The sequence below is a fragment of the Paraburkholderia strydomiana genome, from assembly GCF_046030495.1.
Taxonomy (GTDB): Bacteria; Pseudomonadota; Gammaproteobacteria; order Burkholderiales; family Burkholderiaceae; genus Paraburkholderia; species Paraburkholderia strydomiana_A.
Genome location: NZ_JAQQCJ010000001.1, coordinates 226,818 through 342,160, shown reverse-complemented (window position 1 = coordinate 342,160; position 115,343 = coordinate 226,818). Strand labels below are relative to the sequence as shown.

Below are 115,343 nucleotides of genomic sequence, written 5' to 3'. Positions count from 1 at the left end.
CGTGTTGAGCTGGATGGTCGGCCGGATCGAAGGCACGGCGCAGGGCGAGGACCACGCGTTCGGCGTGTCGCCGCACTACGAGGACATCGACTGGAGCGGGCTGGACTTCAGCCGCGAGCAATTCGAGCAGGTGATCTCGGTCGACGACGCGGCGTGGCGCGACGAACTCGCGCTGCACGCTGAGCTATTCGACACATTGCGGAATGGTTTGCCTCCCGCTTTGACGCAGGCCAAGCAGGCGCTCGAAGGAAAACTCGCCGCTTGATCATGTGAGCGTTCACTTCGTGAGGGAAAGCCGCCTCTGGGCGGCTTTTTCTTTTCTGATCCGTCCCCGGCTCAGGATTTTTTCTGATTCCGCAATGCCGGAGCGACCTTTACCTCTGTTCGAACAAAAAACACAGTCTTAGCTGCGCCGCAGCAGATTGTTTCGGTTCGAGGAACAATTGGCGGTCATGCCCCACATTAGGGAATACAGTCGCACGAAAATTGACAATATTTCGGGTTTCGCGGGCAACTTCTGCACGATTTTGCGAGTCGTAGGAGAATTCCAAGTTCGCTTCACTGGTTTTCACCAATTGTCAGGAAGCTGTAACACGGCAGGAGTTGTCCTATGGATCATTTGCAGTCGATGCGAGTTTTCGTCAAAGTGGCGGATCTCGGCAGTTTTGCCCGCGCTGCGAGCGCGATGGATATTTCCAACGCAGTCGCCACCCGTCACGTTGCCGACCTCGAAGGTCGTCTTGGTACGCGGCTGCTCAATCGCACAACCCGCAGCTTGTCGCTGACCGAATCGGGTCAGGTGTATCTCGAGCGTGCGCGTCAGATTCTCGACGAACTGGAAGACGTCGAACAGATGGTGGTCGCGCGTAATCACGAGCCGGTCGGCACGTTGCGAATCGTCGCACCGGTCGTCTTCGGTTTGCATAATCTCGCGCCCGTGCTTCAAACGTACGCGGAGCGCTATCCAAAAGTCATCCCCGATGTCACGCTGGTCGACCGCCAGGTTGATCTCGTCGAAGAAGGTTTCGACGTTGGCGTGGTGATTGCGCGGCAAATGCGCAGTGCGAGCATCGTCACGCGGCGCCTGACCACCGGCTGCATGACCGTGTGCGCAACGCCGGCCTATCTGGAGAAGCACGGCACGCCGACGCGTCCCGAGCATCTGCTGGAGCATCCGTGCCTGAGTCTGCCGTCCGAGTACTGGGGCGACGAGCGTGTGTTCACGGGCCCGGAAGGCGAAGTGCGTGTGCGTCCGTCGAACGTGATCGTCGCGAACAACACCGAAATGCTGCGGCAGTTTGCGCTGCTCGGCATGGGCATCGCGATTCTGCCGAGCTACCTGATCGGCCGCGACATGACGCGCGGCAGGCTCGTGCGCCTGCTCGGCGATTACCGCTTGCCGCAGGTGGAAATCAACATCGCGTATCCGAGCCGTCGTCACCTGCCGGCGAAGGTACGCACGTTCATTGATCATCTGGTCGAGCACTTCAGCCAGACGCCGAACAGCCTGCTCGGTGAGCAATGGATCAAGGACGGCCTCGAGCGGCCCGTCACGTCGGCGGCGTTCGATTCCGCGGACTCCATGCCGCCGGAAGCGTTCGACGGCGCTGAGCCGCTGTCGCGGCTGCTGGACAGCGAGTTGGCGCCGGTGCCGAAGACTTTGGCAAAGACGACGAATCGCACCCGGCCAACGGCTTTGTCGCCGCTGTAACGGTTGGGACGATAGAAGATAGCAACGCAGGCGCATGCCTGCGGACAATAAAAAGGCGCAGTCACCGAAAGTGACTGCGCCTTTTTTCATGGCGAGCGCGGATGAAACCTGCCGGAAGTGACACGTCTTCCGGCGCGGCTATCAGCTTGAATCAGGAGCCGGTTTTACGCGCTACCGCTTTCTTCGCGGGCGCTTTCTTGGCTGCAGCGGTTTTGGCCGCGGGCGCTTTCTTCGCCGCAGCTTTTTTGGCCGCGGGCGCAGTCTTTACCGCCACTGCCGTTTCTCCATCGTCCGACTCCGGCGCCGCCTTCGCAGCCGATTTGGCCGCCGCGGTCTTCGCGGCAGTCTTGGCCGACGGCTCCTTCTTCTCGAATTCGAAGCCGATCTTGCCGTCATTCTGCTTGACGAGGAACGCCTTGAAGTTACGTCCGGTGCGCGACGACTTGAAGTTCGTCAGCAAGTCCGTGCGGCCTTCTTCGAGCAGCTTGGCCATCTGCTCGCGGGCAATTTCCTGCTGCAGGATGACCTTGCCCGAGCGGAAGTCGCAGGTCTTCGGGTTGGCGACCGAGTTCTCGCAGACGTAGCTCATGCCGTGTTCGAACACGCGACCCTTGCACTTCGGGCAAGCGCCCACCGGTTGCTGATCGGAAAAGTCAGGCGGTTCGCCGTCTTCGCCGCCTGCATCCTGGCCGAAATCGAACTCGAGCTTGTAGTTCTTGATCTCGTCGTCGAACGACAGCTTGAGGATGGCCGAAAACGGCCGGCCCATTTTGCTACGGAAGCCCGACAGCGGTCCGATCGTCTTGTTCTGCAGCAACTCTTCGACTTCGGGAATTTCGAACTGGCGTCCGCCCGGAATCTTCGAAATCGAAAACTCGCATTTCGAGCAGGCGAAACGCCGGTAGTTCTCCTTCACCTGACCGCCGCAATTCGGACACGGCGTCTGCAACGTCGCGTAATCGCCCGGGATCGTGTCGGAATCATATTCCTTCGCGCGCTTGACGATGGTCTGCGTCATGCGGGCGATTTCCTGCATGAACGCATCGCGCGGTAGGTTGCCGCGTTCCATCTGGGAGAGCTTGTATTCCCACTCGCCGGTCAATTCAGGCGCGGTCAGCTCTTTCACGCCGAGGCCGCGCAACAGCGTCATCAACTGGAAGGCTTTGGCGGTTGGAATCAGATCGCGGCCCTCGCGAATCAGATACTTTTCACCGAGCAGACCTTCGATGATGGCCGCACGCGTAGCCGGCGTGCCGAGCCCCTTGGCCGCCATCGCTTCGCGCAACTCGTCGTCTTCGACGAGCTTGCCCGCGCCTTCCATTGCGGACAGCAAGGTCGCTTCGTTGTAGCGTGCGGGCGGCTTCGTCACCAGTTGCTGAGCGGCGATCTTGTCGGTCTTGACCTTCTCGTCCTTCTGCACCGGGACGAGGTTCGCGTCTTCACCGCTGATTTCGCGGCCGTAGACCTGCAGCCAGCCCGGTTCAACCAGCACCTTGCCTTCGGTTTTGAAGTGATGGCCGACCACTTGCGTGATCCGCGTCGTCACCCGGTATTCGGCGGCGGGGAAGAATACCGACAGGAAGCGCTTCACGACGAGGTCGTAGAGCTTCTGTTCCGGTTCGGACAGATTCTTCGGCGCTTGCAGCGTCGGGATGATTGCGAAGTGGTCGCTGATTTTCGAATTGTCGAAGATGCGCTTGTTCGGCTTCACCCAGCCCTTGTCGAGCACCTGCTTGGCGAACGGCAGATAGTTGTTGCTCTCCTTGAGCATGCCGAGCGTCTGCTTGACCGTATCCATATAGTCTTCCGGCAGCGCGCGAGCGTCGGTTCGAGGATAGGTCAGCACCTTGTGCTTTTCATACAGCGCCTGGGCGAGGCCCAGCGTGTTCTTCGCCGAGAAGCCGAAGCGGCCGTTGGCCTCGCGCTGCAAGCTGGTCAGGTCGAACAGGGCCGGCGACAGCTGCGTGGACGGCTTCGATTCTTCGCTCACCGTGCCGATCTGGCCGCGGCAGGCGGCGACGATCGTTTCGGCCGCGGGCAGCGCCCACAGACGTGAATCGCGCTTCTCCGGGTCGAACTCGTCGCGCTTGAATTTCGGATCGAACCAGCGGCCTTCGTAGAAACCGCTCGCGCAGACGAACTCGGCCTTCACTTCCCAGTAGTCGCGCGGCACGAAGCGGCGAATCTTCTCTTCGCGCTCGACGACGATCGACAGCGTCGGCGTCTGCACTCGCCCGACCGTGGTCAGGAAGAAGCCGCCGCCCTTGCTGTTGAACGCAGTCATTGCCCGCGTGCCGTTGATGCCGACCAGCCAGTCCGCCTCCGAGCGGCAGCGCGCCGCATCGGCGAGCGGCTGCATCTCTTCGTCGCTGCGCAGACGGGCGAAGCCGTCGCGGATTGCGCCGGCCGTCATCGATTGCAGCCACAGACGCTGCACCGGCTGCTTGGCTTTGGCGTGCTGCGCGATAAGGCGGAAGATCAGTTCGCCCTCGCGCCCCGCGTCGCATGCGTTGATCAGACGGTCGACGTCCTTGCGCTTGAGCAGCTTGGTCAGCACCTTCAGGCGCGACTCGCTCTTGGCGATCGGGTTCAGATCGAAATGTGGCGGAATGACGGGCAGATTGGCGAAGCTCCACTTGCCGCGTTTGACTTCGTAGTCTTCGGGCGCGGCAATTTCCAGCAGGTGGCCGACTGCCGAGGAAAGGACGTAGTCGTCGCTTTCGTAGTACTCGTCATGCTTGGTAAAGCCGCCCAAAGCGCGCGCGATGTCGTTCGCGACGGAAGGCTTTTCGGCGATGATCAGTGCTTTGGACATGACTCGATGTGAGGTTGGTAGATCCGGGTTGATGGCCTTGAGTGCGCCATTTAAGCGCGCGACCCTCGTTTGCGACCTTTGCGACCCTTTAACGACCGCTTTATAGCACACGGCGCGAAGGCGGCGTGTCAAGTGCCTTGAAAGCGCGCCATCATAATTGCGCGCTCAGCCATTGGGCAAGCTGCGGCAAACCTGCTGTGCAGCGCTTCCAACACGCCCTTGCAGCAACAGTCGAGCGCGGGCGCCGCCGCGTTCAGGCGGCCGTCAGCGCGGGCCGCAGCTTGGGCGCGCCGGTGATGCCAGGCACGGCCGTCAGGTCCAGCAACATCCGCTCCACAATCGACGCCTGTGGCAAAACGGTACCGAAAAAGCGCGTCGTGACCGAGTCTTCAATCAGGATGGTCGGGAAGTTCTCGACATCCAGATCGTCGAAGCGGTCCGCATGGGTTTCGATGTCGATCCATGCGAAACAGATATCCGGATGCCGGTCGGCCAGTTTGTCGAACGCGTCCCGATAATCACGGCAGGTTCCGCACCATTCCGCGCACAGGCACGCCACGAACAACGTGTCGGGCTCGTTGACGCGCTCGGCGATCCGGTCCTGGTCGGTGTCGAGATTCAGCGCGGGCATGTAGTGGGTTCCTTGCGTACTTTGTCAGATGCTTTGGCGCGAATGTAGCATGGCCAATGCCGGAGGGTGCTCAACCTTGGTCCAGGCGGGGTCGGCCGTGGCTGGCCCGCATAAAGCGGCCGCCGGGCAGCAAGGTCACCTGTCCGGCGAGTTCCAGTTGCAGCAACGTGGTTTGCAGGGCCGAGTCCTCCATCTCGGTGCGGGTTGCCAGGATTTCAAGCGTGGTGGGCGAGTGGCCGAGTGCTGCGAGGAGTCGCTGCTCATCGGGAGTGACCGGGTTGAGGGGCGGCGCGGGCGGTTGTGGCGTTGCGAAGCCGGCGCGGGCCGTTGCCTGCTTCGCTGCAGCGGGTGTCGGTTCCAGCGGCGTTCCTGCTGCTATCGACAACGTGGTCGAGTCAGGCGCTGCGACAGAGCCTGCGCAAGCCGCTTCGCTCCCCATATGCGCAGTCGCTAACTCCGGGTAATTCGCATCGGCGGCCGGCGCCGTTGCCAGCGTGGGATGAGGCTTTGCCGAAGCGCCGACCGGCGGCAGCGTATTGCGCGAGTCGACGCCACCCCAAAGTACCGTCTGCTTTGAAGCCGAGGCAGTATGAACCGCCGGCCGCCTTGCAAAGCCCAACTCTTCCAGCACTTCCTCGGGCGACTCCACCAGCTTTGCGCCTTGCTTGATGATCCGATGGCATCCGCGCGACAGCGGCGCGTGAATCGAGCCGGGCAGCGCGAAGATATCGCGTCCCATTTCATTGGCGAGCCGCGCGGTGATCAGCGAGCCAGAGCGCATGGCGGCCTCGACGATCACCACGCCGCTGGCCAGCCCGGCGATCAGGCGGTTACGCTGCGGAAAATTGGCGGCGCGCGCGGGCGTGCCGAGCGGCCACTCCGAGAGAATTGCGCCCTGCACCGCAATCTGCCGCGCTAGCGCATGATGCGCCGCCGGGTACACGAGGTCCGCGCCGGTGCCGATCACCGCGACCGTGCTGCCGATGCCTTCCAGGCCGCCCCGATGCGCGGCGCCGTCGATGCCGAGCGCCAGTCCCGACACGATGGCCACGCCTGCAGCCGACAGCTCGCGTGCGAAACGCTCCGCGTCTTCGACGCCTTGCGGCGTCGCGCTGCGGCTACCGATAAGAGCGACCGCTCGCGTATGCAACAGATCGAGCCGGCCTTTTATATATAGAAGTGGCGGCGGGTCGGGCATGGTCAGCAACGCGGGCGGATACGCGGGATCATCGAGCGTCACGACCTGATTGCCTGGCAGTTCGCGCCATGCGATCACCGCGTCGAGCTGAGCGTCGAATTCGGGGCCCGGCGGCGCGAGCGCGGCGCGCGCCGCGGCTTCGCCGGCGACCCCGGCCAGGACTTGCGGCGATTGACCCAAAATCGCTCCCGGCAATCCAAAAGCGCTCAGCATCAAGCGCAGCGCCGCGGGTTTCAGCCCCGGTGCGAGCGACAGCCGCAGCCAGGCGGCGAGTTCGATGTCGGTTGCGGGCAAGGTGTGCATTGCGAGTCGCTCCTTCTGCAGGGCCAGCGGGCAGGCGGGCGCCATGCTAAAATTTTCATCATCCGAAATAACCGCAGCGCCGCGCCCACCCGCGCGGGCTCGTCGTTTAGCGCATGTAGCGCGTTGAATCGAACCGGTTCGACACCAGCTATCCTCGGCGCAATACGATGGGCCCACAACCTGGCCGAACGGCCAACGCGAATCCTTCCACGGTCAGCGGCGCCTCAAATCACACTCGAAATCATGGCTTTACTGAATATCCTCAACTATCCGGACAAGCGTCTGCACAAGATTGCGAAGCCGGTCGAAAAGGTCAACGACCGGATTCGCCGTCTCGTCGCCGACATGGCCGAGACCATGTATGCGGCGCCTGGCGTCGGCCTTGCCGCGACCCAGGTGGACGTGCACGAGCGCGTGATCGTGATCGACGTATCGGACGCGCACGACCAGTTGCTCGCGTTCATCAATCCGGAAATCATCTGGTCGAGCGATGAGCGCAAGCTTTCGGAAGAAGGCTGCCTCTCGGTGCCGGGCATTTACGACAACGTCGAGCGCGCCGAGAAAGTGCGCGTGCGCGCCTTGAACGAGAAGGGCGAAACCTTCGAACTGGATTGCGAAGGGCTGCTCGCCGTGTGCATCCAGCACGAAATGGATCACCTGATGGGCCGCGTGTTCGTCGAGTACCTGTCGTCGCTGAAGCAGACGCGCATCAAGAGCAAGATGAAGAAGCTCGCCCACGCGATGTAATGCGCGTTCACCTCGTCCATCGTCCCCGTTCATGAGTCATTCGTTGCGCGTCATCTTTGCCGGTACGCCGGAGTTCGCTGCGGCCGCGCTGGCCGCGATTCACCGCGCCGGTTTTCCGGTGCCGCTCGTGCTGACCCAGCCCGACCGGCCCGCCGGGCGCGGGATGAAATTGCAGGCGAGCCCCGTCAAGCGCTACGCGCAGGAGCATGGGCTCGACATCGCGCAGCCGCCTTCGCTGCGCCGCGCTGGCAAATACCCGGCGGAAGCCGCAGCCGCGATTGAGCAGTTGCGCGCCACGCCGCACGACGTCATGGTGGTTGCCGCCTACGGCCTGATCCTGCCGCAGGAAGTGCTCGATATTCCGCGGCTTGGCTGCATCAACATTCATGCGTCGTTGTTGCCGCGCTGGCGCGGTGCGGCGCCGATCCATCGCGCGATCGAAGCGGGCGACGCGGAAACCGGCATCACGCTGATGCAGATGGACGTCGGCCTCGACACCGGCGCGATGATCTCCGAAACGCGCACGCCGATTTCCGCCGACGACACCACCGCCACGTTGCACGACCGTCTGGCGCAGGATGGCGCGAAGCTCATCGTCGACGCGCTGATCGAACTTGAACGCAACGGCAAGCTGGCATCGACCCCGCAACCGGCGGACGGCGTGACCTACGCCGAAAAAATCGGCAAGCACGAAGCCGCGCTCGACTGGCGCCGCCCGGCCGAGGTCCTCGCGCGCCAGGTGCGTGCGTTCGATCCGTTCCCCGGTGGCGTGGGCACGCTGGATGACGGCAGCTCAGTCAAAATCTGGGCCGCGGTTCCCGCTCAGGCCCAAGGCCACAGCGCGCCCGGCACGATTACCGAAGTCTCTGCCGACGGCGTGATCGTGGCTTGCGGCGAAGCCGCGTTGCGTTTGACGCAATTGCAGAAACCCGGTGGCAAACGCCTGCCGGTGCGCGAATTCCTCGCCGGCTCGACCCTGGCTGCGGGACAGCGTTTTCAACTCCCCGAAGCAAAGTAACAGCCCGCGCATGTCTTGAACATCGACCGTTCGGCCGATGTTCAAGACCACCGCCGCGACCCTGCCGCGCGTTAGAATCCTCCATGCAGTCGCCCAAATTTCGAGGTTTTCAATGTTCGGCATTACCCATTTCGAGTTTTTCGTCGTTGCGGTCTTTCTTCTGAACGTGACGCCCGGTCCGGACACGGCGTACATCGTTGGGCGCAGCGTCGCTCAAGGCCGTGGCGCGGGCCTGATGTCCGCACTCGGCATCTCGGCGGGTTGCTGCGTCCACTCGCTTGCGTGCGCGTTCGGTTTGACCGCGCTGCTGGCCGCGTCGACCACGGCGTTCACCGTCATCAAGTTCGCGGGCGCTATTTACCTGATCTACCTCGGCGCGCGCCTCATTTTCTCCAAACCCGCAGCGCAGACGGCGGTGGCCGACGCACGCGCGGCAGATGCACCCAAGTCGCTGAAGCAGCTTTTTCTGCAAGGCTTCTGGACCAATGTGCTGAATCCGAAGGTCGTGCTTTTCTTCGTATCGTTTTTCCCGCAGTTCGTGACAACCGGCAGCGAACACAAGACGTTCGCGTTCCTCACGCTCGGCGCGGTGTTTGTCGTGATGAGCATGCTCTGGAACAGTTTTGTCGCCTGGATCGCGGGCAGCGTGACGCAGCGCTTTTCGGGCAAGCCTTCGGTGAAGAAGTGGCTGGATCGGGGAGTAGGCAGCGCGTTCGTCGGCTTGGGCATCAAGCTCGCCACCGCATCAAGATGATTGAATTTTCTCTATCTGTCCTTATCTAACGTTTCGCTTACAATCGGGCGCCGCGTTCAAGCGGCGCAGAGATGAAGCCCACGTTTTAGGAGTTGCAGACATGTTCAATTGGGTCAAAACCGCGATGTTGATGGCCGCGATCACGGCCCTTTTCATCGTGATCGGCGGGATGATCGGCGGGTCGCGCGGCATGATGATCGCGCTCGTGATCGCCCTCGGGATGAATTTCTTCTCGTACTGGTTTTCGGACAAGATGGTGCTGCGCATGTACAACGCGCAGGAAGTCGACGAAAGCAGCGCGCCGCAGTTCTATCGCATGGTGCGTGAGCTTTCCACGCGCGCCAACCTGCCAATGCCGCGCGTCTACCTGATCAACGAAGACGCGCCGAATGCGTTCGCCACCGGCCGCAATCCGGAGCATGCGGCGGTTGCCGCCACCACCGGCATCCTGCGCGTGCTGTCCGAGCGCGAAATGCGCGGGGTGATGGCGCACGAACTGGCGCACGTGAAGCACCGCGACATCCTGATTTCCACTGTGTCGGCGACCATGGCCGGCGCCATTTCCGCGCTGGCGAACTTCGCGATGTTCTTCGGCGGGCGCGACGAGAACGGCAATCGGTCGAATCCGATCGCGAGCATCGCCGTCGCGTTGCTGGCGCCGCTCGCCGGTGCGTTGATTCAGATGGCGATTTCGCGCGCGCGGGAATTCGAAGCCGACCGACGCGGCGCGCAGATTTCCGGCGACCCGCAAGCGCTCGCTTCGGCGCTCGACAAGATCCATCGTTACGCGAGCGGGATCCCGTTCCCCGTGGCCGAGCAGCATCCGGCCACCGCGCAGATGATGATCATGAATCCGCTGTCGGGCGGCGGCATCGCGAATCTGTTTTCGACGCACCCGGCCACTGAGGAACGCATCGCGCGTTTGATGGAAATGGCGCGCACGGGGCGCTTCGAATAACGCCGAGTGAAGTGACGGAAGAAGGCGGGCCTGCGGGCCCGCCTTCTTTATTTCAGGCGCCGGAAGAGAGCACAAGCCGAGGTGTCGCCGGATGATTTCACGAACAATCCCAGATAGCGCCACCCGGCGAGTTCGCCTCACCTCTTTTCCGGCTGCCGCAGCGAACCCGCGCCCCATTACTACGCTCGCGCGGTTAGCCTCGGTATGATTGCCCGCCCCTGATTTGCCATGGCTCCGCCGTTGGCCATCAAGCCACGGCGGCCCGCACCCGGCGCCACGCTACAATGTGTGCTGATTGCGCCGCGCGCACCGCGCGGCCTGCCTTTGCCTCTTTCATGACATCAAAGCCTTCTTCGCGTTCTGCTTCTCCGTCGGCACGTCCGCGCGAATCCCGTTTGTCGATGTTGCATCTCGCGCCAGAATCGCTGGGTTTCGCGCTCGACTGTGCCGGTCAGGCCGTCGGCGCCGTGCGTCTCGGCGCGGCCTTGCCGGCCGCGCTGCAATCCGTCTTCGGGTCCGCGCCTGAGGCGAGCGCCGCCGCCGCGCGCGGCGCGGTGCAGGACATCGCGTACCGCACGATGCGGCGTCTCGCGACCGCCGAATGGCTGATCGCGAAGCTGGTGAAGAAGGCGCCGCCGCCGCACGTCGGCCATCTGCTCGCCTGCTCGCTCGCACTGCTGGTCGATGACGAAGCGAGCGCCGCCTACACGCCGTTCACCGTGGTCGATCAGGCGGTGAGCGCGATCGCTGCGCGTCGCGAATTCGCATTCGCGAAGGGGCTCGTCAACGCGGTGCTGCGCAACTTCCTGCGCGAGCGCGAGACACTGCTGAGCGCCGCGCAAGCCGACGAAGTCGCGCGCTGGAACTATCCGGCCTGGTGGATCGATGCGGTCAAACGCGCATGGCCCGACGCGTGGCAGGCGGTGCTCGCGTCCGGCAACACGCAAGGCCCGCTCACGCTGCGCGTGAACGTCCGCCGCTCGACGGTCGACGCCTACCTGCAAGTGCTGCAGAGCCATCACATCGCCGCGAGCCGGGCCGGCGATTACGCGGTCAGACTCGACACGCCAATGCCGGTGGACCGCATCCCCGGTTTCAGCGATGGTGTCGTCTCGGTGCAGGACGCCGGCGCGCAACTCGCCGCGCAACTGCTCGGCGTGCGTGACGGCATGCGCGTGCTCGACGCGTGCGCGGCGCCGGGCGGCAAGACCGGCCATCTGCTCGAACTCGCGAATCTGCAACTCGTGGCGCTCGAAAGCGATGCGTCGCGCGCGCGCCGCATCGGCGAAAACCTGCAGCGGCTCAAGCTCGAAGCGGAAGTGCGCATCGGCGACGCGGGCACGCCCGCGAAGTGGCACGACGATATCGACCAGCCGTTCGACCGCATCCTCGCCGACGTGCCGTGTTCGGCATCGGGCATCGTGCGGCGTCATCCGGACATTCGCTGGCTGCGCCGAGCGTCCGATATTCCCGCGCTGGTCGCCGAACAGCGCCGCATCCTCGATGCGCTCTGGCCGCTCGTGAAGCCAGGCGGCGAGTTGCTCTACGTTACATGTTCGATCTTTCCGGAAGAAGGCGAATTGCAGGCGCAGTGGTTTGGAAACAAGTATCAGGATGCGGTACGATTGGACGCGCCGGGGCAACTTTTACCTTCAGTCGCCCGCGCGCCCGCCGATACCTCGGCCGGTTCCCATGCCGGACAATCCGCTGAAGACAGCGCCGGCGCGAACTCAGACCACGACGGATTTTTCTACGCGCGCTTTCAGAAACGGTGACCATCAAACGCTTCTTCCCGCTTCGGCTCGCTGCCGTGCTCTGGATCGCGCTGGCCGTATGGCTTGCAGCGCCGGGCGCGGCGCACGCTGATTCGATCGCGGTGCAGCGGGCGTCGCTGCAATCTGACAGCAGCGGTTGGAGCCTCGACGCGCGTTTCGACTTCGAACTCAACAGCAATCTCGAAGATGCAGTCAACAAAGGCATTCCGCTCTATTTCACGACCGACTTCGAACTGAGCCGGCCACGCTGGTACTGGTTCGACGAGCAGCCGGTGAGCGTGTCGCAAAGCATTCGCCTGTCGTTCCAGCCGCTGACGCGCGAATACCGCGTGTCGAGTGTGTCGTCCGGTGGGTTGCAGCTTGCCTTCGGCACGCTCAAGGATGCGCTCGCGGTGATCAAGCACGTCACGTCATGGCATGTGATCGAGCGTAATCAGGTGCGGGCCGGCGAGACCTACAACGCGTCGGTGCGCATGCAGCTCGACATCGCGCTGATGCCCAAGCCGTTCCAGATCGACGCGGTGAACAACCGCGACTGGAACCTCGCCTCCGAATGGAAGCGCTTTACCTTCACGGCGACCGAACGTGCTAAATAAAGTGCGCTCAACCACCAGTGTCAGCAGCATCGTCGTGCGCGTGCTGGTGTCGACGGTCGCGGTGACGGCCGTGTTACTGCTCGTGCTGCTCGCCGCCGCGAGCGCGAATACCGAATTCTTCGACCGCTATTACCAGTGGCTGTACGGCGCCAATGTCGCGGTCGCGATGATCTTTCTGCTGGTGGTGGCGGCACTCGTCATCATCATCATCGTGCGGCTGCGTAAGGGTAAGTTCGGCACGCGGCTGCTCGCGAAACTCGCGTTCTTCATGGCGCTGGTCGGCGTGGTGCCGGGCGGGATCATTTACGTGGTCTCGTATCAGTTCGTGTCGCGCAGTATCGAATCGTGGTTCGACGTGAACGTCGAAACCGCGCTCACGGCCGGTCTGAATCTCGGGCGTGGCATGCTCGACGCGTCGCTGTCGGACCTGCAGACCAAGGGCCGCCTGATGTCCGAGCAGATCGCCAGCGCGGACGCCGCCGGCACCACGCTCACGCTGTTGCGCCTGCGCGATCAGTTCGGCGTGCAGGACGCGATCATCGTCGAGCCCACGCGCAGCATGTCGGGCGCGACACCCGACATGCATGTGGTTGCACAGGCCTCCGGCAACTACGCGATGCTCGTCTCGAACGACCTGCCCACGCCGCTGATGATCGAACAGGCGCGCGGCCGCGGCTACGCGGCGATCGAAGGCGAAGTGGACGGCGATCCGCAAGCGCACGGCAGCAAGGGCGTGCTGCGCCTGCGCGTCGTGCAGCGCATCCCCGACTCGAACGCTTCGCTCTTGCAGCCGGCCGAACGCTTCCTGCAACTCACGCAGCCGGTATCGCCGTCGCTCGCGCGTAATGCGGACGCGGTGCAGCGCGCTTATCGCGAGTACCAGGAGAAGGCGCTCGGCCGCACGGGCTTGCGCAAGATGTACATCGGCACGCTGACGCTCGCGCTGTTTCTCGCCACCTTCATCGCGATGATGCTGGCGCTCGCGCTCGGCAATCAACTGGCGCGGCCGTTGTTCCTGCTCGCGCAGGGCACCAAGGAAATTACCGAGGGCGATTACACGCCGAAGCGCGAAATCAAATCGCGCGACGAGCTCGGCTTTCTCACGCAGTCGTTCAACGCGATGACGCGGCAGTTGTCCGAAGCGCGCGCGGCGGTCGAGAACAACCGCATCGCGCTCGAACATTCAAAGGCGTATCTGGAAAGCATCCTCGCGAATCTGACCGCGGGGGTGTTCGTGTTCGACCGGCAGTTCAGGCTCACCACCGCGAATCGTGGCGCCGAGCGGATTTTCCGCCAGCCGTTCCAGACCGTGCTCGGTTCGTCGCTCGATCAGATCGGCGCGTTGAGCGAATTCGGCGGCATGGTCCGCAAGGCGTTTGCCGATCGCGAAGCGGCAAGCGGCGACGGTCACGACGATCGTGGCCACTGGCAGCAGCAGTTCTCGATTCAGGTGCCGGGCGAAACCGAACCGCTCACGCTGCTCGTGCGTGGCGCGCGCCTCGTCTCGGCGGCGGACCGTGATGCCGAAGACATGCAGACCTCCGGCTACGTGGTGGTGTTCGACGACATCTCCGACGTGATCTCCGCGCAGCGTTCGATTGCATGGGGTGAAGTCGCGCGCCGGCTCGCGCACGAGATCAAGAATCCGCTCACGCCGATCCAGCTCTCCGCCGAGCGTTTGCAGATGAAGCTCGCCGACAAGCTGTCGCCATCCGACGCCGACGTGTTAAAGCGCGGCGCGACCACGATCGTCAACCAGGTCGCCGCGATGAAGCAGATGGTCGACAATTTCCGCGACTACGCGCGCACGCCTCCTGCTGTGCTCGCGCATCTGCAGTTGAACGATCTGGTCAGCGAAGTGCTCACGCTGTACGGTATCGAAGAAGGCAAGGGCGCGATCCAGGTGGAGCTCGCCGCGTTGCCCGTGATTCGCGGCGACGCGACGCAATTGCGGCAGGTGATTCACAACCTGCTGCAGAACGCGCAGGATGCGGTAGCCGATGTCGAGCATCCGCGTGTGTTGCTCGAGACGAGGACAGTAGAATACGGAGACCCCGACACGGAAGGCAAAGTACGCGTCGCGGTGCGTCTGACAGTGTCGGATAACGGACCAGGGTTCCCCGCGCGCATCCTCACGCGCGCATTCGAACCTTATGTGACGACCAAGGCCAAAGGTACGGGCCTAGGTCTTGCAATGGTCAAGAAGATCGTCGACGAGCATGGCGCGCGCATCGACATTCGCAATCGCATGAAAGCGGGCGACGTGATCGAAGGCGCGCAGATTTCGATCCTCTTCCTTCAACTGGCGGACGATGCCGCGGCACCCGGTACAGGGCCGCGACCGGCGCACGGCAGCGGTGCGTCGCAGGGAAAGACAAAAGCAACAGTGCAGACAAGGGCAGCGTAAATGGCAACCATCCTGGTGGTAGATGATGAAATGGGCATCCGGGAATTGCTCTCGGAGATCCTGAGCGACGAGGGGCATGTCGTGGAGGCCGCTGAAAATGCGCAGGAAGCGCGCGAGTTCCGTTTGCGCCAGGCGCCGGACCTCGTGCTGCTCGACATCTGGATGCCCGATACCGACGGCGTGACCTTGCTCAAGGAATGGGCGGCGCAAGGGCAACTGACCATGCCGGTGATCATGATGTCCGGTCACGCGACCATCGATACGGCGGTCGAAGCGACCAAGATCGGCGCGCTCAATTTTCTCGAGAAACCGATTGCGCTGCAGAAGCTCCTGAAGGCCGTCGAGCAAGGTCTCGCGCGCGGCAATTCGGCCGGGGCGCCCGGCGGTGCAGCGGCCAAGCCGGTGTTGCCGGTAAGCGCGTCCGCGGTGGCGTCGTCGGCCGCGTTGCCGATGCTGTCCACCGACGGCATGGGCAGCGGCGCGCTGGCCGCGCAAACGGCCTCGATCTCGTTCGACATTCCGTTGCGCGATGCGCGCGATGCGTTCGAGCGCGCGTACTTCGAATATCACCTTGCGCGTGAGAACGGCAGCATGACGCGCGTGGCGGAGAAGACCGGTCTGGAGCGCACGCACTTGTATCGCAAGCTCAAGCAGCTCGGCGTCGATCTCGGCAAGAACAAAGGGGAGTGAGGACACGTGTGAGCGCGGCGCTTCACGCGTTGCTTCCGCCTCGACAGATTTTTTCACGAAGGGGCTTGTCAGACTGAATACCCCTTGATATCATTTCGTTCTTCGTTGGCCCGGTAGCTCAGTTGGTAGAGCAGCGGATTGAAAATCCGCGTGTCGATGGTTCGATTCCGTCCCAGGCCACCAGGATTCAGCCCCAGGAAATCGCAAGATTCCTGGGGCTTTTCCTTTTCTGACGGGCATTCGTGGCTTCGGCTTGCGCGTACGGCTGCGCCAAGGCGCGCTCGGCGGCATTCGGCGTCGCGTGATAAAATCGCGCCAGTTCAAGGACTTGCGCGCAGGCAAATGTGTCACCTGCGTCGCGCCCGGATGCCGCGCGGCACAGGCCGCCATCCGCACCGAACCCTTCGCCCGACGATTAACGGTATAAGCGCCCAGCGACTCTGCCTGCAGAAGGCGCGGCCTATACTGCTTTGGGCCGGCAGCAGTGCCGGCACGCGTCGCGCCGCGTTGCTCGCATGGCGCACCTCGCGCAGCGCGACGCGGCACTCATCATTCACGGAGTTTCACGGTGATCCGCAAAGACGCTAAGCGTAGCGCTCTCGTGCTGTTTTCCGGCGGCCAGGATTCCGCCACGTGCCTTGCCTGGGCGCTCGATCGTTACGAGACGGTCGAAACGCTCGGCTTCGATTACGGTCAGCGTCATCGCGTCGAACTCGATTGTCGCGAAGGATTCCGTCAGGGTGTCGCGCGAGCGTTTCCGGCGTGGGCCGAGCGGCTCGGCGAAGACCATATGATCGATCTGTCGGTGCTCGGCTCGATCAGCGATACCGCGATGACACGCGAGATCGAAATCGAAGCCATGGCCAACGGTTTGCCGAACACGTTCGTGCCGGGCCGCAATCTGATGTTCATGACCATCGCGGCGGCGATTGCTTATCGGCGCGGTTTGCAGGTGCTGGTCGGCGGAATGTGCGAGACGGACTTCTCGGGCTATCCCGATTGCCGCGACGACACGATGAAGGCGCTGCAGGTTGCGCTGAATCTCGGCATGGACACGCGCATGCTGCTCGAAACGCCGCTGATGTGGCTCGACAAGGCCGACACGTGGCGTCTCGCCCGCGAGCTGGGCGGCGACGAACTGGTCGAACTGGTGCGCATCGAAACGCACACCTGTTACGTCGGCGAACGCGCCGAACTGCATGCGTGGGGCTTCGGCTGCGGCGAATGTCCGGCATGCCGCTTGCGCAAGCGCGGCTATGAAGCCTACCTGGCCGGCGAAAACGTCACCGAGCCGCCGCTCTGACAAGCGGCGCACGGCACACGACGAAGCAGCACAACGCAGGCCATCATTTTCAGGAACACAAGGCAGAAAGCAGCATGACTTACGCGGTCAAGGAAATCTTCTACACGTTGCAGGGCGAGGGCGCGAATGCCGGGCGTCCGGCCGTGTTCTGCCGGTTTGCCGGCTGCAATCTGTGGTCGGGTCGCGAGGAAGATCGTGCGCAAGCCGTGTGCCGTTTCTGCGATACCGACTTCGTCGGCACCGATGGCGAGAACGGCGGCAAGTACCGCATCGCCGAAGACCTGGTGCAGATGATCGCGTCGCAATGGCCGCAAGGCGAGGGCGAGCGTTTCGTGGTCTGCACGGGCGGCGAGCCGATGCTGCAGATCGATCAGCCGCTGGTCGACGCGCTGCATGCCGCGGGCTTTGAGATCGCGATCGAAACCAACGGTTCGTTGCCGGTGCTCGACACGATCGACTGGATCTGCGTGAGCCCGAAGGCCGACGCGCCGCTCGTCGTGACCAAAGGTAACGAACTGAAGGTCGTGATCCCGCAGGACAACCAGCGCCTGTCCGAGTATGCGAAGCTCGACTTCGAGTATTTCCTCGTCCAGCCGATGGACGGTCCGTCGCGCGACATCAACACCAAGCTCGCGATCGACTGGTGCAAACGCCATCCGCAATGGCGCCTGTCGATGCAGACCCACAAGTATCTGAACATTCCCTGATTTGCCGTGCTGACGATTACACGAAAACTCGAATTCGACGCGGGTCACCGCATCCCCGATCACCGCAGCCAGTGCCGTAATCTGCACGGCCATCGCTATGTGCTCGAAATCACGCTGCAAGGCGATCTGGTCGACACCGAAGGCGCGCCCGATCGCGGCATGGTGATGGACTTCGCCGACGTGAAATCGCTGGCCGTCGAGCATCTGGTCGACAAGTGGGATCACGCGTTCCTCGTCTACGAAGGCGACACCCAGGTGCGCGGCTTTCTGGAGAGCATGGCAGGCCACAAGACGGTGGTGCTCGACCGCATCCCAACCGTGGAAAACCTCGCCGCTGTCGCGTTCGATATTCTCGCGAACGTGTACGACGCGCACTACGGCGTGAATCTGCGCCTGCACAAGGTGCGTCTGTACGAGACGCCGAATTGCTGGGCCGACGTGGTCCGCGACTAGACCGCAAGGCGCGGCTGCGCGCCCCATAGAAAGTGGCCTGACCCCCGCGTTATTGACACGGTATGATCGCTCCGATAATCACACGGAGCGAGACATGCCGGTCACCGCATTGCGTCGCAGCAGGCATCCAGGCCGAACCGGCCTGCGCCATTGTCTTTGTTCTTGCCGGGCCCACGAGGCCGGCCTGCTTTCCCGCGTTTCAGGCGATCCATGCGATCGCCATCACGGAGCACGGCGATGAGCACCTTCACCAATCCCCTCAAGCAACGTCTGGCGGAAGCCGATCCGCTGTTCGGCCTGTGGCTGTCGCTCGGCAGCGACGCCGCCGCCGAAGCGCTCGCGCACGCCGGTTTCGACTGGCTGCTGATCGACATGGAGCACGCGCCGAACGATAGCGGCGACGTCGCTTCGCAACTGCGCGCGATCGCCGCCGCGCATCTGCCGAGCGAGCCGGTGGTGCGCGTGCCCGCCAGCGAGGGCTGGCTCGTCAAGCGCGTGCTGGATGCCGGTGCTCGCACGCTGATGTTCCCCAACATCGAATCCCCCGACGACGCGGCTCACGCCGTGCGTCTCACGCAATATCCGACCGCCGAGGCGCTCGACGGCCAGCGCGGCGTCGCCGGGGTGGTGCGCGCGTCGGGTTACGGCATGCGGCGCGACTACGTGCAGACGGCCAACGCGCAGATCGCGACCATCGTGCAGATCGAGTCGGCGCGCGGCTTGCAGGAGGTCGAGAAGATCGCGGCGACGCCGGGTGTCGACTGCCTGTTTGTCGGACCGGCCGATCTGGCCGCGAGCCTCGGCCATCTCGGCGATTCGAAGCATGCCGACGTGCAGGCGGCAATGGCGCGGATCGTCAGCGCCGCTGACAAAGCCGGCATCGCGGCCGGCATTTTCGCGATGGACGTCGCGAGCGCGAAGCAGCATCGCGATGCGGGTTTTCGTTTCATCGCGCTGGCCGCCGACGTTATGTGGATGTTGCGCGCAACCCGTCAGGCGTTGCAGGAGGTGAGGTCATGAAGTGCAGGGTGCAGGGAGTCGTCGTGCGGACGGTGGTCGTGGCGGTGTTGCTGGTGAGCGGCGTGGCGAGCGGTACCGCCTATGCGCAGGACCGGGTCGCGAAGTCGAACGATCCGGAGACGCAAACCGCGGTGGCCGACTACAACGCCGGCAACCTGAGCGCGGCGCTGGCCGAGTTTCGCAAGGCTGCCGAGCGCGGCAGCCGGCTCGCCGAATTCAATTACGCGATGATGCTGCTCAACGGTGAAGGCACCCCGGTCAATGTCGACGAAGGCAAAAAGTGGCTGCGCAAGGCCGCCGACGCCAACATGTCGCATGCGCAATACGTGTACGGCAAGATGTACGACGATGGCGAGTTCGTCGGGCGCGATCCGGTCGAGGCGCACCGCTGGTTTCTGAAGGCCGCGCAACAGGGCCACGTGCAGGCGGAACTCGCGCTGGCCAATCAGTTTCTCGACGGGCGCGGCACCGAGCGCGACAACAAGCAGGCGTTCGTCTGGTACAAGAAGGCGGCGCAGGGCGGCGACATGACCGCGCAATACGTGACCGGCTCGTTCTACGAGCGCGGCGGCGACGGCGTGGACAAGAATCTGAACGTCGCGCGCGCCTACTATGCGGCAGCGGCGGCGCAGGGCGATCCGGCGGCGCGTCTGAAGTATCAGCAGCTCAGCGCGCAGTTGCGGGATCAGAAGGAAGTGAAACCGCAGTAAATGAAAAAGGGGCGCTCCCGTGAACGGTGCGCCCCTTGAGCGTTTTGATTCTTCGTTCAGGCCTGCTCCGCTCCAGCCAGCGTCAATCTTCGACCATCGCCGCGCGGCCTCCCGCGCCGCGCTAACTCTGCATCAACCGCTTCTGGCGCGCGACGCTCATGATGAGGCCGATCGCGACCCCCAGCGTCGTCAGCGCGGTGCCGCCATAGCTCATGAACGGCAACGGCACGCCCACCACCGGCAAGATCCCGCTCACCATGCCGATATTGACGAACGCGTAAGTGAAGAAGGCCATCGTCAACGATCCGGCCAGTAGCCGCCCGAACAATGTCGCGCCGTTAGCCGCGATATACAGCCCGCGCGCGATCAACAGCATGTAAAGCGTGAGCAACACGACCCCGCCGGCCAGGCCGAACTCTTCGGAGAAAACCGCAAAGATGAAGTCGGTGTGCTTCTCGGGGATGAACTCCAGATGCGCTTGCGTGCCCTTCAACCAGCCTTTGCCGAGCGGTCCGCCCGAGCCGATCGCGATCACCGCCTGAATGGTGTGGAAGCCCTTGCCGAGCGGATCGGAGGTCGGATCGAGCAGGGTACAGATGCGGTGCTTCTGATAGTCGTGCATCAGCGGCCACTGCACCTCGGGCTGGCAGATCTTGTCCTGAAACGCCGCAATCGAAGCGACCGCGATCACGCCGGCAATCAGCACCGGCACGATCAGTTTGAAGCTCAGGCCCGCGAAGTAAATCACGAAGAAGCCTGCCGCGAACACCAGCACGGCCGTTCCCAGATCGGGCTGCTTGGCGATCAGACCAACCGGCACCGCGAGGATCAGAAGACCCACCAGATAGTCGTACCAGCGCATCACGCCTTCGCGGCGCTGGTAGTACCAGGCGAGCATCAGCGGTGTGGCGATCTTCAGGATTTCCGACGGCTGGATCACCACGCCGACATTGATCCAGCGCTTCGCGCCCTTGCGCGTGAGGCCGAACATCGCCACCGCGACCAGTAACGCGATTCCGAACGTATAGAGCGGGACCGCGAAGCGCATCAGCGTGGTGGGCGGCACATTGGCGAGCCCCCACATCAGCACGAACGTCAGCAGGATGTTGCGCAACTGGTCTTCCACGCGGCCGGGGACGTCCAGACTCGCGCTGTACAGCGTGACGATGCCGACGCACAACAGCAGAAACACGATCAGGGCGAGCGGGCGGTCGAAGCCCGCGAACATCTTCTTGATGCGCTCGAGCCAGGCGCGCTTGTCGAATTGCATGCCTTTCTCCTTACTCGTCGATGCCGCCGGTAACCGGCTGGCGTGGCGACGTGGCCTCGGTGGCGTCATCCCGCGACGGGGCGGGGCGCGTTACGGCTGTCGGCGTCGGGTCGCTGGCAGGACGGGGTTGATGCGGAGCGCCGGATTTACGCGGCGCTGGTTTCTTTGCGGCGGCGCCGGACGCGGAGGCGGGCACCGCCGCCGACGCACCTGCCACCGCTGCGGCGGAGGCCGCTGCCGCCGCGGACGCCGCATTCGCGGCAGCGGAAGACGCCGCAGCCGCAGAGGCCGCTGCTGCTGCCGAAGCCGCTCCGGGCATCGGCAACGCGGTGAAGCCCGCGGCGATTTTGACTGGCTGCGCGCCTTCCTGCGGTGTCGGCGCATCGCCGACCTGCGGCGCGGACGCGTCCTCGGTCGCCGACGCCGCCGCTGCGACGGCCGCCGCCTCGGCACCCGGCTTGTTCTTGCCGACCAGGTAGTAATCGAGCACCTTGCGCGCAATCGGACCCGCCGACTCCGCACCCCAACCGCCGTTTTCGACGATCAGTGCGAGCGCGATCTTCGGTTGCTCGGCTGGAGCGAACGCGATGAACAGCGCGTGGTCGCGCAGATGCTCGGCAATCGCGTGACCTTTGTAGTTCGCGCCCTGCAGCGAATAGACCTGCGCCGTGCCCGTCTTGCCGGCCGCCTGGTACTGCGCGCCGATGAACAGTTTGGACGCCGTACCGTTGGTCACGACGCCTTCCATTGCGCGCTTGATGATGTCGATGTCCGACTGCTTCACCGCGATCTTGTCGCTCGGATCGCGCACCACGGCGCGGGTGTCCTTCGTGATCGGGTTTTCGATGTCGCGCACGAGGTGCGGCTTCATCACGACGCCGTTGTTTGCGAGCGTCGCGGTGGCGTGAGCGAGCTGCAGAATGGTGAACGAGTTGTAGCCCTGACCGATGCCCAGACTGATCGTTTCGCCTTCATACCAGCGTTGCTGTTCGGGCTTGCGGTACGCCTTGCGCTTCCATTCCGTCGACGGCAGGATGCCGCGCGCTTCGCCCGAGATGTCGATGCCGGTGATCTGACCGAAACCCCACGGCTTCATGAAGTTGGCGATATTGTTGACGCCGAGATCGTGCGCGAGCATGTAGAAATACGTGTCGTTCGACACGACGATCGCGCGGTTCATGTCGACCCAGCCCTGGCCCGAGCGCACGTCGTTGCGGAACGTGTGGCCGCCGAACGTGTACGAGCCCGGATCCTGGAAACCCCAGCCCGGCGTGCGCTTGTGCAGCGTCAGCGCGGCGAGCGCCATGAACGGCTTGTAGGTCGAACCCGGCGGGTAGGTGCCGTGCAGCGGCCGGTTCAGGAGCGGATGGTCCGGCGAGTTATTCAGCTCGTCCCAGGTTTGCTGGTCGATGCCGTCGACGAAGGAATTCGGGTCGAAGCTCGGCGCCGACACGAACGCGAGCACGTCGCCGGTTGCCGGTTCGATCGCGACCAGCGCGCCGCGGCGTCCGGCGAACGCCTGCTCGGCGACTTGCTGCAGGCCGATATCGAGCGACAGCACGAGGTTGTTGCCGGGCGTCGCCTGGGTGCGCGACAGCGTGCGCACCGGCCGGCCGCCGGCCGTCACTTCCACTTCCTCGAAACCGGTCTGGCCGTGCAGTTCCGTTTCGTAACTCTGCTCGACGCCGATCTTGCCGATGTAGTCGGTGCCCTTGTAGTTGTTCGCGTCCAGCCGCGGATCGTAGTGGTCCGGATCGCTGTTGTTCTGGTCGCTGGCGTCGTCGATACGGTCCTGGTCGCGCTGCGAAATCCGGCCGATGTAGCCGATCACGTGCGCCGCGGTCGCCCCGAGCGGGTATTGGCGGAACAGGCGCGCGCGCACTTCGACGCCGGGGAAACGGAAGCGCTGCGCGGTGAAGCGCGCGACTTCGTCGTCGGTCAGGCGGGTGCGGATCGGCAGGCTTTCGAAGTTCTTCGAATCTTCCTGCAGCTTCTTGAAGCGGCGCCGGTCACGGGCATCGATCGAGACCACCGTGGCCAGACTGTCGATCACGTTTTCGAGCGAGTCGTTCAGCTTCGACGGCGTGATTTCGAGCGTATAGGCCGAGTAGTTCTTGGCCAGCACCACGCCGTTGCGATCCGTGATGATGCCGCGGTTCGGCACGATCGGCGCGACGGAAATGCGGTTCTCATCGGCCTGCAGCGAATATTTGCTGTAGTGCCAAACCTGCAGGAACAGGAAGCGGAAGCCGATCAGCCCGAAACAGACGAACACGAACAGGCCCGCCGCCGCGACGCGCAGGCGGAACTTCGAGAGCTGTTGCTGAGTGTCCTTGAATTCGGTCATGCGATTCTGCAAAAGGCCGGACGACGGCCATCATGAGTGTGCGCCTGATCCGGCCGGAACCGGAGGGCATGAACAGCGATGCGCGTCGGGCGGGCCGGGCGGATGAGTTCCATCGGAACGGAACGGCCGGCGGGCCCGATGCGGGATCAAATGGGCCGCGTATCGTCCGGATCGGCCGGGCGGCGTTGCGGCATCAACAACAGCACGCTGGCGATCGGCCACAGCGCGGCTTCGACGAAACCGTCGATCAGGTAACCCCAGCCCGGAAACGCCGCGCCCGTCAGCAAACGGATCACGAACGGCACCAGCTGCGCGACGACCAGCAGCGGCATCACCGCGAAGGTCTGCACGCCGAGCGACATCCACAGCACGCGCCGGTGGATCGTGATTGCCCCGTACGACAACAGCGTGTACGCCAGGGCGTGCTCGCCGAGCAGGCTGGCGTTGTGCACGTCCATCAGCAAACCGAGGAAAAACGCGATGCCCATGCCGACTTTGCGCGGCTGGTGCACGTTCCAGAACAGCAGCACGAGCGCGACGAAGTCCGGCACGCCGACGAGGCGCCCCCACGGCATCAGGTTCAGCAGGAACGCCGCAGCGAGGCTGAACGCGATGAAGTACGGATTGACCGGCTGCAGGATGTATTGCGGACGGTTCATGGCTTGGCTCCCGACGCAGCTTGTGGCTTTGCGCTCTTCTCGGGGACCGGTTTTTTCTCGGCGGCGGACTTCTTCTCCGCGGCGGCCGGTTTGGCCGGCGCTTTGTCGGCGGGTTTCCCGGTTACGGCTTGCTCGGCCGCAGCCTTTTCTGCCGGCCTGGCGGCGGATTTATCCGCTGCGCCCTTGCCGTCCGCCGATTTGCCGGCCTTCTTCTTCGCTTCCTTCGCGGCGGCGGCCGCGTCGGGTTCTTCGGGCGGGCGCGGCGGCACGTCGTTGACGTAGTGCAGGACGAGCAGTTGACGCGCACCGCGCACCGGCGCGACCGGCACGCAGACCACGCGCGCGAACGCCGTGTCGGCCTGTTTGTCGACCCGCACGACCTTCGCGACCGGCAGTCCCGGCGGATATACACCGTCGAGCCCACTGGTGACGAGTTCGTCGCCGGTTTGAACGTCGGCGCTGATCGGCACGAAGCGCAGGTCGAGCGTGTCGCCCTTCGGCGTGCCGTAGATCACGCTGCGCAAGCCGGTGCGCACGATCTGCACGGGCACCGCCTGATCCTTGTCGGTGAGCAGCGTGACTTCGGCTTGCAGCGGGAACACGCGCGTCACCTGACCGATCACGCCGTCTTCGTTGACGACCGGCGAACCGTTCTGGATGCCCTGTTGCGCGCCGCGCCCGATGACCACCTTCTGCGTGAACGGATCGCGCGTGTCGTACTGGATTTCTGCAGGCAGCGATTGCGTGGTCGCGCGCTGCGACAGTTGCAGCAGCGCACGCAAATGGGCGTTTTCGGCGGCGAGTTCGGCGGCGGTATTGGCTTTCTGAGAAAGCTGCAGGTCTTTCGTGTGCAGCTTGTCGTTCTCGCTGCGCAGTGTGGCGCTGGTCACGGCCAGATCGGCGGCGCCCATGAAGATGTCGCGCGGCACCAGGGCCGCGCGTTGCAACGGATAAAGACCTGCGCCGAGCACGCCGCGAACGATTTCGAGCGTCTGGAAGCGTGCATCGGAGATCAGCAGGGCCAGCGCCAGCACGACGAAAAACAGCAGTCGTGCCAGTGCGGAAGGGCCTTGCTTGAACAGGGGCGGCGGACTGTATTCCATGGTCGGCGCCGGGGGCGTGAACAGTTGGGTGAGACGGCGGCGCGCGACGGACGCGCGCTCAGCGCGCGGCGGCTGGTCGGCCCAGCCGGTGACAAACACAAACCGGCCCGCAAGGGGCCGTGTGCCAGATCCGCGCTACTGACATGGAGAGGCGCTCGCTTACTCGTACGAGAAGATGCTGCCGAGCTTGTCCATGCGTTCGAGCGCCATGCCCGAGCCGCGTACGACGCAGGTCAGCGGGTCTTCGGCGACGAGCACCGGCAGGCCGGTTTCTTCGGCGAGCAGGCGGTCCAGATCGCGCAGCAATGCGCCACCGCCCGTGAGCATCATGCCGCGTTCGGCGATGTCGGCGCCGAGTTCCGGCGGCGTTTGTTCCAGTGCGATTTTCACCGACGACACGATCTGGTTCAGCGGATCGGTGAGGGCTTCGAGAATTTCGTTGCTGGAAATCGTGAAGCTGCGCGGAATGCCTTCCGACAGATTGCGGCCCTTTACTTCCATTTCCTTGACTTCGGAACCGGGGAACGCGGAGCCGATTTCCTTCTTGATCGCTTCGGCGGTTTGCTCGCCGATCAGCATGCCGTAGTTGCGGCGGATGTAGTTGACGATCGCTTCGTCGAACTTGTCGCCGCCCACGCGCACCGAGCCCTTGTACACGATGCCGCCGAGCGAGATCACGCCGACTTCCGTCGTGCCGCCGCCGATGTCGACGACCATCGAGCCGGTCGCTTCCGACACCGGCAGGCCGGCGCCGATTGCGGCCGCCATCGGTTCTTCGATGAGATAAACCTGCGACGCGCCTGCGCCGTGCGCCGCTTCCTTGATCGCGCGGCGCTCGACCTGGGTCGAACCGCACGGCACGCAGATGATGATGCGCGGCGACGGCGAGAACATGCGCGATTCGTGAGCGGTCTTGATGAACTGCTTGATCATCTGCTCGGTGACGGTGAAGTCGGCGATCACGCCGTCTTTCATCGGGCGGATCGCCTCGATGTTGCCCGGCACCTTGCCGAGCATCTGCTTGGCTTCCTTACCGACTGCCTGGATGGTCTTCTTGCCGTTGGGACCGCCTTCCTGGCGGATCGAGACCACCGACGGTTCGTCCAGCACGATGCCCTTGCCACGCATGTAGATGAGCGTATTGGCGGTGCCGAGGTCAATCGCCAGATCGTTGGAGAAGTAGCTGCGAAGAAAACCGAACATTCAAAATCCTGTCTCGCTGGGGGCCGGGCCTCGCAACGTTTGCGTAGGGCGGCAGCGGAAAAATAACAGCTTCAACCGGGCGGACACTGCGCCACTTGAACTTGAAACTGCGAGGGAGTCTACCGGAGGCCGTTGCAAAGCCAAATCAGAAAAATCCGAACGTTCTTTGGGAATTGTTCAGAAAGGACTTGGTAAGTCGGTCCGGGTTTGGGTCGAACGCGTAATGATACCTTATAATTTTGGATGTTTTGAAGGAAACGGAGGGCACTTTTTGCCTCCGCCGACCCCCTTTTTCGGGGTTGTCCTATTGCCTCGTAACTTGCTGTTGCAGTGTCGTTTTTTTAGCGCTGCGATGGTCCACCACAATTTCCGGTGACTGCATGGCTCTGACCCTGACCGATGTTAAACGGATCGCGCATCTCGCGCGGCTCGAACTGGCCGACGCCGACGCTGAGCACACGCGGGCCCAGCTCAATGATTTTTTCGGCCTTGTCGAGCAGATGCAGGCGGTCGATACCACCGGCATCGCCCCGCTTGCCCACCCGATCGAGCAGATCGAAGACGTCGCGCTGCGCCTGCGCAACGACGTCGTGACCGAGACGGTCGAACGCGAAGCCTTCCAGCGCCCGGCGCCGGCCGTGCAGGACGGCTTGTACCTCGTGCCGAAGGTGATCGAGTAAGACCCGCGCAGCAAGCCCGGCGTGGCTTGCCAGCCTGCGGCATGCCGCCCCGCACGAGCGGCGCGCGTGTGCGCCACCGCCGGCCTCCTCGGCCCGGTTTGCCGGCGGGCAGCCGGACGCCTCCACGGCAGCGTGACCGCGCTGCCGCGCTTTCCAGGATAAAACGCAATGCATGAAAAAAGTCTGACCGAACTGCGCGCCGCACTGGCGGCCAAGGAATGCTCCGCAGTCGAACTGGCGCAGCTGTACCTGAAGCGGATCGACGCGGCCACTGGCCTGAACGCGTTCATCCAGGTCGATCACGAATTGACGCTCGCGCAGGCGAAAGCCGCCGACGCGCTGCTCCACACCGGCCATGCCGGCCCGCTGGTGGGCCTGCCGATCGCGCACAAGGACGTGTTCGTCACCAAGGGCTGGCGCTCCACCGCCGGCTCGAAGATGCTGGCGAACTACGAAAGCCCGTTCGATGCCACGGTGGTCGCGCGTCTGCAAAACGCCGGCATGGTGTGCGTGGGCAAGACCAACATGGACGAGTTCGCGATGGGCTCGTCCAACGAGAATTCGTACTTCGGCCCCGTGCAGAATCCGTGGGACCCTAAATCGGTGCCCGGCGGTTCGTCGGGCGGCTCGGCGGCGGCGGTGGCCGCGCGTCTCGCGCCCGCCGCGACCGGCACCGACACCGGCGGCTCGATCCGTCAGCCGGCGTCGTTCTCCGGCATCACCGGCATCAAGCCGACGTATGGCCGCGTGTCGCGCTACGGGATGATCGCGTTTGCGTCGTCGCTGGATCAGGGCGGCCCGATGGCGAAGAGCGCCGCGGACTGCGCGACGCTGCTCAACGCGATGGCCGGCTTCGACGAGCGCGATTCCACGAGCCTCGTGCGCGACGACGAAGACTACACGCGCTACCTCGGCAAGCCGTGGCAGGACAACGGCGCGGACAAGCCGCTCGCCGGCCTGCGCATCGGCCTGCCGAAGGAATATTTCGGTGCGGGTCTGGCCGACGACGTGCGCGCGTCGATCGACGCGGCATTGAAGCAATACGAAGCGCTTGGCGCCACGCTGGTCGACGTTTCGCTGCCGAAAACCGAACTGTCGATTCCGGTGTACTACGTGATCGCGCCGGCCGAGGCTTCGTCGAATCTGTCCCGTTTCGACGGCGTGCGCTTCGGCCATCGCGCCGCTGAATACCGCGATCTGCTAGACATGTACAAGAAGTCGCGCGCCGAAGGTTTCGGGCCGGAAGTGAAGCGCCGCATCATGGTCGGTGCGTACGTGCTGTCGCATGGCTACTACGACGCGTACTACCTGCAGGCGCAGAAAATCCGCCGCATCATCGCCCAGGACTTCCAGGAAGCGTTCAAGCAGTGCGACGTGATCATGGGGCCGGTCGCGCCGTCGGTGGCGTGGGATCTCGGCGCGAAGGGCGACGATCCGGTGCAGATGTATCTGGCCGACATCTACACGCTGTCGGTGAGCCTCGCCGGTTTGCCGGGCATGAGCGTGCCGTGCGGCTTCGGCGCGGGCGCGAATGCGCAGCGTCCGGTGGGCCTGCAGATCATCGGCAACTATTTCAACGAAGCCCGGATGCTGCAAGTGGCCGACGCGTTCCAGCGCGCGACCGACTGGCACCGCCAAGCACCGGCAGGAGTGTGAGCACCATGACCAAACAATGGGAAGTCGTGATCGGTCTGGAGACCCACGCGCAACTGTCGACTCAATCGAAAATTTTCTCTGGCGCCGCCACGCAATTCGGCGCGGCGCCGAACACGCAGGCTTGCCCCGTCGATCTCGCCTTGCCGGGCACGCTGCCGGTGATGAACCGCGGCGCGGTCGAGCGCGCAATCAAGTTCGGTCTCGCGATCGGCGCGACGGTGGCGCCGCGCAGCATCTTCGCGCGCAAGAATTACTTCTATCCTGATCTGCCGAAGGGCTATCAGATCAGCCAGTACGAAATCCCCGTGGTGCAGGGCGGCCAGGTGACGATTCAGGTGCCTGCCAATGAGAAGGCGGGCAAGGAAGCGTACGAGAAGGTCGTGAACCTCACTCGCGCTCACCTCGAAGAGGACGCGGGCAAGTCGCTGCACGAAGACTTCGCGGGCATGACCGGCATCGACCTGAATCGCGCGGGCACGCCGCTGCTGGAAATCGTCACCGAGCCGGAAATGCGCAGCGCGGCCGAAGCGGTGGCCTACGCGAAGACGCTGCACACGCTCGTCACGTGGCTCGGCATCTGCGACGGCAACATGCAGGAAGGCTCGTTCCGTTGCGACGCGAACGTGTCGGTACGGCCAGTCGGTCAGGCGGAATTCGGCACACGCGCCGAGATCAAGAACCTGAACTCGTTCCGCTTCCTCGAAGAAGCGATCCAGTACGAAGTGCGCCGTCAGATCGAGTTGATCGAAGACGGCGGCACCGTGGTGCAGGAAACGCGTCTGTACGATCCGGACAAGCGCGAAACGCGCTCGATGCGCAGCAAGGAAGACGCGCACGATTACCGCTATTTCCCCGACCCCGATCTGATGCCGCTCGTGATCGATGCGGCGTGGGTCGAGCGCGTGAAGGGCGAGATGCCGGAACTGCCGGAAGCGATCCAGCAGCGCTTCGTGTCGCAATACGGCCTCACGCCCTACGACGCCAACGTGCTGACGTCGAGCAAGGCGATGGCCGCGTACTACGAAGCGGTCGTCGTCAAGGTCGGCCCGGCCAACGCGAAGGTTGCGGCGAACTGGCTGATGGGCGAAGTGTCGTCGCAACTGAATCGCGAAGGGCTGGAGATCGACGCGTCGCCGGTGTCGTCCGCGCAACTCGCGATGCTGCTGCAACGCATTGCCGACGGCACGATCTCGAACAAGATCGCGAAGGAAATTTTCCTCGCGATCTGGGACGAGAAGGCCACCGACGAAGCCGCCGCCGACCGCATCATCGAAGCGAAGGGCCTCAAGCAGATTTCGGATACCGGCGCGCTGGAAGCGATCATCGACGAAGTGCTCGCCGCGAACCAGAAGTCGGTCGAGGAATTCCGCGCCGGCAAAGAAAAGGCGTTCAACGCGCTGATCGGTCAGGCGATGAAGGCGACCAAGGGCAAGGCCAATCCGGCGCAGGTGAACGAACTGCTGAAGAAAAAGCTGTCCTGAGTTGACGAAGCGCGGTCTGGGCGTTTTCGCCCGGACCATCACGGGCTGTTGCCGGAAACGAAAGTGGGGCAACGGCCCGTTTCATTTTGCTGGCTCGTTTTTCCGAACCGCTGAACACAGATCACGGAGTGTGTGGATGGCGAAGCAACCCGAACTCGACGATTTCCGCGTGCCGTATTTCGACGACGTCAAGAAAAAATCCAGATTCTCGCTCGGCGATTTCGATACGGCTGCGAAGCCATTTTCAACCGGCTCGAAAGATGCGGACCGTGAGCGGCTCGCCGAGATCGGTACGCAGCTCGAGATCCAGCAGGAGTGCCTGCACGCGCAGCAGAAGCGTCGCGTGTTGCTGGTGCTGCAAGGCATGGACACGAGCGGCAAGGACGGCACGATCCGCGCGGTGTTTCACGACGTCGATCCGCTCGGTTTGCGCATCGTGCCGTTCAAGGCGCCGACGCCGGTGGAACTGGCGCACGATTTTCTCTGGCGCGTGCACGCGCAGGCGCCCGCCGCCGGCGAGCTGACGATCTTCAACCGCAGTCACTACGAAGACCTGCTAGTGCCCACCGTACGCGGCGAACTGGATGAGCAGGCGTTCGAGCAACGCTGCTGCCACATTCGCCAGTTCGAGGAGATGCTTGCGTATAGCGGCACGACTATCGTCAAGTGCATGCTGCACATCTCGAAAGACGAGCAGCGCGAGCGTTTGCAGGCGCGTATCGACGACCCGAGCAAGCACTGGAAATTCGACGTGGCCGATCTCGACGCGCGCAAGCAGTGGGACGCGTATCAGTCGGCGTATCGCGACGCGCTGGCCGCGACGTCGACCGACTACGCGCCGTGGTACGTCATTCCCGCCGACTCGAAGACGCATCGCAACGTAATGGTCGCCGAATTGCTGTTGCGCGCGCTCAATGCGCTGAAGCTCGAATACCCGCCTCCCAAAGAATCGCTGAAGGGCATCAAGGTCGAGTGAGACCGGCTGCGCCTCTTGGCTCCAGAAACGAATCGAACATAAAGGAACGACATGTTGCGTGTGATTACCGCCAACCTGAACGGCATCCGCTCCGCGGCAAAGAAAGGCTTTTTCGAATGGTTCGGCGAGCAGAACGCCGATGTCTTGTGCGTGCAGGAAATCAAATGCTCGCAGGACGACATGACGCCGGAATTCATGGCGCCGCACGATTTCACCGGCTATTTTCAGCACGCGGTGAAGAAGGGCTATAGCGGCGCGGGCGTGTACACGCGTCACGAACCGGACGAAGTGGTAATCGGCTTCGGCAGCGAGGAGTTCGATCCGGAAGGGCGCTACGTCGAACTGCGTTTCGGCAAGCTGTCGGTGATTTCGGTGTATGTGCCGTCGGGCTCGAGCGGCGACGAACGCCAGCAGGCCAAGTACCGCTTCATGGACGAGTTCATGCCGCATCTCGCCGAACTCGCGAAGGAACGCGAAGTGATCGTGTGCGGCGACGTGAACATCGTCCACAAGGAAATCGACATCAAGAACTGGAAGAGCAACCAGAAGAATTCGGGTTGTCTTCCGGAAGAACGCGCGTGGCTGACCAGACTGTTCGACGAAGTGGGTTACGTCGACGTGTTCCGCACGCTCGACCAGCGGCCGGAGCAGTACACGTGGTGGAGCAATCGCGGTCAGGCGTATGCGAAGAACGTCGGGTGGCGGATCGATTATCAGATCGCGACGCCGGGCATCGCCGGCAAGGCGAAGCGCACCGACGTGTTCCGCGATATCAAGTTCAGCGACCATGCGCCGCTGACGGTCGACTACGATCACAAGGTCAAGAAGTAAGCACCTCCTCGCCCGCGTCGCTCAATACCGGTCTGTCAATCGCGGATCGGCTTGCGGCGCGGACGGCCCATGCCCGCGTAATCCGGCAGCGCGTCCACGCTCTTGCCGATCGCTTTCGCATAGAGCGGCAGCATGTCCGGCAAGCGCTTGATGATGTCCTGACGACGCGCGGGCGTATACGGGTGCACGTAGATGAAGCCCCGCTCGCGATCTCCGCGCGTGGCTTGCGCGAGGTTGTCCCACAGCGTCACCGCCGCGCGCGGATCGAAACCGGCGCGTGAGGCGATGTCGCTGCCGATCACGTCGGCTTCGGTTTCGTCGGTGCTCTCGTACTTCATTTCCAGCAGGCGCGAGCCGATGCCGAGCGGCGCGGCACCGAGGTCGGCCAGCCCGAATAGCTGCGGGATCGTGCCGGTCGAATCGAGCTGGCTCGCCTGGAGCTGGCCAAGCCGTTCGCGTGCATGCTCGCGCAGCGCGTGCGCGATCTCGTGGCCGATCAGCATGCCGAGTTCGTTGTCGCTCAGACGCACGCGGTCGAGCAGCCCACCGTAGACGACGATCTTGCCGCCCGGCAGACAGTACATGCGGATATCGGGCGAGCGCACCACCGCCACATCCCACTTCCAGTTTTTGGCCCGCTCGTTCCATTTCAGCGAGTAGGGAATCATCCTGTCGACGATCGACCGCACGCGCGTGACGTGCGCATCGGTGTCGCCGTACAGGCGGTTGGCGTGCTCGGCGCCGTACGCGATCTGGCCGAACTCTTCGGCGGCTTGTGCCTCGAGCATCGGCGACGGAATCAGGTTGCGGAACACCATGTAGCCGCCGAAGCGCAACTGGGTGTTCGGGGTGTACGAGAGCGGCGACGCGGGCGGCGCGGAAGTCGCCGCAGGCGTTTTCGCGGTGACGGGCGGTTGAGCCGGCGGCGCTGCGGAGGTCGGTGCGGTGGCGGCGGGCGTGCTGCCGGTGTTCGGGCCGCTCGCCGCGTTGTTCGCGGCCGGCGCCGCCGAGGTTGAGTTCTCGGCGCTTGCCGCAACCGCCGCAGACTTTGCCGTCGGCGCGGTTGCCGGGCCCGCCGCTGTGACCGGTGCGGCTGCTGTGGCCGCGCTGGCGCCGGCCGTCGGCGCGCTTGCCGCGTACGCGTTCGACGGCATGCTCAACGTGAGGCCGCTTGCCCAGCCGAGCGCGCAGGCCGCATACAGCACCGTGCGGCCCGCTTTGAGCGACGGAACCCAGATCGCGCGCAAACGCCGCGCACGCGTCGAGCGTTGCGTCTTCACGAGCGGGCCCTCCACGGCGCGATGCGCAACAGCAGCAGCATGCCGGGCAACGCCAGCACCGTGCACGCGATGAAGTAGTCGAACCAGCCGATCTGCGCGACCACATAGCCGCTCGCCGCCGATGCCAGCGTGCGCGGCACCGACGCGAGGCTCGTGAAGAGCGCGAACTGCGTGGCCGTGTAGCGCGGGTCGGTGGTGCTGGCGATATAAGCGGTGAAGGCCGCCATCGTCAGACCGGTGGTGAAGGTTTCGAAGCCGTAGACCAGCGCGAGCGCGACCGAGCGCGGCTCGAACTGCACAGTCCAGTCGATGCCCACCAGCGCGAGCAGCTTCGTCGTCCCCTCGCTGAGCCAGACCGCGATGTTGTAAATCTCCGTGAGACCCGGCGATGCCGGACCGAGATGCGCGAGCCACGCGAAGCCTAGCGTCGACACCATCTGCAGGATGCCGAAGATCCACAAGCCGCGGCCAATGCCGATCTTCATCAGCCAGATCCCGCCGACGATGCCGCCCGCGAGACTCGCACCGAACGCGGTGGTCTTCGCGATCACACCGATCTGGGTGCGCGAAAAGCCGATGTCGAGGAAGAACGACGTGGACAGCGTGGTCGCCATCGTGTCGCCGAGCTTGTACAGAAAGATGAAGCCGAGCACAAACAGCGCGCCGCGCCAGCCGTCGCGCTGAATGAATTCCCGGAACGGCTGCACGATCGCTTCGCGCAGGTTCTTCGGCGGCTTGCCGTGCACTTCGGGCTCGCTGACCACCAGCGTCATGACCATGCCCGGCAGCATGAACGCCGCCGTGACGATGAACACGGTGGTCCACGGCAAATGATCGGACAGAATCAGCGCGAGCGAGCCGGGCACCAGCGCCGCGATCTTGTAGGCGTTCACATGCACCGCATTGCCGAGGCCTTGCTGCGTGTCGCTCAGCAGCTCGCGCCGGTACGCGTCGATCACGATGTCCTGGCTCGCGCCGAAAAACGCGACCAGCGCCGTCAAAGCCGCCACTGTCCAGATCGAATCGCGCGGCGACACGAAGCCTAGCGCCGCGATGGCGCCGGCCACCAGGATCTGCGTGACGAGCATCCAGCCGCGCCGTCGGCCCGGACGCCAGCCCGGAAAGCGCGGCACGTAGCGGTCCATCAGCGGTGCCCAGATGAATTTCCAGGTGTACGGGAACTGGATCAGCGCAAAGAGGCCGATTTCCTTCAGATTGACGCCTTCGGAGCGTAGCCATGCCTGCACCAGATAGACGAGCGTGAACAGCGGCAAGCCCGACGTAAAGCCGAGAAAGACGCAGATCAGCATGCGCGTATTCAGGAACGCGCGCCAGCCGGGATGTTCTTCGTGAGCGTTAAGTGCAGGCGCCTCGTGCGGCGGGTTCGACATGTGGATAACTTGCGTTAGCTTTTCTTGACGCGATAGACCGCAAGACTACCACGCCAGTTCACGCCCCAGCGCACGGTCTGCCCGTCGTGCAGTACCACGCGGTCGAGAATTTCGATGCCGACTTCCGGCGCGAGCGCTTCGAAGTCCTTGATGGTCAGCACCCGCACGTTCGGCGTGTTGTGCCATTGATAAGGCAGCGACTTCGACACCGGCATGCGCCCCTGCAGCACCGACAGCCGATGCGCCCAGTAGCCGAAATTCGGAAACGACACGATGCATTCCTTGCCCACCCGCACCGTCTCGCGCAGGATCGCGGCGGTCTGATGAATGGTTTGCAGCGTCTGCGACAGAATCGCGAAGTCGAAGCTGCCGTCTTCGAACAGGCGCAGGCCGTCTTCCAGATTCTGCTGGATCACGTTGACACCGTTTTGCGTCGACGCCAGCACGCCCGCGTCGTTGATTTCGATGCCGTAGCCCTGCACGTCGAGTTCTTCGGTCAGCAGCGACAGCAGCGAGCCGTCGCCGCAGCCGAGATCCAGCACCGTGGCGCGCGGTTCGACCCAGCGGGCGATCGCGCGGAAGTCCGGGCGCAGCGCCAGGTAATCGAGTGCTCGCTGGTTCATGCGTTCACCTCGTTCGCAATACGTTCGTAGTAGGCGCGCATCACGTTGTGATAGCGCGCGTCGTCGAGCAGGAAGGCGTCGTGGCCGTGCGGCGCGTCGATCTCCGCGTAGGTGACCGTGCGCTTGTGGTCGAGCAGCGCCTTCACCAGCTCGCGCGAGCGGGCCGGCGCGAAACGCCAGTCGGTCGTGAAGCTCGCAATCAGATATTTCGCCGTGGTGTGCGCGACCGCTTTGGTCAGATCACCTTCGAAAGCTTTGGCGGGATCGAAGTAGTCGAGCGCGCGCGTGATCAGCAGATACGTGTTCGCGTCGAAGTAGTCGGCGAACTTGTCGCCCTGGTAGCGCAGGTACGACTCCACTTCGAACTCGACGTCGAAGTTGAAGTTGTACGCGTCCAGCGCGCCTTCCGCGCGGCGCAACGAGCGGCCGAATTTCTCGGCCATGTCGTCGTCCGACAGATACGTGATGTGGCCGATCATGCGCGCGACGCGCAGGCCGCGCTTCGGCTTCACGTTGTGCGCGTAGTAGTTGCCGCCGTGGAAGTCCGGGTCCGACAGGATCGCCGAGCGCGCGACCTCGTTGAACGCGATGTTCTGCGCCGACAGCTTCGGCGTGGACGCGACCACGATGCAATGCGCGACACGCTGCGGATACATCATGCTCCACGCGAGCGCCTGCATGCCGCCGAGGCTGCCGCCCATCACCGCGGCGAAACGCGTGATGCCGAACTGATCGGCGACGCGCGCCTGGGCGTTGACCCAGTCTTCGACGGTCACGACCGGAAAGGTCGCGCCGTACGGTACGCCGGTGGCCGGGTCGATACTCATCGGCCCGGTCGAGCCGAAGCACGAGCCGAGGTTGTTCACGCCGATCACGAAGAACTTGTCGGTGTCGAGCGGCTTGCCTGGCCCGACCATGTTGTCCCACCAGCCGACGTCTTTCGGATTGTCCGCATACACGCCCGCCACGTGGTGCGACGCGTTGAGCGCGTGACACACCAGCACCGCATTGCTGCGCGCCGCGTTGAGCGTGCCGTAGGTCTCGACCATCAGGTCGTAACCGGCCAGCGAGCTGCCGTTCTGCAACTGCAGCGGCTCGGTGAAATGCATTGTTTGGGGAGCGACGATACCGATCGATTCCATTCATTCCGCCATTAAAAAAACAGGGCGGCTAGATGGCGTCGGCGAAGCACGGAGGAAAGACTGTGTGCGCGGCTGACGACCTCTTTAGCCGCATTTATAGTGAACCGCGGGAGTATTCCTGTGGTTCGCGCGCCCGCAATCGAGTCAGCAAATCGGCGCGTGATGAGTGTTCAGGGTGTTCCGGACCGCGGTTCAGGATGCATCGAAGGGCCGCGTTCAGGCGCAAAGTATAGCGGAAAATCTCGTGCGACAGCGTCGCCGGCGCACCCTCGCGCGGTGCGTGCCGCGCGGATTACTGGAGGATCAGGAGCAGTTGCGCGTCGGCGTGTTCGGCGGGCATCCGGGCGAAACCGCTGCGCACGTAACGATGCCAGCGGCCGATGATGTAGCTCAACAGCAGGCTCGCACGAATCGCGGGATCGTAGCCGGCGGGCAGCGGGACGGCGGTGTGTGCGGCGCCGTTCGCGTCTTCGCTCGCGCGCGCATTCGCTTCCGTCTGCGCCAGCCGCAAACACTGCTTCAGCGACGCCTCGACGCGCTCCAGCATCTGGTTGACGCGCTCGGTCAACCGTTCATGCTCGCCGACCAGCGCCTCGCACGTCAGCACGCGCGTCATGCCGGGGTTCTTCGCGGGGAAATTGAGCAGCATCAACGCGATGGCGCGTGCTTGCAGCACGCCATTGCTTTCCTTGTCGGCGATCTGGTTGATGAGGCCGAAGAGCGTTTGCTCGATGAACTCGATGAGCCCTTCGAACATTTGCGCCTTGCTGGCGAAATGGCGGTACAGCGCGGCTTCCGACACGCCGAGCCGGGCGGCGAGCGCCGCCGTGGTGATCTTTTCGCTTTTCGGCGCCTCCAGCATCGCGGCGAGCGTCTGCAGAATGTGCACGCGGCGCTCGCCGGGCTTCAGACGCTGCGCGCGCTGGGCCGCCGCTGCATGGGCCGGCGCAGCGGCTTCGTGTTCGGCTAAGGCTTCGTCAGGTTTGTCGATCGGCTGCATGGCTGTCGTCCCGGCTGCTGTCCCTTCCATCGAACCGAGCGGCTGCCCAGTCGTAGCGATTTTAACGAACGAATGCACCGGTCGACATAATGCGGCCGGCCGGTGCCCGGCAGACGCGTCGGCACGCCGTCCGCGTGCGGTTTGCGCGGCAGATGCCCGGTGATCCATACCGTGCGGATGCCGAGACGCCGATAGTTCTTCAGATGCGAGCGCGTGTCTTCGACGAGGATCGCATCCTTGAGCGAGACGTGGGCGTCGCACATGGCCTTGCGCAACATCGCGTGGTCGGGCTTGGCGCGCCAGCGGCGGCGATCGCGCATGTGCTCGATCGCGATCACCTGCTCGAACAGACGCTCGATGCGCAGTTCGGCCAGCACCGCGCGCGCATACGCTTCAGGCGCGTTGGTCAGCACGATCTTGCGGCCCGGCAGCGCCGCGACGAGGCGCGCGATGCCGCGTTCGTGACGGATCATCGAGCCGAGATCGGGGAACGTGTGGACGACCTTCAGGAAGTCGGTCGGGTCGAGCGGATGGTGGCGCGTCAGGCCGAGCAGCGCCGCGCCGTAGCGCTGCGTGTAGCCGGTGCGCAGACGGTTGGCTTCGTCGATGTCCACTTGCAGCGCGTCGATGATGTACTGCGTCATGCCGTGGTTGATCGCCGGGAAGATGGCGTGCGAGGCGTGGTGCAGCGTGTTGTCGAGATCGAACAGCCAAACCGGCTTGCCGCCTGCGATATGCGGACGGCGGCGGCGGGAAGTGGGGGTGCGCATGGTGGAGAACGCCGGTCAGGCGCGGACGGTCGCTGCTCGCGGCGAACGTGGCGTGTTCGCGAAGCGGGCGGCGGGAGAGAAGGGGAGTACTGGCTGGTGCGCCACGAAGGCGTTTCGTGGGCGGTTGCGGGGGCCGGACGGGGCGCATTGGCCGGGCAGCGTGCCCGGCTTCGCCGCGTAACCGCACGGCACACATGACGCGCCGTTGCGACGCGCCGCGTGTGCCGGGTTTGATGCAGGAGTCAATGCGAGCGGATCATCGTGCCGAACGGCTGTTCGGTGAGAATCTCCAGCAGCACCGAGTGCTCGATGCGGCCGTCGATGATGTGCACCGAGCGCACGCCGCTCTTGGCCGCATCCAGCGCCGACGAGATTTTCGGCAGCATGCCGCCGGAGATCGTGCCGTCGGCGAACAGGCCGTCGATTTCGCGGGCCGACAGATCGGTCAGCAGATTGCCTTCCTTATCCATCACGCCGGGGATGTTGGTCATCATCACGAGCTTTTCGGCGTTCAGCACGACCGCCAGCTTGCCGGCGACCAAATCGGCGTTGATGTTGTACGACAGACCGTCTTCGCCGAAGCCGATCGGCGAAATCACCGGAATGAACGCGTCGTCCTGCAGCGCTTTCACGACCGCCGGGTTGATCGCCTCGACTTCGCCCACCTGGCCGATGTCAACGTACTGGCCCGGGTTATCGCGATCCGGCATCAGCATCTTGCGTGCGTGGATCAGGCCGCCGTCCTTGCCGGTCAGACCGACCGCGTGGCCGCCGAAGTGGTTGATCAGCGTGACGATGTCCTGCTGCACTTCACCGCCGAGCACCCATTCGACGACTTCCATCGTCTCTTCGTCGGTGACGCGCATGCCCTGGATGAACGTGCCCTGTTTGCCGATCTTCTTCAGCGCCTGGTCGATTTGCGGACCGCCGCCGTGCACGATCACAGGATTGATGCCGACCAGCTTCAGCAGAATCACGTCACGCGCGAAGCCCTGCTTCAGGCGTTCCTCGGTCATGGCGTTGCCGCCGTATTTGATGACCACGGTCTTGCCGTGATACTGGCGAATATAGGGCAGCGCCTCGGCCAGGATTTCAGCCTTCAGGGTGGGCGCGATCTGCGAAAGGTCGGGAAGCTCGGACATGGCGGCAGGCTCAGGCACGGAACAGTTAAAACAGGGCGAATTGTACAGGACTGGCGCGCTGCAACAGGGTTTTCGATAGCGGCGCGGGCAGCGGGCGGCGTGGGCTTTGCGCACTGCGCAACGGCAGGCCGCAGGCTTCGCTCGGCGATCAAGCTTAACGCGCTCGCGTGACGTCCGTGAATTAGCCGAATGGACGACTCACGCGGGCTCGCCAGCCGTGGCATCATCTCCTCATCAATGCCTCGGCGCACGTCGCAGCCCGTCATGAAACCGTCCGCTTCCCGTTCGACCAACAGCCCGCGCTGTCCGCGCTGCGGTACTGCGTTCGATTGCGGCAGGCATGCGCAGCCGTTCGAGTGCTGGTGCCGCGAGATGCCGTCGTTACAGGCGGACAGACTCGATCCGGCGCGCCCGTGTTTGTGTCCCGAATGTCTGGCCGGGGAGATTGCGCAAGCCGCTCGCGGGGGACCGGGCGCCGGCTCGGCCTGAGCTGGCTGCAGCTTGCGGCGAGGCCGACACTCCGTCGGCGAAATGCCGCAGCGCTAGGCCGTGCGATGCTGGGCGGCCAGCGCGTGCAGGTCGCGGGCGACGGCTTCCAGCGCCGGCTCCCATTCGCCGAACTGCGGCTGCCGGTACAGCGCCGCGCTCGGATACCACGGGCTGTCGTTGCGTTCGAGCAGCCAGACCCAGTGCGGATTGACGTCGAGCAGCACCCACGTGCGCTGGCCGAGCGCACCGCTCAAATGCGCGACGGACGTGCACACCGTGATGACCAGATCGAGTTCGCTGACGAACGCGGCCGTGTCGTCGAAGGTCGTGAATTCGGCGGTGTGGTCGGTCATCGGCAGGCCGGCTGCCCGCGCGGCGGCCACGTCGGCGTCCGCGCCCGGTTGCAACGAGTAGAACGCCACGTCCTGCATGCCGCCGAGATGGGCCGCATAGCGTTCCCAACCGACACGCCGGAACGGATTGCGCTGATGGCCAAGGCTGCCGGTCCACGTGAGCCCGACCTTGAGCCGCGATTCCCCGCCGAGCCGCTTGCGCCACGAGTCGCGCGCTAACGCTTGCGCAAAAAGATACGGCGACGCAGCCGGAATCGTCTCCTCGCGCGTCTCGAAGATCAATGGCAGGCTGAGCAGCGGAATCTCATAGTCGAACGGCGGCAGCGTTTCGATGCCGCCGCCGGCGGAGTACTCGTCCACGTGGCTGCCGAGGCTGCGCGCAAGCAGCGCGCCCATGTGCGGAAACGAATTCCACGACAATCGGCCGCCCTCGCGATGAACACGCTCGGCCAGCATCGGGATATAGCGGCAGAATTGCAGGAGGTCGCCCATGCCCTGTTCGCCCCACACCAGCAGAGTCTTGCCCGCGAGCGGTTCGCCACGCCAGGTGGGTGCCGCCATCTGTGGACGGCCACCGCGGAGTTCCTGCGAGCCGTCCCAACGCGCCTCGTGCGACAGCCAGCCGTTCGCGTAGTCGCCGCGCATGAGCTGCAGCATCCCGAGAGCGGCGCGCATGGTGGCGTCGTGCGGAGCCAGGCTGTAGGCGGTTGTCGCGGCTTGTTCGGCTTCGCTCCAGCGTTGCGCTTCGCGTAACGCCAGCGCATAGTTGTTATGCGACAGCGGGCTGTGCGGCGCGCATTGCATGGCGCGCGCGCCCGCCTCCAGCGCATGCGGCAGGTCCATGCTCAAGCGATAGGTGTTGGTGAGATTGATCCAGCCGTCGCCATTGCCGGGTTCGTCGCGGACCGCGCTTTCCAGCAACGCCCGTTGTTCATCCAGGTCCCCGCCGCTGAGTATCAGCGCGGCGGCGAGATTGTTGCGCAATTGTGGCAAGGTCGGCTCGATGACGAGCGCGCGGCGATACGGGGCGACGGCTTCGCGATGCAGATTGGCCATCTGCAGCGCGAAGCCGAGACGAAAGTGCGTCAGAGCGCGGTGTGGATCGAGTTGAGCAATAATGGCGGCGAGTTCGATCGCGTCCTGATGACGATGCTGTTCGGAGAAGCTTGTGATGAGCGCTGCGAGAGAAGTGTCGTCGAGGGGATGCAATTGCGCCGCTGTCTCGAAACAGGCAGCCTCCGTTGCCGCGTTACCGCTTTCTCTCGCTGCGGCGGCATCGCGCAAATAATTCAGGAAAGCTGATGAGGCGTCGGCTTCGCGGTCGGAGGTGTGCGGCATGGGACGGTTGCGCGGCGCAGGCGCCGATGGCGAAAGACCGGCCCCTGCGATGCTGTCGCAAAAGCAACATGATACTGGCGGCACCGCTGCAAAGTAAGTCGGAGTAGTCCGAACGGGTAGACTAAAGTGATGCACCGTATAACCAACACCGGCCGGGTCAATCTTGGCCATCTGTTCTGGCTGCGCAGCCTCGCCATCATCGGTCAGCTCATGACGATCGCATTCGTGCAGATCTTCATCGGCGTGAACCTGCCGCTGCCCGCGATGCTGCTCGTGATTGCGCTCGAAGTGCTGTTCAACGCGCTCACATGGTGGCGCGTTTCGCAGCAACGGCCCGAGTCGAACATGGAATTGTTCGGCCAGATCTGGGTCGATCTCGGCGCGTTGTCCGCGTTGTTGTTTCTCTCCGGCGGCACCACCAATCCATTCGTTTCGCTGTACCTGCCGTCGCTCGCGATCGCCGCCGCGGTGTTGCCGTGGCAACTGATGGCCTGGCTCGCGGCGTTTGCCGTGGCCTGCTACGCGGTGCTCGGTTTCGATTCCGTGCCGCTGAATCTCGACAACCCCGCGAATCTCTTCGAATACTACCGCGCCGGCATGTGGGTTAACTTCATGGTCAGCGTCGGGCTGATTGCATGGTTCGTCGCGCGCATGTCGCGGGCTCTGCGGCTACGTGACGCAGCGCTCGGAGAAGCGCAGCAGCGCTTGCTTCAGGACGAACGCGCGGTCGCGCTCGGCGTGCAGGCCGCCACCGTCGCTCACGAAATCGGTACGCCTCTGTCTACAATCGCGATGTTGTCCGAAGAACTACGCGACGCGGCACGCAGCGACAAAGGGCTCGCGCCTTACAGCGCCGACCTCGAATTGCTCGAACAGCAGATGACGCTATGCACGTCGGCGCTGGCCCGCTTGCGCAGCCGCGCGTCGACGACGACCAATCGGCAGCCGGTCGGCGAGTGGCTCGAATCGTTTGCCGAGCAGTGGCGCCTGCGTCATCCGCATGTGAAGTTCGAACGGATCGGCGCACCGCCCGCGGATGTCAGTCTCGACGACACGGTGGCCGTCAGCCAGATCCTCACGATTCTGCTCGACAACGCAGCGCGTGCGAGCCGCGATCACGTGACGCTGTCGTGCGCGCTCGATCCGCGCGGCGAGAAAATCGTGTTCGAAGTCTGCGACGCGGGCCCGGGCATTCCGGCCGCACTGCGCGGCTCGCTTGGCGCGATGCCGGTGGACAGCACACAGGGCGGTCACGGCGTGGGCCTTTATCTGGCCTTCTCGGCGGCGTCGCGTCTGAGAGGTTCGATCGAGCTGACCGACGTCAGCGCGATCAAGCCGCGCGGCACGCGTGCGGTGCTGAAACTTCCGCTCGCCGGCGGGCGCAAATTTTCTGGCACGGGCCGTCAAGGCGCCACGCCATCCAACACGGAGAAACAGGCATGAGCGAAAAGAATTTTCTGGTGATCGACGACGATGAGGTGTTCTCCGGCATCCTCGCTCGCGGTCTGACGCGGCGCGGTTACACGGTGAGCGAAGCGCACAACGCGGACGAGGCGATCAAGCTCGCGAACCAGCAGAAGTTCAGCCAGATCACAGTGGATCTGCATCTCGGCAACGACTCGGGCTTGACGCTCGTCGCGCCGTTGCGCGATCTGCAGCCCGACGCGCGCATGCTGGTGTTGACCGGCTATGCGAGCATCGCCACAGCGGTGCAAGCGGTGAAGGACGGCGCGGACAATTACCTCGCAAAGCCGGCCAACGTCGAGACGATTCTGTCGGCGCTGCAAACCGAAGCGAGCGTGCTGCAAGCGGAAGAAGCGATCGAGCATCCCGCGCCTTTGTCGGTGGCGCGCCTGGAGTGGGAGCATATTCAGCGCGTGCTGGCCGAGCACGGCGGCAATATTTCGGCCACGGCGCGGGCGTTGAACATGCATCGTCGAACGTTGCAGCGCAAGCTGGCGAAGCGGCCGGTCAAACAGTAAGTCGTTCTGCTTCGACGTAGGCAGTGTGACAAAAGAAAACGGGCTGCCTTCGATCAGGCAGCCCGTTTTTTTGTGCGTCAGATTTGATCTGGGTCAGGCAATGTGGATAGCCTGACGCAGCCTGTGCATCGGCACGGATATCACAGCACGTAACGCGACAAGTCTTCGTCTTCCGCTACTTCGTTCAGCGCGCGATCGACATACGCCGCATCGATCTGCACGGCTCTGCCCGAGTGATTGCCCGCCGAGAACGACACCTCTTCGAGCAGTTTTTCGATGACCGTGTAAAGACGCCGCGCGCCGATGTTCTCGGTCTTCTCGTTCACCGAGTAAGCGATTTCGGCCAGACGGCGAATTCCGTCGTCGGCGAATTCGAGATGAACGTCTTCGGTGGCGAGTAGTGCCTGATACTGCTTGACGAGGCTCGCATCGGTGGACACGAGGATCGATTCGAAGTCGTTCACGGACAGCGAGTCGAGTTCGACGCGAATCGGAAAACGGCCTTGCAGTTCGGGAATCAGGTCGCTCGGCTTGGCCAGATGGAACGCGCCGCTCGCGATGAACAGAATGTGATCGGTCTTCACCATGCCGTACTTGGTGTTGATCGTGGTGCCTTCGACGAGCGGCAGCAGATCGCGCTGCACACCCTGGCGGGACACTTCACCGCCGCCTGCTTCGTTGCGCGAGGCGATCTTGTCGATCTCGTCGAGAAACACGATGCCGTTCTGCTCGACGTTCTGCACCGCCTTGGTTTTCACCTCTTCGTCGTTGAGCATCTTGCCGGCTTCTTCGTCGGTGAGCACCTTCAGCGCTTCCTTCACCTTCATCTTGCGGCGCGTCTTCTTGCCGCCGCCGATGTTCGCGAACATCGAACGGATCTGCTCGGTCATGTCTTCCATGCCCGGGGGGCCCATGATGTCCATGCCTGCTTGCGGCTGTTCGACGTCGAGTTCGATTTCCTTGTCGTCGAGGAGGCCTTCGCGCAGACGCTTGCGGAACGTTTGACGCGTGCTGCTGCTTTCGTCGGCGGTGTCGGCGGCGCTCGAACTCGCACCGAAGCCGACCGGGCGCGCGCTCGGCAGCAGGATGTCGAGGATGCGATCTTCAGCCTGGTCGCCGGCCTTAGTCCGCACTTTGCGCATTTCCGTTTCGCGGGTCTGCTTGACCGAAATCTCGATCAGATCGCGCACGATGCTGTCGACGTCGCGGCCCACGTAGCCCACTTCCGTGAACTTGGTCGCTTCGATCTTGATGAACGGCGCGTCCGCCAGCTTCGCGAGACGCCGCGCGATTTCGGTTTTGCCGACGCCGGTCGGTCCGATCATCAGAATGTTTTTCGGCGTGATTTCCTGGCGCAACGGGTCTTCGACCTGCTGACGGCGCCAGCGGTTGCGCAGCGCGACGGCCACGGCTTTTTTCGCGCGGCCTTGGCCGATGATGTGTTTGTCGAGTTCGGAGACGATCTCGGCAGGGGTCATTGTGCTCATCGTGGGTCCTTACTCGATCGTCTCGATAACGCGGTTGTGGTTCGTGTAGATGCACATGTCGCCGGCAATCTCCAACGACTTCTCCACGATTTCGCGGGGCGACAGCTCGGTGTTGTCGGCGAGCGCCTTCGCGGCGGCTTGCGCGTAGGCGCCGCCCGAGCCGATCGCGCAGATGCCGCCTTCCGGATCGAGCACGTCGCCGTTGCCGGTGATGACGAGGGTAGTGGTCGCGTCGGCGGTGATCAGCATCGCTTCCAGACGACGCAGCATGCGGTCGGTGCGCCAGTCTTTCGCGAGCTCAACGGCGGCGCGCGTGAGGTTGCCCTGATGTTTTTCCAGCTTCGCTTCGAAGCGGTCGAGCAGCGAGAAGGCGTCGGCCGTGCCGCCGGCGAAGCCGACCAGCACCTTGCCGCTATAGATGCGCCGGACCTTCTTCGCACCGCCTTTCATGACGATGTTGCCCAGCGTCACCTGGCCGTCACCGCCGAGCGCGACCTTGTCGCCGCGGCGCACGGAGACGATCGTCGTGCCGTGAAATTGCTCCATATGCGTTCCTCTTTGCAAAACGGGTAGGACACGGCAGCGCGACGCGCTACCGCATGAATCCTGAAAACGGACGGCGCGCGACGCTGAAATTCGACCGGTCGGCGCGCTCGTGCAGCGCATGTCCGATTTATTTTAGGGCGTGCACGGTCATATCAAGAGCCGCCGAATGGCATAAGACAAAAAACCGGGGATTTGGTGCGTGCGCTGCGATGGTGCAGCGGGGCGCGGCGCAAAGGAGCGAGCTTCGTCGCAAGGCGACTCGCGTCGCGAAAAACGATAGCCTCTGGACGCCGAATCACATCGGCGATACCGGTCGACGACGGGCTTGAAACCGTCTTCATAGCGCGGCACAAAACAGCGCCGTACAAAAGAAAAAAGGCGCACGTTTCACCGTGCGCCTCTCGACGAAGCAGCGTGTCAGGGCGCGGAGCCGAAGCCGCGCCACAGGCGTTCAGTCGCCGAACAGCTTCTGGCGCAGCTCGCGGCGTTCCTGTGCTTCGAGCGACAGGGTTGCCGTGGGCCGCGCGAGCAGACGCGGAATGCCGATCGGCTCACCGGTTTCCTCGCACCAGCCGTAGTCGCCGGAATCGATGCGCGCGATCGATTGCTGCACCTTCTTCAGCAGCTTGCGCTCGCGGTCGCGCGTGCGCAGTTCGAGCGCATGCTCTTCCTCGATCGTTGCACGGTCGGCCGGGTCCGGCACGATTACGGTTTCGCGCAGGTTCTCGGTCGTCTGGCCGGCATTGCGGAGAATGTCCGCCTGCAGCTGTTCGAGCTTGTTCTTGAAGAAGGCGAGCTGATCCTCATTCATGTAATCCTTGTCGCTCATCTTCAGGATTTCGGCTTCGGTCAAGAGTCGTTTCGTCGTCATCTGGCTTACTTCTTCAATGTGAGGCAAAACTCTTACATAGTGCCCGCACTTTCGTATTGCCCGCAAAGGCGCATCGAGGACGCGGAAGCGCGAAGGCGGGCACGAACGGTGGACTGTCGTGACGCCGAAGCGCCTGGCGCCCACACGCCGGGCGTCGCAACGCCAATGCGGGGCCGAACTCCTCTGGAAACCGATTCTCAAATGCTCCTGAGGTATTGCTTGCCGGCAGCGCACCTTTTCAGGCAGTGCCAGCCGGCATGGTCGGCGTATTTCCCCGGACAAGCTTTTCCGGCGCCGCTTCAGGCCCGGCGCGGCCTACGCGCTGACCGGGCAATTCATTGTCATTCTCCAGTGGGCACGTATTGTAACTGAATCACAATCCGGCACCGCAACTAGCGAAAATCTCCTTGCAGCGCACTGATATCCCGAAAATATAACGCGCGCACGACCAAAAAGCGATGGTCGTGCACGTATTAATACAGCAGGGTTTTCACGCGCTTTTCATCCGCGTGACTTTTTCGCGGGCTTGCAACGGGCGTCGCGCGCATTCAGCAGATGATTCTCGCCGTGCCTGGGTGGCGCGTGCGTTGAGCGCGCAAGCACGCCTTGTGCCGTGCCGCTGACGCAGCACGGCAAGCGCCTGAAGCTTAGGCGAGACAGGCGTCCAGACCGTCGGTGATCAGGTCTTGCGGCAGTTCGATGCCGATGAACACCATCTTGTTGGTCTTCTTCTCGACCGGCTGCCATTTCGCGGCCAGATCGCTGCCCATCATCTGATGCACGCCCTGGAACACGACCTTGCGATCGACGCCCTTCATGTACAGCACGCCCTTGTAGCGCAGCAGGCGTTCGCCATAAATCTGCAGAATGCCGCCGAGGAAATCTTCTAGCTTGTTCGGATCGAACGGACGATCGTTGCGGTACACGAACGACTTGATCTTGTCGTCGTGATGCGCGTGGTGATGGTGCGCGTGATCGTGGCCTTCGTGGTCGCAATGGCCGTGGTCGTGATCGCAGTTTTCGTGATCGTGGTCCTCATGCGTATGGCCGTGCTCGTCGTGCGCGTGAGCGTGGCTGTGCGCGTGCTCGTCTTCGGCGAGGAAGTCCGGGTCGATTTCCAGCTTCGAATTCAGGTTGAAGCCGCGCAGATCGAAAATTTCCTTGATGTCCGCTTCGCCGAAATTGACGACCTTGATCGCCGCCTTCGGGTTCATGTGCAGCAGACGGTGGCGCAGATCACTCACGTGCTTTTCGTCGACCAGGTCGGCCTTGGTGATGAACAGGCGGTCGGCGAAACCGACCTGGCGCTGCACCACTTCGTGCTCGTCCAGCTGATGGTTCGCGTGCTTCGCGTCGACCAGCGTGATGATCGCGTCGAGCAGAAACTCGCTGGCGATCTGGTCGTCCATGAAGAACGTCTGCGCGACCGGGCCCGGATTCGCGAGACCGGTGGTTTCGATCACGACGCGGTCGAAGTCCACTTCGCCCGCCTGTTTCTTCGCCGCCAGATCGCCGAGCACGCGCGACAGGTCGCCGCGAATCGTGCAGCAGATGCAGCCGTTGCTCATCTGAATGATCTGCTCGCTGGTGTCCTGCACGAGGATTTCGTTGTCGATGTTCTCTTCGCCGAACTCGTTCTCGATGACGGCGATCTTCATGCCGTGCTTTTCGTTCAGGATGCGCTTGAGCAGGGTGGTTTTGCCGCTGCCGAGAAAGCCGGTCAGGATGGTGACTGGGAGCATGTTGGTCGCCTGTAGTTCGTGAAACGGTGCGTGATCGAAAGCGTAGCCGGGCGCGGCGGCCGGATGGCGCGCAGCCCTGTCTAGCCGGTTATTGAAACATATCTGTCAAGCCCGCGCTGACGGCCGGGGTTCGCGCCCGCTGGCGCCAGCGCCGCCCGCGCGCGAAATGAGCCTGAAAATTAAGCTCAAATTATGGGCGATCAGGCGATTTGCAACAGCAGACCCTTCAGGTATTCGCCTTCCGGGAACGCCGTGAGCAGCGGATGATCCACGCCCGCGCCGAGGCGCTTGAGAATGCGCGCATCGACGCGCGCGTCGGCGGCCGCGCTGGAGACGATCTTCTGGAACAGGTCGGAATCGATCGCGCCCGAGCACGAGTAGGTGAACAGCAAGCCGCCCGGGCGCAGCAGCTTCAGGCCGGTCAGATTGATGTCCTTGTAAGCGCGCGACGCGCGATCCACGTGTTCACGCGACGGCGCGAATTTCGGCGGATCGAGCACGATCAGGTCGAAGCGCTCGCCTTCGTCGTACAGGCGGCGCAGCGTCTTGAACGCGTCGGCGTCGAGCCAGGTGGCGCGTTCGGCGTCGAAGCCGTTGGCAGCCACGTTCTGCTGGGCGAGGGCCAGTGCTTCGCCCGACGAATCGATCGAAACCACCCGCTTCGCGCCACCCTTTAACGCCGCCAGCGAGAATCCGCCGGTGTAGCAGAAGCAGTTCAGCACGTCGCGATCCTGCGCGAGCTGCTGCACCAGCAGGCGGTTGTCGCGCTGATCGACGTAAAAGCCGGTTTTGTGGCCGTTGCGCACGTCGACGTGATAGCGCACGCCGTTTTCGCTCGAAATCAACGCGTCCGACGGCGCCTCGCCCGCCAGCACGCCGGTGATCTGTTCGAGTCCTTCCTTCTGGCGAATCGACACGTCCGAACGTTCGTAGACATTCGGGCAGCCCGTCGCGCCGACCAGTGCCGCGACGATCGCTTCCTTCCACGCCTCGACACCCGCCGCCATGAACTGGCAGACGATCTGACTGCGCTGGCCTGCGTCCTCGGCGACGTAATGATCGACGATCAGGCCGGGCAGTCCGTCCGCTTCGCCGAAAATCAGCCGTACCGCGCCGGTGTCGTGCACCATCGTCTGACGATGCGCGAGCGCGCGCTGCACGCGGCGCTTGAAAAACGCGTGATCGATCGGCTCGGTTTCGTCGAAGCTCCACACGCGCGCGCGGATCTGCGAATGCGGGCTGTAGGCGGCGCGCGCGAGAAAGCGGCCGTCGTGCGCGCGCACCAGCACGGTCGCGCCGGGCGCGGGATGGCCATCGACGCGGTCGATCGCGTTGGCATAGACCCACGGATGGCGGCGCAGCAGCGATTTTTCTTTCGACGGTTTGAGCGTAACGGTATTCATCAGGATGTCAGCAGAGCAATGGGCCGCGTGGCAACGCGCACGCAGCGAGTGAAGCGAAAGCGCAGGAGACTACACGCCGCAACACGCGGCGTCAGTCGCGTTTTTTGGCGCGCGGATGCGCCTGGTCGTAGACGTGGGCGAGGTGCTGGAAATCGAGCGCGGTGTAGACCTGCGTAGCGGTGATGCTGGCATGGCCGAGCAGTTCCTGCACCGCGCGTAGATCGCCGCTCGACTGCAGCACGTGCGTCGCGAACGAATGCCGCAGCACGTGCGGATGCACATTGGCTGGAATGCCCGCGACTAGCGCCGCGCGCTTCACGCGTTCACGCACGACATTCGGCGACAGCCGGTTGCCGCGCGCCGACAGAAACAGCGGATGCGGATCGTGCTTCACCATCTGGCTGCGCACCGCGAGCCACGCGTTCAGCGCGTCGAGCGCCTTGCTGCCGACCGGCACGACGCGGCGCCGGTTGCCCTTGCCGAGCACTTCGACTTCGGCGGACTCCAGCTTGAGCCAGCCGGCGGAGCGGTAGCCCCCGGCATCGGCGAAACGGGCGTCGAGGCCGACCAGCTCCGCCAGGCGCAGACCGGACGAGTAAAACAGTTCGAGCATCGCGTGATCGCGCAGACCTTCGGGCGATGCGGCGGGCGGCGTTTCCATCAGGCGCGTGGCGTCGTCGACGGAAAGGGCCTTGGGCAGCGTCCTCGCCTGCTTCGGCGCACGCACGGTGGCGACAGGGTTGGCCGGCAGATCGACGCGTCCGGCGAGCCAGCGATAAAACGCACGCCACGCCGACAGCCGGTGACTGATCGAGCGCGCCGTCAGGCCGCCCGCATGGGCGCGCGCCACGGCGCCGCGGATGTCGACGGCGCTCAGGCTTTCGAGTGGCCGCCCTTTGGCCAGCAGCCTGAGCTCTGCGAGTTCATGGGTGTAGCCGCGCAACGTATGCGCCGACAACCGCCGCTCATGTTCGAGATTCGACAGATAGGCGGCGATCGGATCGGCGGCGGTCACGGTGGTGGGCCTGGGCGCGTGCGGGCGAGCGAGCGCGGCTCAGCGCGGCAGCAGACGGCTCAGCGCGGCGCTGGCCAGTGCGCCGATCTGCGTCAGGAAATCGGTGGCCATGCCGTCGTGGAAGCGGCGCGAATCGGCCGAGCCCATCACCAGCAGACCGAAGGTGGGCGCTTCTTCGTTGGCCTCCGGGTCGCGCAGCGCGAGCAACGCAATCGATTCGGTGGCGTGCGCCGACTCGGACGTGGCATTGCCGGACGCGCTCTCGTCCGCCACCGCGTTGACCGCCGGAGTCAGCCACTGCGCGGCTTCGAAGCCGGTGTTCGCGCCGCAATACGGCGTCGTGAGACTGCCCGCGAAAATGCGCACTTCCTCGCCGACGTGGCGCGCGAAGTCGGCCTGAGCGTAAGGCTCGGCCACGTCCCACACGCGCAGCGCGGCCTGCGGCACGTCGAAAATCTCGCGCAAGCCGGTGGCGATCGTGCGCGGCAGCGCGTACGGATCGCGCTCGGCCATCACGCGGATGGTCCAGCGGTTGAATTTCGACGCGATGCTGTCGTTCTCGTGGCCGTAACGCAGCAGTTCGGCGAGACGCCGTTCGAGATGCTTGTTCTTGTCGCGCAGCATTTCCATCTGCCGTTCCTGTAGCGACACCGCGGCTTTGCCGTGCGGGTTCCCGAGCCGGATGGTCGCTAGGATTTCCGCGTGTTCGGCGAAGAATTCGGGGTTGGCGAGCAGGTATTCGGCGACTTCGCGATCGTTCATGGTTTCGGCTAAAGGACTACAGGACGACGCCCCAAGGGCGGCGCATCGGTCAATGAGTTTAAGCGGCCAACGAGTCGGCCAGTTCGATCTCGCCTTCGAAAACGGTGGCTGCGGGGCCCGCCATCAGCAGCGGTTCGCCCTCGCGGGTACTGTCCCACGTGATCGTCAGCTTGCCGCCGTGCGTGTGGACCAGCACCGGCGCGTCCAGCAGCCCGCGCCGGATGCCCGCCGCGACCGCCGCGCAGGCGCCCGTGCCGCAGGCGAGCGTTTCGCCCGCGCCGCGTTCATACACGCGCAGCTTGATCTCGCTGCGGCCGACGATCTGCATGAAGCCCGCGTTCACTCGCTGCGGGAAGCGCGCATGGCGTTCGATCACGGGGCCTTCGACCAGCACCGGGAAAGCTTCGACGTCGTCGACCACCTGCACCGCATGCGGATTGCCCATCGACACCACTGAAACCCAGCGCGTCGTGCCGCTTACGTCGAGCGGCCAGAGCGTGTCCGCGCCCTGGCGGCGGCCTTCGAGGCCTTTGGTGGCGAACGGCACGCGTTCCGGGTCGAACACCGGCGCGCCCATGTCGACCAGCACTTCACCGTTGTCCTGCACGGTCAGCGTAATGGTGCCCTTTTGCACTTGCACGCGCACGCTGCGCCGATCGGTCAGGCCGCGGTCGCGCACGAACTTGACGAAGCAGCGCGCGCCATTGCCGCAGTGCTCGACCTCGCCGCCGTCGCAATTGAAGATGCGATATCTGAAATCGACGCCATCCACGGTGGGCTTTTCGACCAGCAGCAATTGATCGGCGCCGACGCCGAAATGCCGGTCCGCGAGCGCGCGCACCTGCGCCGGGCTCAGATTGACCGGTTGGGTGAAGCCGTCGAGCACGACGAAGTCGTTGCCCGCGCCGTGCATCTTGGTGAATTTCAGTTTCATCACGCTATTGTAAGTGACGCACCGGCAGGTGCGCCGAACGCCGCGTTATTTCCGCGTTCGGGCGGCTTTCCCGGCTGGCCGCGCCGGCGTCTTTCAGGTCGATCCGGGTCAGTACACGCTCGGGACGCCCGGCGGTCGTGTCTTGAAGCGCTTGTGCACCCAGTAGTACTGCTCGGGCAGCAGCGGAATCTGTTCTTCGAGGAAGGCGTTCATGCGTCGCGCGTCCGCGTCGTCGTCGCCGGTGGGGTAGTTGTCCCAGGGCTTGAACACCTTGAGGCGGTAACCCTTGTAGTTCGGCAGCACTTCGCCGATGAACGGCACGACCTGCGCGTGGCCGACTTTGGCGAGACGTCCCACCGCGGTCAGCGTGCAGGTCGGCACACCGAAGAACGGCACGAAGGTGGAATTGCGCGCGCCGTAGTCCATGTCGGCGCCGAGCATCACCGGCTTGCGATCGCGCAGCCAGCGCAGCACGATGCGCGCGCTGTCGGCGCGGCTCGCCATGTCCGCGCCGAAACGCGCGCGCGCCGCTTTGGCGACCTCTTCGAGTTCCGGGTTCGACAACGGCTGATACAGCGAACCGCATTGACGCTTGAGCGAGTAGTTCAGGAAGATCGACCCGGCCTCGATGCCGACGAAGTGAAAGCCGAGAAACAGCGTGGGCGGCAGGTTCGGGTCCGTCAGATCGATCGCGCTGTCGAGCTGGATCAACTTTTCGAGCTTCTTCGCCGAGCCGAACCACTGCACGCTGCGTTCGATGTAGCTGCGGATCGCGTGGCGGAAGTGCTTCTGTGCGACGTCTTTGCGGCGCTCATCGCTCCACTCGGGAAAGCACAGCGTCAGATTGGTGTGCACGATGCGCTTGCGCCGGCTCGGAATCTGATAGAGCAGCCAGCCGAGCCCGTCGCCGAAACGGGCGACGAGGCCATAGGGCAGCAGTGCAAAAAGTCTCAACAGCCCGATCGCGAGCTTCGCGCCATAGCGGCTCAGCATGTTGCCTCCAGGAAAGAAGAGGCGCTGCGCACGACCGATTTCAGGAAAGCGGAAGAATTGACGTAATACCGCACTCGAGGACACTCTGTGACAATCAAAGGAAGTCGCTATAATAAGGGCTTCGCCGAGTTAATAGACAACTTGCGGGGCGAAGCTGGCGGGTGCGATCCATGTGATATGCGCCGGCCGGTCAAAGTAATCCGCTAAAGCGTCGCCGCTTCAGACTCCCGAAGCTGGCTACGTGAAACTCAACCGTAACCATCAAACAGGAGTCTGCAACGTGGCAAACGACTATCTCTTCACTTCAGAATCCGTTTCCGAAGGCCATCCCGACAAAGTCGCGGATCAAATCTCGGACGCCATTCTCGACGCGATTCTGGCTCAGGACAAATACTCGCGTGTCGCAGCAGAAACGCTGTGCAACACGGGTCTGGTCGTGCTGGCCGGTGAAATCACCACCACGGCGAACGTCGATTACATCCAGGTCGCGCGCAACACCATCAAGCGCATCGGCTACGACAACACAGACTACGGCATCGACTACCGCGGCTGCGCGGTGCTCGTCGCGTACGACAAGCAATCGCCGGACATCGCCCAGGGCGTGGATCGCGCGCACGACAACAACCTCGATCAAGGCGCCGGCGACCAGGGCCTGATGTTCGGTTACGCGTGTGAAGAAACGCCGGAACTGATGCCTCTGCCGATCCACCTTTCGCACCGTCTGGTCGAGCGTCAGGCGAATCTGCGCCGCGACGGCCGTCTGCCCTGGCTGCGTCCGGACGCGAAGTCGCAGGTCACCGTGCGTTATGTCGACGGCAAGCCGCATTCGATCGACACCGTCGTGCTGTCCACGCAGCACTCGCCGGACATCGATCTGGACACGCTGCGCGAAGCCGTGATCGAAGAGGTCATCAAGCCGACGCTGCCCGCCGAGCTCATCAAGGGCGACATCAAGTTCCTGGTGAACCCGACCGGTCGTTTCGTGATTGGCGGCCCGCAAGGCGATTGCGGCCTGACGGGCCGCAAGATCATCGTCGATACGTACGGCGGTGCCGCGCCCCACGGTGGTGGTGCGTTCTCGGGCAAGGATCCGTCGAAGGTCGATCGCTCGGCGGCTTATGCAGGCCGTTATGTCGCGAAGAACATCGTGGCCGCTGGCCTCGCGTCGCGTTGCCTGATTCAGGTGTCGTACGCGATCGGCGTTGCGCAACCGACTTCGGTGATGGTCAACACGTTCGGCACGGGCCGCGTGTCGGATGCGACGATCACGCGTCTGGTGCAGGAGCATTTCGACCTGCGGCCGAAGGGCATCATCCAGATGCTCGACCTGCTGCGCCCGATCTACGAGAAGAGCGCTGCTTATGGTCACTTCGGCCGCGAAGAGCCGGAATTCACGTGGGAAGCCACGGACAAGGCGCTCGCGCTGGCGGAAGCCGCAGGCACCGAACCGGTTGCCGCGCTCGCCGAATAAGCACGCGCTCCCCGTTCAAACAAAAACCCCGCCGGCGTGAGCCGGGCGGGGTTTTTTATCGCCTTGCGTATTGCGTGACTGCTTCGTCGTGCGGTTACTCCGCGTTGTGCGACATCCGCGCCAGCGATGCCGGCGGGGTGCGTGTCCGAGACCCGTCTTAACGGCTCGCAAACGCGAACACGAACCAGCCGCTGCTGCTGCTCGTCGACATACGGCGCGGGCGGCGGCTCGTATTCTGCCGCGCGACGACCGGTGCACGTTGCGCGGCGGTGAGCCGCAGCGGCGTCGGTTTGCGCAGCAGCGTGCGCAGCGAGAAGCGGCGCGAACCGCCTTGCAGACGCAGTGCGGAGAAGAACGTGTGGAACCAGGTGCGAATGCCGTCGACTGCTTTGGCATCGCGCCACTGTTCGCCCAACGCACGGGTGCGCGTGGCGTGGTGACGCAGCGCACGCACGACGTGGCGGCGCGCGGGACGCGCCGCTTTCAGCGCGGCGCGGGTAAGACGGGTGCTCAGAAGAGTATGCATGGCTTCACAGGTAGGCAACGTGTCGCGCGACGGAAGGTGCGCCAATAGCAGCACCAAACATGCCAAAGGCAGGGTCTCGAGGGACGGCGCGAAGGCCCGGAATTCGTCGGGAAAAAGGGCGGAGCTCGGCGGCGCGGGCTTGGGCAGCCTGCGCACGGCGCAAAAGTGCGGGAGCGGCGATCAACATGCGTGCAGGCTACACGCGATTCATGACGGCAGAAAGTCGGGTTTTTACCCTGCAAACGCGGGTTTTTACGAAGATGACCGCCGCGCAGGCCCCCACGGCTGCGCCGTCGCGATCGATTATCGTGCGCGTTTGCCCCGTCGCTGTGCCGTGCGAATGCTCCTGCGCGTGAAAGTAGTGCGTAAGGCTGCGGCGCGTTGGCGGGCGAAACTGCGCGCAGTGCGATCGCGCCCGTTTTACAATCGAGCATCAGCTAGTCGACAGTAACGGATCACCATGTCATTTCATTCGAAGAAAGAGCAGATTCAGACGTTGCGGGAGCAGGGCTTCGTCGTGGTGCCCGGCCTGGTGTCGCCCGAGCGTTGCGCCGAATTGAAGCAGATCGCGCAGCATCAGTTGCAGGAAGCGGCGGCGCCGATCGAATTCGAAGCGGATCTGCAGTACCCCGGCGCGCCGTCGTCGAAACACGCGCCGGGCGGCCATACGGTACGGCGGCTGCTGGATGCGTATGGGCGTCATCCGGCGTTCGCACAGTGGGCGACCGCGCCGGAAATTCGCGGCTGGATGGAGTTGTACTTCGGTGAAGAGCCGCGCCTGTCGCGCGCGCATCACAACTGCATGATGACCAAACACCCCGCATACGGCAGCCTGACCGGCTGGCATCGCGATGTGCGCTACTGGTCGTTCGAGCGTGACGATCTGGTGTCGGTGTGGCTCGCGGTTGGGTCGGAAACGGTCGATAACGGCGCGCTGTGGCTCGTGCCGAAGTCGCACAGCGAGTCGTTCACGTCCGACCGGTTCGATGAAGCCAAATTTTTCCGCTCCGACCTCGAAGAGAACCAGGCCTGGATTCGCGCGGCGGTGTCGCCCGAACTGAAGGCCGGGGACGTCGTGTTCTTCCACTGCAACACGCTGCATTCAGCGGGCAAAAACCTCAGCGATCAGGTGAAGTTTTCTCTCGTGTACACGTATCACGGCGCGAGCAATGTGCCGTTGCCGGGTACCCGTTCGGCTGCCAAGCCTGAAGTGGCGTTTTAGGGGTTTATCTTTGGCGGCGGCGCTTGTGCGCGTTCATTCATACGATCGAACGCCAAGCGCCGCACCCGCCCATCAACGCTTACCGTTTGCGCCCGGACAATGCGATTCCCGTGAGTCCGGCGAGCGTGGCTACCACGCCGGCCACGATCAGCATGATCGCCTTGTTGCTCGGCGAGCCGGTGAACACGCGCGCGACGTCGCTGCTCACCGAATTGAACGCCTGTCCACCGAAATACAGCAACACGATCCCGCCGACGAGCAGCGCGAATGAAATAGCCTTCGTCATGCATTCCTCCCATAAGCTTCGACGGGCCAAAGTGTAGGGGACCTGCAAGCCATCGTCCATCCCGCATACTGGGCGTCTGCACGCATCGCGTCGATTGGCTACCATAGCGCTCTAGCTGCACTTCGCATAAACCCAAAAAGCAGCCTGCCTCTCGCAACGTGTGATCGCCTCACGCCCGCACTGACCGGGCCACTTCACCAACAAGGACACTAGCAATGGCTTACGAAGCAGCTTCAGAACGCTATTCGGACATGCAATACCGCGTCTGCGGCAAGTCGGGCCTCAAACTGCCGGCGCTGTCGCTCGGCTTGTGGCACAACTTCGGCGACACCACGCCGATTTCCACGCAGCGCGACATCCTGCGCACGGCGTTCGATCTCGGCATCACCCACTTCGACCTCGCGAACAACTACGGGCCGCCGTACGGCAGCGCGGAGACGAACTTCGGGCGTCTGTTCAAGGACGACTTCAAACCGTATCGCGACGAGCTGCTGATTTCGTCGAAGGCCGGTTGGGACATGTGGCCGGGTCCGTACGGCCAGGGCGGCGGCTCGCGCAAGTACGTGCTCGCGAGTCTCGATCAGAGCCTGCAACGCATGGGGCTCGACTACGTCGACATCTTCTATTCGCATCGTTTCGATGCCGACACGCCGCTCGAAGAAACCGCCGGTGCATTGGCGAGCGCCGTGCAGCAAGGCAAGGCGCTGTACATCGGTATTTCGTCGTACTCGGCAACCAAGACGCTCGAAATGACGAAGCTGCTCGCCGAGTACAAAGTGCCGCTGCTGATCCATCAACCCGCGTACAACATGCTCAACCGCTGGATCGAGCATGAGCTGCTGGATACGCTGGAGAAGGTCGGCGCGGGCACGATCGCATTCACGCCGCTCGCGCAGGGTTTGCTCACCGGCAAATACCTGAACGGCGTGCCGGACGATGCGCGCGTCAACAAGCCGGGCGGCGGTTCGTTGAAGCAGGAGCATCTGAGCCCGCAAAACATCGAGCATGTGCGCAAGCTCAACGACATCGCGCAGCGTCGCGGACAGAGCCTCGCGCAAATGGCGCTCGCATGGGCATTGCGCGATTCGCGCGTGACGTCGGTGCTGATCGGCGCGAGCCGTGCGGAACAGGTGCGCGAGAACGTCGGTGCGTTGAAGAACCTCGTGTTCACGAAGGATGAACTCGCGGAGATCGATCGCTATGCGACCGAAGGCGGAGTCAATCTGTGGGAGAAGCCGTCGACGGATCAGGCCATCTGATCATCGCGACTCGCATCCGCAGAAAGCCGATAAGCAGAAGCGAAAAAGCCGCCGGTGAGGCGGCTTTTGTACTGTGCGCTACACGAGCGCCGGAAGACCTTCGACCAGCGCGACCGCGCACATCACGCCGATCAGTGCGCCCAGCACACGCAGCGCGTTGTGCCGCATTTCCGTTTTGCAAGGTAGCGCGCCGACGAATAGCGCGCCCGCGAGCGCCATCGGAATGACGAGGATGAAATCGCCGATCGTGAAGTAGGTCGTCATATTCGTCTCCCATGCAACATGGTTGCTATGTATTGGTCGCGAAGGGACGGCTCGATCTGCCGGAGTCATTCACCGCCCCCGCTCGATTTGAGTATAGAAGACCGTTGGACCGGCGTAGCAACGACGTGCGGCGCCGCGGCGACTTTTCGCAAGGCGCTGAATGCGCTGCGACAGGGCTCGCCACGATTGGCGCGGCGCAGCAAACAAATCGAAAAAAATGAAGTGCTTGCTTACGCCGGCCTTACTTTTTGGCGTTATTCAATGCGCAGTGGGTTGCAGATTGAACAGATTGAACAGCTTGGAGCTTAGGCGCCCGCCCGTTCGCGTCCGCGCAAACGCCTCGCCGCAATGAGCCCGATGACGAGCAACGCGCCCACGAGTCCCGCGACGCCATTCCATCCATGACCGGCCCACACGTGGCCGCCGTACGAACCGACCACGCTCGAACCGATGTAATACGCAAGCAGGTAGAGCGCGGCGGCCTGGCCTTTCGCGTCCTTGGCGAGGCGTCCCACCCAGCCGCTCGCCACCGAGTGCCCGGCGAAAAAACCGAACGTCACGCACGCGATGCCGGTGGCGATCATCGCCAGCGGATGCAGCATCGTGAGGGCGAGACCGACCAGCATCAGCAGCAAACTGCCGGTGAGCACACGGGCACGGCCGAACGTATCGGCCATGCGCCCCGACCATGGCGACGCGATCACACCGGTCAGATACACGACGAAGATCGCGCCGATCTCCGTTTGATTCAATCGATACGGCGGCGCGAGCAGCCGGTAGCCGATGTAGTTGTACAGCGTGACGAAGCTGCCCATCAGCACGAAGCCGAGCAGGAACAGCAAGGGCAGACCCGGCCGCGTGAACTGCTTGAGCAGCGCGGTGCGGTGATGCGCGAAGCCGAGTCCGCGCCGCGGCACGAAGTGACGCGACGGTGGCAGCAGCGCGCGAAACGCGAGCATCGACAGAAGGCCGAGGACCCCGATCGTGCCGATCGCCATGCGCCACGAGAACAGATCCGCGACGACACCCGTGATCACGCGTCCCGCCATGCCGCCGATCGCGGTGCCGCCGACATAGAGGCCCATCGCTAGACCGAGGCCGTCGGGATGCACTTCCTCGGCGAGGTAGGCCATCGCGACGGCGGGCACGCCGCCGAGCGCGAGACCGAGGAGCGTGCGGAGTACGAGCAACTGATGCCACTGCGGCGCGATCGACACGCCGATCGTCAGCAAGGCCGACACGGTCAGCGATAGCGTCATCAGTTTGTGACGGCTCCAGCCTTCGGAGACGAAGCCGGCGACGAACACGGCGAGCGCGAGCGCGGCGGTGGTGAGCGAGAGCGACAAGCTGCTTTGCGCGGGCGTCACGTCGAACGCCGCGGAAAACGATGGCAGCAATGGCTGCACGCAGTAGAGCAACGAGAAGGTCGCGTAACCGGCGAACAGAAGCGCGATGCTGGCGCGCCAATAGGCGCGCGTGCCGCGTTCGAGATAGGGGATGTCGGGCACGGCGCAAGCGTTGGGAGAAGCAGATGAAGAAGGAACAGCCGAGGTAGCAGTCCGCTGGGATTCCGGCGGCGGGGTCACGAAAAAATCTCCTTGGGGAAAGCAAAAAACGCAAAAAAGGAGTTAAGGATACGCTGAAATGGTGATGCAGGCCGCCGCGCGGCACGGCAAGGTCCCGCGGAGGGGCGGGCTCGCGTGAGTGCGCAGGGGGCGCTGCACGGCTTTTTGATGCAGTAAAAGCCGCTCACCGAAACCGATAGCGGCCCGTGCGCTAGCCCTGCGCCGCTGCATCACTGGCCGGCGGCGACGGATGCACGATCTGCTCGTCGGTCGGCAGTGTCGACGCATCCCAGCCGCCGCCGAGCGCCTTGACCAGCGCGACGCTCGCGGCCATCCGGCGGCGCGCAATCGCCACCGCGGTGCGCTCGTTGGTGAGCGCCGTCGTTTGCGCGACGACCACGTCGAGATATGTGATCGCGCCGTTTTTGTAGCGGTCCGACACGACCGCCAGCGCGCGCTGCGCGGCACTCACCGCGTCGTCCTGCGCGGCGGCTTCCTGTTCGAGCACGCGCAGCGCGGCGAGATTGTCCTCGACCTGGCCGAATGCGGCGAGCACCGTTTGCCGGTATTGCGCGACGCTTTCGTCATAGTGCGCGCGGGCCTGTTCCTTCACGGATGCGCGTCCGCCGAAGTCGAGCAGCGTGCCCGCGAGCGCCGGCCCGAGCGACCACAAGCGGCTCGGCGCGAGCAGCCATTGACTGTAGTTCGTCGCTTCGAGCCCGCCCGTCACCGACAGAATCAGGTTCGGGAAGAACGCGGCCGTCGCGACGCCGAGCTGCGCGTTCATCCCGGCGACCTGCCTTTCCGCGGCCGCGATGTCGGGACGCCGTTCGAGCAGCGCGGACGGCACGCCCGCTTGCGCCACCACGGGCATGGCCGCGAGCGGCGCGACCGGCAGCGAGAAAGTGGATGGCGGCTGGCCGATCAGGATCGCGATCGCGTGTTCGAGCTGCGCGCGCTGCACGCCGAGGTCGAGTGCTTGTGCTTCGGTGGTCTTCAGTTGCGTCTGCGCCTGCGCGACATCGGCGTCGGTGGCGATGCCGCCGGCGTAGCGGTGCTGCGTCAGATCCAGCGCTTCGCGGTAGGCCTTGATCGTGTCGTCGAGAAGTTGGCGCTCCTGGTCGAGTCCGCGCAGTTCGAAGTAGTCTGTCGCGAGTTCGGCCTGCATCGACAGGAGCACGGCTTGCGTGTCGGCGGCGCTCGCCTGCGCTTGCGCTTTCGCGCCTTCGACGCTGCGCGACACGCGGCCCCACAGGTCAGGTTCCCACGACGCGTCGGCTTGCACGAGATAGTCGTTCAGCGTGAGGCCGGCGGTCGATTTGTGCAGCACGTTTTCCGAGGATCGCGCGCGCGAGTAGGCCGCATTCGCGGTGACCAGCGGGAAGAAACTCGATCGATATTGCGCGACCATGGCGCGCGCGGCGCGAAAGCGCGCTTCGGCGGCCTGCACGTTCTGGTTCGCGCCGGCGACCTGCTGTTCGAGCGCATCGAGCGATGGGTCCGCGTAGATGCTCCACCAGGTGCCGCGCGTGAGCGTGTCGGCGGGTTGCGCGGGCTTCCAGCCGGTGCCTTCGAGTTCCTTGAAGGTGGCTGCGGTGGGTGTGGGAGGTTTGACGTAGTCGGGGCCGACTGTGCAAGCGGTGAGGGTGATGGCCAGGGTCAGCGCGCATGCTGAGGCGCTCATGGAAACGGGCACGAGGGCGCGCCTTGGCGCGGCCGTGACGTTGCGGTGTAGTGCTCGCGCGGTCATGACGATGTCCTTGCAGCCGCCCCGGAAGCGCCAGCCGCTCCATCCCCACCGGCCCCCGCACCCGAAGCACCCTCCGCCCCTTCCGCTTTGCGCGGCACGATCCGCACAGGCGCGCCATCGACAATCGAGTCCTGCGGATTCAAGATCACCTGCTCGTCGCCGTGCAACCCGGACGCAATCGCGACCCGCGTGCCGAAGTCCGTCCCGAGCGACACCGGCAGCAGCTTCACCTTGCGTTGCGCATCCACGGTCGCGACCTTCACGCCATCCGGGCGGAACAGCAAAGCGTTGCCCGGCACCGTGAACGGCGCCGCGCCCGCGCCCAACGCGAAATGCACCTGCGCGTAAGCACCCGGCAGCAAATCGCCATCGCGATTGTCGACGTCGACTTCGACCAGCATGGTCCGTTGCTGCTGATCGACAGCGCCCGCGGTGCGTGCCACCGTGCCCGGATAATGCCGCGACGGCGTCTCGGTCAGCGTAAGAAACGCCGTCTGCTGCGCGCGCACCTGTTGCGCATAAGCCTGCGGCACATTCACATACACGCGCAGCCGGTCCGCCTGCGCGACATGAAACAGTTCCTTCGCGGGCCCACCCGCGCTGCCCGCGTCGATCAACGCGCCGACGTCGACGTTGCGCGCCGTGACCATGCCGTCGAACGGCGCATACACTTTCTGGAACGACTGCGTCTTCTCCAGACGCGCGACGTTAAAACGTGCCGCGTCGAGCGTGGCTTTCTTCGCGAGCATGTCGCCGACCTTCTCGTCGGTCTCCTGCTTCGACACCGATTTGCTCTTCAGCATCTCGCTCCAGCGATCGGCGGTGCTTTTCGCGAGCGCATAGTTCGCGTTGGCGTTCGCGAGATCGGCGCGGGCGGCGCGCAGTTGATCGTCCACTTCCGGCGTGTCGATTTCCGCGAGCAATTGGCCGCTTTTCACGCGCGCGCCGATGTCGGCGTACCACTTCTTCAGATAGCCGTTGGTACGTGCGTAAATCGGCGTGTCGAGAAAGGCTTGCACGTTGCCGGGCAAAACGAGATCGAGTCCGGCCGACGACTTCTGCGGGCGCACGACTTCGACGCTCATCTGGCTCGCATGCTCGGCATCGCGTTCGAGCGCCGCATGCGCATTGTGACGTGACCGGATGCCCTGGGCCGCGAGCGCGATCGCCACCACGGCCACTACGACGACGAACCAACGCGTGCGCTTCGCTTTCGCGGGATCGCGCGCGCTGCCGGAACCGTCTGGACGTTGTGCTTCCATCAAATTTCCCCCATGTATTTGCGTGGGCAGTCGACGCTGCCTCTTGTGTTGCATGCGGTGTCGCGCATCGTATCGCGTGCCATGCGTATTGCTTCCCGCCTCATGGCTGACCCACCACATGCCCGGCCGCACGCTGACGCCGCGCCGCGAGCCGCCGGTAGATCATCGAGAACACCACCGGCACGAAGATCAGCGTCGCCAGCGTACCGACCGTCAGCCCGCCGATCACCGCGCGCCCGAGCGGCGCATTCTGCTCGCCGCCTTCGCCGAGACCGATCGCCATCGGCACCATGCCGATCACCATCGCGAGCGCCGTCATCAGCACCGGGCGAAAACGTGTGAAGCCCGCTTCGATTGCCGCGCGCGTCGCGTCGCCATGTTCGAGCAGCTGTTCGCGCGCGAAGCTGATCACGAGAATCGAATTGGCGGTGGCGATGCCGATACACATGATCGCGCCGGTCAGCGCGGGAATCGACAGGGTGGTGTGCGTGAGAAACAGCATCCACACGATGCCCGCGAGCGCGCCCGGCAGCGCGGTGATGATGATGAACGGATCGAGCCACGACTGAAAGTTCACCACGATCAGCAGATACACCAGCACGATCGCAAACACGAGACCGGCGAACAGCCCCAAGAACGAATCGTTCATGGTCTGCACCTGGCCACGGATTTCGATGGTCGAGGACTTCGGCAATTCGGCGCGGGCGTCGTCGATGATCCTGCGGATGTCGTCGGACACGCCGCCGAGATCGCGGCCGTCGGCGGTGCCGAAAATATCGATCGTGGTCTGCGCGTTGTAGTGCGTGAGCACCGCGTTGCCGGCGTCGCGCTTCATGGTGGCGAGCGAGCCGAGAATGTTGGTGCGGCCGTTCGCGTTCAACGGAATGTTCGCGAGCGATTGCAACGAATCGATCGTGTATTGCGGCGCTTCGGTGATCACGTTGTAGCTCACGCCGTTGCGCGGATTAAGCCAGAACGTCGGCGTGGTTTGCTGGCTGCCGGACAGTGTGATCAGCAGATTGCTCGCGATCTCGCGTTGCGAGAAACCGGCTTGCTGCGCGCGTGTGCGATCCACATCGATGAAGATGCGCGGCAAGTCGGCGGGCTGCTGGATGCGCACATCGGCCAGACCCGGCACCGTGCGCAAACGGTGCAGCAAGTTCGCGGCGAACACGCGATTGCCGGCCACGTCGCGGCCGACGATCTGAATGTCGATCGGCGAGGGCATGCCGAAGTTGAGCGTCTGGCTGACGATGTCCGCGGGCAGGAACGCGAACTGCACGCCGGGGAATTCGTCGGTGAGCGTGCGCCGCAACGTGCGCACGTAGTCGGCGCTCGGATGATGATCGGGATTGAGCGTGATCAGCACGTCGGCATCCGAGGTGCCGATCGTGCCGGTATTGCTGTACGAGAGGTTGATGCCCGACACCGGCAAGCCGATGTTGTCGATGATCGAATGCAGCTCGGACGCCGGGATCAACTGACGAATCCGCATGTCGACACGATCGGTCAGCATGGCGGTTTCCTCGACCCGCATGCCGGTTTTCGCACGCAGATGCAGTGCGATCGTGCCGGCGTCGACGGCTGGGAAAAAGTCGCGGCCGAGGAACGGCATCAGCAGCATCGATGCACCGCAGCCAAGCAGAAACAGCGTCACGAACAGACCCGGCCGCGCGACGCGCGCTTCGAGAAACACGCGATAGCGCTGGCGCAGACGCGCAAAGCCGCGTTCGAAAGCGTAGTGCACGCGCATGAACGGATTGCGCGTCTGCGCGGGCGCGTGATGCAGGTCGGCCGGTTTGTGGTGATGACGCAGCAGATATTTCGCGAGCGTCGGCACGAGTGTGCGCGAGAAGAAATACGACGCCAGCATTGCGAACACCACGGCTTCGGCGAGCGGAATGAATAGATAGTGTGCGACGCCCGTCAGCAGAAACATCGGCACGAACACGATGCAGATCGACAGGGTCGACACCAGCGTCGGAATCGCGATCTGATGCGCGCCGTCGAGAATCGCCTGTTCGAGGGTCTTGCCCTGTTCCAGTTGATGACTGATGTTTTCGATCGCCACCGTCGCATCGTCGACCAGTATCCCGACCGCGAGCGCGAGCCCGCCGAGCGTCATGATGTTGATGGTTTCGCCGAGGATCGACAGCGCGATGATCGACGTGATCATCGACAACGGAATCGACACGAAGATGATCAGCGTCGCGCGCCAGTTGCCGAGGAACAGCAGAATCATCAGACCGGTCAGGCACGCGGCGATCAATGCTTCACGCAGCACGCCCTGCACCGACGCGCGCACGAACAGTGACTGATCGGCAACGGGATCGATATTCAGCGACGCGGGCACGAGATTGCGCAGCGTCGGCATCATCGTCTTGATGCGGTCGACGATATCGAGCGTGGACGTGTTGCCGCTTTTGTTGATCGTCAGCAGCGAAGCGCGCTGGCCGTTCACGCGCACGATGTTGGTCTGCGGCTGGAAGCCGTCGCGCACATGCGCGACGTCGCGGATATAAACGGTGCCATTGGCCGTCGAGCGGATCGGGATGTTGTTCAGGCCGGCCAGCGAATCCGGGCTGCCGTTCATTTCCACCGAGTATTCGGTCGAGCCGATTTTCGCGGTACCCGACGGCAGGATCAGATTCTGCGCGGTGACCGCGTTGACCACGTCCAGCGGTGAGAGATTGCGCTCCTGCAACTTGCGCGAATCGATGTCGACCATGATCTGCCGCTGCTTGCCGCCGTAGGGCAACGGCGCCGACGCGCCGGGTACGGTGGCGAGCTGCGTCTTCAGAAAGTTGTTGCCGAAGTCGTACAGCTCCTGCTCGGTCAGCGACGCGGACGACAGCGCGAGGCGCAGGATCGGCACCGTCGACGCGTTGTAGCGCAGGATGTTCGGCGGCGTAATGCCGGGCGGCAGCGAGCGCAATTGCGTTTGCGACAGCGCGGTGACCTGCGCGAGCGCTTCGTTGATATTGGCGTGCGGCTGGAAAAAGATCTTGATCACCGCGATGCCGTTCAGCGAGGTCGATTCCGTGTGCTCGATATCGTTCACTGCCACCGACAGTCCGCGCTCGTAGTTGAGCACGATGCGCTTTTCCATCTCGTCGGCGGGCAGGCCGTTATACGACCAGATCACCGAGAGCACGGGAATGTCGATGTTCGGGAAGATGTCGGTCGGTGTGCGCAGAATGGTCAGCGGCCCGACGATCAGCAGGAGCAGCGCCAGCACGACGAAGGTGTAGGGACGCCGCAGCGCGAGACGAACAATCCACATGGCTAGCGTGCCCGCTCGAACACGCGCAGGGCGCTGCCGTGTGCGTGCGCGACGCGGATGCTGCGCTGAACATGGCGCGCACCGCGCCGCAGACTGTGGCGCAATGAGGGCGTGGCGCGCGGATTAAACGAATCGTCCTGACGGTGCACGTTTTTGATATCCCACCCCAGCAGGGTTTATGATGGACTCGTTACGAGGTTTTACGCCCAGATCATCGGTCGCGCGCAGTGTAATTGGAATAGGGCGAAACGACGGGTGAACAGCCTTTAATTCGCGCTTTCCAAAGCCCCGTAAAACGGGAACAATGACTCGAACCTCTCACGCGTATCACGCGCAGCAGATTGGGTGCGTACGCAACGTTAGCGGCGAAGCGGCGCTTTTATCATCACCTTGACCGGCATGAAATCACTAAGCCGGCTACGGGAGAAACGGGGAAACATCATGCAAATCGGTTCCATTGTCCGGTCGGTGCATATCGCCGTGCCGCAAGGCGCGCGCGGAATCGTCATGCGCATTCTTGGCGACATGGCCATGGTGGCGTGGTATGCGGGCGAGCCCGGTGCGTCGCCGCATCTGAATACTGAACCCTTTTTTCTCGAAGACCTGATCGACACCGGCGAGCAGGTCCGCCCGTCGAGCGCGCAGATGCATTGACGGCGTTTCGCTGTCGAAGTGTAGGCGCGTTGTAGCTGAGTTGTAATCCGTATCGTGAGCCGTCGCTCTCGTTTTTGACGGCGGCCCGGCGCACAATGCGGGCATGAACGACGACAACCTCGACTCCCAGGACGGCGCGCAGCGCGCCGCGCCTTTCGCCCGGCTCCAGCCGGAAATCGTGCTCGACGCGCTCGACAGCGTGCTCAGCACGATCGGCGTGCGCACCGACGGCCGCATGCTGCCGCTCAACAGCTACGAAAATCGCGTGTACCAGGTGGGCGTCGAAGACGGCCCGCCCGTGGTCGCGAAGTTTTATCGCCCCGAGCGCTGGAGCGATGCCGCCATCCTCGAAGAACATGCGTTCGTCGCCGATCTCGCCGCGCGCGAGATTCCGGCCGTGCCGGCGCGCACGTTGGACGGCCGCACGCTCCATACCTTCGACGGTTTCCGCTTCTCGATCTTCGAGCGCCGCGGCGGCCGCGCGCCGGATCTCGACCGGCGCGACACGCTCGAATGGCTGGGTCGTTTCATCGGCCGCATTCATGCGGTCGGGCAGACGCAGAACTACGCCGAACGGCCCACGCTCGACATTCACACGTTTGGCTATGAGCCGCGCGACTTCCTGCTCGCGCAGCGCTTCGTGCCCGACGACGTGCGCACCGCATGGGAGACCGTGGTGAACCTCGCGCTCGAAGGTGTCGAACGCGCGTTCGAGCGTGCCGGCGACATCCGCATGTTGCGCATGCACGGCGACTGTCATCCTAGCAATGTGCTGTGGACCGACGCAGGCCCGCATTTCGTCGACTTCGACGACAGCCGCATGGGTCCAGCGGTACAGGATCTGTGGCTGCTGCTGCCGGGTGAGCGCGCGGAGGCCTCGCGTGCGCTGGCGGATCTGCTCGCCGGCTACGAAGACTTCTGCGAGTTCGAGCCGCGCGAACTGTATCTGGTCGAAGCGTTGCGCACGCTGCGGCTGATTCACTACCAGGCGTGGCTCGCGCGTCGCTGGGACGACCCGGCATTTCCGGCGGCGTTTCCGTGGTTCAACACGCAGCGCTATTGGGAAGACCGCATCCTCGAAATGCGCGAGCAGATCGGTGCGATGCAGGAAGGGCCGCTCTGGCCGGTTTAAAGACTCGCGCGGATGCTGTTGCGCGGGTCATTCGCGGACGGTCCAAACATGAGGCGCGAATGCGGCTGCCGCTGGCCGCTGGCCGCACGTGGCGGGGCATGGTGCGCGAGTGGGTTTGATGTGCGCATCTCGGCAGCGATTCTGGCGGACGTAGGGGCCGCGCAGTGCGCGTGGGGCCGTTTCAAGGCGCTTGTGACACCACGCTCGACGGCTCCGTCAACGTCGACCTGACGATCACCTCCGCGCGCACGTCGCGCCCTATCGCTTCGAGGGCGGGACGCATCTGCGCGAAGTCCTCGGGCGTGCAGACCTCGCTCGCGAAATGAGTGGCACCGTCGCGCGTCATCGTGACGACGTTGCTGAGCGGTTCGAACGTGTACTGCGACTGGAAATCGACGAAGCGGTCCTGGGTGCGCTTCGCCTCCGGCATGTCGAGCACCCGGAAATTGGCGGGCAATTCGATGCGCGCGTGTTCATGCACCGCCACGTTGTGGCAGATGAACGGCTGGGTGCGCTGACGTTCGCCGAGCCAGTAGCGCGTGTCCGCTTCGACGCCGCCGGCCAGACTCGTCAGCGCGCGAATCGATGCCGCCGCGCCCGGCACCACCAGGCTTTCCAGCGTACCGTTCATCGTGACCGTGAGCGGGCCGTCGGTCACAGTGAGGTCGCTGGTGGTGAGCGTGGCATTACCGCGCAGATTGACGCTGCGCAATTCGGCTTCGATCGATTCCTCACGCTGCGCGGGCGACTGCGTGCGCAACCTCGCGCGCGCCTGTTCGGCGAACGGGCCGGTGTCTTCCATCCGGTACGTGAAGCTCGCCGAGCCGTCCGGTTCGACCTTGATGGACAGATCGGTGCTGCGCGTCATCAATGCGGTGGCCGGCGTATGGGCGAGCACCCCCTGGCCGATCAGCACGGTCGGCCGGTTCATATCCGACGACGGCAGAAAGCCGAACTCCACATTCGACGCGGTCGAATCCGCGTACTGCTGCAGATCCGGCAGCCACGTGATCACGTGATTGATAACGCCGTAGCCGGGCACGCTCGGCAGCGTGTAGATCGTGCCGCTGCTGATCAGCGCCGGTTCGTTGCGCACGCCGACCGCGTCGAGCAGTGCGCCGTACAGCGCGACGTGGTCCTTGCAGTCGCCGTAGCGGTCCGCGAGGATCGCGCTCGCGCGATGCGGCACGACCGCGCCGCGCCCGACGTTGATCGCCACGTAACGGACATTGCGGCGCACCCAGTCGTATAGCGTCTTGGCTTTGTCGCGCGGCGTGTGGTCGTGCGCGGTGAGCTGCTGCGCGAGACGTGTGACGGTGGGCTCGCGCGCGCTCGGGTCCGCAGCGGATGTGCGGTAGGTGGCGGCGAACGCGGCGTAGTCGGGGAAGGTCGAGACCATCAGCCGGTCGCCATACGACACGTAGGCGATCGAGCCACGCTCCAGCCGGCCGAAATGCGCCTTGTCGTAGCGAAATTCGTAGCGGGTGCGGCCGTCGCGCGTCACCGGTTGCTGTACGGTGAAGCCCCGTGCATCGGCGTATAGCGGTTTGTCGGCGGGTAGATCGTAGATCAGACGGAAGTTGTGGGTCGGAGCCAGGTCGGGCGGCGTGAAGTCGCTGAACTCCCTGGGCACGATCGGTTGCTGCTGCGTCTTGCGATACGTGAGATGCACGCGCGCGCCCGGCTCTACGGCGGGGAACACGATCACCTTTTCCTGGATGTCCTGGAACATCGGCGCGTCGAACGAACGCGCTTCCTGTACGTCGCGGATCTGCTCGGGCTGCACGTCGTGACGCACGCCATCGGCGGTGGTCGTGTAGGCCTCGAGAATCTGCACGTCGGCCATGTTGCGGTTGAACCAGACGTATTGCTGGGCGACCCGCGCGACGCCGGCTTCGTTGTTCACGCGCAGCGTCATCGAATTGAGCTTGGCGTAGGAGCCGTCGGCATTAACGGTGAAAGTTTGGGTTTCGCCCTCATTGGTATAGGGATCGTCCAGCCTTGCCGGCGTATTCGCGCTCGCGACAGGAAGGCCGGCAAGCCAGCCGAAGGCGGCAAGGCAGACCACGGAAGAGAGTCGCATGGCAGGCAGGTATCCGAACGGCAACGTTGACGGGATCTGCGCTTAGAGTCGGTTTGCGCGCCGTGGATGTCAAGCGGCTGTCACACATGGAAATAGAGCACGGATTGAGCAAACCGCCTGAATATGTAATGATAGCCATTCTCAATTGAAAGGCATCGCCAGCCATTTGTCACATTTCTCCTCCTCTGTGACTGCCAGCCAGCCTCTCAGCCGGACGACCTGAAACCGCAAGCCGGGCCGTCCGGCCCCTTCCCCGAATAATGTTGATAACCGCTGCCGGTGAGCGCGCGTGATCTGTCGCGCGCCGGCGACGCAGCAACCCGCTGCGCCTGGAGCCTGGATGTGAACGCGCCTGATTCGATCGAAATAAAACCCGCTGCCGCGAGCGGCACCCAGTACACCGTCCATACGCCGGAGCGCGGCCATCATCTGATGGACGATGCCGAGCAGGCGGCGCGGCGCCAACGTTCGCGGCGCGCGACTTTCATCAAGTGGCTGCGCAAGGTGCATGGTTGGGTCGGCCTATGGGGCGCGGTGCTGGGTTTGATGTTCGGCGTGACCGGTTTCCTGCTGAACCATCGCGGTGGGCCGCTGAAGGTGCCCACGGGCGAGCCGCAGGTCGAGGAAATGCAGATTCCCGTGCCGCAAAAGCCGCTGCATTCGCCGATGGAGATGGCGAAGTGGCTGAAGAAAGAGCTGAATATCGACGGCAAGCCGGGGCGCTCGCGGCGCGAGCCGGCGCATCCGGTGGCGTGGGGCGATCGCAGCACGATGCAGCCGGAGTTCTGGCAGATCGGCATCATGGGGCCGTCGCAAAGCATGCAGGCCGAGTACTGGGTCGGCAACAGCTTCGTCTCGGTGAAGCGCACGCAGAACTCGTTTCTCGCGACGATGAACAATCTGCACAAAGGCGTGGGCCTGAGCGTCGGCTGGGTCCTGTTGATCGACACGATTGCAGGCAGCCTCATTCTGCTTTCGCTGACCGGTGTGCTGCTTTGGACCGAGCTGAATAAGCGCCGCGTGGTGGGCGTCGTGCTGATCGGCGGATCGGTGATCGCGGCGGTGGTGTGCGGGTTGATGTAAGCACGCCGATGTGCGCAGCGCATGACGCGCTGCCCGCGGCGCCAACAGGTGCTGCGGCCGCAGCCTCAACCGCGCCGCGTTCCCAGCATCGTCATAACCGCCAACTCGCAGCGCGTCTCCCGGAGACTTCCACTAAACGCTACACGCCGCGCCACCGGAAGCAGCAATCTCCCGCGCCGCCTTCGCACCTTCCACCTGCAGCAGCGTAGGCAACGAAACGCCGTTCTTTGCCGCCGTCACCTCGGCGAGAATGGACACGGCGATCTCAGGCGGCGTCCGGCTGCCGATATAAATCCCGACCGGCCCATGCAAGCGCGCCAACTCGGTCTCGTTCAGATCGAACTCCTTTAGCCGCTCGCGGCGCGCCTGATTATTTCTGCGCGAACCCAAAGCACCGACATAGAACGCCGGCGTTTTCAGCGCCTCCATCAGCGCGAGATCGTCGAGCTTCGGGTCGTGTGTCAGCGCGATCACCGCGCAGCGTTCGTCGAGCTTCATGTCGATCACGGTGTCGTCCGGCATCGTCCGCACGATTTTCGTGCCGGGGATGTTCCACTCCTCGGTGTATTCCTCGCGCGGATCGCACACCGTCACCTGATAATCGAGCCCCACCGCGATGTGGCACAGATAGCGCGACAACTGCCCTGCGCCGATCACCAGCATCCGGTAACGCGGGCCGTGGATCGTCAACAGCCGCTCGCCGTCGAAATGCACGCCGTCGGTCGCCTGCGCGTCGTCGAGCCGCACCGCGCCCGTCACCATGTCGACATCGCGCGCGACGAGCCGGCCGTTCTCCACCGCGTGGCACAGTTCGGCGATACCGCTTTGCTTCGTCAACGGTTCGAGCACGAGCTGGATCGTGCCGCCGCAAGGCAGGCCGAAGCGATGCGCTTCCTCGGCCGTGATGCCGTACTTCACCGCCTCCGGATGCGTCTGCTCGATACCCCTTTGCCGCACCCGGTCGATCAGATCGTCTTCGATGCAGCCGCCCGACACCGAGCCCACCACGAGCCCGTCGTCGCGCACCGCGAGCATCGCGCCCTCGGGACGCGGGGACGACCCCCACGTCTTCACCACCGTCACCAGTAGCGCGCGATGTCCTTCTTCCAGCCAGCGTGCGCTGGACTTCAGGACTTCGAGATCCACGCTGTCCATGATCGTTTCCTTTTCGTTGCGTCTGCGTCGGCACCGGACTCGGTGGCCGACGCGTCATTCGATTCCGTACCGGTCTGCGCGGCAGCGGCCTCGTCGCCGTCGGCAGGCGCGGCACTGTCGCCCTCGACTTCGCCCGAGATCTGTGCGCCGAAGCGTTTGAAGAACTCGCCAGCGATTTTACGCGCCGCGCCGTCGATGAGCCGCGAGCCGATCTGCGCGAGCTTGCCGCCGACCTGCGCGCTCGCCGTGTAGGTGAGCTTCGTCGCGGCGTCGCCGTCGGCTTCCAGTGTGACGCGCGTGCTGCCTTTCGCGAAGCCCGCTGCCCCGCCCTGGCCTTCGAATACGATGTTGTACGCGTTCGGCGCGTCGATGTCGGTCAACTGCATGCGCCCCTTGAAGCGCGCCTTCACCGGACCGACGGCAGCGCTCAGCGTCACCAGATACGCGTTCTCCCCATCCGGGTCGATGCTCTCGCAACCCGGGATGCAGGCGCGCAGAATCTCCGTATCGTTCAGCGCGTCCCAGGTGCGCTGCTGCGCAACCGGCAGTGTGTGGGTTTCGGTCAATTCCATGGCGTTGCTCCTGCGGTTGTCGTGGCCGAGCGGGTTGGGCGAGGCGCGCGCGTGAGTTGCGCGAGATCGCGGCCGAACGCAGCCAGACTGTCCAGATTATGAACCGGGCGATGCGCGTCGACATACGGCAGGATCGCCTGCACGCCGCGCGCCTTCGGAGAAAAGCCGCTGAAACGCAGCAGCGGATTGAGCCAGACGATGCGGTGCGCGAAGCGGCGCAGACGCGCCATCTCGGTGTCGAGCACGTCGATCGCTTCATGGTCGAGGCCGTCGGTGACGAGCAGCACGGTGGCTCTGCCGGTCAGCACGCGCCGCGCCCAGCGGCGGTTGAACTCGGCGAGCGCCGCGCCGATCCGCGTGCCGCCCGACCAGTCGAGCACCTGGTCGGCGAGCGTCGCGATCGCCACGTCGGGGTCGCGCTCGCGCAGCGCGCGCGTCGCGTTGGTCAGGCGCGTGCCGAACAGAAATACCTGCAGGCGTTCGCGCGATTGCAGCAGCGCGTGGCAGAAATACAGCACGGCGCGCGAGTAGCTGCTCATCGAACCGGAAATGTCGAGCAGCAGCACGAGCGGCGGCTTGCGCTCGACCACCGCGCGATATTTCCACACCGTCCAGTCGCCGCCCGCGCGCACCGCGTGTCGCGCGCTTGCACGCAAGTCCGCATGGGTGCCGTGCGAGGCGGCCTTCAGGCGGCGCGTCGGCTCGGTCGCGAGCGGCAGGCGCTGGCCGCGGATCAGATGCCGCAAGCTGCGCCACTCGTCGGCGGAAAGCGTGTCGAAATCGCGATGACGCAGCCGCTCTTCGGCGCTGAACGTGACATGCGCGTGCAACTCGTGCTGTTCGGTTTCCTGCGGTGTCCTGCTATGCGGTGACGGCGGCGCGCGTACGGCCAGTGCGTCGGCGAGACGGTTGTTGCGTTTGGGCGGCGGCAGACCGTCGCGGACTTTCGGCAACAGCAGCGCACGCAGCTTGCCTTCCCAGTCCGGATCGCGCCAGAACAGATCGAATGCCGCGTTGAACAGGTCACGTTCGTCGGGCGCGGAGACCAGCAGCGCGGCAAGGGCGGCGCGCACGTCGTCGCGGCGGCCAAGATCGATCCAGTGCAAGGCGGCGAGCGCGTCGACGGCTTGCGCAGGCGACATCGGCAAACCGGCGCCGCGCAGCACGCGCACGAAATGGACGACGTTGCGGGCGAGCGTGGGCGTATCGTCGCGCGGCGCGGCACTCACGCCCGAACTCGCGCCGACGATTCGCGCGGCTGGCAAACCCACTCGCGGGTTTGAGTCGGAAGCGTCGCTGTCGCCGCTGTCGTTTCGGTTCGTCATGCTGGCTATCCCGGCGCGGCGAGGCATTGCGCAATGTGCGCGGCGTCCACGCGCGCCAGATCGTCCTGATACTTGAGCAGCACGCCTAACGTGTTCTGCACCGATTGCGGATCCAGTTCCGTTACCGACAGTGCTTCCAATGCGCGGCACCAGTCGATCGTTTCGGCGATGCCCGGCGCCTTGAACAGATCCATGCCGCGCAGCCGATGCACGAAATCGACCGCGCGCCGCTGCAACTGCGCCGACGTCTGCGGCGCACGCGCGGCGACGATCTCCAGTTCGCGCTCGCGCTCGGGATAGCCGATCCACTGATACAGGCAGCGGCGTTTCAACGCGTCATGCACTTCGCGCGTGCGGTTCGACGTCATCACGACGAGCGGCGGTTGCGCCGCGCGCACGGTGCCGTATTCGGGAATCGATACCTGGAAGTCCGAAAGCAGTTCGAGCAGAAAGGCTTCGAACGGTTCGTCGGCGCGGTCGATCTCGTCGATCAGCAGCACGCGCCGCGCGCCGGGATGATGTTCGTCCGGCATCAGTGCTTGCAGCAGCGGCCGCTTCAGCAGGAATTCGCCGCGATACAGCGTGTCGTTGTCAGGGTGCTCGCCGGCGGCCTCGGCCAGCCGCAGCGCCATGATCTGCCGCGGATAGTCCCACTCGTAGAGCGCGCTGGCCGTGTCGAGGCCTTCGTAGCATTGCAGCCGCAACATTGTGGTGCCCAGCATGCCGGCCGCGGCTTTGGCAAGCTCGGTTTTGCCGACACCCGGCTCGCCTTCGACGAACAACGGCCGCTCCATGCGCAACGCGAGATACAACGCGGTCGCCAGTTCGCGGCTGGCGAAATAGCTTTGGGCCGCGAGTTGTGCGAGGGTGTCGTCGATTGAAGCTGGCTGCATGGCGGTCCTGAATCTGCGCGCTCCGGGCGGTCAAGCGCGACGCCGGTGAAACGCGAAGCGGGGCGGCGCGCCTCGCGTCATGTGGTTGACGAACGGGACGGGGCTGACGTGCTTAGATAAACAGCACTACACGTCAGCCGCCGATAGCAAGGATCGCTACGCGTTCGCCTTCGTCACCGCGCGCGCGGCCAGCACCGGAATCAGATGCGCGCGGTACTCGGCGCTCGCGTGCATGTCGGTGTTCAGATCGTCGGGCAGCACGCTGACCCCGCGCGCGGCGTCCGGCGTGAAGTTCGCCGACAGCGCGCGCTCCAGTGCCGGCACACGAAATACTGAAGACGCCGCGCCCGTCACCGCGACGCGCACACCGCTCGCGAACTTCGCGACGAATACACCGACCAGCGCGAAGTGCGACGCGGGATTGCGGAATTTCTCGTAGGCCGCACGCTCGGGCACCGGAAACTCGACGGCGACGATCAGTTCGTCGGGCGCGAGCGCGGTCTCGTACATGCCGACGAAGAAGTCGCTCGACGCGATGCGCCGCCGCTCGGTGACGATGGTCGCATCCAGCGCGAGCGCCGCCGCCGGATAGCAGGCGGCCGGGTCGTTGTTGGCGAGCGAGCCGCCGATCGTGCCGAGCGCGCGCACCTGCCGGTCGCCGATATGCGCGGCGAGATCCGCGAGGCCCGGCGACACGCGCCGCAATTCCGCGTGATCCGCGACGTCGGCATGACAAACCGCTGCGCCGATCGTCACCTTGCCCGCGTCGACGGTGATCGACTTGAGCGCGGGAATCCGCGTCACGTCGACCAGTTGCGACGGCTGCGCGAGACGCAGCCGCATGGTCGGCAAGAGGCTTTGGCCGCCGGCCAGAAACTTCGCGTCGCTGTCGGCGGTGAGGAGGGCGGCGGCCGCTTTGGGATCCGTCGCGCGTTGATACTCGAATGAATACATGTCGAATGCTCCGCTCAGGATCTCAATGGGTTTTGGCTGTGTGAATCGCGGACCACACGCGATGCGGCGTCGCCGGCATTTGCAGATCGGTCACGCCGAGCGGCGCGAGCGCGTCGATGATCGCGTTGATCACCGCCGGCGGCGAGCCGATCGCGCCCGCCTCGCCGCAGCCTTTGACGCCGAGCGGATTGTGCGTGCACGGCGTGCCCTTCGAGGTTTCGACGGTGAAGTCCGGCAGATCGGACGCATGCGGCATCGCGTAGTCCATGTACGAGCCGGACAGCAGCTGGCCGCTGTCGTTGTCGTACACGCAGCGCTCCAGCATCGCCTGGCCGATACCCTGTGCGAGCCCGCCATGCACCTGGCCTTCGACGATCATCGGATTGATCACGTTGCCGAAGTCGTCCACTGCGGTGAACTTCTGGATGCGGCACACGCCCGTCTCCGGATCGACTTCGATCTCGCAGATGTACGCGCCCGATGGATACGTGAAGTTGCTCGGGTCGTAGAACGCGCTTTCCTCGAGACCCGGTTCGAGCACGTCGAGCGGATAGTTGTGCGGCACGTACGCGGCGAGCGAGATGTCGGCGAACGCCTTGGTGCGGTCGGTGCCCGCGACGCGGAACACGCCGTCCTTGAATTCGATGTCTTCGGCTGCGGCTTCGAGCAGATGCGCGGCGATTTTCTTTGCCTTCGTTTCGATCTTGTCGAGCGCCTTCATGATCGCGGAGCCGCCGACCGCGATCGAGCGCGAGCCATACGTGCCCATGCCGAACGGAATCCGGCCCGTGTCGCCGTGGACGATCTCGACGCTTTCCAGCGCAATGCCGAGCCGGTCGGCGACCACTTGCGCGAAGGTCGTCTCGTGTCCCTGGCCGTGACTGTGCGAACCGGTGAACACGGTGACCGAACCGGTGGGATGCACGCGAATCTGCCCGACTTCGAAGAGACCGGCGCGCGCGCCCAATGCGCCCGCGATGTTCGACGGCGCGAGGCCGCACGCTTCGATGTAGCACGAGTAGCCGAGCCCGCGCCGCTTGCCGTTCTTTTCGGATTCCTGCCGACGTGCTTCGAAACCTTTGACGTCCGCGAGTTCGAGCGAGCGCGCGAGGAGGGTTTCGTAGTCGCCGGTGTCGTAGGTGAGGCCGACCGGCGTCGCATACGGGAACTCGCGGATGAAATTGCGGCGGCGGATTTCCGCCGGATCGAGCTTCATCTCGCGCGCGGCGGTTTCGACGAGGCGCTCCACGACGTAGGTCGCTTCGGGGCGGCCCGCGCCACGATACGCGTCGACGGGAACGGTGTTGGTGAACACCGCTTTCACCTCCGCATAGATCGCGGGCGTCGCGTACTGGCCGGCGAGTAGCGTCGCGTACAGGATGGTCGGCACGCTCGAGGCGAAGGTGGACAGATACGCGCCCATGTTGGCGATCGTGTGGATGCGCATCGCAAGGAACTTGCCGTCCGCGTCCATCGCGAGTTCGGCTTTCGTCACATGATCGCGGCCGTGCGCATCGGAGACGAAGGCTTCCGAGCGCTCGGCGGTCCATTTGACCGGGCGGCGGATTTTCTTCGAGGCCCACGTCAGCGCGACATCTTCGGCGTACAGAAAGATCTTCGAGCCGAAGCCGCCGCCGACGTCCGGCGCGATCACGCGCAGTTTCGATTCCGGCAGCGACAGCACGAACGCGGCCATCAGGAGACGCTCGACGTGCGGATTCTGATTCGCGACGTACAGCGTGTAGCTGTCGTCCTGCACCGAGTAGCTCGCATTGACCGCACGCGGTTCGATCGCGTTCGGAATCAGCCGGTTGTTGACGATGTCGAGCGTGGTGACGTGCGCGGCTTTGGCGAACGCGGCGTCGGTCGCGGCTTTGTCGCCGTGGCCCCAGTTGTAGCAGACGTTGTCCGGCACTTCGTCGTGAACCGCGGGCTGGCCCGGATCGGCCGCATGCGCGGTGTCGACCACGGCGGGCAGCACGTCGTAGTCGACTTCGATCAGCTCGGCGGCGTCTTTCGCGGCCTTGATCGAATCGGCGATCACGAGCGCGACCTGATCGCCGACGTGGCGTACTTTCGTATGCGCGATGATCGGATGCGGCGGCTCGTTCATCGGCTTACCGTCGGTGCTGTGGATCAACCAGCCGCACGGCAGGCCGCCGACGTTCTCCGCGGCCATGTCCGCGCCGGTGAAGATGGCAATCACGCCCGGCGACTGTTTGGCCGCCGTGGTGTCGATGCTGTTGAGCTTCGCATGCGCATACGGCGAGCGCAGGAAGATCGCATAGGTTTGCTGGGGCAGGACGATGTCGTCGGTGTACTGGCCGTTGCCGGTCAGAAAACGGTAGTCTTCCTTACGTTCGACGGAAGCGCCGATGAGGTGAGTGTCGGGTGCGTTCATCGTCGGCTCCTCAGGCGGTGACCGGCGCGGCGGCCGTGGCGGAGGGAGCGGCATGGGCGCTGGCCGTGCCGGAGGACTTCATGCCCTCGGCGCCTTCCAGCACTGCCTTGACGATGTTGTGATAACCCGTACAGCGGCACAGATTGCCGTCGAGCTGCGCGCGCACGTCGTCGCCGGTGAGTTCGGGCTGACGCTCGACGAGCGACACCGCGCTCATCACCATGCCGGGCGTGCAGAAGCCGCATTGCAGACCGTGGCAGTGTTTGAAGGCGGCTTGCATCGGATGCAGGGTGCCGTTCTGCGCGAGCCCTTCGATGGTGGTGACGTTCGCGCCTTCCGCTTGCACCGCGAGGATGTTGCAGGACTTGATCGCGCGGCCGTTCAGGTGGACCGTGCAGGCGCCGCACTGGGCGGTATCGCAGCCGATGTGGGTGCCGGTGAGGCGGAGTTGATCACGCAGGAACTGGACAAGCAGGGTGCCGGGGTCGATTGAGGCGCTAATGGGCGCGCCGTTCACCGTCAGACTGATGCTGATCGCCATGAAGTGTCTCCTGATGGGGATGAGACCGGACCTTTTGTTTTCTTGCCTTCAGCTGCCTGTTCGTGGGGTCCGATAAGGGTGCTGCGGTTTTTTATGAGTCTGCCGAAAAGTAAAGCACAAATCGGGCGCGTGCGCTATGAGGGGAAGTGTGCGAGCCGGGTTTGTTTTTTTTGTTTGTCTGGAGGGGGGCTTTTTCTTTCTTTGATTTCGCGGTGCGTCACATCCTGGGATGTTGGCCTTTCCTTGATGTCACGGTGGTCTATTGGCGTTGCCCCTGTGCGGGGCGGCACCTACTTTCTTTGTCCCCCAAGGGGACTTCCTTCGGGGCGCAGCCGCAAAGAAAGTAGGCAAAGAAAGCGGCTTCACACCGCCAGCTCATAAGCGGCTCCCCTGGCTTGGAAGGGGCAGTGGACCATCTGGAATCGGTGCCCGCGCACACTCCGCGTGAGTGACAAAGCCGTCATCCGTTCCCGCTCCGCACTGCGTGCGTTGCGGATGGGCCTGCGTGGGAAACCAGCGGCTTCGTGCGTGTGCGGTGGGGCTATCGGCTTCGCCTTTGCGGGGTGGCACAAACGAGGCGTGTTGGAAAGGGGGCGGCCGGACGAGAAAAGCGAATGGCAGCCAACTGCCAGAGAGGGGCCGCCTTCAAGGCTTCGGGAGGGGCGCACGCCGGGAAAATGAGCCGGTGGTTTTATGAATGACCGCATCGGCGCGCGCAGCGTCGCCGGAAGAATGACTGCTGTGTCACTCACGCGGAGTGTGCGGGGACACGGATTCCAGATGCACCACAGCCCCCTCCAATCCAGGGGGGCCGCTTAAGAATTAGCGGTGTGAAGCCGCTTTCTTTGCCTACTTTCTTTGCGGCTGCGCCCCGAAGGAAGTCCCCTTGGGGGACAAAGAAAGTAGGTGCCGCCCCGCACAGGGGCAACGCTAATAGACCACCGTGACATCAAGGAAAGGCCACCACCCAAAAAGCACACCCCAAGCGCCGCACAGGCAAAAAGAAAACTCACTTCGCGAGTTTCGAATTCCGCCGCGAATACCCAAAATAAACGACCATACCGATCAAAAGCCAGATACCAAAAGCAGCCCAGGTCACACCCTGAAGATTGAGCATGAGAAACAGACACGAGGCCACAGCCAGAATCGGCACAACTGGGACACCTGGGCAACGAAACGCCCGCGGCAACTCAGGATGCGTCTTCCGCAAAACCAGCACCGCAATCGACACCATGGAAAACGCGGCCAACGTGCCGATATTGATCAGCTCGGCGAGCACATTCAACGGCACCAGCGCGCCAATCAAGCCAAAGAAAATCCCCACGAGCCACGTCGTGAAAAACGGCGTCGCAAACCGCGGATGCAGCCGCGAGAGGCGCGCCGGCAACAAACCGTCACGCGACATCGCGAAGATGATCCGCGTCTGACCATAAGCCATCACCAGAATCACCGTCAGCATGCCGAGCACGGCACCGAGGTCGATAAATCCCGCCACCCACGTCTGCCCCGCTTCCTGCAACGCGTACGACACCGGGTGCGAAATATTCGCGAACTTCGCCGACGGCACGATGCCCGTGACCACCGCCGCCACCGCCACGTACAACACCGCGCACACGCCCAGCGACGCGATGATGCCTACCGGCAGATCGCGCTTGGGATTCTTCACCTCTTCCGCCGCGTTCGACACCGAATCGAAGCCGATGAACGCGAAGAACATGACCGCGGCCGCACCGAATACGCCGCTCCAGCCGTTCGGCATGAACGGATGCCAGTTGCCCGGCGTCACGTGGAAGACGCCCACGCCGATCACCAGCAGCACCACGGTCACCTTGATCGCGACCATGATGTTGTTGATCCGCGCGGATTCGCGAATGCCGATCGACAGCAGCGCGGTGATCACCATCATCACGAGGAACGCGGGCAGGTTGAAGAGGGTCTCGTGGCCGGGCAATGCGCCTGGCGCCGCCGTCAGTGCAACCGGCAACGACACACCGAAGCCCGACAGCAACGATTGCAGATAGCCCGACCAGCCCACCGATACGGCAGACGTGGCCAGCCCATATTCGAGCATCAGATCCCAGCCGATAATCCACGCGGCCAGCTCGCCGAGCGTCGCGTACGAATACGTATAGATGGAACCCGCGACCGGAATGGTCGACGCAAATTCGGCATAGGCGAGCGCGGCGAAGCCGCACGCGAGCGCCGCGATCAGGAACGAGATCATCAGCGCCGGGCCGGCCTGGACGGCGCCCGTGCCGGTCAGCACGAAAATGCCGGTGCCGATAATGGCGCCGACACCGAGGAAAGTCAGATCGAGCGCGCCGAGCTCTTTTTTCAGGCCGGCGTTCCGAGCGCTTGCCGCGATCATGTGCTCGACGCTTTTTTTACGAAACAGGGACATTGGCGTGGGTCTCCAGTAGTGCACGCGTGTTGCGCGCCGAATGTCGGGGAAACCCACGATTTTAGCGGATGCGCGTTGCTGCACTGTTTTGGGACATACAGCGGAGCGCCGGTGCGGCGGGCGGAAACTCCTGGCCCGAGGGGCTTCGCGCGTGGCGTTCATGCGCAGGAGGCATACCGGCAGCAAAGCTTTCGCTCGATGCGGGAAAAATAGGGAGGGAATCTCTCTCTTGCAAACGCGCCGGGGCGGTGGCCCGCTATTCAGCAGACATGGAGATGCGGCAGCGCAGGCGGCCTCAGCCGGCCATCGCCGGGTTGAGATCGACGAGCCGGTTGCTCATCACATAGAACGTGAGCTCGGCGTTATTGCGCAGCTTCATTTTCTCGAGCAGCCGCGTGCGGTACACGCTGACCGTCTTCACCGACAGCGACAGCGCCGCCGCGATATCCGTCAGCCGTTTGCCCGACGCGAGCATGCAGAGCGTCTGATATTCGCGATCGGAGAGCTTTTCGTGCGGCAGCTGTTCGCCGTCGAACGACACGTAGTCGGCCAGCGCTTCGGCCATCGCCGGGCTCACGTATTTGCGGCCGGCCGCGACCTGCTGGATCGCGGCGATCATCTGCGCGGCGTCGACCGTCTTCGACAGATAGCCGGCGGCCCCCGCCTTCAGCGCGCGCACCGCGTACTGGTCCTCGCGGTACATCGAGAACATCAGCACGGCCACGCGCGGCGCCTTGCGCTTGAGGCGCTTGAGCACTTCGACGCCGTTCATGTCGGGCAGGGAAATGTCGAGCAGCACGACGTCGTAGCTCTGCAGGCCGACGGCGGTGAGGGTTTCGGCGCCGCTTTGCGCCTCGATGACTTCGCGCGCCACGCCGCGGTCGAGCAGCAATTGGCGAACGCCCTGGCGAACCACGGCGTGGTCTTCGGCGATCAGAATGCGCAGGCTCATGACGGCGCGCTCACGATTGCAGCGCGCGCTGTTCGGCGCGGGGCGCGGGGGTGAGCATCGCGTCCCATGCAAAGCGCGCCTGCACGCGCGTGCCGCGCGGCGCGTTGGCGTCGGCGGCGCGGTGCGGGCCGCTGCGCCGGGCGCTGACGCGCAGCGTGCCGTCGAACGCGGCGCAGCGCGCCTGCATGCCGCTCAGGCCGAAATGACCGCTTTGACCGGCATGGCCACGGCGTTGGCGGGCATTGCGCGCGAGCCCGATCCCATCATCGCTGATGAGCAGCGTGAGGTGACGACGGCTGGTCTCGATGCGCACGTCGGCGGATTCGGCGCGGGCGTGCTTGACGATGTTGTTCAGCGCTTCCTGGGCGACGCGGAACACGGCCAGCGCTGCGTCGGCCGGCAGGCGCGTAAGACGCGCGTCGGCGGCGCAGACGAAGCTCGTGCGCAACTGCGTGCGGCTGGCGAAGTCGCTGGTCCAATGCGCGAGCGCGCCGACGATGCCGGCTTCCAGCGACGGCGCGTGCAACTCCGCGACGGCCTGGCGGCTCGCGGCGCACACCGCGTCGAGCGAACGGTTGGCGACGGCGAGCGCGGCGCCGCATTGCGGTGGCGCGTCGGCGGGCAGCCAGGTTTCGACGCCGGCCAGCGCAAAGCGCGCCGCGGTCAATTCGGCGCCCACGCCGTCGTGCAGTTCGCGCGCCACATGATGGCAGGCGGTTTCGTGCGCCTGAACCAGTTCCGCCGACAGTTCGCGCACCCGCGCACGCAGTTGCGCAAGTTCGCGCTCGACGGCCGTGGACGGCGCGTCGAATCCGTCACGGGCGGCTGACGGGGAAAGCTGGGCGTTGAACGGGACGACAGTCGACGTATCCATGAGTTTCCTGCTCAGGAAGCCGTGTGGACAGCGAAGTGGGTGCGCATCGGCGCCGCGAAGACGAAAGAACGCATGCGAGTCTCGAGCCTCCAGGTGTGGCCGTTACGCGTAGCACGCGACGGGCAAAACGCTATGGTGCAACGTAACGAAATTTACATTCAGTAACATCTAGATCGAACCACGAAAAGTCTGTCGAATCGACTGATCGTGCGGCGCGATGATATCTCAAAAAAAGAAAAAATGCAGTCGTGCCAAGGGTTAGCGCTTATATCTCATGCAATGCTTGATGTTGCGCAGGCGTTGATCAGGCGCGTATATGTAGGAAGAATACCGACGCTAAATGTCAAATGTACGGCGCGAATTTGTAACTGGCAACAAAAAAGGAGCCCGAAGGCTCCTTTCTGTTGGATCTGCGGCGCGAGCCGCGAAAAGCAGTGTGGGGCTTAGCCCACGAAGGCCTTTTCGACCACGTAGTGACCCGGCGCATTGTTGCTGCCTTCCTGGAAGCCCAGGTCGTCCAGCAGCTTGCGCGTGTCGCGCAGCATGTGCGGGCTGCCGCACAGCATGATGCGGTCGTTTTCGAGCGAGAAGCCCGGCACGCCGAGGTCGGCGAACAGCTTTTCGGTTTCGATCAGCTCGGTGATGCGGCCGCGATTCTGGAACGCTTCGCGCGTGACCGTCGGGTAGTACAGCAGCTTTTCCTGCACCAGCTCGCCCAGATGCTCGTGAGCCGGCAGGTGGTCGGTGATGTATTCCTTGTACGCCAGCTCGTCGACGAAACGGCAGGTGTGCGTGAGCACGACGCGCTCGTAACGGTCGTAGATGTCCGGATCCTTGATGATCGACATGAACGGGGCGAGGCCTGTGCCGGTGGACAGCAGCCACAGCGTCTTGCCCGGCAGCAGGTTGTCGGCCATCAGCGTGCCGACCGGCTTCTTGCCGATCAGCACTTCGTCGCCGACTTTCAGATGCTGCAAACGCGACGTGAGCGGGCCGTCCTGCACCTTGATGCTCAGGAATTCGAGATGTTCTTCGTAGTTCGCACTCGCGAGACTATAGGCGCGGATCAGCGGCTTGCCGTCGACTTCGAGGCCCACCATCGTGAATTGGCCGTTTTCGAAACGGAAACCCGGGTCGCGCGTGCAGGTGAAGCTGAAAAGCGTATCGGTCCAGTGATGGACGCTCAGGACGGTTTGTGAATTCAGGTTGCTCATGGCTTCTTGGATAGTGCGAAAACAAAGGCGGCCAGTCGTTTGAGCCGGCCGGCACGGCAAGGGCGATGCTGCGCTCACCCGTGGACGGGAGTCACGCGCAATCCGCTATTTTACCGCGCCCGCAGCCGAAGGGCGGCGGCGCGGCGGTTGAGCGTGGTGATGCGGGTTGCCGAACCTGGAAGCGGCGGCGCCGGCTGTCGAAACAATCGGGCGCTGCAAATGACGCTGGCGTGAATGCGGCCGCGCTTCTGCAAGGGTACGGCGATGGGCGAAAAGTCGCGCTGGGCGGCTGCCATCGGCTGTCCGGCATGCGCCGGATAGGCGCGCCGCGCGGGCAACATGGTCAGGATCATACCGAAACGCGGCGTGCGCTGCAGCATTGACCCTGCTGAGAAAACTGGCAAATGGCGCGCGGGGAGGGGAAATCAGGTGGCAGGTGGATGGCGGGGCGCGAGCGCGGAGACTTTCCATCTGGCATCATCCAGCGCGTGTCTTTTTGGTACACAGGTGTGGGTTCGGCGCGTCCATATCTGACTTAAACGCAGTTCAGGTGAGGATTAGCTCGCCTCCCAATGCGATGACGCCGATCAAGGTGAACGGTCGGGTCGAATGGCCCGAAACCGCCCACAGCCTCGCCTCAACGTTGCCAGCTCGCCCAAAGGCCTACGCCGGCGCCGCCACCCGCTTTTTCCCGCGCTGTTTGAGCACTCGCGCTTGCAAGACGATCACCAGCAACAGGAACACACCACGAATCACCGACTGCCAGTAAGCCGACAAGCTGATGAAACCCAGTCCGTTTTCAAAGTTCAGCAGGTTGAAGACGAGACCGAGCAGCAGCACGCCTGCAATCGTCATCGCCACCGAGCCTTCGCCGCCGGTGAGCAGCGTGCCGCCGAGCACCACCGCCGAAATCGCGAACAGCTCCCAGCCGACGCCTTCGTTCGGCTGTCCCGCGCCGAACTGCGCGGCGAGGATCACGCCCGCCATGCCGGCGAGCAGCCCGCTCACCGCATAGGCCATCACCAGGGTGCGGTCGACGTTCAGCCCCATCAGCCGCGCGGCTTCCTCGCTGCCGCCGATCGCGAGCGAATGCCGCCCGAAGCGCGTGCTGCGCAGCGCGAGCCAGCCAGCCACGGCCGCGACCGCCGCGACGATCCCCGGAATCGGCAAGCCGAACAGGTCGCCTTGCCCGAAGTTGCCGAAGCTCGATTCGGACGCAATCGACACCGCATCGTTCCTGCCGAGCAGCAGCGCGACGCCGTGCGCGCCGAGGCTTGTCGCGAGCGTCACGATGAAGGGCAGTATTTTCAGCCGCGTGATGATCAGTCCGTTCAGCACGCCGACCGCGAGCCCCGCCGCGCAGCCCGCCAGCACCGCGACCCAGCCGCCGTACACGCTGGTCAGCGCGGCGACGACGCTCGAGAGCGCCGCCACCGTGCCCACCGACAGGTCGATACCGCCGGTAATGATCACGAAGGCCATGCCGATCGAGATCAGCGCGAACATCGAGTTGTAGCGCCAGAACGACGTGATGTTGTAAGCCGAGCCGAAATGCTCGTAGCGCACGAGGCCGAAGACGACGAGGGCCGCCAGCGCGAGCAGGATAGGAAGATTCTTTTTCATCGCATGAGTCCGGGAGTGTCCGTAAGCCGCGTCAGGCGTTAGCGCGAGCGCCGTTGCACATAAACGGCCGCGACGATGATGCCGGCCTTGACCACCAGCGCCGCCGCGTCGGGAATGCCATGCGCGAGCAGCGTATAGCGCAGCAACTGGATGATCAGCGCGCCGATCAGCGTGCCGCCGATGTACGCTTTGCCGCCCGTCAGCGCGGTGCCGCCAACCGCGACCGCGGCGATCGCGTCGAGCTCCACACCGAGCCCGACCACGTTCGCATCGGAAGATGAATTCACCGAGATCGAGATCAGCCCGGCGAGACCCGCGAGCGCCGCGCACAACGTGTAGGCGATCAGCTTGACGCTGGCGGTGGGCACGCCGCACAGGTACGCGGCCTTTTCGTTGCCGCCGGTGATCAGCAGGTACTGCCCGAACAGCGTCTTGCGCACGACCCACACGAACACCGCGACCAGCGCCAGCATCAGCAGCACCTGGAACGGCACGCCCGCGACCTTGCCTAGCGCGATCCACTGGAAAGCAGGAGTGTTGAACGCCTGCAGACTGCCGTCGGTGACGACCTGCGCGATACCGCGTCCGGCGATGAACAACACCAGCGTCGCGACAATCGGCTGCACGGATAGCCTCGTCACCAGCAAGCCGTTGAACACGCCGCACAATGCAGCGGCGAGCACCGGCAGCACGAACGCGAGCGCAATGCCGCCGGGCCCGGCTATGTTGAGGAACAGCATCGGCGCGAGCGCGCCGGAGATCGCCATCGACGCGCCCACCGACAGATCGATGCCCCCCGTCGCCACCACCAGCGTCATGCCGATGCCGACGATCACGATCGTCACCACCTGGGTCATGTTCACGTTGAAGGTTTGCAGCGACCAGAAGTGCGGCGTGAAGATCAGATTGAACAGCACCATCGCGAGCAGCACGATGACTTCGCGCTGCATCGCCAGGTGTCGCCATTTCTGCACCGTGCTCGCCGGTTTGGCGCGGGGCGCGGCGCTCATGGCCGAGGTGGCTTCGCCCTGTCGCGGCGGTTCCGTTTGCAACGATTCGGTGTGCAGCTTAAGCGCCATGACGGTTGCCCTCCAACGCGTCTTCGATATGGGCGGCGTGGGCCGCTTCCACCAGTTGCGAATGTCCTTCGCTGCCGTAGGCGATGGCGTCCATGATCGCGGTCTCGCTCATCGCGGCGCCGTTCAGTTCGGCGACCGTGCGGCCGTCGCGGATCACCACCGCGCGGTCGGCCACGGCGGTCAGCTCTTCCAGTTCCGACGCGGACAGCAGCACCGCCAGCCCCGCGTCGCGCAACTCGCGCACGATCTTCGCGACATCGGCTTTCGCGCCGACGTCGATGCCGCGCGTCGGTTCGTCGAGCAGCAGCAGCGACGGCTCGGCGGCGAGCCAGCGCGCGAGCAGCACCTTCTGCTGATTGCCGCCCGACAGTTCGCGGATCGGCTGGTTGGCGGAGCGCAGCTTGATGCCGAGCGATGCGATGAAGCGGTCCACGATCGCCTGCTGTTTCTTCACGTCGACCACGCCGTTCTTCACGAGCGTGCGCAGGCACACCAGCGTGAGGTTGTCGCGCACCGACAGTTCGGGGACGATGCCTTCGCCCTTGCGGTCTTCGGTGAGGTATGCGAGGCCGCGCGCGATCGCGTCTTGCGGCGACTTCAATGTGACCGCCGCGCCGCCGATCGACAGCGAGCCGCGCTCCAGCGGATCGGCGCCGAACATCAGCCGCATGGTCTCGGTGCGGCCCGACCCGAGCAGGCCCGCGAGCCCCACCGCTTCGCCCGCATGCACTTCGAGCGACACGTCGTTCACCTTCGGATGCGCGCTCAACTGCGACGCCGCGATCGCCTGCTTGCCGCGACGCGCGAGGTTCGCTTCGCGCGAGGCGGTGTCTTCCTGCACGACGGCGGCGAGTGTGCGGCCGAGCATCGTCGTGACGAGTTGCAGCTTGTCCATCTCGGCCATCGTGCTTTGCGCGACAGTCTGGCCGTCGCGCATCACGGTCACGCGGTCGCACAGCGCATAAAGCTCGTCGAGCCGGTGCGACACGAAGATCACCGCGCGGCCGTCGTCGCGCAGTTTGCGCACGACGGTGAAGAGCAGTTCCACTTCGCGTTCGTCGAGCGAGGAGGTGGATTCGTCCATGATCACCATCTTCGCGTCGGACGACACCGCGCGCGCGAGCGCCACCATCTGCTGGATCGCGGTCGAATAGCGGCCGACCGGCTTCTTCACGTCGATCTGCAAGCCGAACGATTCGAGCAGCGCGCTGGCACGCTGCTGCACCGCGCGCCAGTCGATCAGGCCGAAGCGGCGCGGCTCGCGGCCAAGAAAAATGTTTTCCGCGACCGAGCGGAACGGCACCAGGTTGATCTCCTGATAGATCGTGCTAATGCCGGCTTCGCGCGCCTGCTTGGGCGTGCGGAAATCGACTTCGCGGCCTTCGAAGCGCACGCAGCCCGAACCGCGCCGATAGGCGCCCGTCAGGATCTTGATCATCGTCGATTTGCCGGCGCCGTTCTGGCCGATCAGGGCATGCACTTCGCCCGCGGCGACGCTCAGATTCGCGCCGCGCAACGCGGGTACGCCGCCGAAGCTGATGCCGATGTCCTGCATCTCGAGCAACGGCGCGCGGGTGAGGGGGGAGTGGGGTGTCTCTTTGCCGGATTCCGTCACGGGGAGTCCTCCTGATGCGGGTGCTGCGTAGGCTGCACGGCGAAGCGCCGTGCGCGTGCGGACTTGATGCAGAGGCGCGGTCGAATCGATGAGTCGAATCATGTTACGCCGCATAAAAGCGAAGCGACGGTCCGTGCAATCACGGGCGCGTCGCTTCGAACCCTTCCCGTCACCCGCCCACCGCGCAAGCATCTTGCACCGAGAGGAGACTTCTCAAAGGCGGGTGACTTCCTGCTGCAACGCTAGCTGCTCTATCAATAGCCGTACTGCATGCTCTGCTGCACGTTGCTCTTGTCGTAGAAGCGGTCGGAGACCTTGACCCACGTCGGGATCTTTTCGCCCTTCGCGAAACGCTGCGCGACGTCGCAGGCGAGCGGGCCGAAGAACGGGCTCGACTGCACGCTCGCGCCGAGTTCGCCGGCGGCGATCGCGTCGAGACCGCCCTTGGTGCCGTCGATCGTGACGATCTGAATGTCCTTGCCCGGCTGCTTGCCGGCTGCCTTGATCGCGGCAATCGCGCCAAGCGCCATTTCATCGTTGTGCGCGTAGACCGCGGTGACGTCCGGATGCGCCTGCAACAGCGTCTCCATGACCTGGCGACCCTTGTCGCGGGCGAAGTCGCCGCTTTGCGACGCGATGATCGTCATGCCCGGATTCTTCGCGACGACTTCGTCGAAGCCCTTCTTGCGGTCGTTCGCGGCGGACGCGCCGGTCGTGCCTTCGAGTTCGATGATCTTCGCCTTGCCGCCCGTTGCCTTGACGAGCCAGTCGGCGGCGCGGTGACCCTGATCGATGAAGTCCGAGCCGATGAACGTGATGTAGTCGCGGCCCGCCTTGGCGACCGATTGATCGACGTCGCGGTCGACCAGGATCACCGGAATGCCGGCCTTCTTGGCCTGCAGCACGATCGGTGCAAGCGGCTTTTCTTCACGCGGCGGGAACACCAGCAGATCGACGTGCTGCGCGATCATGCTCTGGATGTCGGAGACCTGTTTGGAGTTGGAGCCGTTGGCGTCGGTCATGACGACCTGCCAGCCGCATTTCGCGGCGACGTCCTTGAAGCTCTTGGTTTCCGCGAGACGCCACGGGTTGTTGCTTTCGGTCTGCGCGAAACCGACCTTCAGCGGAGTCTTGGTGGACAACTTCGGCAATGCGTCGTCGGCGTGCGCGGTGGCGACGCCGAAACCGATTGCCAGTGCCAGCAGCGAACCTGCCAGCGGACGAATCTGCTGCTTGCGCGCAAGTTTGCGCGACTGCGTGTTGTGCGACGCCATGTCTTCCTCCAGTACCTGGTGAGGTAGGTTGTATTTGCTTTTTGTGTTGCTCTTAATCGGTCGGCGCTATTTTTGCCCCCGACCGGTTGTGCCGATTATTCCACCAGGAATTATTATCGGTCAATCACTAATAATATTAATTATTGGCTTTTTTGCCTCGGTAATTACCCTGACCGAGGCGCGTTCGACGAGCGGCCCATCGAGCTTGACCATCCGATGCCGCACCGGCGCGCCGGCGGCGCGGTTGTGCTCTTCCTGCAGTAGCGTTTCGACGGCCCAGCGTCCCAGTTCATAGTTCGGCAGCACCACCGTCGAGAGCGGCGGGTGCGTGTGGCGGGCGATTTCCTGGTCGTCGTAGCCGAGCACCGAGACGTCTTCCGGCACGCGCAGACCGAGTTGCTTCAGCGCTTCGATGGCGCCGATCGCGGTGAGATCGTTCGCGCAGAAAATCGCGGTCGGCGGATTGGCTTCGCGCATCAGCGAGAGCGTCAGTTCGAAGCCGAGGCCCGAGCTCCAGTCGCCGTCTCGCACGAGTTCAGGCGCGAACGGCAGATCGGCGGTGGCGAGTGCCGTGCGGTAGCCCTTCAGGCGGTCTTTCGACGCGTCCTGCCACGGCTCGCCGTTGATATAGCCGATCCGCCGGTGGCCCGCTTGTAGCAGGTAGTCGGTGGCCAGATGGCCGCCCGCGACTTCCGCCGGCACCACCGACGAAAACCCGCCCTCGCTCGTGTAGCAGTTCAGCAGCACGGTCGGCACCTGTGAGAGCGCCGCCGGCGGCGTCACCTTGCGCGTGTAGACGGTCGCGTAGATCACGCCGAACACATGCGGATTCGCGAGGATCGTGTCGAGCACCTGCTTTTCTATATCGGCGTTGCCGTGCGTCGAATAGACCGCCAGCATCTTGCCGCTCGCATAGGCCGCGTCGCGTGCGCCGTCTGCGTTGACCACCGGGTGCGGGCTGGTGGAGATTTCGTCGGCCAGATAGACGATCAGGTTGCGCTCGTCGGTCGAGGCCGCGACCGGCTCGCGCAGCGACAGCCGGTAGCCGAGATCGTGCGCGGCTTTGAGCACCTTGTTGCGGGTGGCTTCGGAGAATTTTGCGCCGGTCGCGTTGTTCAGCACGAGCGAGACAGTCGATTGCGACACGCCGGTGAGCTTGGCGATGTCGGTCATGGTCGGACGGCGTTGAGTCGATTTTTTCATTGGGCGGGCCGCGCGGTTGGCGGCGCAAAAGCTAAGGCATGCCGTGGGCATCGTGGTGCTGACGGTACCACTAATAATATGCGCACGGCAACGCGCGCTAACCCGCCATTTGGGAGCGCCTCATGAGCGTCCGAACCGCTTTCTTACTATAAATTTATTACTAATAATATTGACCGATACGCTTTGTCGTGCGATTCTCGGTCGCGCGGACTTCGAGGGTCCGCCGGCCGCGCGCTGTGCGCGGCACGTCACAGGAGACAACGATGCGCGTTTTTGCCGCCATCCGCCCGAGGCCCTGCCTTTACTGACCATGCGCGACGACGTTTCCTTGAATCCGATCCGGCCGCTTTCCACTGAGCTTGCGTGGCTCGACGATCCCGCGCTTGCCGCCTCGCTCGTCACGTTGACGGCAGGCACGCTGCGGGCGGTGATCGCGCCGACCGTGGGTGGCGCGCTTGCGGCCTTCTACGAGGCCACGCCCGAGGGCCCGCTGCATTGGCTGCGGCCCGCCGCGCCCGCGGCGTTCGAACAACGCGATCCGCTGCGGATGGCAAGTTTCCCGCTGTTCCCGTACTGCAACCGGATTCGCGACGCGCGTTTCGAATTCGACGGCGGCACCATCGATTTGTCCGGCAACGACGAGCGCTTCGCGCATGCGTTGCATGGCAACGCGTGGCGGCGTCCGTGGCAGGTGGGAGCGCGCACCGAAAGTTCGGTGGAACTGCACTTCGAGCATGAGCCTGATGCGCAGGTGGCCGGCGACTGGCCGTTTCGCTATCGGGCGCAGCAGCGCATCGAATTGAGCGGCGGCGCGCTGCGGATCACGCTGTCCGCGCAAAATCTTGCCGAGCGGCCGATGCCGTTCGGCATGGGCCATCACCCGTACTATCCGCGTACCGCGCAGACCCGTGTGTACGCCGACGTGCAGGCCATGTGGCATGCCGACGCCGAGGTACTGCCGACGCATCTCGGCCCGCACCCCGCGGTCGACGCGCTGCGCGAAGGCATGTCGCCCGATGCGTTCGACCTCGACAACAACTTCGCCAACTGGAGGCGCGAGGCGACCATCGCATGGCCCGACGAACACCGCCGCCTGACAATGACCGCCGACGCGCCGTTCGATCACATGGTGGTGTTCGCACCGGCCAACGATGCGCAACTGTGCGTGGAACCGGTGACCAACACCACCGACTGCTTCAATGCGGTCGGTATGCGTGAACAGGTGGGCGGGTGTGTGTTGCAGCCGGGCGAGGAGATTGCCGCGACGCTGAAGTGGACGCCGCAACGCGGGTAGTGTCGTGTTGCGTGGTGCGCGCGCTCGCAGGAACGAGCGTTTAGCAAAACATAAGGGCGGCCCAGGCCGCCCTTTTTCACGTGAGCCCGTCCAGCGTTCATTCAACCCGCAAGCGAGCCATATACGGCAAGTGATCCGACAGCCACGCGGTTTCCTGCGTCGGCTGGATCCATTCGATTGGTTGCATGCCGCGCACGAACATCTTGTCGAGCGCGAGCGCCGGCGAGAAGGCCGGAAAGGTGCGGCCCGATTCGCCGAGCAGCGTCGCCACTTCGTGCAGTCCGTGTTCGCGAAACAGCGGCACGGAGTCATTGCGCCAGTCGTTGAAATCGCCGGCCAGCACCAGCGGACCATCGGGCGCTTCCTTCGCGATCCAGTGCGCGATCCAGTTCATCTGCCGCAAACGCGCCGGGCGTGTGAGCGCGAGGTGCGCGCAGAGCAGCGTGACCGAGTGTCCACCGAAGGTCGCGCGCGCCACCAGCAAGCCACGCTTTTCGAAGCGATGCGCGGAGATGTCCCAGCGTCCGCCGAGATCGAGCGGATGCGGCGACAGGATTGCATTGCCGTGCCGCCACGACGGCTTGAACACATTCGGGCCGAGCGCCACTTCGAGTTCCAGCGCGCGCGCGATTTCAGTGGCCTGGCAATGCCAGACATCGTTCAGAGGATCGCCGATCGGCGCGCCGAAACTGCTCGCGAGCACCGGCGACGGCATGCGCCGCGCCATTGCTTCCTGCAAGAAATAGGCGTCCGCGTGAGTCGACTGGACCCAGCGCTGCATCGCCTGCCAGGCCTGAAAGCCGAGCGGCGTGCGGCCCTTGTGCAGGTTCCAGCTCACCGCGACGAAATCGTTCGGCGCGAGCTTCTCGCGGATCAATTCTTCTGGGTTTCGCATGCCGCGTTATCCACGTGTTCTGTTTGAAGGCCTGGTTGTTTGCCGATGGTTGCGCGTTGTTTGCATCACTTTCCATTGCTGGCGCTGTCCGCGAGACTTGCACGCACGCGGTACACCAGGTTCGGATTGGCGTTGACGATCGTCCAGCTCGTCCACTGACCCGGCGTTACGATCAGACCCGGATGGCTCGCGTTCACCTGGCGCGGCTGCGGCGGGAGCTTGCAGCCGATGTCGGTTTGCCGGGCGGTGGGATCTTCGAGCGTTTCCTGCGCGTCGATCGACAGCATGATCTCGTTCGCGTCCACCCGTAACGGCGAGATGGTCAGCGTGCGCGACAGATCGAGGCTGCCGGCGGGCTGGTCTTTACAGCCCACGTTGTGCTGCACCATCCTGTGATGCGTATCCGTGCGCGCCTGGCCGACCGTGGTGGTGCCGTCGAACGCGTCGATCTGCTGACCGTCGCTCATCACCTGCAATTGCCATTGCACGACCTGCTGCGCGGGCGGTTGTTGTGCATTCGCAAGCAACGAAGTCCCAAGCAGCACGGCGACGATACTCGTTTTCCACATAGAAGGAATCTCCGGCTCAACCTCGGCCTGTAGGGTCAGGGAGCCATCTTACCCCTGATAGCTGCAACGGTTTTCTGACACGTCAACGGGAGCCTGGTTCAGCAACGATACATTGCGGATACGCTCCGCAATTGCAAGAGCGCTTCTGTCGGGCTGTCGCCGGAAGCAGCGCGTTGTTAGCAGCAGAGCAGCAGGACTGCTGGCTTGCACGCGAATATGTCGTCGTTACACTGGACTTGAAACGGTGCCCGCGAGGTGCCGCCGCAGCAGGACCAGCCAGACGGGGTGAGCGATGACAACAGCAATGGTCAAACAGGAAATCGCCGTGGCGTCTTTCAGCCGGGTGTACGACCTCGATCAGGTCGAGACCGCGTTGAACGATCTCGGCGACGGCGCGAACGAGGCGCTGCGCGCAACGTACGAAAAAATGCTGAAGACCGGCAATCTGCGCTTCTGCGTCAAGCCGAACCGGATGCCGTCGATCGACGATCTGATCGCCGCGCTGCCCAATTTTTCGGCGCCGCTCGACGACATCCGCAAGCAGGTCGCGCTGTGTCTCGAAACCGAAGACCGGCTCGAGCTGATGCCGATCCTGTTGCTCGGCGACCCCGGCATCGGCAAGACGCACTTTGCGAAACAGTTGGCGCGTCTGCTCGGCACCGCTTACCAATACGTAGCGATGAGTTCGTTGACGGCGGGGTGGATTCTGTCGGGCGCGTCGTCGCAATGGAAGAACGCGAAGCCGGGCAAGGTGTTCGATGCACTCGTGAACGGCAGCTACGCGAACCCGGTGATCGCCGTCGACGAAATCGACAAGGCCACCGGCGATTCGCAATACGATCCGCTCGGCGCGCTCTACGCGCTGCTCGAACACGACACCGCGCAGAGTTTCATCGACGAGTTCGCGGAGATTCCGATCAACGCGGGCAACGTAATCTGGATTGCGACGGCCAACGACGAGCGCTCGATTCCCGAGCCGATCCTGAACCGGATGAACGTGTACGAGATTCCGCCGCCGGATCACGACGGCGCGCGGCGCATCGCACAAGCGATCTACGACGAAATCCGCTCGGCGCACAACTGGGGGCTGCGTTTTCCCGAAGTGCTCGGCGAGCCCGCGCTCGATGCGCTGAAGCTCGCGTCGCCGCGTGAAATGCGCCGCGCGATTCTGAACGGCTTCGGCGCGGCGCGAATCGACGGGCGCGATCGGATCGAACCGGGCGATATCCGTCTCGACTACGGCAACCGGCGAAAACCGATCGGTTTTTGAGCATTTTTGCCCTTTTTTCGCACTAAAGCCGCCTCCGGGCGGCTTTTTTCGATTCAAAGGGGGAATCTCTACTGGAAACGGAGTGAATGCTGAAGCAATTGTTGCTATTTTTGAGATGCTAAGTTGATTTCAATCGGTCTAGTTTTTCAATAGTCAGGGAATACACTGAGCCCCAACGAGATGACGGCTGCGCAACGAGGCCAGACGTCATCGCGCAACGCACAGAACCCACACCATCAACGACTATTGGAAACCATCATGAGAACCGCTTCCTTCGCCTTGCTTTTCTCTGCCGCTATCGCCGCACCGGCTTTCGCGAGCGGTTATGGTCCGGCGACGTCATATCGGCCGGAAGTCGCCACGTACACGCAACCGAGCGGCGTGACCCGTGCTCAAGTCAAGGCGGAAGTGGCGCGCGCTCGCGCAGCCGGCGAACTGAATCAGAATCCGTACGCGCCGATTTCGGCCGACAGCGTGAGCGCCACGCCCGGCAACAGTCCCAAAAGCCGTGCCGAGGTGAAGGCCGAGTTGGCCGAAGCCCGCGCGAGCGGTCAATTGAATGTGAATCCGAATGCGCCGGCCTATGCGCAGCAAGCCGCACTCGACAGCTACACCGCGCCGCGTGCGCAAGTGGCGAGCGGCCTGGTCGCTGCATCGCATCGCACGGTGAACACGCAGAACTGAGCGGCGTGACGGCCTGCCTCTGTCCGGCGCGTGTATAGAACGCATCGTGTTCGCTTGAGAGAAGAAGCGAGCGCCATACGCTTCGACGGCGTACACTGAATCAGTCCGGCCGGTACGTTTGAGACGCGCTCAATACCGAATGCCCGCAGTCGCTCCGACTCGCGGGCATTTCTGTCTGTACGGCGTCGTACAATTTTGCGTAGCGGTTGCGAAAGGGCAGGTGCGTTCGACAGCGAGCGGTGAGCGGCGCGCGAACTTCGCATCCTGTCTTCCTCTCTATCGGATGAACGAGGCAGTGCGCGGCGAAACCGGCCGCGTCAAGGGACATGGACCAAATCGAATGTGTAGTGATCGGCGCGGGCGTGATCGGTCTTGCCGTGGCACGCGCGCTGGCAGCGCGCGGGTGCGAGGTGATCGTGCTGGAAGCGGCCGAGGCGATCGGCGTGGGCACCAGCTCGCGCAACAGCGAAGTGATTCACGCGGGCATCTACTATCCGCGCGGCTCGCTGAAAGCCGCGCTCTGCGTGCGCGGCCGCGAGATGCTCTATGACTATTGCGCCGAGCGCAACATCCCGCATTCGCGCTGCGGGAAGCTCCTGGTGGCCACTTCGCGCAACCAGATTCCTCAGCTCGAAAGCATCATGGCCAAGGGGCGCGACAACGGCGTGCTCGATCTGCTGCGGATCAGCGGCGATCAGGCGCAAGCGCTCGAGCCGGCGCTCGAATGTGTCGAGGCGGTGTTCTCGCCGCAGACGGGTATCGTCGATAGTCATCAGTTGATGCTGGCGCTGCAGGGCGATGCCGAACGCGACGGCGCGGTGTGCGCGTTTCATGCGCCGGTGACCGCGATCGAGGCGAACAATGGACGCTTCGTCATCACCGTCGGCGGCGACGCGCCGACCACCATCAGCGCCGGCTGCGTGATCAACAGCGCCGGCCTGTACGCGAATGCGCTGGCGCGTAAGATCCGCGGACTCGACGCGCGTCACGTCCCACCGCTCTATCTGGCACGCGGCAACTACTTCAGTATCTCGGGGCGCGCGCCGTTCAGCCGGCTCATTTATCCGATGCCCAACGAGGCCGGCCTCGGCGTGCATCTGACCATCGACCTCGGCGGCCAGGCGCGCTTCGGTCCCGACGTCGAGTGGGTCGATGCGATCAATTACGACGTCGATCCACGCCGCGCGGACTCGTTCTACGCGGCGATTCGCGCATACTGGCCCGCGCTTCCCGACGACGCCTTGCAGCCCGCGTATGCGGGTATTCGTCCGAAGCTATCCGGCCCGGGCGAACCTGCCGCCGACTTCGTGATTCAGGGGCCGGCCGCGCACGGCGTGCGTGGACTCGTCAATCTGTTCGGTATCGAGTCGCCGGGTTTGACGGCGTCGCTCGCGATTGCGCAGCGGGTATGCGAGTTGAGCGGGCGCGCCTGAACGGGTCGCGCTCACGCAATGTCGCGGCGCTGGCTTGCGCAAGCCGTCTTCATTTCATGCTGCAACGCCTCGCCGGGTCATCGAGCGAGGCGCAGTGGCAATTCGGTTATCTCTATCATTTGGGGCATCACGCGCGGCGGCTTCATTGCTATGCTTGAGGACCGCTGTCACTAGAACGGCGATCAGTTCATAAAACGGAGTAAGTCCCCATGAAATCTTCCCGTCGTACGTTTTTGATCACCAGCCTCGGTGTGGCTTCCACCTTCGCCTTGTCGCGCCAGGCTTTCGCGGATGCACCGAAGGTCGCCGAAAGCGACCCGACCGCGCAAGCACTCGGCTATAAAGAAGATGCGAGCAAAGTCGACAAGGCGAAGTTCGCCAAATATGCCGCGGGCCAGGACTGCGGCAACTGCAGTTTCTTTCAGGGCAAGGCCACCGATGCCTACGCCCCCTGCCCGATGTTCGCGGGCAAGCAGGTCGCGAGCAAGGGTTGGTGCAGCGCATATAACAAGAAAGCCTAGGCGCCTTTGAACGCGGCACCTGGTCGGTGCCACGCGAGATGCGCCGCAACATCGCGGCGCTCGATCGAAGCCCCCTTGCCGAGGCGTCTTCCGTCATTGCGGCAGACGCCTTTTTGCCGCTTGAAAACAGCTTGTGCGCTCTTTACACGCCAAGGCGATTACACCGACGCAAGCGCAGTTTTTGCTCTCGCGCCTTGACGCGTCCTCACGCGCGATGGCGTTCGCCACGACCTATGTCGAGCACTTTTCGCAGGCTGGAGATTCGCATGGCACCCGCGTCGAGAAGTCTCAATACACGTGCCGTCGTCGCGGCGGTCATCGGCAATGCGCTCGAATGGTACGACTTCACCGTGTTCGGATTCCTCACGGTGGTGATCGCGCAATTGTTCTTTCCGGCGAGCAACGACTATGCGTCGCTGCTGCTGACCACCGCGACCTTCGGCGTCGCTTTCGTGATGCGGCCGATCGGCGGCATCGTGCTCGGACTCTACGCGGATCGCGCGGGACGCAAGGCGGCGTTGTCGCTCGTGATCGCGCTGATGACGCTCGGCATTCTGCTGCTCGCCATTGCGCCGCCGTATTCGGCGATCGGCATCGGCGCGCCGCTGATGATCGTGCTCGGCCGACTATTGCAGGGCTTTTCCGCCGGCGGTGAGTTCGGCAGTTCGACGGCGTTGCTGATCGAGGCGGCGCCGTTCTCGAAACGCGGCTTCTACGGCAGTTGGCAGATGGCGAGCCAGGCGGCGGCACTTCTGCTCGGTGCGGCGGTGGGCGCGCTGATCACGCGCGGCTTGTCGCCCGACGCGTTGAAATCCTGGGGCTGGCGCGTGCCCTTCATTTTGGGCTTGATCATCGGACCGGTCGGCTTTTACATCCGCCGGCATCTCGCCGATTCGGAAGCCTTTCTGCTCGCGCAGAAAACCGCGCCGCGCGCCACGCTCGGCGAAGTCTTCAGGAACCATAGTCGCGACGTATTGTGCGGACTCGGCTCGGTGATCGCGCTCACCGTGACGATCTATGTGCTGATCAGCTATCTGCCGACCTTTGCAGTCAATCAACTGAAGTTGCCCTACGCGCAGTCGTTTTATGCGGTGATCGTCGGCAATCTGCTGTTGACCGTGCTCTCGCCGCTGACCGGCGCGTGGTCGGACAAGGTGGGACGCAAGGGGTTATCGCTGTGGTCGCTGATGATCACGCTCGTGATCATCTATCCGCTGTTCGCATGGCTCGCGGCCAGCCCGAGCGTGTCGAAGCTGATTTTCGTCCAGGCGCTTCTGTCGATCACGCTATCAGGCTATTACGGGCCGTTCGGTGCGCTGATCGCCGAGCTGTTTCCGGCGAACGTTCGCTCGATCGGTTTATCGCTCGCCTATAACATCGCGGTGATGGTGTTCGGCGGGTTTGGGCCGTTCATCGTGACGTGGCTGATCGAAACGACCGGCTCATCGCTTGCGCCAATCTATTACGTGATGGGCGGATTGGCGCTGTCGATCGTCGCGGTGGCCTGCATTCCGGGCAGGCGGCACGTGGATCTGGATGCGCAGCGCAAGACGGCCTGAACCGCTGCTCATCGAAATCCGCGCGGACCTGGCGCGCCGCTTACTCTAACTCCGCGCCTTCATCAACGGCGGCCGCTTGTCGAACCACGGCCGGGCCGCTTCGAGTTGTGCCGCGAGCCGCAAGAGCGTCGCTTCGCCGCCGGTGCGCGCCGCGAATTGCACGCCGATCGGCAAGCCGCGCGCATTCCAGTAAAGCGGCACCGACATCGCCGGCTGGCCGCTCAGGTTGAACAACTCCGTGCATCCCGCCCACGCGAAGGCCTTGTTCGATGCTTCTTGCAGCAGCCGTTTCATCAGCGCTTCGAGCGGCATCGCGGTGACCGCACGCATCTGCATCCGTTCGGCGGGAGTCGGTTGCATTTCACCGATCTTGATCGGCGGCGCGGCGAGCGTCGCGCACAGGATCGCATCGTAGCGATGCAGCAGATCGGTGAGGCGCTCGGTAATGCGGCGCTGTTCTTCGAGCGCGGCGGGCAGGCCGCTCTCACCGAGCTTGCGGCCGACATGCGCCATTGCCCACGTCGAGATTTCGAACTCCGCGCGCAGCGGCTTGTGGCCGCTGATGCGCTCGGCGTTCAGCACCAGGTCTTCCGCCGTCACGGACCACAGCGTGAGAAATGCATGGCGGACCGTCGCGAAATCGATGCCGAGCGAAACCGGCTCGATGTTATGGCCGAGCGAGTGGGCGAGTTTCGCGGCGTCTTCGAGTGCGGCGCGCGAATCGGCGGAAAGCGTCGGCGCCAGCATCGGGTCGGTGACGTAGGCGATGTTCAGCGGCTTGCACGGCTCGCGGCTCGCGCCCAGAAAGGTGCCGGGTGCGCCGAGCGGCCGGTCCGCATTGCCCGCGAGCAGATCGAGCAGCAACGCGCTGTCGCGCACGCTGCGCGAAATCCCGAGATCGATGCCGAGTTCGCCGGCGCCGGGTGGCGTTGCGCGTGGCACGCGTCCGCGTGAAGGCTTGAGGCCGAACAGTCCGCAGCACGAGGCCGGAATGCGGATCGAGCCGCCGCCGTCCGATGCATGCGCGAGCGGCACGATGCCGGCGGCAACGGCCGCGGCCGAGCCGCCGCTCGAACCGCCGGGCGTGTGATCGAGATTCCACGGATTGCGGCACGCACCGAATAGTTCGGGCTCCGTATAAGGCATCTGGCCGAGTTCGGAGGTGCTGGTTTTGGCGAAGATGTTGAGGCCGGCTGCTTTCGCGAGCGCGACCACCGGTGCATCCTGCTCCGGAATGAAGTGGCGGTAATGGCGGCTGCCCATTGCCATGCGCAGGCCGGCGACCGGCGCGCCGAGGTCCTTGATCAGAAAGGGCACGCCGGACAGGGCGATCTGCGCGCCCGTGCTCTCTGGAGCCTGCGCGCCGTTGGTTCTGTTCGCGTCGTCGCGTGACGCGCGTTGGCGGGCTGCGTCGTAGTCTTTCAGGACAATCGCGTTGATCGCGGGATTGACGGCTTCGGTGCGCGAAATCGCGATGTCGATCAATTCGCGCGCGCTGGCCTGGCGAGTGCGCACCAGTTCGGCGAGGCCGATGGCGTCATGGGCGAGATAGTCTGATTGCACGGCGGATGAGTCCTCGCTATCGAGTATGAATTCTGCCGGTTGCCTATGCACGGGATGAACCCGTTTTGCCGGGCTTGCCGTCGCCCGGGTTGATCGTCACACATGGAAAAAGACGGCGTGTCGCCGACACGCCGTCTTTGGGAGAGTAACCGAGTTCGAGTGACTCGCGAGCGTTTGTCACGCGGATTCGACAGGGTGCGGCACGTGCGCGAATCCATTGCGCGATTCAGAATCGCGCGGTGCCGACGTCAGTACAGACGCTCGCCGAGGAACGTCAGCGTGCGGCCATGCGCCAACGCCGACGCGCGCTGGTTATACGATGCGCGCTCCGAACAGTTGAAGCCGTGATCAGCGTTCGGATAAATGTAGAACTCGACGTCGCTGCGGCCGGCGAAGCGTTCCTGAATCTGGCCGACATCCGACAGCGGAATATGCGCGTCGAGTTCGCCGTAGTGGAACTGCATCGGCACCCTGATGTTCGGCACCTGATCGAGCTGGTTCTGGATGCCGCCGCCGTAGTAGGCGACTGCGCCGTCGACCGAGCCTTGCGCCGCGGCCAGATACGCGAGCCGGCCGCCGAAGCAGTAGCCGATGGCCGCAACGTTGCCGGTGACTTCGGGCATCGCGCGCAATGCCGCCGCGGCTGCGCCGATGTCGGTGACAGCCTGGTCGAGGTTGGTCTTCTGCATCAGTTCGATGCCCTTGTCGCGATCGGCGCCGTCGTACGTCAATTCGACGCGCGGCTGCACGCGCCAGAACACGTCCGGTGCGAGCGCGACATAGCCGTCCTGCGCGTACTGGTCCGCGATCGAGCGGATATGGCCGTTCACGCCGAAGATTTCCTGAATGATGATGACGGCCGGACCTTTGCCGCCTTTAGGCAGCGCAAGGTAGCCGCCGAAACTGTCGTCGCCGGCAGGGATGTCGATCCATCGGGAAGTCGTGCTCATGCTGTTCTCCATTGGCCTGCACAAGATTGCGCGAGGCCGGTCTTAACGAAAATGCCAGAGGCACGAATGCCTGAAGCGGCAGTTAGTGTGCCATCAAAAGAACCGCCTTGCAGCGCGGCTGGGAGCGGGTTGGCGAGCCGCGCCGCGCGGCGCTGTTCTCGTAAGGCGAATGAAACATTCTTGATAATTCATTTTTCCGTCGTGGTTCGCGTCGGTAGAGTCGGCGTATCGGCTCGCCCCTGTTGCGAGCGTATTGCCGGAAAAGGAATAGATCATGAGTGAAGACAGTTTTGTGACGCCGTTTGCGCAGCGTTTTGAAATGCGGGTGCCGGTGGTGCAGGCGCCGATGGCCGGCGGCGCGACCACGCCGGCGATGGTGGCGGCCGTGTCGAGTGCGGGCGGGCTCGGCTTTCTCGCGGGCGCGGCGTTGTCGCCCGAGAAGATCGCGAGCGAAGTCGCGGCGATTCGCGCGCTGACCGATCGTCCGTTCGGCGTGAATCTGTTCGTGCTCGACTCCGCCGCGCCCGACGATGCCACCGTGCGGCGCGCGCTCGAAGCGATCGATCCATTGCGCGCCGATCTTGGCTTGCCGCCGGGCCAGCCGCTCGAACGCTACGCGCCGGACTTCCGCGCGCAACTGGACATGCTGATCGAATTGCGCGTGCCGGTGGCGAGTTTCACATTCGGTCTGCTCTGCGCCGATGACGTGACACGGCTGCATGCGAATGGCCTCTATGTAATAGGCACTGCGACGCACGTTGCCGAAGGTGTGGCATGGCGCGACGCCGGCGCGGACGCGATCGCCGCGCAAGGCGCGGAAGCGGGCGCGCATCGCGGCACGTTCATCGGCGCATTCGAGGAAGCGCTGATCGGCACCATGGCGCTCGTGCCGCAACTCGTCGATGCGACCGGACTGCCGGTGCTGGCCGCGGGCGGCATCATGGATGGACGCGGCATCGTCGCCGCCCTCGCGCTCGGCGCGCAAGCCGCGGTGATGGGCACCGCGTTCCTCACCTGTCACGAAAGCGCAATACCGCAGGCATGGAAAACCCGAGTACGCGCGATGTCCGACACGTCGACGTCGGTCACGCGCGCGATCACCGGACGCCATGCCCGTGGCATACGCAACCCGTTGATGCAACGCTTGAGCGATACGATGGACAAGATCGCGCCGTATCCCGTGCAAAATGCTTTGACGCAGGAACTGCGTCAAAGCGCGGGCCGCGCGCAGAACGGCGACTATCTTTCGCTCTGGTCGGGCCAGGGTGCACCCTTGGTCCGTGCGCGCAGTGAAGACCTCGGCGCCGCCGAATTGATGGCGCAACTCGAGCAGGAATGGCGTGCCGCGACGGCACGGATCGCCGCATTCAAATAAGGATTTGGCGGCACTCCCGGCGCGCTTCGCAATCGATTGCGAAGCGCTTGATTGTTAAGCACGGAACCGGTTCGAATCACTAATGGTTTTAGCCGGGAAAGTCTCGAGCCGCAGCTTTTAGAATAAAGCCTCACCTGGCGGAAACCCGCATGGGTCGGCGATCTCCAGCCAGTCAAGCCAGCCCGAACGGGCCACTGTGGGATAAACGCTATTAGTGTTCATCCCACTTTCTCAAAAAAGTCCCACAAATTAATTTGATCACCTACACTTGCGCGCAAGTACGGTTTGCCGCCTGTCACAAACAGTCCGGCAAAGGTGCTGGCCAAGTGCATGAACGATGCAACCGGCGTGATCGTCCACGGGACTGAGCGACACGTGTTGGGGAAGCGGGGGCACAGGGCGATTACGTTGTTTTTGGGACCGAAACTGGAGACTTACATGAACATCAAGATTCAAAAGCTGTTGCCGATCAGCGCTGCGGCGATGCTGTTCGCGACGTTGGCAACATCGGCTGCAGCCGACACGGTCGTCAAGATCGGTCACGTTGCGCCGTTGACCGGCGGTATCGCTCACCTGGGTAAAGACAACGAAAACGGCGCGCGCCTGGCAGTTGAGGAAATCAACGCCAAGGGCCTGACGATCGGTGGCCAGAAAATCACGCTGCAACTCGATCCGCAAGACGATGCGGCCGACCCGCGCACGGCAACTCAAGTCGCACAGAAGCTGGTCGACGACAAGGTCGTCGCCGTCGTCGGTCACTTGAACTCGGGCACGTCGATTCCGGCATCGAAGATCTATAGCGATGCGGGCATCGTGCAGATTTCGCCGTCGGCCACCAACCCGGCCTATACGCAACAAGGTTTCAAGACGACGTACCGCGTCGTCGCGACCGATGCGCAACAAGGTCCGGCACTGGCTAACTACGCAGCGAAGGGTCTGAAAGTGAAGAGCGTCGCGATCGTCGACGACTCGACCGCTTACGGCCAGGGTCTCGCGAACGAATTCGAGAAGACCGCCAAGTCGCTCGGCCTGAACGTGATGTCGCATGACGCGACCAACGACAAGGCTGTCGACTTCCGCGCGATTCTGACGAAGATCAAGGGTGAAAACCCGGATGCGATCATGTACGGCGGCATGGACGCCACCGGCGGCCCGTTCGCGAAGCAAGCCAAGCAGCTCGGCCTGCGTGCGAAGGTGCTGGCAGGTGACGGCGTCTGTACCGACAAGCTGTCGGATCTGGCTGGCGATGCAACCGACAACATCGTCTGCTCGGAAGCCGGTATGGCGCTCGAAAAGATGGCTGGCGGCCCGGCGTTCCTCGCCAAGTATCAGAAGCGTTTCGGTCAGCCGATCCAGATCTACGCTCCGTTCACGTATGACGCGGTGTACATCATCGTCGACGCGATGAAGCGTGCTGGTTCGACCGATCCGGCGAAGATCCTCGCAGCGATGCCGACCACCGACTACAAGGGTGTGATCGGTGAAACCACGTTCGACTCGAAGGGCGACCTTCAACACGGCGTGATCTCGCTGTACAACTACAAGTCGGGCAAGAAGACGCTGCTCGATGTGGTGAAGATGTAAATCCGCGCGACTGGGGACGGCTTATTGGCTGTCTTCGGTCAACTGGTTAAAAGGCACGCAGGCCGTCAGGCTTTGCGTGCCTTTTCTTTTGGGCGCTGGCATAAGAGACTCACGGTTGCGTACACCATATGAGGAAATGCCGTGACCACTGTGACCCGCTCGATCGATGACGACTGGCGCCGCTGGATTGCCGAAAATCTGCTGCTCGACGCCGCGCCGCCCGCGTTGCATGACGCGCTGGTCGAACACGGTTTCGCGCCGGCACACGCCGCGCGCGAAATCGATGCGGTGCTCGCGAGTCCTTATTTTCATGGGGCCGCACGCTTGCGCAATCGTTTGCGTAAGCGCGAGTGGATTTTGTCGGTGTATGGCGCGCTCGACAGCATGCGCGCGGCGAGCGGCGTAATCGAGCGGCGCGAGCGTTTATCGCGCGATGAATTCTTCGAGCAGTACTACTTTCAGAACCGGCCGGTCATCATCACCGGCGCATTCGATTGTTGGCCCGCGCGCACCCGATGGACTTTCGACTATCTGCGCGGGCGTTGCGGCAACGCCGAAGTCGAGGTGCAGTTCGGCCGCGAGTCGGATGCCAATTACGAGATCAATCAGCCGAAGCTCAAGCGGATGATGCGTTTCGCCGATTATGTCGATCTCGTCGAACGCAGCGGTCCGACCAACGATTTCTACATGACTGCGAATAACACCTCGCACAATCGCACCGCGCTCGCGGGGTTATGGGCGGATGCGCCGGTCATCGGCGAATATCTCGATGGCGAATCGCCGGATACGGGCTTTTTCTGGATGGGACCGCCCGGCACCCGAACGCCGTTTCATCACGATCTGACCAATAACTTCATGGCTCAGGTGATCGGCCGTAAGCGGATCAAACTGGTGCCGTTATCCGATACGCCGCAGATGGCGAACCATCTGCATTGCTATTCGCAGGTGGACGGCCACGCAATCGACTACGAACGTTTTCCGTCCATGCGCAACGCGCATCTGCTCGAATGCACGCTCGCGCCCGGCGAATTGCTGTTTCTGCCGATTGGCTGGTGGCATTACGTGGAAGGACTCGACGCATCGGTGACGATGACGTTCACCAATTTTCTGCGGGGTAACGATTTTTCGCGCCACTACGATACGTATCACGAACTTTGACGCGGGGGCACCGGAGGTTGTTTTGAATCGCGGCGTTCAGGTATTCGCTTCGAAACGCAGCGACCCGTCCTATTCGACTCATGACGCGACAGTTAAGCGTGCGGTGCGGGCATAAAAAAGGCGAGCCGGTTGCCCAGCTGCTTCTTCTCTTGCGACGCTTGTTTTGCTGCGCCGTTATGTGCCGCCGTTATTCGAATTCGTCACTTCTTTGTCGCGAGGCTGCCGAGGCCGGGCAAGCCGCCGCCCGAACTCACCGCGCCGGTCAAAGTGCCCGTGACCGTGGTCAGTAGGCCGGTGATCGGCGCGAGCGGGTTGCCGGTTGAGTTGCCCGTTCCACTCCCGGTGCTCGAAGCCGCCGCCGCGCTTCGGCGTCAGATCTTCAGGCGCCGCAGCACCTTCGGACCGGCAACCGCGATCGACGCGGAACACACGGCGACGACCGACAAACCGATCGTCAGATTGGTCAGCTGCGTCACCGCACCGATGATCACCGGCCCAAGCAGCAACCCGAAGTACGCGAGCCCCGCGACGTGCGCGAGCCCTTCGGCCGCGTGGACGCCCTTCACGTTCGCCGCCGCCGCGAACAGCACCGGCATCATGTTCGCGAGGCCAAGGCCGATCAGCGCGAAGCCGATGAGCGCCGCGATCGAATTCGGCAGCAGCAGCGCGTCGACCATACCGGCGCAGGCGAGCGTCGCACTCAACATCACCAGTTGCGGCGCGCCGAAGCGGGCGCGCACCGCGTCGCCGGCAAATCGCGCCGCCGCCATGCCGCCTGAGAATGCCGCGTACGCCGCGCTCGCGAGCGCGGGCGTAGCCAGTACGACGTCGCGCATATAGACGGTGGCCCAGTCGTACATCGCGCCTTCCGCGATGAGCGCGACCAGCGCAATCGCGCCGAGCGCCCACAGCGCCGGCGAGCGCCAGCGGCTCGCGCGCGGCGTGGCGGAGTCCGGGTGCTCGGCGTGCGGCACGTGCGGCAACACCGACGGGCAGGCGCTCACGAGGACCAGCGCGCTGACCGCGGCGGCCAGTGCCAGATGCAGCGCCGGCGCCATGCCGCGTGACAGCAACGCACCGCCGACCGCCGCGCCGAACATCCCGCCGACACTGAACATGCCGTGCAGCGCCGACATGATCGGCTTGCCCAGTGCTTTCTCCACGGCGCTGGCTTCGGCGTTCATGGCGACGTCGAGCGTCGCCATGCCCGCGCCGAAGATGGCCAGCACGACCAGCAGCATCCAGTAAGCCGGTACGACCAGAATCAGCGCCGCGCAAACCGCCATCACGAGCCCGCCGGCGAGGCAGGCGCGGCGCGTGCCGACCCGCGCGATCCATGAAGCATTCGCCGCCATCGCGCCGATCGAGCCCCCGGCCACGGCCAGCAGCGCGAACGAGAGCAGCGCCGCGTTCAGATGGAAGCGGTCGCGCACCGTCGGCACATGCACCCCCCACGACGCGTACATCATGCCGGCGATGAAGAAGACCGCCATCGTGGCGTAGCGCGCCCGCTGTCGAGCGGTGTCGGACAGGTCGCGGTGAGCGGCGGGGAGCGTGGCGAATTCGGCGGGTTGGTGGTCGGGCACTGAAATCTCGTGGAAGGGAGTCGCGTGGCGAAAAAGCACACGTGGGGTAAGCGCGTTGAAAGCGGATTTTCGATTCTATCGAAGTGGGCGGCCTTATGTTTGGAAGGGGGGCGGCGGATACTGGCGATTATTCGGCGTCAACGTGACAGGCGGTGCAGATGGTTCGCCGTCCTCGTTCCGTGGCTGTGCCCCGGCGATTCGCCACCCATCCACCCCTCTACCGAGGTATGCGCTCTTGAACATTCCCGCTCATGCTCCGCTGCATCTGCTGCACACGGCCGCTGTCGGCACGCTCGCCACGCACGCGCGCCAGCCGGAAGGTTTTCCGTATCCGTCGATGCTGCCATTCGCTCCGGACACGCGGCATCGCCCGACGATTCTGGTGAGCCGGCTCGCCGAGCATACCCACAACCTGCGCGCCGATCCGCGCGCCGGTTTTCTGGTGGTCGACGCCCCCGACGGCGACGTGCTGAGCGGGCAGCGCGTCACGCTGCTGGGCACCTTCGAACCCGTCGACTCGACGCCGGAGGTCGTACAGCGCTACTTGCGCTATCACCCGGATGCGGAGCGCTACCTTGTTCTCGGGGACTTCACTTTCTGGGCGATGAAGCTCGAGCGGTTGCGCTACATCGGCGGCTTCGGTGCGATGGGATGGTTGAGTGGGGCCGAACTCGATTCGCTGCCGCCACTCGGCGTCGATGAGGAGAATGCGCTCATCGAAGAATTCAACCGCGCTTACGGCGGCGGTGGGGCGTTCCAACTGCTTGGCGTTGACCGATACGGCGCGGATCTGAAGCTGGCAGGTGTGCGCAAGCGGCTCGCCTTCGACGACGCCAGGCTGACCCCCGAAACCTTGCATACGGCGCTTGAAGGTTGCATCAAACGACAAACGAATTAGTTTGATTGTGTTTCCGGGAAAACACTCATGTACCAATAGAGGAGCCGGTGTCTCCCGAAAAATGCACGCGGGATGCTTATATGAAAGTTATCATTCCATGAAATGTTTATGCCGGATCGCTATCTGAATTTCCATTTTTTGATAAATAATCACGTAAATACGAGGGATCACGGCCGTTTTCAGTGACGTCCGAAATCAGGCGTTTGAAAGAAAGCGTAGGATGCAAAGTTACGCGGGAAACTTTTTGAAACGAATTTCGATTAATTTTTCATGCCCGCTTTTGTGGGCTTTCTATTTTGTGTTAATCTCGCCAAAAAATTCCGAGGCATGAACACCTTCAAAGGGCAAGCCGGCTTAAGACTGGCAGTCATTTATCCAAACTACAAGGGAACCTATGTCTTCCTACAAAGAACTACTCGCACAGCGCGAGAAGCTTGAAAAGCAGATTGAAGAAGCGAAGTCGCGTGAATACGCAGAAGTATTGAATGAGATCAAGCAGAAAATGGCCGACTACGGCATCTCGCTGACCGAACTAGGCGGTGGCCGCGCAGCGAAGGGCGCTAAAGCCGCTCGTCCGCGCGCAGGCGTCGCGCCGAAGTATCGTGACCCGGACAGCGGCAGCACGTGGTCGGGCCGTGGCAAGCCGCCGCGCTGGATCGCAGGTCTGGACCGTGAGAAATTCCTGATCCAGAAGTAATGCCCGTGGGCGGCAAAGTACTGCCTCGGCCCGCTGGTAATACGACTTGATCCAGTCAGTTGCGCTTAGCGCGCGCTGATCTGGCCAAAGAAAGCCGCGTACCGTTCAGGGCGCGGTTTTTTTGTTTGTGCGGCGTATTCGTGTGGTATTTTGCCGCGCGCACTTCGGGAATTGAACGCGAATGCTTTTCGTTTAGATAACCACATGATTTAAAAGGAATTTTTAGATTTTCGCCGTCTGCGTCGAAGTGCCGCGGGTAGAATACGGGGACGCACTTTTTTCACCCCATTTCACGATGCCTTCCGCCTCCACCGCCCAATCCGCCGAGAAACATAGCGTTGCGCGCAAAAGCACGTTTGTGAGTATTGCGCTCAATGCGGTGTTGATGACACTGCAAATCGTCGTCGGCCTGTTTGCGCATTCTCAGGCGCTGGTTGCCGACGGTGTCCATTCCCTCGCCGATCTGATTTCCGATTTTGTCGTGCTGTTTGCCAATCGGCATAGCGGCGCGAAGCCCGATGCCGATCACAATTACGGACATAGCCGTTATGAAACGGTGGCTTCATTATTTTTGGGCGCGTCATTGATTGCGGTGGGTGTCGGCATGTTGTGGCGTGCTGGCACACGCCTCGCCGACTTGCAAAGCATTCCCGCCGTGCATGCGAGTGCGCTCGCGGTCGCGGTGCTGGTGCTGATCTCCAAAGAGAGCCTGTTTCGCTACATGCTGCGTGAAGCGCAGCGCGTGCGCTCGGCCATGTTGATCGCGAACGCATGGCATGCGCGCTCGGACGCTGCGTCGTCGCTGGTGGTTGCGATCGGCATTGTCGGTAGCCTTGCCGGCGTGCGTCTGCTCGATCCGATTGCCGCGGCGATCGTCGGCTTTATGGTTGCGCGCATGGGCTGGATGTTCGGCTGGGACGCGCTGCAGGATCTTTCCGACCGCGCGCTCGACGAAGCCGCCTCCGCCGACGTCCGCGCGTTGCTGCTCGCGACCCCCGGCGTGCGCGAAGTGCATGAAATGCGCACACGCAAGATGGGCGACTTCGCGCTCGTCGACGCGCACATCCTGGTCGATCCGCTGATCTCCGTCTCCGAGGGGCACTACATTGCCGAATCGGCGCGCCTGCGAGTGCTGAGCGACAACCGGGTACTCGACGCGCTGATCCACGTCGACCCTGAGAACGATGCGGTGTCGCATCTGCCTGTCGATCTGCCGGCGCGGGAGCGGGTGATCACGGAGGTCAACGCGGCGTTGGCGGCGGGCGGTATGCAGGCCGCCGCAGTCAACATCCACTACCTGAGCACGGGGCTCGACGTGGAGGTGGTGCTACCGGCGGCTCCGCCCCGTGTTTCGGACCGCGAGCGTGGCGCGTCGACGCTCAGCCAGATCGATCTGGGAGAACTCAAGCGTCGTTTGGGCGCCCGCAAGCTGGAGGTGTTGCAGGAATTGGAGGTACTCCCGGCAAGAACCGGTGGCGCAGCGGCCGATCGTGCCAAAGCCGCGGAATCGCACGGCACCGTCTGATTACTGACTCGACGAGCGTCGATAAAACAGGCGCCGCGCAGGCGAAGGGCGGCAGCGTCACCCCGTCAAGCGATCACAATGGCAATTGCGTATCGAACTTGATTTCGCGCAGCACGACGCTCGTGCGCACTTGCGCAACGGCGGGAATCTTGAAGATGCGTTCGTGCAGAAAGCTGTCGTACGCCTTGATGTCGGGCGCGACGATCTTGAGGATGTAATCGGATTCGCCGGTCGTGCTGTAGCACTCGGTGACTTCGGGACAGGTGGCGATTTCCCGCTCGAACTGTTCGACGCCGCCCTCGGTATGACGCGTCAGGTGAATATGCGCAAGCGCGCACACATGCAGTCCGAGCTTTTCCCGGTCGAGCAGCGCCGTGTAGCGCTGGATGACCCCCGATTGTTCCATGTCCTTGATGCGTCGCCAGCAAGGCGTGCTCGACAGGCCGACCTGGTCGGAGATCTCTTGCACGGAACGGCGGGCGTCCAGCTGCAGCAAGCGCAGGATTTTTTGTGAGAACGTATCGAGTGTCAACTGCGCCTCCGTTTGCGTCGCCGTATCAACGCATGGTAGAGGGCGCGAAAACGAAACGCAATGTAAAACGGCTTCGGCGAGGGAGATCGCCTAATTTGCCGGTTCCTCAGCGGCGTTTTGTCCTGAGCCGTCCCCATCTTTAGCCGCCCCGAGCAAGGCGGCCTGACTCGCGCGCAGGTCTTTCAGCATGTTGCAGAAAAGCGCGCCCTGTTCGATTGCGTCGTCCAGCGCGACGTGGGTATGCGGATGCTCGTCGAACCAGTGTTTCGGGAAGCGCGGCTTGATGTTCTTGCGGTACGGCAGGCCGGTCATCGCGAAGGCGAGCGTCTTGATGTCGAGTGCGGACCACGAAAACGGGCAGCGGCCGACGAACCGCATCATGTACCAGAACATGTAGGTGAAATCGAAGCCGGCGGGCATCGCCACGAATACCGGCTTGCCCGGCAACGCCTCCACCCAGTCGACGTAGGCCGTCAGCGCGGCCTCGGGCGTTTGCAAATCCTTGCGGCAGGCCGCCCATGCGTCGGGCTGGGTCTTCCACCACGCTTCCTGAACAGGATGCGGCGCGGCGCCTTCGAGCAATTCGAGATTCGCCGAGAAGGTGGCGATCAGCTGCTTGTCTTCCGTGTACGCGGCTGACGCGAAACTGAGCATCGAATGCGGACCGGGGATCGGGCCGTCCGCTTCGACATCGGTGCTGACGTAGATTTCGCTGCTCATGCCTGCACCCCGTCGGCAACATACGGATTGGTGCGCCGTTCCGCGCCGAATGTGGAGGTGGGACCGTGGCCCGGCACGAAGGTGACGTCGTCGCCGAGCGGCCAGAGTTTTTCGCGGATCGAGCGCACCAGGTCCGCATGATTGCCGCGCGGAAAATCCGTGCGGCCGATCGAGCCGGCGAACAGCACGTCGCCCACCAGCGCGAGCCGGTGCGCGCGGCTGAAGAACACCACGTGGCCGGGCGTGTGCCCCGGGCAGTGATAGACCTCGAGGGTCTCGTCGCCGAACTGCACGGTGTCGCCGTCGTGCAGCCAGCGGTCCGGTTCGAATGCATCGGCGGCGGGGAAGCCGAAGCGCGTGCTTTGATCCGGCAGCTTGTCGAGCCAGAAGCGCTCGTCGGGATGCGGGCCTTCGATCGGCACCCCATAGTGCGTGGCGAGCGTCTTCGCGCCGGCGCAATGATCGATGTGGCCGTGGGTCAGGAAGACTTTCTCGACCGTCACGTTCTGCCGCGCGATCTCGCCCTGGATGACGTCGAGGTCGCCGCCCGGATCGACGACGGCCGCGCGTCCGGTCGCCTCGCAAACGAGCAGCGAGCTGTTCTGCTGGAACGGCGTGACGGGGATCAAGGTGACTTTCATGGGGGACGGCGCCGCTGGAAAAACGTTGATTGTACCGGCGTCTCGCTCGTGCTCGCCGAGCCGTTGAAGCCCGCCGGGGCGGGGCTTTTGTCTGCTCATTTTTGCGGCAAATGTGAGAATTCATCAAGCTTTTCATGTGCTTGGCATCTCAAAATTTTGTTTTGGGTATAATGGACCCCATGCACAGGTCACTGTGTTGTCACACGGCGATGCGTCCCCATCAAAAATGGACACGCGGATCGCCATTCAAGTATGGGCTGTCGCGTTTGTCGACGGCCATCAAGTATCGATGCGTTCGATGCACACGTCTTGCCCAGCCAGGCGCCACGCGCCTGCAACGGACTTAATTGCCGTGACGCTGGGTGGGGCCTACGCCGCCGTTCCTGTGCGCTGAGTTGCGCGCGCAAGAACGTGTTTGCCACGTTCGATGGCGGCATGTGGGGTCTGGTCAGGCTGCCGGGGACAGGTTGCGCCAGACGTGAAAATTAACCGTGCGGTAGCGGCTGAATGAGCCGCATCCGGGCTTTGACGTACTGCGCTCGTCTGCGCGGCGCGTTGTCGTCCTTTGCCGCCGGAGTCGCAGGCAACACGCATAACTTTTCGCGTGATGCGGCTCGACAATTTGATACGTCTTATGAAAACTCGGTTGACCCGCAGTCTGGGGACTCTTTTTGCCTTTTTTGTGCTGGCCGGCTGTGCCACGCCGCCAGGCGCCACCGACACGTCCGCAAACGACGTGCCGCGCAGCACGAAACATGCGCAATCGAGCACCTTCGGACCGCAATCCTACGGTAGCGCGCCGGCCTCTGGCCCGGCTGCCCAAGGCACGCCGTTGGCCGACGCAAAGCCACTGACGGACGACGGCGCGGACGTGTCTGACTTCCATCAGACGGGTCGCGCTTCATGGTACGGTCGTTTCTTCCATGGCCGCCGTACCGCTAACGGCGAACGTTACGACATGCACGCGCTGACGGCCGCGCATCGTACGCTGCCGCTCGGCTCGTATGTGCGCGTGACCAATCCGGCCACCTCGCGGTCGGTCATCGTGCGTATCAACGACCGGGGTCCGTACGCGCGTGGCCGCGTGATCGACCTGTCGGCCGCCGCCGCCGCTGCGCTCGACATGCGTCACGCCGGGACGGCGAGCGTGCGGATCGAAGGTTTGACGCAGCAGGAAGCGCGCGCCGAACTCAACGAAACGCTGGCGTCGACCTCGGGTTCGAACGCCGAGAAATGATGTAGCTGCGTCTGGCGCGCCTACAGCGTCGCGCAGCACGGCGGCCACGCACGCAGTGGCTGTCTCCGCAGAAAAACGAAGGGCCGCGCGGTTCAGAACTGCGCGGCCCTTTAGTTTTGTCCGTTCGTTTTACTCTCCGTCCGCCTTCAGGGCCAACGCGCGCGCGTACAGCGCGTTGCGCGACGCGCCGGTGATGGCCGCCGCCACCTTCGCCGCGCTGCTCACCGTCAACTCTTCCAGCAGGATGCGCAGCAAGGCGTCGTGATCGTGTTCGCCCGCGGCTTCCGGCGATGCGCCCTCCACCACCAGTACAAATTCACCGCGTTGCCGATTCGGGTCGGCGGCGAGCCACGTTGGCCCTTCGGCCAGGGTGCCGCGATGCAGCGCTTCATGTAACTTCGTCAGTTCCCGCGCGATCAGCAGCTTGCGCTCGCCGCCGAACGCGTCGGCCAGCGCCTGCACCGTTTCGATAATCCGGTGCGGCGCTTCGTAGAACACCATCGCGTGCGAATGTTGCGCGAGCGTCTGCAATGTCGCGGCGCGGGCTTTTGCTTTCGGCGGCAGGAAGCCGAGGAACGAGAACGTCGCGACCCAGTCGCCGGCTGCGCTCAGCGCGGTCGCGAGCGCGCTTGCGCCGGGCAGGGGGATGACCGGAAAGCCGGCGTCACGGACCGCATCGACGAGTTTTGCGCCGGGGTCCGAAATGCCGGGCGTTCCTGCGTCGGACACGTAGGCCACGCGTTCGCCCGCTTGCAGATGCTCGATCAGACGCAGCGCCGCGGCCCGCTCGTTGTGCTGATGCACGGCGACGAGCGGCTTCGAGATGCCGTAGCGCGCGAGCAACTGGCCTGTGTTGCGGGTGTCTTCGGCAGCGATGCGGTCCACCAGTCCGAGCACATGCAACGCGCGCAGGGTGACGTCGGCGATGTTGCCGATCGGCGTGGCCACCACATACAGCGCAGCGGCAGGGTACTGCTGCCCTTGCGCGAGTTCGGAGAGAGGAGTCATGAGGCAGAAGACGCAAACAGACGGAATGAGGCCGCCATTGTGCCACGTGGGGGTGCGCGGGTTAGGCGGGGAGGGCGATCGGCACGACGGTCGGACTTCGAGGGAGCGGACGAGTGCGCCGACAGGGGCGAAGGCGCGGAGGACCGAAGCGTCGGCGACCGCGGTGACTACTGTCACGCCGACAACGACATCCCACGCAGCGCCCATGCCCTACAACTTTTCCAAACCCAGCGGGTCCAAGCTCGTCGGTGCGGCTTTCGAGGTGCGTGCGCGAGAATTCCTGCAACGCCAGCGCTTGCGGCTCGTCGCACACAACGTGTCGTGCCGGAGCGGCGAGATCGATCTCGTGATGCGCGATCGCGACGGCGTGCTGGTGTTCGTCGAAGTCCGCGCGCGTTCGCAGCGTTGCTACGGCGGCGCGGCGGCTAGCATCGGCTGGCGCAAGAAGCAGCGCATCGTGCGC

At 63.9% G+C, this 115,343-nt stretch carries 101 protein-coding genes, 1 tRNA gene and 1 pseudogene (2 of these 103 cut by a window edge); 44 read left to right on the top strand and 59 right to left on the bottom strand.

Going from position 1 to position 115,343, the window contains the following annotated elements; all coding sequences use genetic code 11:
• On the top strand, positions 1–265 hold the end of the coding sequence (locus tag PQQ53_RS01575; protein WP_408323141.1) for a phosphoenolpyruvate carboxykinase (GTP). 1,592 nt of this gene lie to the left of the window's left edge; the window shows 265 of its 1,857 coding nt (coding positions 1,593–1,857); its start codon lies beyond the left edge, outside the window; it ends in the stop codon at positions 263–265.
• A 345-nt stretch (positions 266–610) separates the two neighbouring features.
• Positions 611–1,711: a transcriptional regulator GvmR gene (gene gvmR, locus PQQ53_RS01570; RefSeq protein WP_408139768.1), complete on the top strand. Its 1,101-nt coding sequence runs from the start codon at positions 611–613 to the stop codon at positions 1,709–1,711.
• A gap of 151 nt (positions 1,712–1,862) precedes the next feature.
• Here the strand turns inward: gvmR and PQQ53_RS01565 are convergent, their stop codons facing one another.
• From PQQ53_RS01565 to dprA, 3 genes are all read right to left on the bottom strand, one after another.
• On the bottom strand, positions 1,863–4,526 hold the full coding sequence (locus PQQ53_RS01565) for a DNA topoisomerase III (RefSeq protein WP_408155971.1): 2,664 nt from the start codon (positions 4,524–4,526) through the stop codon (positions 1,863–1,865).
• Positions 4,527–4,779: 253 nt separating this feature from the next.
• Positions 4,780–5,157 carry a thioredoxin family protein gene (locus PQQ53_RS01560; RefSeq protein WP_408323140.1) on the bottom strand — a complete coding sequence of 126 codons (378 nt, stop codon included), beginning with the start codon at positions 5,155–5,157 and terminating at the stop codon, positions 4,780–4,782.
• 70 nt (positions 5,158–5,227) lie between these two features.
• Positions 5,228–6,658 (bottom strand): DNA-processing protein DprA, encoded by a 1,431-nt coding sequence (gene dprA, locus PQQ53_RS01555; protein ID WP_408323274.1) that lies wholly within the window; start codon positions 6,656–6,658, stop codon positions 5,228–5,230.
• A 243-nt stretch (positions 6,659–6,901) separates the two neighbouring features.
• Here dprA and def point away from each other — a divergent pair, with 243 nt between their 5' ends.
• The 14 genes from def (at position 6,902) to PQQ53_RS01485 (ending at position 19,796) form a co-directional block, all read left to right on the top strand.
• On the top strand, positions 6,902–7,405 hold the full coding sequence (gene def / locus PQQ53_RS01550) for a peptide deformylase (RefSeq protein WP_408139761.1): 504 nt from the start codon (positions 6,902–6,904) through the stop codon (positions 7,403–7,405).
• A 31-nt stretch (positions 7,406–7,436) separates the two neighbouring features.
• Positions 7,437–8,423: a methionyl-tRNA formyltransferase gene (gene fmt / locus PQQ53_RS01545; RefSeq protein ID WP_408155965.1), complete on the top strand. Its 987-nt coding sequence runs from the start codon at positions 7,437–7,439 to the stop codon at positions 8,421–8,423.
• A gap of 112 nt (positions 8,424–8,535) precedes the next feature.
• Complete coding sequence (locus tag PQQ53_RS01540) at positions 8,536–9,177, top strand: LysE family translocator (protein ID WP_408323139.1); 642 nt, start codon at positions 8,536–8,538, stop codon at positions 9,175–9,177.
• 100 nt (positions 9,178–9,277) lie between these two features.
• Entirely contained in the window at positions 9,278–10,135 is an 858-nt protein-coding gene (gene htpX, locus PQQ53_RS01535; protein ID WP_408139756.1) for a zinc metalloprotease HtpX, read from the top strand.
• 335 nt (positions 10,136–10,470) lie between these two features.
• Positions 10,471–11,910, top strand: a complete 1,440-nt coding sequence (gene rsmB / locus PQQ53_RS01530; RefSeq protein WP_408323138.1) for a 16S rRNA (cytosine(967)-C(5))-methyltransferase RsmB — start codon at positions 10,471–10,473, stop codon at positions 11,908–11,910.
• Complete coding sequence (locus tag PQQ53_RS01525) at positions 11,907–12,506, top strand: DUF4390 domain-containing protein (RefSeq protein ID WP_408139752.1); 600 nt, start codon at positions 11,907–11,909, stop codon at positions 12,504–12,506. Before rsmB ends, PQQ53_RS01525 begins: the two co-directional genes overlap by 4 nt.
• Positions 12,496–14,913 (top strand): sensor histidine kinase, encoded by a 2,418-nt coding sequence (locus PQQ53_RS01520; RefSeq protein ID WP_408139750.1) that lies wholly within the window; start codon positions 12,496–12,498, stop codon positions 14,911–14,913. Before PQQ53_RS01525 ends, PQQ53_RS01520 begins: the two co-directional genes overlap by 11 nt.
• Positions 14,914–15,603 (top strand): response regulator transcription factor EsaR, encoded by a 690-nt coding sequence (gene esaR / locus PQQ53_RS01515; protein WP_408139748.1) that lies wholly within the window; start codon positions 14,914–14,916, stop codon positions 15,601–15,603.
• A gap of 107 nt (positions 15,604–15,710) precedes the next feature.
• Positions 15,711–15,786, top strand: a tRNA-Phe gene (locus PQQ53_RS01510).
• 385 nt (positions 15,787–16,171) lie between these two features.
• Complete coding sequence (gene queC / locus PQQ53_RS01505; RefSeq protein ID WP_408139746.1) at positions 16,172–16,906, top strand: 7-cyano-7-deazaguanine synthase QueC; 735 nt, start codon at positions 16,172–16,174, stop codon at positions 16,904–16,906.
• 74 nt (positions 16,907–16,980) lie between these two features.
• Complete coding sequence (queE, locus tag PQQ53_RS01500; RefSeq protein WP_408323137.1) at positions 16,981–17,613, top strand: 7-carboxy-7-deazaguanine synthase; 633 nt, start codon at positions 16,981–16,983, stop codon at positions 17,611–17,613.
• 9 nt (positions 17,614–17,622) lie between these two features.
• Complete coding sequence (queD, locus tag PQQ53_RS01495; RefSeq protein ID WP_330869617.1) at positions 17,623–18,066, top strand: 6-carboxytetrahydropterin synthase QueD; 444 nt, start codon at positions 17,623–17,625, stop codon at positions 18,064–18,066.
• A gap of 237 nt (positions 18,067–18,303) precedes the next feature.
• The gene (locus PQQ53_RS01490) at positions 18,304–19,086 is read left to right on the top strand and encodes an HpcH/HpaI aldolase family protein (RefSeq protein ID WP_408155958.1); all 783 of its coding nucleotides are present in this window, start codon (positions 18,304–18,306) and stop codon (positions 19,084–19,086) included.
• Positions 19,083–19,796: a tetratricopeptide repeat protein gene (locus PQQ53_RS01485; protein WP_408323136.1), complete on the top strand. Its 714-nt coding sequence runs from the start codon at positions 19,083–19,085 to the stop codon at positions 19,794–19,796. Before PQQ53_RS01490 ends, PQQ53_RS01485 begins: the two co-directional genes overlap by 4 nt.
• Positions 19,797–19,917: 121 nt before the next feature.
• On the opposite strand, the gene rodA is transcribed toward PQQ53_RS01485, so the two are convergent.
• The 5 genes from rodA to PQQ53_RS01460 all read right to left on the bottom strand — a co-directional run bounded on the left by rodA (position 19,918) and on the right by PQQ53_RS01460 (position 26,378).
• The gene (gene rodA / locus PQQ53_RS01480; RefSeq protein WP_408139740.1) at positions 19,918–21,066 is read right to left on the bottom strand and encodes a rod shape-determining protein RodA; all 1,149 of its coding nucleotides are present in this window, start codon (positions 21,064–21,066) and stop codon (positions 19,918–19,920) included.
• Positions 21,067–21,076: 10 nt separating this feature from the next.
• The gene (gene mrdA, locus PQQ53_RS01475; protein ID WP_408323135.1) at positions 21,077–23,413 is read right to left on the bottom strand and encodes a penicillin-binding protein 2; all 2,337 of its coding nucleotides are present in this window, start codon (positions 23,411–23,413) and stop codon (positions 21,077–21,079) included.
• Between the two features lie 146 nt (positions 23,414–23,559).
• On the bottom strand, positions 23,560–24,072 hold the full coding sequence (mreD, locus tag PQQ53_RS01470) for a rod shape-determining protein MreD (RefSeq protein WP_121316258.1): 513 nt from the start codon (positions 24,070–24,072) through the stop codon (positions 23,560–23,562).
• Entirely contained in the window at positions 24,069–25,175 is a 1,107-nt protein-coding gene (gene mreC / locus PQQ53_RS01465) for a rod shape-determining protein MreC (RefSeq protein WP_408155953.1), read from the bottom strand. Before mreC ends, mreD begins: the two co-directional genes overlap by 4 nt.
• A gap of 159 nt (positions 25,176–25,334) precedes the next feature.
• Complete coding sequence (locus PQQ53_RS01460; RefSeq protein ID WP_004189550.1) at positions 25,335–26,378, bottom strand: rod shape-determining protein; 1,044 nt, start codon at positions 26,376–26,378, stop codon at positions 25,335–25,337.
• Positions 26,379–26,758: 380 nt separating this feature from the next.
• On the opposite strand from PQQ53_RS01460, the gene gatC reads away from it, so the two are divergent.
• The 5 genes from gatC to PQQ53_RS01435 all read left to right on the top strand — a co-directional run bounded on the left by gatC (position 26,759) and on the right by PQQ53_RS01435 (position 32,002).
• Positions 26,759–27,058, top strand: coding sequence for an Asp-tRNA(Asn)/Glu-tRNA(Gln) amidotransferase subunit GatC (gene gatC, locus PQQ53_RS01455; protein WP_167042139.1), 300 nt, complete (start codon positions 26,759–26,761; stop codon positions 27,056–27,058).
• A 168-nt stretch (positions 27,059–27,226) separates the two neighbouring features.
• Positions 27,227–28,714 (top strand): Asp-tRNA(Asn)/Glu-tRNA(Gln) amidotransferase subunit GatA, encoded by a 1,488-nt coding sequence (gatA, locus tag PQQ53_RS01450; protein ID WP_408139735.1) that lies wholly within the window; start codon positions 27,227–27,229, stop codon positions 28,712–28,714.
• A 5-nt stretch (positions 28,715–28,719) separates the two neighbouring features.
• A complete protein-coding gene (gene gatB / locus PQQ53_RS01445; protein ID WP_408323134.1) occupies positions 28,720–30,195 on the top strand; it encodes an Asp-tRNA(Asn)/Glu-tRNA(Gln) amidotransferase subunit GatB in 1,476 nt (491 codons plus the stop codon).
• A gap of 136 nt (positions 30,196–30,331) precedes the next feature.
• Entirely contained in the window at positions 30,332–31,171 is an 840-nt protein-coding gene (locus tag PQQ53_RS01440) for a PPK2 family polyphosphate kinase (protein ID WP_408139732.1), read from the top strand.
• A 51-nt stretch (positions 31,172–31,222) separates the two neighbouring features.
• Positions 31,223–32,002, top strand: a complete 780-nt coding sequence (locus PQQ53_RS01435; RefSeq protein WP_408139730.1) for an exodeoxyribonuclease III — start codon at positions 31,223–31,225, stop codon at positions 32,000–32,002.
• A gap of 35 nt (positions 32,003–32,037) precedes the next feature.
• On the opposite strand, the gene PQQ53_RS01430 is transcribed toward PQQ53_RS01435, so the two are convergent.
• The 7 genes from PQQ53_RS01430 to argB all read right to left on the bottom strand — a co-directional run bounded on the left by PQQ53_RS01430 (position 32,038) and on the right by argB (position 39,350).
• Positions 32,038–33,282, bottom strand: coding sequence for a M48 family metallopeptidase (locus tag PQQ53_RS01430; RefSeq protein ID WP_408323133.1), 1,245 nt, complete (start codon positions 33,280–33,282; stop codon positions 32,038–32,040).
• Entirely contained in the window at positions 33,279–34,673 is a 1,395-nt protein-coding gene (locus PQQ53_RS01425; protein WP_408139726.1) for an AmpG family muropeptide MFS transporter, read from the bottom strand. The genes PQQ53_RS01430 and PQQ53_RS01425 overlap by 4 nt, the downstream gene beginning before the upstream one ends.
• Before the next feature lie 14 nt (positions 34,674–34,687).
• Positions 34,688–35,296, bottom strand: coding sequence for a methionine biosynthesis protein MetW (gene metW / locus PQQ53_RS01420; protein WP_408139724.1), 609 nt, complete (start codon positions 35,294–35,296; stop codon positions 34,688–34,690).
• A complete protein-coding gene (gene metX, locus PQQ53_RS01415; RefSeq protein ID WP_408323132.1) occupies positions 35,293–36,438 on the bottom strand; it encodes a homoserine O-succinyltransferase MetX in 1,146 nt (381 codons plus the stop codon). Before metX ends, metW begins: the two co-directional genes overlap by 4 nt.
• Positions 36,439–36,730: 292 nt before the next feature.
• Positions 36,731–37,438, bottom strand: coding sequence for a nucleoid occlusion factor SlmA (slmA, locus tag PQQ53_RS01410; RefSeq protein WP_408155941.1), 708 nt, complete (start codon positions 37,436–37,438; stop codon positions 36,731–36,733).
• A complete protein-coding gene (locus PQQ53_RS01405) occupies positions 37,405–38,208 on the bottom strand; it encodes an HAD-IA family hydrolase (protein ID WP_408323131.1) in 804 nt (267 codons plus the stop codon). Before PQQ53_RS01405 ends, slmA begins: the two co-directional genes overlap by 34 nt.
• Positions 38,209–38,450: 242 nt before the next feature.
• Complete coding sequence (gene argB / locus PQQ53_RS01400; RefSeq protein ID WP_007179687.1) at positions 38,451–39,350, bottom strand: acetylglutamate kinase; 900 nt, start codon at positions 39,348–39,350, stop codon at positions 38,451–38,453.
• A gap of 264 nt (positions 39,351–39,614) precedes the next feature.
• On the opposite strand from argB, the gene PQQ53_RS01395 reads away from it, so the two are divergent.
• Positions 39,615–39,839: a cysteine-rich CWC family protein gene (locus tag PQQ53_RS01395; protein ID WP_408139716.1), complete on the top strand. Its 225-nt coding sequence runs from the start codon at positions 39,615–39,617 to the stop codon at positions 39,837–39,839.
• A 53-nt stretch (positions 39,840–39,892) separates the two neighbouring features.
• On the opposite strand, the gene PQQ53_RS01390 is transcribed toward PQQ53_RS01395, so the two are convergent.
• Positions 39,893–41,530, bottom strand: coding sequence for a tetratricopeptide repeat protein (locus PQQ53_RS01390; protein WP_408323130.1), 1,638 nt, complete (start codon positions 41,528–41,530; stop codon positions 39,893–39,895).
• Between the two features lie 129 nt (positions 41,531–41,659).
• Between PQQ53_RS01390 and PQQ53_RS01385 the strand changes: the two genes are divergently transcribed.
• Both PQQ53_RS01385 and PQQ53_RS01380 read left to right on the top strand, forming a co-directional pair.
• Entirely contained in the window at positions 41,660–42,973 is a 1,314-nt protein-coding gene (locus PQQ53_RS01385; protein WP_408323129.1) for an ATP-binding protein, read from the top strand.
• Complete coding sequence (locus tag PQQ53_RS01380; RefSeq protein ID WP_408323128.1) at positions 42,970–43,512, top strand: response regulator transcription factor; 543 nt, start codon at positions 42,970–42,972, stop codon at positions 43,510–43,512. Before PQQ53_RS01385 ends, PQQ53_RS01380 begins: the two co-directional genes overlap by 4 nt.
• Before the next feature lie 140 nt (positions 43,513–43,652).
• On the opposite strand, the gene hslU is transcribed toward PQQ53_RS01380, so the two are convergent.
• The 9 genes from hslU to PQQ53_RS01335 form a co-directional block, all read right to left on the bottom strand.
• Positions 43,653–44,999 carry an ATP-dependent protease ATPase subunit HslU gene (gene hslU / locus PQQ53_RS01375; protein ID WP_408139708.1) on the bottom strand — a complete coding sequence of 449 codons (1,347 nt, stop codon included), beginning with the start codon at positions 44,997–44,999 and terminating at the stop codon, positions 43,653–43,655.
• Between the two features lie 9 nt (positions 45,000–45,008).
• Positions 45,009–45,545 (bottom strand): ATP-dependent protease subunit HslV, encoded by a 537-nt coding sequence (gene hslV, locus PQQ53_RS01370; protein ID WP_408139706.1) that lies wholly within the window; start codon positions 45,543–45,545, stop codon positions 45,009–45,011.
• Positions 45,546–45,996: 451 nt separating this feature from the next.
• Positions 45,997–46,416, bottom strand: a complete 420-nt coding sequence (gene dksA, locus PQQ53_RS01365; protein WP_012431412.1) for an RNA polymerase-binding protein DksA — start codon at positions 46,414–46,416, stop codon at positions 45,997–45,999.
• Positions 46,417–47,063: 647 nt separating this feature from the next.
• Positions 47,064–48,158, bottom strand: coding sequence for a CobW family GTP-binding protein (locus PQQ53_RS01360; RefSeq protein WP_408139704.1), 1,095 nt, complete (start codon positions 48,156–48,158; stop codon positions 47,064–47,066).
• Between the two features lie 200 nt (positions 48,159–48,358).
• Positions 48,359–49,561, bottom strand: a complete 1,203-nt coding sequence (locus PQQ53_RS01355) for a class I SAM-dependent rRNA methyltransferase (RefSeq protein WP_408139702.1) — start codon at positions 49,559–49,561, stop codon at positions 48,359–48,361.
• 91 nt (positions 49,562–49,652) lie between these two features.
• Complete coding sequence (gene xerC / locus PQQ53_RS01350; protein WP_408139700.1) at positions 49,653–50,576, bottom strand: tyrosine recombinase XerC; 924 nt, start codon at positions 50,574–50,576, stop codon at positions 49,653–49,655.
• Between the two features lie 39 nt (positions 50,577–50,615).
• Positions 50,616–51,338: a DUF484 family protein gene (locus tag PQQ53_RS01345; RefSeq protein ID WP_408323127.1), complete on the bottom strand. Its 723-nt coding sequence runs from the start codon at positions 51,336–51,338 to the stop codon at positions 50,616–50,618.
• A 58-nt stretch (positions 51,339–51,396) separates the two neighbouring features.
• Positions 51,397–52,272 carry a diaminopimelate epimerase gene (gene dapF / locus PQQ53_RS01340; protein WP_408323126.1) on the bottom strand — a complete coding sequence of 292 codons (876 nt, stop codon included), beginning with the start codon at positions 52,270–52,272 and terminating at the stop codon, positions 51,397–51,399.
• 108 nt (positions 52,273–52,380) lie between these two features.
• Positions 52,381–53,265 (bottom strand): lipid A biosynthesis lauroyl acyltransferase, encoded by an 885-nt coding sequence (locus tag PQQ53_RS01335; protein ID WP_408323125.1) that lies wholly within the window; start codon positions 53,263–53,265, stop codon positions 52,381–52,383.
• Between the two features lie 280 nt (positions 53,266–53,545).
• Between PQQ53_RS01335 and metK the strand changes: the two genes are divergently transcribed.
• The gene (gene metK / locus PQQ53_RS01330) at positions 53,546–54,736 is read left to right on the top strand and encodes a methionine adenosyltransferase (protein WP_408139693.1); all 1,191 of its coding nucleotides are present in this window, start codon (positions 53,546–53,548) and stop codon (positions 54,734–54,736) included.
• Between the two features lie 157 nt (positions 54,737–54,893).
• Here metK and PQQ53_RS01325 read toward each other — a convergent pair whose 3' ends face one another.
• Positions 54,894–55,262, bottom strand: coding sequence for a hypothetical protein (locus tag PQQ53_RS01325; protein WP_408155924.1), 369 nt, complete (start codon positions 55,260–55,262; stop codon positions 54,894–54,896).
• Between the two features lie 460 nt (positions 55,263–55,722).
• Here PQQ53_RS01325 and PQQ53_RS01320 point away from each other — a divergent pair, with 460 nt between their 5' ends.
• Entirely contained in the window at positions 55,723–56,484 is a 762-nt protein-coding gene (locus PQQ53_RS01320; RefSeq protein WP_408139689.1) for a phytanoyl-CoA dioxygenase family protein, read from the top strand.
• A 79-nt stretch (positions 56,485–56,563) separates the two neighbouring features.
• Here PQQ53_RS01320 and PQQ53_RS01315 read toward each other — a convergent pair whose 3' ends face one another.
• Positions 56,564–56,770 carry a DUF3185 family protein gene (locus PQQ53_RS01315; protein WP_408139688.1) on the bottom strand — a complete coding sequence of 69 codons (207 nt, stop codon included), beginning with the start codon at positions 56,768–56,770 and terminating at the stop codon, positions 56,564–56,566.
• Between the two features lie 215 nt (positions 56,771–56,985).
• On the opposite strand from PQQ53_RS01315, the gene mgrA reads away from it, so the two are divergent.
• On the top strand, positions 56,986–58,029 hold the full coding sequence (gene mgrA / locus PQQ53_RS01310; protein ID WP_408323124.1) for an L-glyceraldehyde 3-phosphate reductase: 1,044 nt from the start codon (positions 56,986–56,988) through the stop codon (positions 58,027–58,029).
• 78 nt (positions 58,030–58,107) lie between these two features.
• Here mgrA and PQQ53_RS01305 read toward each other — a convergent pair whose 3' ends face one another.
• The 5 genes from PQQ53_RS01305 to PQQ53_RS01285 form a co-directional block, all read right to left on the bottom strand.
• Positions 58,108–58,293: a hypothetical protein gene (locus PQQ53_RS01305; protein ID WP_042327321.1), complete on the bottom strand. Its 186-nt coding sequence runs from the start codon at positions 58,291–58,293 to the stop codon at positions 58,108–58,110.
• A gap of 305 nt (positions 58,294–58,598) precedes the next feature.
• The gene (locus PQQ53_RS01300; RefSeq protein WP_408155920.1) at positions 58,599–59,801 is read right to left on the bottom strand and encodes an MFS transporter; all 1,203 of its coding nucleotides are present in this window, start codon (positions 59,799–59,801) and stop codon (positions 58,599–58,601) included.
• A gap of 268 nt (positions 59,802–60,069) precedes the next feature.
• Entirely contained in the window at positions 60,070–61,542 is a 1,473-nt protein-coding gene (locus PQQ53_RS01295; protein WP_408323123.1) for an efflux transporter outer membrane subunit, read from the bottom strand.
• Positions 61,543–61,604: 62 nt separating this feature from the next.
• Positions 61,605–62,870 (bottom strand): efflux RND transporter periplasmic adaptor subunit, encoded by a 1,266-nt coding sequence (locus PQQ53_RS01290; RefSeq protein ID WP_408155914.1) that lies wholly within the window; start codon positions 62,868–62,870, stop codon positions 61,605–61,607.
• A gap of 100 nt (positions 62,871–62,970) precedes the next feature.
• Entirely contained in the window at positions 62,971–66,153 is a 3,183-nt protein-coding gene (locus PQQ53_RS01285; protein ID WP_408323122.1) for an efflux RND transporter permease subunit, read from the bottom strand.
• Between the two features lie 441 nt (positions 66,154–66,594).
• Here PQQ53_RS01285 and PQQ53_RS01280 point away from each other — a divergent pair, with 441 nt between their 5' ends.
• Together PQQ53_RS01280 and PQQ53_RS01275 are read left to right on the top strand one after the other, a co-directional pair.
• The gene (locus tag PQQ53_RS01280) at positions 66,595–66,807 is read left to right on the top strand and encodes a hypothetical protein (protein WP_042327325.1); all 213 of its coding nucleotides are present in this window, start codon (positions 66,595–66,597) and stop codon (positions 66,805–66,807) included.
• 103 nt (positions 66,808–66,910) lie between these two features.
• Positions 66,911–67,939 (top strand): serine/threonine protein kinase, encoded by a 1,029-nt coding sequence (locus tag PQQ53_RS01275; protein ID WP_408155910.1) that lies wholly within the window; start codon positions 66,911–66,913, stop codon positions 67,937–67,939.
• Between the two features lie 181 nt (positions 67,940–68,120).
• On the opposite strand, the gene PQQ53_RS01270 is transcribed toward PQQ53_RS01275, so the two are convergent.
• A complete protein-coding gene (locus PQQ53_RS01270) occupies positions 68,121–70,022 on the bottom strand; it encodes a DUF3857 domain-containing transglutaminase family protein (protein ID WP_408323121.1) in 1,902 nt (633 codons plus the stop codon).
• A gap of 342 nt (positions 70,023–70,364) precedes the next feature.
• On the opposite strand from PQQ53_RS01270, the gene PQQ53_RS01265 reads away from it, so the two are divergent.
• Complete coding sequence (locus PQQ53_RS01265) at positions 70,365–71,105, top strand: PepSY-associated TM helix domain-containing protein (protein WP_408139672.1); 741 nt, start codon at positions 70,365–70,367, stop codon at positions 71,103–71,105.
• A gap of 132 nt (positions 71,106–71,237) precedes the next feature.
• On the opposite strand, the gene PQQ53_RS01260 is transcribed toward PQQ53_RS01265, so the two are convergent.
• From PQQ53_RS01260 to PQQ53_RS01180, 17 genes are all read right to left on the bottom strand, one after another.
• A complete protein-coding gene (locus PQQ53_RS01260; RefSeq protein WP_408139670.1) occupies positions 71,238–72,260 on the bottom strand; it encodes an XdhC family protein in 1,023 nt (340 codons plus the stop codon).
• Positions 72,233–72,832, bottom strand: a complete 600-nt coding sequence (locus tag PQQ53_RS01255; protein ID WP_408155904.1) for an SRPBCC family protein — start codon at positions 72,830–72,832, stop codon at positions 72,233–72,235. Before PQQ53_RS01255 ends, PQQ53_RS01260 begins: the two co-directional genes overlap by 28 nt.
• Entirely contained in the window at positions 72,823–74,157 is a 1,335-nt protein-coding gene (locus PQQ53_RS01250; RefSeq protein ID WP_408323120.1) for a vWA domain-containing protein, read from the bottom strand. Before PQQ53_RS01250 ends, PQQ53_RS01255 begins: the two co-directional genes overlap by 10 nt.
• 5 nt (positions 74,158–74,162) lie before the next feature.
• Positions 74,163–75,050, bottom strand: coding sequence for an AAA family ATPase (locus PQQ53_RS01245; protein WP_408139666.1), 888 nt, complete (start codon positions 75,048–75,050; stop codon positions 74,163–74,165).
• Between the two features lie 156 nt (positions 75,051–75,206).
• Positions 75,207–76,004, bottom strand: coding sequence for an FAD binding domain-containing protein (locus PQQ53_RS01240; RefSeq protein ID WP_408139665.1), 798 nt, complete (start codon positions 76,002–76,004; stop codon positions 75,207–75,209).
• A gap of 22 nt (positions 76,005–76,026) precedes the next feature.
• The gene (locus PQQ53_RS01235) at positions 76,027–78,405 is read right to left on the bottom strand and encodes a xanthine dehydrogenase family protein molybdopterin-binding subunit (protein WP_408139663.1); all 2,379 of its coding nucleotides are present in this window, start codon (positions 78,403–78,405) and stop codon (positions 76,027–76,029) included.
• A gap of 10 nt (positions 78,406–78,415) precedes the next feature.
• Positions 78,416–78,946: a (2Fe-2S)-binding protein gene (locus tag PQQ53_RS01230; RefSeq protein WP_408139661.1), complete on the bottom strand. Its 531-nt coding sequence runs from the start codon at positions 78,944–78,946 to the stop codon at positions 78,416–78,418.
• 1,009 nt (positions 78,947–79,955) lie between these two features.
• On the bottom strand, positions 79,956–81,347 hold the full coding sequence (gene bcaP / locus PQQ53_RS01225) for a branched-chain amino acid transporter BcaP (RefSeq protein WP_408156530.1): 1,392 nt from the start codon (positions 81,345–81,347) through the stop codon (positions 79,956–79,958).
• Between the two features lie 295 nt (positions 81,348–81,642).
• The gene (gene rqpR / locus PQQ53_RS01220; protein WP_408139657.1) at positions 81,643–82,299 is read right to left on the bottom strand and encodes a response regulator transcription factor RqpR; all 657 of its coding nucleotides are present in this window, start codon (positions 82,297–82,299) and stop codon (positions 81,643–81,645) included.
• A gap of 10 nt (positions 82,300–82,309) precedes the next feature.
• Positions 82,310–83,173, bottom strand: a complete 864-nt coding sequence (locus PQQ53_RS01215) for a sensor histidine kinase (protein WP_408156532.1) — start codon at positions 83,171–83,173, stop codon at positions 82,310–82,312.
• A gap of 443 nt (positions 83,174–83,616) precedes the next feature.
• A complete protein-coding gene (locus tag PQQ53_RS01210; protein ID WP_408156534.1) occupies positions 83,617–84,387 on the bottom strand; it encodes a ferredoxin--NADP reductase in 771 nt (256 codons plus the stop codon).
• 110 nt (positions 84,388–84,497) lie between these two features.
• Entirely contained in the window at positions 84,498–84,767 is a 270-nt protein-coding gene (locus tag PQQ53_RS01205; RefSeq protein WP_408139651.1) for a hypothetical protein, read from the bottom strand.
• A gap of 283 nt (positions 84,768–85,050) precedes the next feature.
• Positions 85,051–86,010: an ABC transporter permease gene (locus tag PQQ53_RS01200; RefSeq protein ID WP_408156536.1), complete on the bottom strand. Its 960-nt coding sequence runs from the start codon at positions 86,008–86,010 to the stop codon at positions 85,051–85,053.
• A gap of 38 nt (positions 86,011–86,048) precedes the next feature.
• Entirely contained in the window at positions 86,049–87,020 is a 972-nt protein-coding gene (locus PQQ53_RS01195) for an ABC transporter permease (RefSeq protein ID WP_408140391.1), read from the bottom strand.
• Between the two features lie 58 nt (positions 87,021–87,078).
• Positions 87,079–88,644, bottom strand: coding sequence for a sugar ABC transporter ATP-binding protein (locus tag PQQ53_RS01190; protein WP_408323273.1), 1,566 nt, complete (start codon positions 88,642–88,644; stop codon positions 87,079–87,081).
• 314 nt (positions 88,645–88,958) lie between these two features.
• Positions 88,959–89,978, bottom strand: a complete 1,020-nt coding sequence (locus PQQ53_RS01185; protein WP_408139647.1) for an ABC transporter substrate-binding protein — start codon at positions 89,976–89,978, stop codon at positions 88,959–88,961.
• 120 nt (positions 89,979–90,098) lie between these two features.
• The gene (locus tag PQQ53_RS01180) at positions 90,099–91,151 is read right to left on the bottom strand and encodes a LacI family DNA-binding transcriptional regulator (RefSeq protein WP_408139646.1); all 1,053 of its coding nucleotides are present in this window, start codon (positions 91,149–91,151) and stop codon (positions 90,099–90,101) included.
• A gap of 340 nt (positions 91,152–91,491) precedes the next feature.
• Here PQQ53_RS01180 and PQQ53_RS01175 point away from each other — a divergent pair, with 340 nt between their 5' ends.
• On the top strand, positions 91,492–92,475 hold the full coding sequence (locus PQQ53_RS01175; protein ID WP_408140387.1) for an aldose 1-epimerase: 984 nt from the start codon (positions 91,492–91,494) through the stop codon (positions 92,473–92,475).
• A 97-nt stretch (positions 92,476–92,572) separates the two neighbouring features.
• On the opposite strand, the gene PQQ53_RS01170 is transcribed toward PQQ53_RS01175, so the two are convergent.
• Together PQQ53_RS01170 and PQQ53_RS01165 are read right to left on the bottom strand one after the other, a co-directional pair.
• Positions 92,573–93,370, bottom strand: coding sequence for an endonuclease/exonuclease/phosphatase family protein (locus PQQ53_RS01170; protein WP_408139644.1), 798 nt, complete (start codon positions 93,368–93,370; stop codon positions 92,573–92,575).
• Positions 93,371–93,435: 65 nt separating this feature from the next.
• A complete protein-coding gene (locus tag PQQ53_RS01165) occupies positions 93,436–93,939 on the bottom strand; it encodes a hypothetical protein (RefSeq protein WP_408156541.1) in 504 nt (167 codons plus the stop codon).
• Between the two features lie 292 nt (positions 93,940–94,231).
• On the opposite strand from PQQ53_RS01165, the gene PQQ53_RS01160 reads away from it, so the two are divergent.
• The 5 genes and pseudogenes from PQQ53_RS01160 to PQQ53_RS01140 all read left to right on the top strand — a co-directional run bounded on the left by PQQ53_RS01160 (position 94,232) and on the right by PQQ53_RS01140 (position 99,406).
• A complete protein-coding gene (locus PQQ53_RS01160; protein ID WP_408139641.1) occupies positions 94,232–95,209 on the top strand; it encodes an AAA family ATPase in 978 nt (325 codons plus the stop codon).
• A 258-nt stretch (positions 95,210–95,467) separates the two neighbouring features.
• Entirely contained in the window at positions 95,468–95,893 is a 426-nt protein-coding gene (locus PQQ53_RS01155; protein WP_408323119.1) for a DUF4148 domain-containing protein, read from the top strand.
• Between the two features lie 320 nt (positions 95,894–96,213).
• Positions 96,214–97,326: pseudogene (locus PQQ53_RS01150) on the top strand (NAD(P)/FAD-dependent oxidoreductase); the annotation flags it as partial.
• Between the two features lie 209 nt (positions 97,327–97,535).
• Complete coding sequence (locus tag PQQ53_RS01145) at positions 97,536–97,847, top strand: high-potential iron-sulfur protein (protein WP_408139638.1); 312 nt, start codon at positions 97,536–97,538, stop codon at positions 97,845–97,847.
• Positions 97,848–98,113: 266 nt separating this feature from the next.
• A complete protein-coding gene (locus PQQ53_RS01140) occupies positions 98,114–99,406 on the top strand; it encodes an MFS transporter (protein WP_408323118.1) in 1,293 nt (430 codons plus the stop codon).
• Positions 99,407–99,451: 45 nt separating this feature from the next.
• On the opposite strand, the gene PQQ53_RS01135 is transcribed toward PQQ53_RS01140, so the two are convergent.
• Positions 99,452–100,969 carry an amidase gene (locus PQQ53_RS01135; RefSeq protein ID WP_408156549.1) on the bottom strand — a complete coding sequence of 506 codons (1,518 nt, stop codon included), beginning with the start codon at positions 100,967–100,969 and terminating at the stop codon, positions 99,452–99,454.
• Between the two features lie 248 nt (positions 100,970–101,217).
• Entirely contained in the window at positions 101,218–101,919 is a 702-nt protein-coding gene (locus PQQ53_RS01130) for a dienelactone hydrolase family protein (RefSeq protein ID WP_408139634.1), read from the bottom strand.
• 274 nt (positions 101,920–102,193) lie between these two features.
• On the opposite strand from PQQ53_RS01130, the gene PQQ53_RS01125 reads away from it, so the two are divergent.
• The 3 genes from PQQ53_RS01125 (at position 102,194) to PQQ53_RS01115 (ending at position 106,036) form a co-directional block, all read left to right on the top strand.
• The gene (locus tag PQQ53_RS01125) at positions 102,194–103,294 is read left to right on the top strand and encodes an NAD(P)H-dependent flavin oxidoreductase (RefSeq protein WP_408323117.1); all 1,101 of its coding nucleotides are present in this window, start codon (positions 102,194–102,196) and stop codon (positions 103,292–103,294) included.
• Between the two features lie 438 nt (positions 103,295–103,732).
• Positions 103,733–104,878 carry a branched-chain amino acid ABC transporter substrate-binding protein gene (locus PQQ53_RS01120; protein WP_408139630.1) on the top strand — a complete coding sequence of 382 codons (1,146 nt, stop codon included), beginning with the start codon at positions 103,733–103,735 and terminating at the stop codon, positions 104,876–104,878.
• A 141-nt stretch (positions 104,879–105,019) separates the two neighbouring features.
• Entirely contained in the window at positions 105,020–106,036 is a 1,017-nt protein-coding gene (locus tag PQQ53_RS01115) for a cupin-like domain-containing protein (RefSeq protein WP_408323116.1), read from the top strand.
• 371 nt (positions 106,037–106,407) lie between these two features.
• Here PQQ53_RS01115 and PQQ53_RS01110 read toward each other — a convergent pair whose 3' ends face one another.
• Positions 106,408–107,622, bottom strand: a complete 1,215-nt coding sequence (locus PQQ53_RS01110; protein ID WP_408139627.1) for an MFS transporter — start codon at positions 107,620–107,622, stop codon at positions 106,408–106,410.
• Positions 107,623–107,857: 235 nt separating this feature from the next.
• Here PQQ53_RS01110 and PQQ53_RS01105 point away from each other — a divergent pair, with 235 nt between their 5' ends.
• The 3 genes from PQQ53_RS01105 to PQQ53_RS01095 all read left to right on the top strand — a co-directional run bounded on the left by PQQ53_RS01105 (position 107,858) and on the right by PQQ53_RS01095 (position 110,742).
• Complete coding sequence (locus PQQ53_RS01105) at positions 107,858–108,520, top strand: HugZ family pyridoxamine 5'-phosphate oxidase (protein WP_408323115.1); 663 nt, start codon at positions 107,858–107,860, stop codon at positions 108,518–108,520.
• 394 nt (positions 108,521–108,914) lie between these two features.
• Complete coding sequence (locus tag PQQ53_RS01100) at positions 108,915–109,217, top strand: H-NS histone family protein (RefSeq protein WP_007179626.1); 303 nt, start codon at positions 108,915–108,917, stop codon at positions 109,215–109,217.
• A gap of 295 nt (positions 109,218–109,512) precedes the next feature.
• On the top strand, positions 109,513–110,742 hold the full coding sequence (locus PQQ53_RS01095) for a cation diffusion facilitator family transporter (RefSeq protein WP_408139623.1): 1,230 nt from the start codon (positions 109,513–109,515) through the stop codon (positions 110,740–110,742).
• 73 nt (positions 110,743–110,815) lie between these two features.
• Here the strand turns inward: PQQ53_RS01095 and PQQ53_RS01090 are convergent, their stop codons facing one another.
• From PQQ53_RS01090 to PQQ53_RS01080, 3 genes are all read right to left on the bottom strand, one after another.
• The gene (locus PQQ53_RS01090; protein ID WP_012431468.1) at positions 110,816–111,274 is read right to left on the bottom strand and encodes an Lrp/AsnC family transcriptional regulator; all 459 of its coding nucleotides are present in this window, start codon (positions 111,272–111,274) and stop codon (positions 110,816–110,818) included.
• Between the two features lie 90 nt (positions 111,275–111,364).
• Positions 111,365–111,994 carry a 3'-5' exonuclease family protein gene (locus PQQ53_RS01085; protein WP_408139621.1) on the bottom strand — a complete coding sequence of 210 codons (630 nt, stop codon included), beginning with the start codon at positions 111,992–111,994 and terminating at the stop codon, positions 111,365–111,367.
• Positions 111,991–112,635: an MBL fold metallo-hydrolase gene (locus PQQ53_RS01080; protein ID WP_408323114.1), complete on the bottom strand. Its 645-nt coding sequence runs from the start codon at positions 112,633–112,635 to the stop codon at positions 111,991–111,993. The genes PQQ53_RS01085 and PQQ53_RS01080 overlap by 4 nt, the downstream gene beginning before the upstream one ends.
• A gap of 634 nt (positions 112,636–113,269) precedes the next feature.
• Here PQQ53_RS01080 and PQQ53_RS01075 point away from each other — a divergent pair.
• Complete coding sequence (locus PQQ53_RS01075) at positions 113,270–113,872, top strand: septal ring lytic transglycosylase RlpA family protein (protein WP_408139618.1); 603 nt, start codon at positions 113,270–113,272, stop codon at positions 113,870–113,872.
• Positions 113,873–114,001: 129 nt separating this feature from the next.
• On the opposite strand, the gene rsmI is transcribed toward PQQ53_RS01075, so the two are convergent.
• The gene (gene rsmI, locus PQQ53_RS01070; protein ID WP_408323113.1) at positions 114,002–114,880 is read right to left on the bottom strand and encodes a 16S rRNA (cytidine(1402)-2'-O)-methyltransferase; all 879 of its coding nucleotides are present in this window, start codon (positions 114,878–114,880) and stop codon (positions 114,002–114,004) included.
• Between the two features lie 205 nt (positions 114,881–115,085).
• Between rsmI and PQQ53_RS01065 the strand changes: the two genes are divergently transcribed.
• Positions 115,086–115,343, top strand: partial view of a YraN family protein gene (locus PQQ53_RS01065; protein WP_408139615.1) — the 5' portion only. The gene runs 132 nt beyond the window's last position; only the first 258 of its 390 coding nucleotides appear in the window; the start codon lies at positions 115,086–115,088; the stop codon falls past the right edge of the window.

Bases quoted from the DNA above. Each gene is read 5' to 3' on its own strand.
- gvmR (WP_408139768.1), top strand. From the start codon at position 611: ATGGATCATTTGCAGTCGATGCGAGTTTTCGTCAAAGTGGCGGATCTC.
- PQQ53_RS01565 (WP_408155971.1), bottom strand. From the start codon at position 4,526: ATGTCCAAAGCACTGATCATCGCCGAAAAGCCTTCCGTCGCGAACGAC.
- PQQ53_RS01560 (WP_408323140.1), bottom strand. From the start codon at position 5,157: ATGCCCGCGCTGAATCTCGACACCGACCAGGACCGGATCGCCGAGCGC.
- dprA (WP_408323274.1), bottom strand. From the start codon at position 6,658: ATGCACACCTTGCCCGCAACCGACATCGAACTCGCCGCCTGGCTGCGG.
- def (WP_408139761.1), top strand. From the start codon at position 6,902: ATGGCTTTACTGAATATCCTCAACTATCCGGACAAGCGTCTGCACAAG.
- fmt (WP_408155965.1), top strand. From the start codon at position 7,437: ATGAGTCATTCGTTGCGCGTCATCTTTGCCGGTACGCCGGAGTTCGCT.
- PQQ53_RS01540 (WP_408323139.1), top strand. From the start codon at position 8,536: ATGTTCGGCATTACCCATTTCGAGTTTTTCGTCGTTGCGGTCTTTCTT.
- htpX (WP_408139756.1), top strand. From the start codon at position 9,278: ATGTTCAATTGGGTCAAAACCGCGATGTTGATGGCCGCGATCACGGCC.
- rsmB (WP_408323138.1), top strand. From the start codon at position 10,471: ATGACATCAAAGCCTTCTTCGCGTTCTGCTTCTCCGTCGGCACGTCCG.
- esaR (WP_408139748.1), top strand. From the start codon at position 14,914: ATGGCAACCATCCTGGTGGTAGATGATGAAATGGGCATCCGGGAATTG.
- queE (WP_408323137.1), top strand. From the start codon at position 16,981: ATGACTTACGCGGTCAAGGAAATCTTCTACACGTTGCAGGGCGAGGGC.
- PQQ53_RS01490 (WP_408155958.1), top strand. From the start codon at position 18,304: ATGAGCACCTTCACCAATCCCCTCAAGCAACGTCTGGCGGAAGCCGAT.
- PQQ53_RS01485 (WP_408323136.1), top strand. From the start codon at position 19,083: ATGAAGTGCAGGGTGCAGGGAGTCGTCGTGCGGACGGTGGTCGTGGCG.
- rodA (WP_408139740.1), bottom strand. From the start codon at position 21,066: ATGCAATTCGACAAGCGCGCCTGGCTCGAGCGCATCAAGAAGATGTTC.
- mrdA (WP_408323135.1), bottom strand. From the start codon at position 23,413: ATGACCGAATTCAAGGACACTCAGCAACAGCTCTCGAAGTTCCGCCTG.
- mreD (WP_121316258.1), bottom strand. From the start codon at position 24,072: ATGAACCGTCCGCAATACATCCTGCAGCCGGTCAATCCGTACTTCATC.
- mreC (WP_408155953.1), bottom strand. From the start codon at position 25,175: ATGGAATACAGTCCGCCGCCCCTGTTCAAGCAAGGCCCTTCCGCACTG.
- PQQ53_RS01460 (WP_004189550.1), bottom strand. From the start codon at position 26,378: ATGTTCGGTTTTCTTCGCAGCTACTTCTCCAACGATCTGGCGATTGAC.
- gatC (WP_167042139.1), top strand. From the start codon at position 26,759: ATGGCTCTGACCCTGACCGATGTTAAACGGATCGCGCATCTCGCGCGG.
- gatA (WP_408139735.1), top strand. From the start codon at position 27,227: ATGCATGAAAAAAGTCTGACCGAACTGCGCGCCGCACTGGCGGCCAAG.
- gatB (WP_408323134.1), top strand. From the start codon at position 28,720: ATGACCAAACAATGGGAAGTCGTGATCGGTCTGGAGACCCACGCGCAA.
- PQQ53_RS01440 (WP_408139732.1), top strand. From the start codon at position 30,332: ATGGCGAAGCAACCCGAACTCGACGATTTCCGCGTGCCGTATTTCGAC.
- PQQ53_RS01435 (WP_408139730.1), top strand. From the start codon at position 31,223: ATGTTGCGTGTGATTACCGCCAACCTGAACGGCATCCGCTCCGCGGCA.
- PQQ53_RS01425 (WP_408139726.1), bottom strand. From the start codon at position 34,673: ATGTCGAACCCGCCGCACGAGGCGCCTGCACTTAACGCTCACGAAGAA.
- metW (WP_408139724.1), bottom strand. From the start codon at position 35,296: ATGAACCAGCGAGCACTCGATTACCTGGCGCTGCGCCCGGACTTCCGC.
- metX (WP_408323132.1), bottom strand. From the start codon at position 36,438: ATGGAATCGATCGGTATCGTCGCTCCCCAAACAATGCATTTCACCGAG.
- slmA (WP_408155941.1), bottom strand. From the start codon at position 37,438: ATGCAGCCGATCGACAAACCTGACGAAGCCTTAGCCGAACACGAAGCC.
- PQQ53_RS01405 (WP_408323131.1), bottom strand. From the start codon at position 38,208: ATGCGCACCCCCACTTCCCGCCGCCGCCGTCCGCATATCGCAGGCGGC.
- argB (WP_007179687.1), bottom strand. From the start codon at position 39,350: ATGTCCGAGCTTCCCGACCTTTCGCAGATCGCGCCCACCCTGAAGGCT.
- PQQ53_RS01395 (WP_408139716.1), top strand. From the start codon at position 39,615: ATGAAACCGTCCGCTTCCCGTTCGACCAACAGCCCGCGCTGTCCGCGC.
- PQQ53_RS01390 (WP_408323130.1), bottom strand. From the start codon at position 41,530: ATGCCGCACACCTCCGACCGCGAAGCCGACGCCTCATCAGCTTTCCTG.
- PQQ53_RS01385 (WP_408323129.1), top strand. From the start codon at position 41,660: ATGCACCGTATAACCAACACCGGCCGGGTCAATCTTGGCCATCTGTTC.
- PQQ53_RS01380 (WP_408323128.1), top strand. From the start codon at position 42,970: ATGAGCGAAAAGAATTTTCTGGTGATCGACGACGATGAGGTGTTCTCC.
- hslU (WP_408139708.1), bottom strand. From the start codon at position 44,999: ATGAGCACAATGACCCCTGCCGAGATCGTCTCCGAACTCGACAAACAC.
- hslV (WP_408139706.1), bottom strand. From the start codon at position 45,545: ATGGAGCAATTTCACGGCACGACGATCGTCTCCGTGCGCCGCGGCGAC.
- dksA (WP_012431412.1), bottom strand. From the start codon at position 46,416: ATGACGACGAAACGACTCTTGACCGAAGCCGAAATCCTGAAGATGAGC.
- PQQ53_RS01360 (WP_408139704.1), bottom strand. From the start codon at position 48,158: ATGCTCCCAGTCACCATCCTGACCGGCTTTCTCGGCAGCGGCAAAACC.
- PQQ53_RS01355 (WP_408139702.1), bottom strand. From the start codon at position 49,561: ATGAATACCGTTACGCTCAAACCGTCGAAAGAAAAATCGCTGCTGCGC.
- PQQ53_RS01345 (WP_408323127.1), bottom strand. From the start codon at position 51,338: ATGAACGATCGCGAAGTCGCCGAATACCTGCTCGCCAACCCCGAATTC.
- dapF (WP_408323126.1), bottom strand. From the start codon at position 52,272: ATGAAACTGAAATTCACCAAGATGCACGGCGCGGGCAACGACTTCGTC.
- PQQ53_RS01335 (WP_408323125.1), bottom strand. From the start codon at position 53,265: ATGCTGAGCCGCTATGGCGCGAAGCTCGCGATCGGGCTGTTGAGACTT.
- PQQ53_RS01325 (WP_408155924.1), bottom strand. From the start codon at position 55,262: ATGCATACTCTTCTGAGCACCCGTCTTACCCGCGCCGCGCTGAAAGCG.
- PQQ53_RS01320 (WP_408139689.1), top strand. From the start codon at position 55,723: ATGTCATTTCATTCGAAGAAAGAGCAGATTCAGACGTTGCGGGAGCAG.
- PQQ53_RS01315 (WP_408139688.1), bottom strand. From the start codon at position 56,770: ATGACGAAGGCTATTTCATTCGCGCTGCTCGTCGGCGGGATCGTGTTG.
- mgrA (WP_408323124.1), top strand. From the start codon at position 56,986: ATGGCTTACGAAGCAGCTTCAGAACGCTATTCGGACATGCAATACCGC.
- PQQ53_RS01305 (WP_042327321.1), bottom strand. From the start codon at position 58,293: ATGACGACCTACTTCACGATCGGCGATTTCATCCTCGTCATTCCGATG.
- PQQ53_RS01295 (WP_408323123.1), bottom strand. From the start codon at position 61,542: ATGAGCGCCTCAGCATGCGCGCTGACCCTGGCCATCACCCTCACCGCT.
- PQQ53_RS01290 (WP_408155914.1), bottom strand. From the start codon at position 62,870: ATGGAAGCACAACGTCCAGACGGTTCCGGCAGCGCGCGCGATCCCGCG.
- PQQ53_RS01285 (WP_408323122.1), bottom strand. From the start codon at position 66,153: ATGTGGATTGTTCGTCTCGCGCTGCGGCGTCCCTACACCTTCGTCGTG.
- PQQ53_RS01280 (WP_042327325.1), top strand. From the start codon at position 66,595: ATGCAAATCGGTTCCATTGTCCGGTCGGTGCATATCGCCGTGCCGCAA.
- PQQ53_RS01275 (WP_408155910.1), top strand. From the start codon at position 66,911: ATGAACGACGACAACCTCGACTCCCAGGACGGCGCGCAGCGCGCCGCG.
- PQQ53_RS01270 (WP_408323121.1), bottom strand. From the start codon at position 70,022: ATGCGACTCTCTTCCGTGGTCTGCCTTGCCGCCTTCGGCTGGCTTGCC.
- PQQ53_RS01260 (WP_408139670.1), bottom strand. From the start codon at position 72,260: ATGGACAGCGTGGATCTCGAAGTCCTGAAGTCCAGCGCACGCTGGCTG.
- PQQ53_RS01255 (WP_408155904.1), bottom strand. From the start codon at position 72,832: ATGGAATTGACCGAAACCCACACACTGCCGGTTGCGCAGCAGCGCACC.
- PQQ53_RS01250 (WP_408323120.1), bottom strand. From the start codon at position 74,157: ATGACGAACCGAAACGACAGCGGCGACAGCGACGCTTCCGACTCAAAC.
- PQQ53_RS01245 (WP_408139666.1), bottom strand. From the start codon at position 75,050: ATGCAGCCAGCTTCAATCGACGACACCCTCGCACAACTCGCGGCCCAA.
- PQQ53_RS01240 (WP_408139665.1), bottom strand. From the start codon at position 76,004: ATGTATTCATTCGAGTATCAACGCGCGACGGATCCCAAAGCGGCCGCC.
- PQQ53_RS01235 (WP_408139663.1), bottom strand. From the start codon at position 78,405: ATGAACGCACCCGACACTCACCTCATCGGCGCTTCCGTCGAACGTAAG.
- PQQ53_RS01230 (WP_408139661.1), bottom strand. From the start codon at position 78,946: ATGGCGATCAGCATCAGTCTGACGGTGAACGGCGCGCCCATTAGCGCC.
- bcaP (WP_408156530.1), bottom strand. From the start codon at position 81,347: ATGTCCCTGTTTCGTAAAAAAAGCGTCGAGCACATGATCGCGGCAAGC.
- rqpR (WP_408139657.1), bottom strand. From the start codon at position 82,299: ATGAGCCTGCGCATTCTGATCGCCGAAGACCACGCCGTGGTTCGCCAG.
- PQQ53_RS01215 (WP_408156532.1), bottom strand. From the start codon at position 83,173: ATGGATACGTCGACTGTCGTCCCGTTCAACGCCCAGCTTTCCCCGTCA.
- PQQ53_RS01210 (WP_408156534.1), bottom strand. From the start codon at position 84,387: ATGAGCAACCTGAATTCACAAACCGTCCTGAGCGTCCATCACTGGACC.
- PQQ53_RS01205 (WP_408139651.1), bottom strand. From the start codon at position 84,767: ATGCTGCAGCGCACGCCGCGTTTCGGTATGATCCTGACCATGTTGCCC.
- PQQ53_RS01200 (WP_408156536.1), bottom strand. From the start codon at position 86,010: ATGAAAAAGAATCTTCCTATCCTGCTCGCGCTGGCGGCCCTCGTCGTC.
- PQQ53_RS01195 (WP_408140391.1), bottom strand. From the start codon at position 87,020: ATGAGCGCCGCGCCCCGCGCCAAACCGGCGAGCACGGTGCAGAAATGG.
- PQQ53_RS01190 (WP_408323273.1), bottom strand. From the start codon at position 88,644: ATGCAGGACATCGGCATCAGCTTCGGCGGCGTACCCGCGTTGCGCGGC.
- PQQ53_RS01185 (WP_408139647.1), bottom strand. From the start codon at position 89,978: ATGGCGTCGCACAACACGCAGTCGCGCAAACTTGCGCGCAAGCAGCAG.
- PQQ53_RS01180 (WP_408139646.1), bottom strand. From the start codon at position 91,151: ATGACCGACATCGCCAAGCTCACCGGCGTGTCGCAATCGACTGTCTCG.
- PQQ53_RS01175 (WP_408140387.1), top strand. From the start codon at position 91,492: ATGCGCGACGACGTTTCCTTGAATCCGATCCGGCCGCTTTCCACTGAG.
- PQQ53_RS01170 (WP_408139644.1), bottom strand. From the start codon at position 93,370: ATGCGAAACCCAGAAGAATTGATCCGCGAGAAGCTCGCGCCGAACGAT.
- PQQ53_RS01165 (WP_408156541.1), bottom strand. From the start codon at position 93,939: ATGTGGAAAACGAGTATCGTCGCCGTGCTGCTTGGGACTTCGTTGCTT.
- PQQ53_RS01160 (WP_408139641.1), top strand. From the start codon at position 94,232: ATGACAACAGCAATGGTCAAACAGGAAATCGCCGTGGCGTCTTTCAGC.
- PQQ53_RS01155 (WP_408323119.1), top strand. From the start codon at position 95,468: ATGAGAACCGCTTCCTTCGCCTTGCTTTTCTCTGCCGCTATCGCCGCA.
- PQQ53_RS01145 (WP_408139638.1), top strand. From the start codon at position 97,536: ATGAAATCTTCCCGTCGTACGTTTTTGATCACCAGCCTCGGTGTGGCT.
- PQQ53_RS01140 (WP_408323118.1), top strand. From the start codon at position 98,114: ATGGCACCCGCGTCGAGAAGTCTCAATACACGTGCCGTCGTCGCGGCG.
- PQQ53_RS01130 (WP_408139634.1), bottom strand. From the start codon at position 101,919: ATGAGCACGACTTCCCGATGGATCGACATCCCTGCCGGCGACGACAGT.
- PQQ53_RS01125 (WP_408323117.1), top strand. From the start codon at position 102,194: ATGAGTGAAGACAGTTTTGTGACGCCGTTTGCGCAGCGTTTTGAAATG.
- PQQ53_RS01120 (WP_408139630.1), top strand. From the start codon at position 103,733: ATGAACATCAAGATTCAAAAGCTGTTGCCGATCAGCGCTGCGGCGATG.
- PQQ53_RS01100 (WP_007179626.1), top strand. From the start codon at position 108,915: ATGTCTTCCTACAAAGAACTACTCGCACAGCGCGAGAAGCTTGAAAAG.
- PQQ53_RS01095 (WP_408139623.1), top strand. From the start codon at position 109,513: ATGCCTTCCGCCTCCACCGCCCAATCCGCCGAGAAACATAGCGTTGCG.
- PQQ53_RS01085 (WP_408139621.1), bottom strand. From the start codon at position 111,994: ATGAGCAGCGAAATCTACGTCAGCACCGATGTCGAAGCGGACGGCCCG.
- PQQ53_RS01080 (WP_408323114.1), bottom strand. From the start codon at position 112,635: ATGAAAGTCACCTTGATCCCCGTCACGCCGTTCCAGCAGAACAGCTCG.
- PQQ53_RS01075 (WP_408139618.1), top strand. From the start codon at position 113,270: ATGAAAACTCGGTTGACCCGCAGTCTGGGGACTCTTTTTGCCTTTTTT.
- rsmI (WP_408323113.1), bottom strand. From the start codon at position 114,880: ATGACTCCTCTCTCCGAACTCGCGCAAGGGCAGCAGTACCCTGCCGCT.